Source organism: Streptomyces sp. NPDC026377 (genome assembly GCF_055567715.1).
Genome location: NZ_JBVHPV010000013.1, coordinates 57,239 through 170,923, shown reverse-complemented (window position 1 = coordinate 170,923; position 113,685 = coordinate 57,239). Strand labels below are relative to the sequence as shown.

94 protein-coding genes and 1 riboswitch (2 of these 95 only partly in view) are annotated in these 113,685 nt (G+C 72.4%); of the genes, 28 read left to right on the top strand and 66 right to left on the bottom strand.

The window, feature by feature from the left end; translation table 11 throughout:
- Positions 1–1,004 carry the 3' portion of an MFS transporter gene (locus ACZ4MU_RS25400; protein WP_467880786.1) on the top strand. The gene continues 235 nt to the left of window position 1, outside the view, so 1,004 of the gene's 1,239 nt are visible here — the last part of the coding sequence; its start codon lies beyond the left edge, outside the window; the stop codon is at positions 1,002–1,004.
- Positions 973–2,283, top strand: a complete 1,311-nt coding sequence (locus ACZ4MU_RS25395) for a D-arabinono-1,4-lactone oxidase (protein ID WP_467880783.1) — start codon at positions 973–975, stop codon at positions 2,281–2,283. Before ACZ4MU_RS25400 ends, ACZ4MU_RS25395 begins: the two co-directional genes overlap by 32 nt.
- A gap of 22 nt (positions 2,284–2,305) precedes the next feature.
- Here ACZ4MU_RS25395 and ACZ4MU_RS25390 read toward each other — a convergent pair whose 3' ends face one another.
- Positions 2,306–3,160, bottom strand: coding sequence for a hypothetical protein (locus ACZ4MU_RS25390; protein ID WP_467880781.1), 855 nt, complete (start codon positions 3,158–3,160; stop codon positions 2,306–2,308).
- A 499-nt stretch (positions 3,161–3,659) separates the two neighbouring features.
- On the opposite strand from ACZ4MU_RS25390, the gene sepH reads away from it, so the two are divergent.
- Positions 3,660–4,715, top strand: a complete 1,056-nt coding sequence (gene sepH / locus ACZ4MU_RS25385) for a septation protein SepH (RefSeq protein WP_467880778.1) — start codon at positions 3,660–3,662, stop codon at positions 4,713–4,715.
- 72 nt (positions 4,716–4,787) lie between these two features.
- On the opposite strand, the gene ACZ4MU_RS25380 is transcribed toward sepH, so the two are convergent.
- Positions 4,788–5,636 (bottom strand): sulfurtransferase, encoded by an 849-nt coding sequence (locus ACZ4MU_RS25380; protein ID WP_467880776.1) that lies wholly within the window; start codon positions 5,634–5,636, stop codon positions 4,788–4,790.
- A gap of 224 nt (positions 5,637–5,860) precedes the next feature.
- On the opposite strand from ACZ4MU_RS25380, the gene ACZ4MU_RS25375 reads away from it, so the two are divergent.
- The gene (locus ACZ4MU_RS25375; protein WP_467880773.1) at positions 5,861–6,634 is read left to right on the top strand and encodes a VOC family protein; all 774 of its coding nucleotides are present in this window, start codon (positions 5,861–5,863) and stop codon (positions 6,632–6,634) included.
- Positions 6,635–6,692: 58 nt separating this feature from the next.
- Here ACZ4MU_RS25375 and ACZ4MU_RS25370 read toward each other — a convergent pair whose 3' ends face one another.
- The 4 genes from ACZ4MU_RS25370 to ACZ4MU_RS25355 all read right to left on the bottom strand — a co-directional run bounded on the left by ACZ4MU_RS25370 (position 6,693) and on the right by ACZ4MU_RS25355 (position 12,457).
- Positions 6,693–7,340, bottom strand: coding sequence for a thymidine kinase (locus ACZ4MU_RS25370; protein ID WP_467880771.1), 648 nt, complete (start codon positions 7,338–7,340; stop codon positions 6,693–6,695).
- A 90-nt stretch (positions 7,341–7,430) separates the two neighbouring features.
- Positions 7,431–8,624 (bottom strand): alkaline phosphatase family protein, encoded by a 1,194-nt coding sequence (locus tag ACZ4MU_RS25365; protein ID WP_467880768.1) that lies wholly within the window; start codon positions 8,622–8,624, stop codon positions 7,431–7,433.
- Positions 8,624–9,211 (bottom strand): DUF5998 family protein, encoded by a 588-nt coding sequence (locus ACZ4MU_RS25360; RefSeq protein ID WP_406555411.1) that lies wholly within the window; start codon positions 9,209–9,211, stop codon positions 8,624–8,626. The genes ACZ4MU_RS25365 and ACZ4MU_RS25360 overlap by 1 nt, the downstream gene beginning before the upstream one ends.
- 36 nt (positions 9,212–9,247) lie before the next feature.
- Positions 9,248–12,457 carry a bifunctional acetate--CoA ligase family protein/GNAT family N-acetyltransferase gene (locus tag ACZ4MU_RS25355; protein ID WP_467880764.1) on the bottom strand — a complete coding sequence of 1,070 codons (3,210 nt, stop codon included), beginning with the start codon at positions 12,455–12,457 and terminating at the stop codon, positions 9,248–9,250.
- Positions 12,458–12,630: 173 nt separating this feature from the next.
- Here ACZ4MU_RS25355 and ACZ4MU_RS25350 point away from each other — a divergent pair, with 173 nt between their 5' ends.
- Entirely contained in the window at positions 12,631–12,912 is a 282-nt protein-coding gene (locus tag ACZ4MU_RS25350) for an HPr family phosphocarrier protein (protein WP_467880761.1), read from the top strand.
- A gap of 292 nt (positions 12,913–13,204) precedes the next feature.
- Here the strand turns inward: ACZ4MU_RS25350 and ACZ4MU_RS25345 are convergent, their stop codons facing one another.
- From ACZ4MU_RS25345 to ACZ4MU_RS25330, 4 genes are all read right to left on the bottom strand, one after another.
- On the bottom strand, positions 13,205–13,882 hold the full coding sequence (locus ACZ4MU_RS25345; RefSeq protein ID WP_467880758.1) for a GntR family transcriptional regulator: 678 nt from the start codon (positions 13,880–13,882) through the stop codon (positions 13,205–13,207).
- A gap of 207 nt (positions 13,883–14,089) precedes the next feature.
- On the bottom strand, positions 14,090–14,860 hold the full coding sequence (locus tag ACZ4MU_RS25340; protein ID WP_467880755.1) for a M23 family metallopeptidase: 771 nt from the start codon (positions 14,858–14,860) through the stop codon (positions 14,090–14,092).
- A 12-nt stretch (positions 14,861–14,872) separates the two neighbouring features.
- A riboswitch (cyclic di-AMP (ydaO/yuaA leader) is annotated at positions 14,873–15,032 on the bottom strand.
- A 214-nt stretch (positions 15,033–15,246) separates the two neighbouring features.
- The gene (locus ACZ4MU_RS25335) at positions 15,247–16,614 is read right to left on the bottom strand and encodes a M16 family metallopeptidase (RefSeq protein ID WP_467880964.1); all 1,368 of its coding nucleotides are present in this window, start codon (positions 16,612–16,614) and stop codon (positions 15,247–15,249) included.
- A gap of 17 nt (positions 16,615–16,631) precedes the next feature.
- Positions 16,632–17,984: a M16 family metallopeptidase gene (locus ACZ4MU_RS25330; RefSeq protein ID WP_467880753.1), complete on the bottom strand. Its 1,353-nt coding sequence runs from the start codon at positions 17,982–17,984 to the stop codon at positions 16,632–16,634.
- A gap of 181 nt (positions 17,985–18,165) precedes the next feature.
- Between ACZ4MU_RS25330 and ACZ4MU_RS25325 the strand changes: the two genes are divergently transcribed.
- The gene (locus ACZ4MU_RS25325) at positions 18,166–20,616 is read left to right on the top strand and encodes a DNA gyrase/topoisomerase IV subunit A (protein ID WP_467880751.1); all 2,451 of its coding nucleotides are present in this window, start codon (positions 18,166–18,168) and stop codon (positions 20,614–20,616) included.
- 53 nt (positions 20,617–20,669) lie between these two features.
- Here ACZ4MU_RS25325 and ACZ4MU_RS25320 read toward each other — a convergent pair whose 3' ends face one another.
- Positions 20,670–21,866, bottom strand: a complete 1,197-nt coding sequence (locus tag ACZ4MU_RS25320; RefSeq protein ID WP_467880748.1) for a CobW family GTP-binding protein — start codon at positions 21,864–21,866, stop codon at positions 20,670–20,672.
- 586 nt (positions 21,867–22,452) lie between these two features.
- Between ACZ4MU_RS25320 and ACZ4MU_RS25315 the strand changes: the two genes are divergently transcribed.
- Positions 22,453–24,198 carry an ATP-binding protein gene (locus tag ACZ4MU_RS25315; protein ID WP_467880745.1) on the top strand — a complete coding sequence of 582 codons (1,746 nt, stop codon included), beginning with the start codon at positions 22,453–22,455 and terminating at the stop codon, positions 24,196–24,198.
- Positions 24,195–24,872, top strand: coding sequence for a response regulator (locus ACZ4MU_RS25310; RefSeq protein ID WP_467880742.1), 678 nt, complete (start codon positions 24,195–24,197; stop codon positions 24,870–24,872). Before ACZ4MU_RS25315 ends, ACZ4MU_RS25310 begins: the two co-directional genes overlap by 4 nt.
- A gap of 125 nt (positions 24,873–24,997) precedes the next feature.
- On the opposite strand, the gene ACZ4MU_RS25305 is transcribed toward ACZ4MU_RS25310, so the two are convergent.
- The 4 genes from ACZ4MU_RS25305 to ACZ4MU_RS25290 all read right to left on the bottom strand — a co-directional run bounded on the left by ACZ4MU_RS25305 (position 24,998) and on the right by ACZ4MU_RS25290 (position 29,752).
- Positions 24,998–26,632 carry a solute symporter family protein gene (locus tag ACZ4MU_RS25305; RefSeq protein ID WP_467880739.1) on the bottom strand — a complete coding sequence of 545 codons (1,635 nt, stop codon included), beginning with the start codon at positions 26,630–26,632 and terminating at the stop codon, positions 24,998–25,000.
- Positions 26,593–27,069, bottom strand: coding sequence for a DUF485 domain-containing protein (locus tag ACZ4MU_RS25300; RefSeq protein ID WP_467880736.1), 477 nt, complete (start codon positions 27,067–27,069; stop codon positions 26,593–26,595). The genes ACZ4MU_RS25305 and ACZ4MU_RS25300 overlap by 40 nt, the downstream gene beginning before the upstream one ends.
- 76 nt (positions 27,070–27,145) lie before the next feature.
- Entirely contained in the window at positions 27,146–27,355 is a 210-nt protein-coding gene (locus tag ACZ4MU_RS25295) for a LuxR C-terminal-related transcriptional regulator (RefSeq protein ID WP_467880733.1), read from the bottom strand.
- 276 nt (positions 27,356–27,631) lie between these two features.
- Complete coding sequence (locus tag ACZ4MU_RS25290; protein WP_467880730.1) at positions 27,632–29,752, bottom strand: DNA gyrase/topoisomerase IV subunit B; 2,121 nt, start codon at positions 29,750–29,752, stop codon at positions 27,632–27,634.
- A 434-nt stretch (positions 29,753–30,186) separates the two neighbouring features.
- Here ACZ4MU_RS25290 and ACZ4MU_RS25285 point away from each other — a divergent pair, with 434 nt between their 5' ends.
- Positions 30,187–30,417 (top strand): DUF7455 domain-containing protein, encoded by a 231-nt coding sequence (locus ACZ4MU_RS25285; protein ID WP_067165114.1) that lies wholly within the window; start codon positions 30,187–30,189, stop codon positions 30,415–30,417.
- Positions 30,418–30,513: 96 nt separating this feature from the next.
- Here ACZ4MU_RS25285 and ACZ4MU_RS25280 read toward each other — a convergent pair whose 3' ends face one another.
- From ACZ4MU_RS25280 to ACZ4MU_RS25255, 6 genes are all read right to left on the bottom strand, one after another.
- Positions 30,514–31,344: a serine protease gene (locus ACZ4MU_RS25280; protein WP_467880726.1), complete on the bottom strand. Its 831-nt coding sequence runs from the start codon at positions 31,342–31,344 to the stop codon at positions 30,514–30,516.
- A gap of 163 nt (positions 31,345–31,507) precedes the next feature.
- The gene (locus ACZ4MU_RS25275) at positions 31,508–33,052 is read right to left on the bottom strand and encodes an RNA polymerase sigma factor (protein ID WP_467880723.1); all 1,545 of its coding nucleotides are present in this window, start codon (positions 33,050–33,052) and stop codon (positions 31,508–31,510) included.
- A gap of 347 nt (positions 33,053–33,399) precedes the next feature.
- On the bottom strand, positions 33,400–34,341 hold the full coding sequence (locus ACZ4MU_RS25270) for a FadR/GntR family transcriptional regulator (protein ID WP_467880720.1): 942 nt from the start codon (positions 34,339–34,341) through the stop codon (positions 33,400–33,402).
- Between the two features lie 105 nt (positions 34,342–34,446).
- Positions 34,447–36,234, bottom strand: a complete 1,788-nt coding sequence (locus tag ACZ4MU_RS25265; protein WP_467880717.1) for an ATP-binding cassette domain-containing protein — start codon at positions 36,232–36,234, stop codon at positions 34,447–34,449.
- Between the two features lie 499 nt (positions 36,235–36,733).
- Positions 36,734–37,504 carry an NUDIX hydrolase gene (locus ACZ4MU_RS25260; RefSeq protein ID WP_467880714.1) on the bottom strand — a complete coding sequence of 257 codons (771 nt, stop codon included), beginning with the start codon at positions 37,502–37,504 and terminating at the stop codon, positions 36,734–36,736.
- 208 nt (positions 37,505–37,712) lie between these two features.
- A complete protein-coding gene (locus ACZ4MU_RS25255; protein ID WP_467880711.1) occupies positions 37,713–39,716 on the bottom strand; it encodes a glycogen debranching N-terminal domain-containing protein in 2,004 nt (667 codons plus the stop codon).
- A gap of 2 nt (positions 39,717–39,718) precedes the next feature.
- Here ACZ4MU_RS25255 and ACZ4MU_RS25250 point away from each other — a divergent pair, with 2 nt between their 5' ends.
- On the top strand, positions 39,719–40,177 hold the full coding sequence (locus tag ACZ4MU_RS25250) for a hypothetical protein (RefSeq protein ID WP_467880708.1): 459 nt from the start codon (positions 39,719–39,721) through the stop codon (positions 40,175–40,177).
- A 135-nt stretch (positions 40,178–40,312) separates the two neighbouring features.
- Here ACZ4MU_RS25250 and ACZ4MU_RS25245 read toward each other — a convergent pair whose 3' ends face one another.
- The 3 genes from ACZ4MU_RS25245 to ACZ4MU_RS25235 all read right to left on the bottom strand — a co-directional run bounded on the left by ACZ4MU_RS25245 (position 40,313) and on the right by ACZ4MU_RS25235 (position 44,207).
- A complete protein-coding gene (locus ACZ4MU_RS25245; protein ID WP_467880705.1) occupies positions 40,313–41,920 on the bottom strand; it encodes a DUF4192 domain-containing protein in 1,608 nt (535 codons plus the stop codon).
- 247 nt (positions 41,921–42,167) lie between these two features.
- A complete protein-coding gene (locus tag ACZ4MU_RS25240; RefSeq protein ID WP_467880703.1) occupies positions 42,168–42,623 on the bottom strand; it encodes a carboxymuconolactone decarboxylase family protein in 456 nt (151 codons plus the stop codon).
- A gap of 354 nt (positions 42,624–42,977) precedes the next feature.
- The gene (locus tag ACZ4MU_RS25235) at positions 42,978–44,207 is read right to left on the bottom strand and encodes a ScyD/ScyE family protein (RefSeq protein ID WP_467880701.1); all 1,230 of its coding nucleotides are present in this window, start codon (positions 44,205–44,207) and stop codon (positions 42,978–42,980) included.
- Positions 44,208–44,568: 361 nt separating this feature from the next.
- On the opposite strand from ACZ4MU_RS25235, the gene ACZ4MU_RS25230 reads away from it, so the two are divergent.
- Complete coding sequence (locus ACZ4MU_RS25230; protein WP_467880698.1) at positions 44,569–45,651, top strand: methyltransferase; 1,083 nt, start codon at positions 44,569–44,571, stop codon at positions 45,649–45,651.
- A gap of 118 nt (positions 45,652–45,769) precedes the next feature.
- On the opposite strand, the gene ACZ4MU_RS25225 is transcribed toward ACZ4MU_RS25230, so the two are convergent.
- The 10 genes from ACZ4MU_RS25225 to ACZ4MU_RS25180 all read right to left on the bottom strand — a co-directional run bounded on the left by ACZ4MU_RS25225 (position 45,770) and on the right by ACZ4MU_RS25180 (position 56,583).
- Positions 45,770–47,158, bottom strand: a complete 1,389-nt coding sequence (locus ACZ4MU_RS25225; RefSeq protein ID WP_467880695.1) for a nucleotide pyrophosphatase/phosphodiesterase family protein — start codon at positions 47,156–47,158, stop codon at positions 45,770–45,772.
- Positions 47,155–48,324, bottom strand: coding sequence for a metabolite traffic protein EboE (gene eboE / locus ACZ4MU_RS25220; protein WP_467880693.1), 1,170 nt, complete (start codon positions 48,322–48,324; stop codon positions 47,155–47,157). Before eboE ends, ACZ4MU_RS25225 begins: the two co-directional genes overlap by 4 nt.
- A gap of 3 nt (positions 48,325–48,327) precedes the next feature.
- On the bottom strand, positions 48,328–49,176 hold the full coding sequence (locus ACZ4MU_RS25215; protein WP_467880690.1) for a TatD family hydrolase: 849 nt from the start codon (positions 49,174–49,176) through the stop codon (positions 48,328–48,330).
- A 2-nt stretch (positions 49,177–49,178) separates the two neighbouring features.
- Positions 49,179–49,799: an EboA domain-containing protein gene (locus tag ACZ4MU_RS25210; protein WP_467880961.1), complete on the bottom strand. Its 621-nt coding sequence runs from the start codon at positions 49,797–49,799 to the stop codon at positions 49,179–49,181.
- Entirely contained in the window at positions 49,790–50,668 is an 879-nt protein-coding gene (locus tag ACZ4MU_RS25205; RefSeq protein WP_467880687.1) for a sugar phosphate isomerase/epimerase family protein, read from the bottom strand. The genes ACZ4MU_RS25210 and ACZ4MU_RS25205 overlap by 10 nt, the downstream gene beginning before the upstream one ends.
- A complete protein-coding gene (locus ACZ4MU_RS25200; protein ID WP_467880684.1) occupies positions 50,665–51,657 on the bottom strand; it encodes an SCO3242 family prenyltransferase in 993 nt (330 codons plus the stop codon). Before ACZ4MU_RS25200 ends, ACZ4MU_RS25205 begins: the two co-directional genes overlap by 4 nt.
- Positions 51,654–52,796, bottom strand: coding sequence for an inositol-3-phosphate synthase (locus ACZ4MU_RS25195; RefSeq protein WP_467880958.1), 1,143 nt, complete (start codon positions 52,794–52,796; stop codon positions 51,654–51,656). Before ACZ4MU_RS25195 ends, ACZ4MU_RS25200 begins: the two co-directional genes overlap by 4 nt.
- A 251-nt stretch (positions 52,797–53,047) precedes the next feature.
- Positions 53,048–54,103: a hypothetical protein gene (locus tag ACZ4MU_RS25190; RefSeq protein ID WP_467880681.1), complete on the bottom strand. Its 1,056-nt coding sequence runs from the start codon at positions 54,101–54,103 to the stop codon at positions 53,048–53,050.
- 553 nt (positions 54,104–54,656) lie between these two features.
- Positions 54,657–55,025, bottom strand: coding sequence for an antibiotic biosynthesis monooxygenase family protein (locus tag ACZ4MU_RS25185; RefSeq protein ID WP_467880679.1), 369 nt, complete (start codon positions 55,023–55,025; stop codon positions 54,657–54,659).
- Positions 55,026–55,077: 52 nt separating this feature from the next.
- The gene (locus ACZ4MU_RS25180; RefSeq protein WP_467880676.1) at positions 55,078–56,583 is read right to left on the bottom strand and encodes an FAD-dependent monooxygenase; all 1,506 of its coding nucleotides are present in this window, start codon (positions 56,581–56,583) and stop codon (positions 55,078–55,080) included.
- 495 nt (positions 56,584–57,078) lie between these two features.
- On the opposite strand from ACZ4MU_RS25180, the gene ACZ4MU_RS25175 reads away from it, so the two are divergent.
- The 3 genes from ACZ4MU_RS25175 (at position 57,079) to ACZ4MU_RS25165 (ending at position 59,470) form a co-directional block, all read left to right on the top strand.
- Positions 57,079–57,534, top strand: a complete 456-nt coding sequence (locus ACZ4MU_RS25175) for a VOC family protein (RefSeq protein ID WP_467880673.1) — start codon at positions 57,079–57,081, stop codon at positions 57,532–57,534.
- 337 nt (positions 57,535–57,871) lie between these two features.
- The gene (locus ACZ4MU_RS25170) at positions 57,872–58,699 is read left to right on the top strand and encodes an SDR family oxidoreductase (RefSeq protein WP_467880670.1); all 828 of its coding nucleotides are present in this window, start codon (positions 57,872–57,874) and stop codon (positions 58,697–58,699) included.
- 18 nt (positions 58,700–58,717) lie between these two features.
- Complete coding sequence (locus tag ACZ4MU_RS25165) at positions 58,718–59,470, top strand: gamma-glutamyl-gamma-aminobutyrate hydrolase family protein (RefSeq protein ID WP_467880667.1); 753 nt, start codon at positions 58,718–58,720, stop codon at positions 59,468–59,470.
- A gap of 214 nt (positions 59,471–59,684) precedes the next feature.
- Here ACZ4MU_RS25165 and ACZ4MU_RS25160 read toward each other — a convergent pair whose 3' ends face one another.
- The 3 genes from ACZ4MU_RS25160 to ACZ4MU_RS25150 all read right to left on the bottom strand — a co-directional run bounded on the left by ACZ4MU_RS25160 (position 59,685) and on the right by ACZ4MU_RS25150 (position 63,855).
- Positions 59,685–60,557: a sigma-70 family RNA polymerase sigma factor gene (locus ACZ4MU_RS25160; RefSeq protein WP_467880665.1), complete on the bottom strand. Its 873-nt coding sequence runs from the start codon at positions 60,555–60,557 to the stop codon at positions 59,685–59,687.
- Between the two features lie 169 nt (positions 60,558–60,726).
- On the bottom strand, positions 60,727–61,491 hold the full coding sequence (locus ACZ4MU_RS25155) for an SDR family oxidoreductase (RefSeq protein ID WP_467880662.1): 765 nt from the start codon (positions 61,489–61,491) through the stop codon (positions 60,727–60,729).
- A 174-nt stretch (positions 61,492–61,665) separates the two neighbouring features.
- A complete protein-coding gene (locus ACZ4MU_RS25150; protein WP_467880659.1) occupies positions 61,666–63,855 on the bottom strand; it encodes an MMPL family transporter in 2,190 nt (729 codons plus the stop codon).
- 238 nt (positions 63,856–64,093) lie between these two features.
- On the opposite strand from ACZ4MU_RS25150, the gene ACZ4MU_RS25145 reads away from it, so the two are divergent.
- The 7 genes from ACZ4MU_RS25145 to ACZ4MU_RS25115 all read left to right on the top strand — a co-directional run bounded on the left by ACZ4MU_RS25145 (position 64,094) and on the right by ACZ4MU_RS25115 (position 72,775).
- A complete protein-coding gene (locus ACZ4MU_RS25145; RefSeq protein ID WP_467880656.1) occupies positions 64,094–65,029 on the top strand; it encodes a sigma-70 family RNA polymerase sigma factor in 936 nt (311 codons plus the stop codon).
- Positions 65,030–65,865: 836 nt separating this feature from the next.
- Positions 65,866–66,216, top strand: a complete 351-nt coding sequence (locus tag ACZ4MU_RS25140) for a 4Fe-4S dicluster-binding protein (RefSeq protein WP_467880654.1) — start codon at positions 65,866–65,868, stop codon at positions 66,214–66,216.
- Positions 66,213–68,132 carry a hypothetical protein gene (locus tag ACZ4MU_RS25135; protein WP_467880651.1) on the top strand — a complete coding sequence of 640 codons (1,920 nt, stop codon included), beginning with the start codon at positions 66,213–66,215 and terminating at the stop codon, positions 68,130–68,132. The genes ACZ4MU_RS25140 and ACZ4MU_RS25135 overlap by 4 nt, the downstream gene beginning before the upstream one ends.
- A 33-nt stretch (positions 68,133–68,165) precedes the next feature.
- Positions 68,166–69,545: an amidase gene (locus tag ACZ4MU_RS25130; RefSeq protein WP_467880649.1), complete on the top strand. Its 1,380-nt coding sequence runs from the start codon at positions 68,166–68,168 to the stop codon at positions 69,543–69,545.
- A 3-nt stretch (positions 69,546–69,548) separates the two neighbouring features.
- Positions 69,549–71,051, top strand: coding sequence for a glutamine synthetase family protein (locus ACZ4MU_RS25125; protein WP_467880646.1), 1,503 nt, complete (start codon positions 69,549–69,551; stop codon positions 71,049–71,051).
- Positions 71,052–71,103: 52 nt separating this feature from the next.
- On the top strand, positions 71,104–72,390 hold the full coding sequence (purB, locus tag ACZ4MU_RS25120) for an adenylosuccinate lyase (protein ID WP_467880643.1): 1,287 nt from the start codon (positions 71,104–71,106) through the stop codon (positions 72,388–72,390).
- A complete protein-coding gene (locus ACZ4MU_RS25115; RefSeq protein WP_467880641.1) occupies positions 72,374–72,775 on the top strand; it encodes a GNAT family N-acetyltransferase in 402 nt (133 codons plus the stop codon). Before purB ends, ACZ4MU_RS25115 begins: the two co-directional genes overlap by 17 nt.
- Positions 72,776–73,104: 329 nt before the next feature.
- Here the strand turns inward: ACZ4MU_RS25115 and ACZ4MU_RS25110 are convergent, their stop codons facing one another.
- From ACZ4MU_RS25110 to ACZ4MU_RS25035, 16 genes are all read right to left on the bottom strand, one after another.
- Positions 73,105–73,905: a response regulator transcription factor gene (locus ACZ4MU_RS25110; RefSeq protein WP_371655131.1), complete on the bottom strand. Its 801-nt coding sequence runs from the start codon at positions 73,903–73,905 to the stop codon at positions 73,105–73,107.
- Between the two features lie 717 nt (positions 73,906–74,622).
- Complete coding sequence (locus tag ACZ4MU_RS25105; protein ID WP_467880638.1) at positions 74,623–74,937, bottom strand: acyl-CoA carboxylase epsilon subunit; 315 nt, start codon at positions 74,935–74,937, stop codon at positions 74,623–74,625.
- Between the two features lie 28 nt (positions 74,938–74,965).
- Complete coding sequence (locus ACZ4MU_RS25100; RefSeq protein WP_467880636.1) at positions 74,966–76,549, bottom strand: acyl-CoA carboxylase subunit beta; 1,584 nt, start codon at positions 76,547–76,549, stop codon at positions 74,966–74,968.
- Between the two features lie 56 nt (positions 76,550–76,605).
- Positions 76,606–77,277 (bottom strand): 4'-phosphopantetheinyl transferase family protein, encoded by a 672-nt coding sequence (locus tag ACZ4MU_RS25095; protein ID WP_467880633.1) that lies wholly within the window; start codon positions 77,275–77,277, stop codon positions 76,606–76,608.
- Positions 77,274–78,560, bottom strand: a complete 1,287-nt coding sequence (locus ACZ4MU_RS25090) for an MFS transporter (RefSeq protein WP_467880630.1) — start codon at positions 78,558–78,560, stop codon at positions 77,274–77,276. Before ACZ4MU_RS25090 ends, ACZ4MU_RS25095 begins: the two co-directional genes overlap by 4 nt.
- Before the next feature lie 12 nt (positions 78,561–78,572).
- The gene (locus ACZ4MU_RS25085) at positions 78,573–79,451 is read right to left on the bottom strand and encodes an alpha/beta hydrolase (protein WP_467880628.1); all 879 of its coding nucleotides are present in this window, start codon (positions 79,449–79,451) and stop codon (positions 78,573–78,575) included.
- Positions 79,452–79,581: 130 nt separating this feature from the next.
- Positions 79,582–81,069, bottom strand: a complete 1,488-nt coding sequence (locus ACZ4MU_RS25080) for an FAD-dependent monooxygenase (protein WP_467880625.1) — start codon at positions 81,067–81,069, stop codon at positions 79,582–79,584.
- Positions 81,070–81,171: 102 nt separating this feature from the next.
- Entirely contained in the window at positions 81,172–82,647 is a 1,476-nt protein-coding gene (locus ACZ4MU_RS25075; RefSeq protein WP_467880622.1) for an FAD-dependent monooxygenase, read from the bottom strand.
- A 7-nt stretch (positions 82,648–82,654) separates the two neighbouring features.
- Positions 82,655–83,590 carry an aromatase/cyclase gene (locus ACZ4MU_RS25070; RefSeq protein ID WP_358832639.1) on the bottom strand — a complete coding sequence of 312 codons (936 nt, stop codon included), beginning with the start codon at positions 83,588–83,590 and terminating at the stop codon, positions 82,655–82,657.
- Between the two features lie 29 nt (positions 83,591–83,619).
- Positions 83,620–84,405 carry a 3-oxoacyl-ACP reductase FabG gene (gene fabG, locus ACZ4MU_RS25065; protein ID WP_467880619.1) on the bottom strand — a complete coding sequence of 262 codons (786 nt, stop codon included), beginning with the start codon at positions 84,403–84,405 and terminating at the stop codon, positions 83,620–83,622.
- 39 nt (positions 84,406–84,444) lie between these two features.
- Positions 84,445–84,711, bottom strand: coding sequence for an acyl carrier protein (locus tag ACZ4MU_RS25060; protein WP_358832637.1), 267 nt, complete (start codon positions 84,709–84,711; stop codon positions 84,445–84,447).
- Positions 84,712–84,771: 60 nt separating this feature from the next.
- Complete coding sequence (locus tag ACZ4MU_RS25055; RefSeq protein WP_467880616.1) at positions 84,772–85,980, bottom strand: ketosynthase chain-length factor; 1,209 nt, start codon at positions 85,978–85,980, stop codon at positions 84,772–84,774.
- On the bottom strand, positions 85,977–87,251 hold the full coding sequence (locus ACZ4MU_RS25050; RefSeq protein WP_467880613.1) for a beta-ketoacyl-[acyl-carrier-protein] synthase family protein: 1,275 nt from the start codon (positions 87,249–87,251) through the stop codon (positions 85,977–85,979). The genes ACZ4MU_RS25055 and ACZ4MU_RS25050 overlap by 4 nt, the downstream gene beginning before the upstream one ends.
- Positions 87,248–87,577: a TcmI family type II polyketide cyclase gene (locus ACZ4MU_RS25045; protein ID WP_361383184.1), complete on the bottom strand. Its 330-nt coding sequence runs from the start codon at positions 87,575–87,577 to the stop codon at positions 87,248–87,250. The genes ACZ4MU_RS25050 and ACZ4MU_RS25045 overlap by 4 nt, the downstream gene beginning before the upstream one ends.
- A 423-nt stretch (positions 87,578–88,000) precedes the next feature.
- Positions 88,001–88,690 (bottom strand): antibiotic biosynthesis monooxygenase family protein, encoded by a 690-nt coding sequence (locus ACZ4MU_RS25040; RefSeq protein WP_467880610.1) that lies wholly within the window; start codon positions 88,688–88,690, stop codon positions 88,001–88,003.
- A 54-nt stretch (positions 88,691–88,744) separates the two neighbouring features.
- Positions 88,745–90,214, bottom strand: a complete 1,470-nt coding sequence (locus ACZ4MU_RS25035; protein ID WP_467880607.1) for an FAD-dependent monooxygenase — start codon at positions 90,212–90,214, stop codon at positions 88,745–88,747.
- Between the two features lie 143 nt (positions 90,215–90,357).
- Here ACZ4MU_RS25035 and ACZ4MU_RS25030 point away from each other — a divergent pair, with 143 nt between their 5' ends.
- Positions 90,358–90,804 (top strand): nuclear transport factor 2 family protein, encoded by a 447-nt coding sequence (locus ACZ4MU_RS25030; RefSeq protein ID WP_467880604.1) that lies wholly within the window; start codon positions 90,358–90,360, stop codon positions 90,802–90,804.
- A 91-nt stretch (positions 90,805–90,895) separates the two neighbouring features.
- On the opposite strand, the gene ACZ4MU_RS25025 is transcribed toward ACZ4MU_RS25030, so the two are convergent.
- Complete coding sequence (locus ACZ4MU_RS25025) at positions 90,896–91,312, bottom strand: pyridoxamine 5'-phosphate oxidase family protein (protein ID WP_467880601.1); 417 nt, start codon at positions 91,310–91,312, stop codon at positions 90,896–90,898.
- Between the two features lie 171 nt (positions 91,313–91,483).
- Here ACZ4MU_RS25025 and ACZ4MU_RS25020 point away from each other — a divergent pair, with 171 nt between their 5' ends.
- From ACZ4MU_RS25020 to ACZ4MU_RS25010, 3 genes are all read left to right on the top strand, one after another.
- Positions 91,484–92,074 (top strand): TetR/AcrR family transcriptional regulator, encoded by a 591-nt coding sequence (locus ACZ4MU_RS25020; protein WP_467880599.1) that lies wholly within the window; start codon positions 91,484–91,486, stop codon positions 92,072–92,074.
- Between the two features lie 131 nt (positions 92,075–92,205).
- Entirely contained in the window at positions 92,206–94,377 is a 2,172-nt protein-coding gene (locus ACZ4MU_RS25015) for a RecQ family ATP-dependent DNA helicase (protein WP_467880597.1), read from the top strand.
- A gap of 223 nt (positions 94,378–94,600) precedes the next feature.
- Positions 94,601–95,227, top strand: a complete 627-nt coding sequence (locus ACZ4MU_RS25010; RefSeq protein WP_467880595.1) for a hypothetical protein — start codon at positions 94,601–94,603, stop codon at positions 95,225–95,227.
- Positions 95,228–95,427: 200 nt separating this feature from the next.
- On the opposite strand, the gene ACZ4MU_RS25005 is transcribed toward ACZ4MU_RS25010, so the two are convergent.
- Entirely contained in the window at positions 95,428–96,072 is a 645-nt protein-coding gene (locus tag ACZ4MU_RS25005; protein WP_467880592.1) for a hypothetical protein, read from the bottom strand.
- A 105-nt stretch (positions 96,073–96,177) separates the two neighbouring features.
- The gene (locus ACZ4MU_RS25000; RefSeq protein WP_467880590.1) at positions 96,178–96,888 is read right to left on the bottom strand and encodes a ribonuclease HII; all 711 of its coding nucleotides are present in this window, start codon (positions 96,886–96,888) and stop codon (positions 96,178–96,180) included.
- Between the two features lie 126 nt (positions 96,889–97,014).
- On the opposite strand from ACZ4MU_RS25000, the gene ACZ4MU_RS24995 reads away from it, so the two are divergent.
- Positions 97,015–97,155, top strand: a complete 141-nt coding sequence (locus tag ACZ4MU_RS24995) for a hypothetical protein (RefSeq protein WP_467880587.1) — start codon at positions 97,015–97,017, stop codon at positions 97,153–97,155.
- A 35-nt stretch (positions 97,156–97,190) separates the two neighbouring features.
- Here the strand turns inward: ACZ4MU_RS24995 and ACZ4MU_RS24990 are convergent, their stop codons facing one another.
- From ACZ4MU_RS24990 to ACZ4MU_RS24980, 3 genes are all read right to left on the bottom strand, one after another.
- Positions 97,191–98,102, bottom strand: coding sequence for an ADP-ribosylglycohydrolase family protein (locus ACZ4MU_RS24990; protein WP_467880585.1), 912 nt, complete (start codon positions 98,100–98,102; stop codon positions 97,191–97,193).
- 12 nt (positions 98,103–98,114) lie between these two features.
- The gene (locus ACZ4MU_RS24985; protein WP_358837747.1) at positions 98,115–98,774 is read right to left on the bottom strand and encodes a histidine phosphatase family protein; all 660 of its coding nucleotides are present in this window, start codon (positions 98,772–98,774) and stop codon (positions 98,115–98,117) included.
- A gap of 64 nt (positions 98,775–98,838) precedes the next feature.
- Positions 98,839–99,444 (bottom strand): YdbC family protein, encoded by a 606-nt coding sequence (locus tag ACZ4MU_RS24980; protein ID WP_467880582.1) that lies wholly within the window; start codon positions 99,442–99,444, stop codon positions 98,839–98,841.
- A gap of 124 nt (positions 99,445–99,568) precedes the next feature.
- On the opposite strand from ACZ4MU_RS24980, the gene ACZ4MU_RS24975 reads away from it, so the two are divergent.
- A complete protein-coding gene (locus tag ACZ4MU_RS24975; protein WP_467880580.1) occupies positions 99,569–100,099 on the top strand; it encodes a TerD family protein in 531 nt (176 codons plus the stop codon).
- Positions 100,100–100,232: 133 nt separating this feature from the next.
- On the opposite strand, the gene ACZ4MU_RS24970 is transcribed toward ACZ4MU_RS24975, so the two are convergent.
- Together ACZ4MU_RS24970 and nrdR are read right to left on the bottom strand one after the other, a co-directional pair.
- Positions 100,233–103,136 carry a vitamin B12-dependent ribonucleotide reductase gene (locus ACZ4MU_RS24970; RefSeq protein WP_467880578.1) on the bottom strand — a complete coding sequence of 968 codons (2,904 nt, stop codon included), beginning with the start codon at positions 103,134–103,136 and terminating at the stop codon, positions 100,233–100,235.
- 141 nt (positions 103,137–103,277) lie between these two features.
- Positions 103,278–103,799: a transcriptional regulator NrdR gene (nrdR, locus tag ACZ4MU_RS24965; RefSeq protein ID WP_467880575.1), complete on the bottom strand. Its 522-nt coding sequence runs from the start codon at positions 103,797–103,799 to the stop codon at positions 103,278–103,280.
- Between the two features lie 683 nt (positions 103,800–104,482).
- On the opposite strand from nrdR, the gene lexA reads away from it, so the two are divergent.
- Entirely contained in the window at positions 104,483–105,277 is a 795-nt protein-coding gene (lexA, locus tag ACZ4MU_RS24960) for a transcriptional repressor LexA (protein WP_358833856.1), read from the top strand.
- A 133-nt stretch (positions 105,278–105,410) separates the two neighbouring features.
- Here the strand turns inward: lexA and ACZ4MU_RS24955 are convergent, their stop codons facing one another.
- The 5 genes from ACZ4MU_RS24955 to ACZ4MU_RS24935 form a co-directional block, all read right to left on the bottom strand.
- Positions 105,411–107,405, bottom strand: a complete 1,995-nt coding sequence (locus tag ACZ4MU_RS24955) for an ATP-dependent DNA helicase (RefSeq protein WP_467880572.1) — start codon at positions 107,403–107,405, stop codon at positions 105,411–105,413.
- A gap of 37 nt (positions 107,406–107,442) precedes the next feature.
- Complete coding sequence (locus tag ACZ4MU_RS24950) at positions 107,443–109,314, bottom strand: IucA/IucC family protein (RefSeq protein ID WP_467880569.1); 1,872 nt, start codon at positions 109,312–109,314, stop codon at positions 107,443–107,445.
- An 81-nt stretch (positions 109,315–109,395) separates the two neighbouring features.
- Positions 109,396–110,046 (bottom strand): GNAT family N-acetyltransferase, encoded by a 651-nt coding sequence (locus ACZ4MU_RS24945; protein WP_467880956.1) that lies wholly within the window; start codon positions 110,044–110,046, stop codon positions 109,396–109,398.
- Positions 110,047–110,523: 477 nt separating this feature from the next.
- Positions 110,524–112,464 (bottom strand): IucA/IucC family protein, encoded by a 1,941-nt coding sequence (locus tag ACZ4MU_RS24940; RefSeq protein WP_467880567.1) that lies wholly within the window; start codon positions 112,462–112,464, stop codon positions 110,524–110,526.
- Between the two features lie 28 nt (positions 112,465–112,492).
- A protein-coding gene (locus ACZ4MU_RS24935; protein WP_467880565.1) for a diaminobutyrate--2-oxoglutarate transaminase family protein crosses the window boundary here: on the bottom strand, positions 112,493–113,685 show its 3' portion. 217 nt of this gene lie beyond the right edge of the window; only the last 1,193 of its 1,410 coding nucleotides appear in the window; the start codon falls outside the window, past its right edge; the stop codon is at positions 112,493–112,495.

Here is a 113,685-nt window from a genome sequence, read left to right as displayed (position 1 = left end):
TGGTGCGCCCCGCGACGCTCGCCGCGGTGGCCGCCGTGGCCGGGCTCCTCGTCTGCGCCCAGCAGGGCGCGCCCGACTGGACGCTGTTCGTCTTCGCGGCCGGAGCGGGCTGTGTGCCGAGCGTCGGCTCGATGGTCCGCGCCCGCTGGGCCGAGCTCTACCGGGGCGACGGACAGAGCCTGCACGCCGCGTACTCGTGGGAGTCGATCGTCGACGAGCTCTGCTTCATCGTCGGGCCGATCCTGTCCATCGGGCTCTCCACCGCCTGGTTCCCCGAGGCGGGCCCGCTGATGGCCGCCTGCTTCCTGGTCGCCGGCGTCTTCTGGCTGACCGCGCAGCGCGCCACCGAGCCCGTGCCCCATCCGCGCGAGCAGCACACCGGCGGCGCCGCCCTGCGCTCCCCCGGCCTCCAGGTCCTCGTCGCCACCTTCGTCGCCACCGGCGCGATCTTCGGCGCCGTCGACGTGGTCACCGTGGCCTTCGCGGACGAGCGCGGCCACAAGGCGGCGGCCAGTCTGGTGCTCGCCGTCTACGCGCTGGGCTCCTGCCTGGCTGGAGCCGTCTTCGGCCTGCTGCGCCTCAAGGGGGCCCCTGCCACGAGGTGGCTGGTGGGAGTGTGTGCCATGGCGGTGAGTATGATCCCGCTCCAACTGGCCGGGAGCCTGCCGTTCCTGGCCGTGGCGCTCTTTGTCGCGGGCCTGTCCATCGCGCCGACGATGGTGACGACCATGGCCCTCGTCGAGCAGCATGTACCGCGCAGCAAGCTCACCGAGGGCATGACCTGGACGAGTACCGGGCTGGCGGTCGGTGTGGCGCTCGGGTCGTCGGCCGCCGGCTGGGTGGTGGACGCGGCGGGCGCGCGCTCGGGGTATCTGGTGCCCGTCGTGTCGGGAGCGCTCGCGGCCGCGGTGGCGTTCTCGGGGTACCGCCGGCTGCGCAGGCCGGCGCCGCAACGGGAGGGGCTCGGAGCAGATGAGCGGAGCGACCAGCAGCACGTGGCGTAACTGGGCGGGGAACGTCACGGCCCGGCCGGTGCGGGAGGCCTCCCCCGCCTCGGCGGACGAACTGGCCGAGGTGGTGCGCCGGGCCGCCGAGGACGGCCTGAAGGTGAAGGCGGTCGGCACCGGCCACTCCTTCACCACGGCCGCCGCCACCGACGGCGTACTCATACGCCCGGACCTGCTCACCGGCATACGGAAGATCGACCGCACGGCGATGACGGTGACCGTCGAGGCGGGCACGCCCCTGAAGCGGCTGAACGCCGTCCTCGCGCGCGAGGGCCTCTCGCTCACCAACATGGGCGACATCATGGAGCAGACGGTGGCCGGGGCGACCTCGACCGGCACCCACGGCACCGGCCGCGACTCGGCCTCGATCGCCGCGCAGATCACCGGGCTCGAACTGATCACGGCCGACGGCTCGGCGCTGACCTGCTCGGCCAAGGAGAACCCCGAGGTCTTCGCGGCGGCCCGGATCGGCCTGGGTGCGCTCGGCGTGGTCTCGGCGGTCACCCTCGCCGTGGAGCCCGAGTTCCTGCTCCACGCGCGCGAGGAGCCGATGACCTTCGACCGCGTCACGTCGGAGTTCGACGCGCTGCACGCCGAGAACGAGCACTTCGAGTTCTACTGGTTCCCGCACACCGGCAACTGCAACACCAAGCGCAACAACCGCAGTGCGGGCCCCGCCGCCCCGCCCGGCAGGGTGAGCGGCTGGATCGAGGACGAGTTCATGTCGAACGGGCTCTTCCAGGTCGTCTGTTCGCTGGGCCGGGCCGTCCCCGCGACGATCCCCGCGATCGCCAAGGTTTCCAGCCGGGCTCTCTCCGCCCGTACGTACACCGACATTCCGTACAAGGTCTTCACAAGCCCCCGCCGGGTGCGGTTCGTCGAGATGGAGTACGCGGTGCCGCGCGAGGCCGTCGTGGAGGCGCTGCGCGAAGTGCGGGCGATGGTCGACCGGTCGCACCTGCGGGTGAGCTTCCCCGTCGAGGTGCGCACCGCCCCGGCCGACGACATCGCGCTCTCCACGGCTTCGGGGCGCGACACCGCGTACATCGCCGTACACATGTACAAGGGCACGCCGTACCAGGCGTACTTCACCGCGGTGGAGCGGATCATGACCGCCCACGCCGGCCGTCCGCACTGGGGCAAGGTGCACAGCCGCGACGCCGAGTACTTCGCCGAGGTGTACCCCCGCTTCGGCGAGTTCACCGCCCTGCGCGACCGGCTCGACCCCGGCCGGCTCTTCGGCAACGCCTATCTGCGCCGGGTGCTCGGGGACTGACGGACCCGCGGGGACCGGCGCCCTACGGCGACGGGGCCGCGTCCGGACCCGCTCCCGGCCCGGTGCCGGGAGCGGCGGGGTCCGGTGCCGGGGACCCGCCGTCCGTGGGGGCGGAGGAAGACGAGGGTGCCGGGCTCGGGGTGCTGCCCGGGGAGGTGCCGCCCGAGGAACCCGTCCCTCCGGTGGAGGCGCCGCCGGTTGCGGTGGAGGGGGTCGGCGAGGGGCTGGGGGTTGTCGGGTCCGAGGTCCCGGGGGTGGGCGCGCCGGTGCCCCGGCCGGGGCCCGGCGAGGCGGAGGTGCCGCCCTCGCCGCCGGTGCCGGGCGTGGGGGAGGCGGGCCGCCCGGGCCCGGAGTCATCCCCCGGGCGCGAGGCCCTGTCCCCGCCCCCGGTGACGACCGAGCCGACGGTGGTGCCGCCCCCGCCGCCCAGCTCCGCGCCGGACGCCAGTTCGTACGCGGTGATGCCGCCCATCGCGACCGCGAAGACGACCGCCGCGCCGAGCGACGAGCGCTTCCAGCCACGCAGCCGGGTGCCGTGCACGGTGGCCGCGCCGAACTCGCCCCCGCGGCCGTCCTCGTACGCGGGGCGGGCCTCGGGCCCGGGGCGGGCTCGGCCGCGGCGGGCTCTGGGCAGGGACGGGACGGTGACGTCGCGCAGTTGTTCCCCGGTGCGCCGGAACAGGTGCTGGAAGACCGTGCCGCCGCAGGTGGCGACGACGCTCACCACGCCGGCTCCGACGATCGTCCCGTAGACACCGAGCCGGGAGGCGAGCACGGCCGCCGCGACGGCCGCGAGCGCGCTGCCCGCGACCTGGGGCACACTCAGATCGAGGCGCCTCTCGTCCAGTTTCGTGCCGGTATCCGCCTTTTCACCCATGTACAGCCTCTGTTCGCCCTTCTCCGTCCGCTTGTACGTAGGAGGGACCTTTGGGCGAAGCGATTAGTTCCGTTTCTGGCGATTCTGTGAAGCACGCCACGTATGAAGTGCGTATTCGTGCGGCGCGCGGTGTCCAACTCCCGCCCCCAGGGAGAACTTCGGCGGCGCGGCGGTCCACCCACATGGCCCGAATGGAGTACTGTGGCGAGCCCTGGGCCTGGTCTCCCTCTCGGGTTTCCGGGCACTGCGGGAGGGGGCCGAAAGCGGCACTCGAACCGGCGGCGCCGCGGCACCGCACGGACGCCTGCTGTCCGGAGCGACCACGTCGGTCACTCTGTGTGGCAAACAGGTAACCGTGCCATAACGGCGTTCCAGGGCCCATGCCCGACACGCCGGGCAACTCGGCAAGGTTGTGGCAGGCTGCACCCGGGCAGGCCACACTCGACTAGCGGAAGCAGCGACGCAGGTGACGTCGGCAGGCACCACCCGGGAGGTCCCCATGCCCGAACTGCGTGTCGTGGCCGTCTCCAACGACGGCACACGACTGGTGCTGAAGGCTGCGGACAGCACGGAATACACGCTTCCGATCGATGAGCGGCTGCGCGCCGCCGTGCGCAACGACCGCGCCCGGCTCGGGCAGATCGAGATCGAGGTCGAGAGCCACCTCCGCCCGCGCGACATCCAGGCGCGTATACGGGCGGGTGCCTCGGCCGAGGAGGTCGCCCAGCTCGCCGGGATCCCGGTGGACCGGGTCCGGCGCTTCGAGGGCCCCGTGCTCGCGGAGCGCGCCTTCATGGCCGAGCGGGCGCGCAAGACCCCCGTGCGGCGCCCGGGCGAGAACACCGGCCCCCAGCTCGGCGAGGCGGTCCAGGAGCGGCTGCTGCTGCGCGGCGCCGACAAGGACAGCGTCCAGTGGGACTCCTGGCGCCGCGACGACGGCACCTGGGAGGTCCTGCTCGTCTACCGGGTGGCCACCGAGCCGCACGCAGCCAGCTGGACCTACGACCCGCCGCGCCGGCTCGTCCAGGCCGTCGACGACGAGGCCCGCTCGCTGATCGGCGAGACCGACGACACCCCCGAGCCGAGCTTCCCGTTCGTGCCCAGGATCGCCAGACTGCCCCGGGACCGGCCGCTGGACCGCGCTCTGGACCGGCAGTTGGAGCGGCCCCTGGAGCGCCCGACCGCGCCTGTGGTGCCCGAGCCCGTGGCCGCCTCGGACGAGAGCGACTCGCTCACCAGCCTCCTGGAGGCCGTGCCGAGCTTCCGCGGCGACATGGTGGTGCCCGAGCGGCCCGCCCCGCCCGCCGAACCCGTGGCGGGCGAGGCCGAGGCGGAACCGGAGATCGAGGAGCCGCCCGCACCGGCGGCCTCGGCGGGCGCCGGCGCGGCGTACGCGGACGTGCTGATGCCCCGTGCGGTCAGCGGCCACCGCGACCGCCTCACCGGCACCACGGACCGCCAGGCCGAGGCGGACGGCGTCCGGCCCGGACGGCGGGCGGCGGTGCCGAGCTGGGACGAGATCGTTTTCGGGACCCGGCGCAAGAAGCAGGAGTAGGACGGCCCGTCCGGCGCGTACGTACGGCGAGAACCGAGGGGCCCGCGTCCGGCGCGGGCCCCTCGGTCCGCGCTACTGCGGGTCGGGGCCGGTGGCGACCGGGCGCGACTCGTCCGAGGACCACTGCGACCAGGACCCGGCGTAGAGCGCGGCGGGAATGCCCGCGACCGCCAGGGCCAGCACCTCATGGGCGCCGGAGACCCCCGAACCGCAGTACACGCCCACCTCGTTGCCCGACGCCCCCAGGGACGTGAAGCGGTCGGCGAGGACCTCGGGCGGCAGGAAGCGCCCGTCCGGGCCCACGTTCTCGGTGGTGGGGGCGGAGACCGCGCCGGGAATGTGGCCGCCCACCCGGTCGATGGGCTCGACCTCGCCCCGGTACCGCTCACCCGCGCGGGCGTCCAGCAGCAGCCCCGACCGGGCGAGCGCCGCCGCCCCGTCCGCGTCGAGCAGGCCGACCGCGCCGGGCGCGGGCACGAAGTCGCCCTCGGCGGGCGCCGGGACCTCGTCCGTCAGGTCACCGGTCCAGGCGGCGAGGCCGCCGTCGAGGACCCGTACGTCCTCGTGCCCCGTCCAGCGCAGCAGCCACCAGGCGCGGGCCGCGGCCCAGCCCTGGCCGCCGTCGTAGACGACGACGGGCGTCCCGGCCGACACGCCCGCCCGGCGCATCACGGCGCCGAACGCCTCGACGTCGGGCAGCGGGTGGCGCCCGCCCGCGCCGGGCGGTCCCGCCAGCTCCGCGTCGAGGTCGACGAAGACCGCGCCGGGCAGATGCCCGGCCTCGTACGCGGCCCGGCCGTCGAAGGGGGCGGCGCCGGCCGCCTTCGCCAGACTGAGCTGCCAGCGGACGTCCAGAAGGACCGGGGGGCGCTCCCCGGCCAGCTCGTCCGCCAGTTCGGATGCGCTGATGATGGCGTTCATGGGGCCATCCTTCCGCAGCGCGCGGCGCCGCGTAACGGCCCCGAAACGGATGAGAAATGCCAAAGCGGGCATCCTCCTTCGGGAACGCGCCAAAAGCGGCGCGGCCGGGGCGCGCTTGGCCGTCGGTGGTGCAAGCATCTGCGGGAAGGCGGGCGTCGGCGTGGCCCGGCCGCCCGTCTCTTCAGGGCGCGATCCCTTAGCGATGGTCCGAGGAGAGAGTCACGATGTCCCAGGCAGAGACCCGGCGCACGCCCGGCACACCCTGCTGGGTGAGCCTCATGGTGCATGCCCTGGCTCCCACCCAGGAGTTCTACGCGGCGCTGTTCGGCTGGGAGTTCCGGCCGGGGCCGGCCTCGCTCGGCCCCTATGTGCGGGCCCTGCTCGACGGCGCGGAGGTGGCGGGCATCGGGCAGCTCCCGCCCGACCGGCATCTGCCGATCGCCTGGACCACGTATCTGGCCACCGACGACGCCGACGCCACGGCCGAGACGATCCGGCACTGCGGCGGCACGGTCGGCGTCGGTCCGCTGGAGGCGGGCGACGCCGGGCGGCTGGTGATCGCCTCGGACCCGGAGGGGGCCGTCTTCGGCGCCTGGCAGGCGCAGGCGCACGTCGGCACGATGGTGGCGGGCGCCCCGGGCACCCCCGTCTGGAACGAATTGGTGACCCGCGAGACCGCCGCGGTCGGCAAGTTCTACGAGTCGGTGTTCGGCTACGAGCGGCGGACGGTGGAATCGGCCGACGCCGACCAGGTGACGCTGCACATCGGGGGCCGCCCGGTCTGTTCCCTGCGCGGGGTGGGCCACGGGCTGCCGCGCGACAAGGGCGCGCACTGGATGACGTACTTCGAGGTCGCCGACACCGACGAGGCGGCCCAGCGGGTGACGGAGCTGGGGGGCCATGTCCTCCAGCCGCCCCGCGACGGTGCGAGCGGCCGGGCGGCGACGGTGACGGACCCCGAGGGGGCGGTGTTCACGCTGGTGAGATCGGCGCCCTGAGCCCTCCCCGGGCATGCCCGCACCGGCGGCGCGGACGGAGCGGGGAGGCCGCGGCGCGCTACGCGTCGACGGGGAGGACGTCCGGCGACAGGGCGGCCGCCCGCGCCGCCGCGGCCGTCATCCGGCGCCGGTGGTGGCGCCGGCACAGCACCTCGTACCCGATCTCGTCCTCGGAGTGGTTCACGTCACCGACGACGACCTGCGCGCCCTCGACCACCATCTCCCCGCCCCGCGTACGCGCGTTGTGCGTGGCCCGCGCCCCGCACCAGCAGAGCGCCTCGACCTGGAGCACCTCGACGCGGTCCGCCAGCTCGACCAGCCGCTGCGAGCCGGGGAAGAGCTTGGAGCGGAAGTCGGTGGTGATGCCGAAGGCGAAGACGTCCAGGTCGAGGTCGTCGACGACCCGGGCGAGCTGGTCGATCTGGCCGGGTGCGAGGAACTGCGCCTCGTCGGCGATCACATAGTCGCAGCGCCCGCCCTGGGAGAGGTGAGCGACCAGGTACGCGTAGAAGTCGAAGCCCTCGGCCGCCTCCACCGCGTCCGTCACCAGCCCGAGCCGGGAGGAGAGCTTGCCCTCGCCCGCGCGGTCGTCCCGGGTGAAGATCATGCCCTGGAGGCCGCGCGCGGAGCGGTTGTGCTCGATCTGAAGAGCGAGGGTGCTCTTTCCGCAGTCCATCGTTCCGGAGAAGAACACCAGCTCGGGCATGGGAGGGTGAGGACCTTTCGGATCTGCGCACGCGTCCGCGTACAGGAGACGGACGAGACAGCGAGGTGCGGGGAGGGGCGGGGAGGGAGACTACGAGCGTACTTCGAGGAGCGGCACGAGCTGCTCGACGGGGGTCATCGAGCCGTGCATGCCGACCATCGCCGACTCGTGCGGCTCGTTGCGCGAGGCGATGATCACCACATCGGCGTGGGCGGCCGCGACGACGTCGCCGATCCGCCCGTACACCCGCTCGTCGCAGACGCCCGGCTGCCCGAACCAGCCCGCCGCCAGGGCCTCGTCGCGGCTCGCCACCCAGAACTGCTCGCCCAGCACCTCGCGCCAGACGGTGAGCACGTCGGACTCGGCGCCGGGGACGGCGTAGACATGGCGGGCCCGGCCCTCACCGCCGAGCAGGGCCACTCCCGCGCGCAGCTCCCAGTCCTCGTCGAAGTCGATACGGGACTCCTCGTCGAAGGGGATGTCGATCATGCCGTGGTCGGCGGTGACATAGAGCGCGGAGCGCGGCGGCAGCTGCTCGGCGAGCCGCTGGACCAGCCGGTCGACGTACATCAGCTGGCCCCGCCAGGCGTCCGAGTCCACGCCGAAGCGGTGGCCCTTGCCGTCGACCTCGCTGTAGTACGTGTAGACGAGCGAGCGGTCCCCGGCGGCCAGTTGGGCGGCGGCCAGGTCCATGCGGTCCTCGCCGGTCAGCCTGCCGTGAAACGTTCCGCCACTGAGCGCGACCTTGGTGAGCGGGGTGTGCTCGAAGGTCGGCGAGGAGACCTGTGCGGTGTGCACGCCCGCCGCGTCGGCCAGCTGGAAGACCGTCGGGTGGGGCTGCCAGACGTGCGGGTCGGTCCAGGGCTTCCAGCGGAGCTGGTTCATCAGCTCGCCGGTCCGCGGGTCGCGCACGGTGTAGCCGGGCAGGCCGTGTGCGGCGGGCGGCAGACCGGTGCCGACGGAGGCGAGCGAGGTGGCGGTGGTGGCCGGGAACCCGGCCGTGATCGGCCGTCCGGTGCCGCCGCGCGAACCGGCGAGCAGCCCGTGCAGATACGGTGCCTCGTCGGGGTGCGCCTTGATCTGCTCCCAGCCGAGCCCGTCGATCAGGAACACGCAGTTCCGGTCGGCCGGGGTCAGCTCCGCGATGGCGGCGGTCGTCCCGGGCACGCCCATGCCCGCCGCGAGGGTGGGCAGCAGATCGGCGAGCGAGCCGCTGCCGTACTCGGGCAGGGGGGCGGTGTCGAGGGCGAGGGGCTCGGGGTCCTGCCAGGCGGGCTGGACCATCAGCGGGCGGTCGCCGCGGTCGCCTCGGAGAGGGCCTGGGCGAAGCCGAGGGTCTGGCGCACGGTGTCCGGGCCGTCCCCGGCCTCGCTGACGCGCAGGCTCAGGTCGTCGGCGGTGGAGCTGCCGGTGTAGCCGTGGTCGGCGTCGCAGTTCGGGTCGCCGCAGGCGGCGGGCTCCAGGTCGATCCGGGAGACCGCGCCCCAGCCGATGGTCAGGACGACCTCGCGGGGCAGGGTGCCCGGGGTGTACGACTCGGGGTTGGCCACCACGCGGCTGACGACCACCGACGAGATCCGGTCGAGCTTCACGGACTCGGTGGAGGTCGTGGCGTACGGCGTCGGGGAGCTGGTGTCCGCGTTCTGCTCGTCGGTGTGGCTGACGATGAAACGGTTGTCCGTCAGGACCAGGACCGTCACATGGCGGCGGACCTCGTTGGCGTCGAAGGTGGTCTCCTGGTGGACCAGGTACGACGCGATCGGCTCACCACCGACGGCGGCCTCCACCGCCTCGGCCACAAGGGCCGGGTAGTAGCCGCTGCGCTCGATCGCCGCGCGCAGCCCCTGGGTCATCGTGCCGGTCTTCGCCATGGACTCCATCCTACGGGGCCCCGGGGCCCGATCGTTTCAGTAGCTGGGCAGGCGGCGCGGGCCCAGGTCGGAGCGGGGCGGCGGTGGCGCCAGACGCAGGCTCGCGCCGAGTACGGACAGGCCCTGCTGGGCGACGACGACCGGCTCCAGGGAGACGGCGACGACTTCCGGGTGGTCGTCGACCAGCCGCGAGACCCGCAGCAGCAGCTCTTCGAGGGCCGCGGTGTCCACCGGCGCGGAGCCGCGCCAGCCGAAGAGGAGGGGGGCGGTCCTGATCGACCGGACCAGTTCGGCGGCGTCCCGGTCGGTGGCGGGGACCAGACGGTGAGCGGTGTCGCCGAGCAGCTCGGAGGCGGCTCCGGCGAGACCGAAGGAGAGCACGGCGCCGACGGCCGGGTCGATGGCGGCGCGCACCACGGTGTCCACACCGCGCGGGGCCATCGCCTGGACCACCGGCTGGAGCTCCTCTGGCTTGCCCAGGGCGTGCGTCAACTCCGCGTAGGCGCGGCGCAGTTGCTCCTCGTCGGCGAGTTCCAGGCGGACGCCGCCGAGGTCGGGGCGGTGGCGCAGGTGCGGGGCGGTGGTCTTGAGGGCGACGGGGTAGCCGAGGCGGGCGGCGGCCGCGACGGCGGCGTCGGGGTGGGGGGCGGGCAGGGCTCGGCGTACGGGGATGCCGTACCGGGCGAGGAGGGTGGCGGCGGCCTCGGCGGGCAGGGTGGTGCCCCTGGGGTCCGCGTCCCCGAGCAGCCGCTCGATGTCGGCCGCGGCGCCCGTCTCGTCGATGTCGTCGTACTGCGGCACCCTGCCCTGCTCGGCGGCCTGGCGTCGCCACTGCCCGTAACGGACGGCCTCGGCGAGGGCGCGGACCGCTCGTTCCGCGGCGGGGTAGGCGGGGATGCGGGTGGGGGTAGGTGTGGAGGCGGCTGCGGGTGCGTGGTGGGCGGCAGGTTCTCCCCCGCCCCGCCCCTTCCCGAAACCCTCCGGGGGTGGGGGCGGGCCGAGAAGGGAGAACCTCCCCGGGGGCTCCGCCCCCGGCCCCCCGGCGGGGCTGCGCCCCTGCACCCCTTCGGGGCTGTGCCCCGGGAGCCCGGTGGGGGCGCTCACCCGGCTCTCCCCGGGGGTGTGGCCCTGGCTCCCGGAGGGGGTGTGGCTCCGGGCGTCCTCGGGGCCGCGCCCCGTGAGGCCGGTGGGGGTATGGCTCGGGGTGCGCCCCCGGGTCCCGGTGGAGGCGTGTCCGTGGGGCTCCTCGGGGCTGTGGCCCGGGCCCCCGGCGGGGGTGTGGCTCCGGGCGTCCTCGGGGCTCCGGCCCGGGATTTCCGTCAGGGGGTGGCTCCGCACGTCCGCCGGGGCCGTCGGCTGGGGGCGAGGGGGTGTTGTGCGGGGGGCCGTGCTTGCCGCGCTTGCCAGGGCTTCTGCCAGGCCGCCCAGTTCCACGTGCACCACCGCCACCGGCTTGCCCGGGGCCGTCGTCGTGGCCTGGTGGAGGGCCGTGGCCAGGGCCTCGTCGGGGTGGCCGGGCTCGCCCATCCAGGGGATCGCCGTGACCACCACCGCGTCGCAGAATTCGTCCGCCAGGGCCCGGACCAGCGCGTCGCGGAAGTCCTCGGGGGTGGCCGCCGTCGTCAGGTCGACCGGCGGGTGCGGGCGCAGCCCCTCCGTGAGGCAGGCGTCGTACGTGAGCAGGCCGAGGGACTCCGAGTTGCCGAGGATGGCGACGCGCGGCCCGGCCGGGAGCGGCTGGCCCGCGAGGAGGACGCCCGCGTCGACCAGCTCGGTCACGGTGTCCACCCGGATCACGCCCGCCTGGCGCAGCAGCGCCGAGACCGCCTTGTCCGGGACCCGGGTCACCGGGACCGCGTGGCCCGGCGGGGTCGAGCCGCTGTGCCGGGCTCCCTTCACCGCGACCACCGGCTTCACCGCGGCCGTCCGCCGCGCGAGCCGGGTGAACTTCCGCGGGTTGCCGATGGATTCGAGGTACAGCAGGACCACGTCCGTGTCCGCGTCCTCGTACCAGTACTGGAGGATGTCGTTGCCCGAGACGTCCGCCCGGTTGCCCGAGGAGATGAACGCCGACAGGCCCGCGCCCCGCCGGTGCAGCCCCGACAGGAGCGCGATGCCGATCGCGCCCGACTGGGTGAACAGGCCGATCCGCCCGCGCCGCGGCGGCTCGGGCGCGAGCGAGGCGTTCAGCCGCGTCCCGGGCGCGGTGTTGATGACGCCGAACGCGTTGGGCCCGATCAGCCGCATCCCGTACGACCGCACCTGGCGCAGCAGTTCGCGCTGGCGTTCGCGCCCGGCCGCGCCGCTCTCGGCGTACCCGGCGGACAGCACGACCAGTCCCTGCACCCCGTGCTCGCCGCACTCCGCGACCGCCTCCGGCACCCGTTCGGCCGGGACGGCGACGACGGCGAGGTCGACCGGCTCCCCGAGCTCGCCGAGCGAGCGGACCGCCCGGACGCCGTCGATCTCGGAACCTCCTTCCGGGAGGGCCCGGTTGACCGCGTACACAGGCCCGGTGAACCCCGCCCCCAAGAGGTTGCGCAGCACCGTGCGGCCCACGCCGCCCGGCGCGCGGCCGGTGCCGATCACGGCCACCGAGCCGGGGGCGAGCAGACGCTGCACCGAGCGGGCCTCGGCGCGCTGCTCACGCGCGCGCTGCACCGCCAGCGACTCGGCGGTCGGTTCCAGATCCAGCGTGAGATGGACCGAGCCGTCCTCGAAGGACCGCTTCTGCTGGTAGCCCGCGTCCGTGAACACCTTGATCATCTTGTTGTTGGCGGGCAGCACCTCCGCCGCGAACCGTCTGATCCCCCGCTCGCGCGCGACCTCCGCGATGTGTTCGAGCAGCGCGGAGGCGACCCCGCGCCCCTGGTGGGCGTCCTGGACCAGGAACGCCACCTCCGCCTCGTCGGCCGGCGCCGAGGCGGGCCGCCCCTGGGCGTTGATCCGGTCGTAGCGGACGGTCGCGATGAACTCCCCGCCCACCGTCGCCGCGAGCCCCACCCGGTCCACGTAGTCGTGATGGGTGAAGCGGTGCACGTCCTTGGCGGAGAGCCGGGGGTAGGGCGCGAAGAAGCGGTAGTACTTGGACTCGTCCGACACCTGCTCGTAGAACGAGACGAGCCGCTCCGCGTCGTCGGTCGTGATGGGCCTGATCCGCGCGGTCCCCCCGTCGCGCAGCACGACGTCGGCCTCCCAGTGGGCCGGGTACGCGGGGTCCTGCGTCTTCTCCTGCGGAGCCTGCATACGGGCAGCCTACGGGTCGCGGGGCCGGTTGGGTCGGGTCAAGGTAGGGGGCAAGGTGGAGAGGGCGCCCGGGCCGAGGGGCCGCCGGATCCGGGACCGACGTCGGCACGAGCACCGCGCAGGACATGAGAGACTGGTCTAGACAACCGTGAGAGATCTCGAAGGGCATCACCATGGCTGAGCGCCGCGTCAATGTCGGCTGGGCCGAGGGCCTGCACGCCCGCCCCGCTTCCCTTTTCGTCCGCGCCGCCACGGCCTCCGGCGTCCCCGTGACGATCGCCAAGGCCGACGGCAACCCGGTCAACGCCGCCTCCATGCTCGCGGTGCTCGGCCTGGGCGCGCAGGGCGGCGAGGAGATCGTGCTGGCTTCCGAGGCGGAGGGCGCCGACGCGGCCCTGGACCGTCTGGCGAAGCTGGTCGAGGAAGGTCTCGAGGAGCTCCCCGAGACCGTCTGAGCCGGCCGACCGGTCCGGCTGCCCCGGCCCGGCGGGCGCGATCCCGCCGACTGCGGCCGGCCGGGAACCGGCGCCGCGCCGCCGTCCCGGCGCACCGCGTGTCACCGCACTTCGCGATCGGAGCCGCGGACCCGAATTCCGGGTCTGCGGCTCCTTTCCTTTTCCCATAGGTACTGCTCCGGCTTATGCGCCCGGTAACGCGGACCGGCCGACCCCGCCCGTGCATTCCGCGCCACTTTCGGGCAGCACGAATCCGCCCCGCCGAATCACCCCTTTGTATACGGCGAACCTGTTAAGCACGGGCGCTCGCGGTGTTTACGGCATGTTGCGGGATCCTCACGTCCGCCGGGCGCCGCAGCCGATAGGCGGAAAACGCGCGCTCGGCGTGGCGGGCGGCCAGCATCCTGGCCCGCTCGGCGTCGCCGCGGGCCAGCGCGTCCACCAGCGCCCCGTGCTCCGCCCAGTACTCGGCGGGCAGCGCGGGCTGCTCCGCCACGTACATCCACGCGATCTTGTGCCGCAGCTGGGTGAGCAGCGCGATGAGGCCGGGGCTGCCGGAGGCCTGGGCGAGCGTCTCGTGAAACCAGACGCCCAGGGAGCGCAGATCCTCGCCCTGGGCCCGCCGCACGCGGTCCTGGCCGAGCCTGACCAGGCCGCGCAGCACCTTGAGATGGGCCTCGGTGCGCCGGGCGGCGGCCCGCGACGCGGCCAGCGGCTCCAGCAGGGCGCACAGTTCGAGCAGGTCGGCGGCCTCCTGCTCGGTCGGCTCGGCGACACACGCCCCGGCGTGCCGGCGCGTGGTGACGAACCCCTCGGACTCCAGGGTGCGCAGCGCCTCGCGGACGGGCACGCGGGAGACGCCGTACCGCCGGGCTAGCACTTCCTCGGTGAGCCGGCTGCCGCGTGCGAAGAGCCCCGAGACGATGTCGTCGCGGATTGCCGTGCATACCGATTGCGCGGGAATGCGCATGACCGAACCTCCGCCTTAATCCCCGCGAAACGCGGTCGATCGACGCCTGTTCGGCGACTCTATTCCAGCGTCTGTTAATTCCCGGTGACGTGCCGTATGCCAGGCATATCTTTTGGCCATGGACGGGCGCGCGCGCCGGACGGCACGCCGAAGCCCCCGGCGCGATGCGCTCCGGGGGCTTGCGGTCGGGATGCGGGGACGGCCGGGTCAGACGTTGACGCCGTGCGAGCGCAGATACGCGATCGGGTCGATGTCCGAGCCGTACGCCGGGCCCGTGCGGGCCTCGAAGTGGAGGTGCGGGCCGGTGGTGTTGCCGGTGTTGCCGGAGAGGGCGATCTGCTGGCCCGGCTCGACGCGCTGGCCGACGTACACCCCGATGGACGAGAGGTGGCCGTACTGCGTGTACGTGCCGTCGTTCATCCGGATCACGATGTTGTTGCCGTAGGCGCCGCCCCAGCCCGCCTCGACGACGGTGCCCAGACCGACCGCGTGCACCGGGGTGCCCTCGCCCGCGTGGAAGTCGATGCCGGTGTGGCTGCCGGAGGACCAGATCGAGCCGCCGCTCTTGTAGCCGGTGGAGACGTAACCGCCGTCGATCGGGGCGACGAAGGAGTTGAGGCGCTTGCGCTCGGCCTCGCGGGCGGCGCGCTCCCTGGCCTCGCGCTCCTCCTTGGCCTTCGCCTCGGCCTTGCGCTTCGCCTCGGCGGCGGCGCGGGCCTTGTCGGCGGCGTGCTTCTGGGCGGCGGCCTGGGCGTCGATCCGGTCGGCGAGCGAGTCACCGATCACGATGGCCTGGGTGATGCCGGTGTCCTCGACCGAGGCGGCGGCGGACGCCGAGCTGTCGGCGGCCATGGCCGGGGAGGCGAGGGTGCCCACGACGCCGGCGGTGGCGAGGGTGGCGATGCCCGCTATGTTCGCGCTCTTGCGCGACACGGCGCTGGGCCGGCGGTGCTTCCCGGTGGCACGGGTGAACGCCATGGAGAGGCGGTTCCTTTCCTTCCATCTCGCCTACCGGGTTAGCTGACGGGTTCGGAGCTGGAAGGTCTCCTACGGGCCCCTCCGCGGGCGGAGGCTTCCGATTCACCCCAGGGACTGAGTGGGTCCCCGGCTCCCCTGGCTCGCGCCATTGGGGACTCGGCGATCGCTGTCCGGTGCCGCGGCTGCGACGGGTGGTGACGGACAGCCGGACTGACGCTAGACGGCTGATCTTTCAATCACCAAACAGACACGTCTTTTTGTTGCGCACGCCACATGACAGACAGGCAACCTCCCTAACAAAACGGGCATAAAGGCGGACCCCGGCGGCCACTCGGCCACCGGGGTCCCCATCCGGCCCGTCCGCCCGCCTTCGGCGGACGGCCCAATCAGCCCGCCACGACGGTGACTTCACCGATGCCGAGCGCCTTGACGGGCTCCGCGATCTGTGCCGCGTCCCCGACGAGGACCGTCACCAGACGGTCCACCGGGAAGGCGCTGACGACCGCCGCCGTGGCCTCCACGGTGCCGGTGTCGGCCAGGCGCGCGTACAACCGCGCCTGGAAGTCGTCCGGGAGGTGCTGCTCGACCTGGTCGGCCAGTGTCCCGGCGACGGCGGCGGCCGTCTCGTACTTCAGCGGGGCCACGCCCACCAGGTTCTGCACGGCCGTCTCGCGCTCGGCGTCCGTCAGCCCCTCGGCGGCGAGCTTGCGCAGCACCGTCCACAGGTCGTCCAGGGCCGGGCCGGTGTTGGGCGTGTCCACCGAGCCGCTGATGGCGAGCATGGCGGCGCCGGTGCCCTCGGGGCCGGAGCGCAGCACCTGGCCGTAGGAGCGCACTCCGTAGGTGTAGCCCTTCTCCTCGCGCAGGACGCGGTCCAGACGGGAGGTGAGGGTGCCGCCCAGGCAGTACGTCCCCAGCACCTGGGCGGGCCAGACGCGGTCGTGGCGGTCCGGGCCGATCCGGCCGATCAGGAGCTGGGTCTGGACGGCGCCGGGCCGGTCCACGATGACCACGCGGCCGGTGTCGTCGGCGGTGACCGGGGGCATCGGGCGTTCCTGGGCCGGGGTGCCCGTCCAGGCGCCCAGGGTGTCCGCCAGGACCGCGTCCAGGTCGGTGGCGCCCAGGTCGCCCACGACCACGGCGGTGGCCGCGGCGGGGCGGACGTACGCCTCGTAGAAGGCCCGTACCGCCGCCGCGTCGATCCGCGCCACGCTCTCCTCGGTCCCCTGGCGCGGGCGCGACATGCGCGCGCCGGCCGGGAAGAGCTCCTTGGAGAGCTGCTGGGCGGCGCGGCGCGCGGGGTTGGCCAGCTCGTGCGGGATCTCGTCGAGGCGGTTGCGCACCAGGCGGTCGACCTCGGCGTCGGCGAACGCGGGGGCCCGCAGCGCCTCGGCGAGCAGCCCGAGCGCCTTGGGGAGCCGGGAGACCGGCACCTCCAGGGAGACCCGGACGCCCGGGTGGTCCGCGTGCGCGTCCAGGGTGGCGCCGCAGCGCTCCAGGTCGGCGGCGAACTCCTCGGCGGAGCGCTTGTCGGTGCCCTCGGAGAACGCGCGCGCCATGATGGTGGCGACGCCGTCCAGACCGGCCGGCTCGGCGTCCAGCGGGGCGGCCAGGAAGATCTCGACGGCCACGACCTGCTGGCCGGGGCGGTCGCAGCGCAGCACGGTCAGCCCGTTGGGCAGGGTGGAGCGGTCGGGGGCGGGGAAGGCCCAGGGACGCGCGGTGCCGGCGGTCGGCTGGGGGTGGAACTGCATGGTCACGCCGGTCTCGCTCACTGCTCTGCTCCCTCTGCGTCGGCGTCGGCCGCCTCGTCTGCCTCTGCGGTGGTCGGCTCGTAGACCAGCACCGCCCTGTTGTCCGGGCGCAGGGTGGCCCGGGCCACGTCCCGCACCTCCTCGGCGGTGATGTCGAGGACCCGGTCGACGGCGGTCAGCGCGAGCTGGGGATCGCCGAACAGCACCGCGTACCGGCAGAGTTCGTCGGCGCGGCCCGCGACCGTGCCGAGCCGGTCCAGCCACTCGCGCTCCAGCTGGGCCTGGGCGCGCTCCATCTCCTCGGCCGTGGGGCCCTCTTCGGCGAACCGGGCGAGCTCCTCGTCGACGGCCGACTCGATGTCGGGGACGTCGACGCCGCCGGACGTCTTCACGTCCAGCCAGCCGAGCGAGGGGGCGCCGGCCAGGCGCAGCAGGCCGAATCCGGCCGCCACCGCGCTCTGGTCGCGGCGCACCAGGCGGTTGTGGAGGCGGGAGGACTCGCCGCCGCCGAGGACCGTGAGCGCCAGGTCCGCCGCGTCGCACTCACGGGTGCCGTCGTGCGGCAGCCGGTATGCGGCCATCAGGGCGCGCGCGGGCACGTCCTCGTGGACGACCTCGCGCAGCTGCTCGCCGATCACGCCGGGCAGCGTGCCGTCGCGCGGCGGCTGCTTGCCGTCGTGGGAGGGGATGGAGCCGAAGTACTTCTCGATCCAGGCGAGCGTCTGGGCGGGGTCGATGTCGCCGACCACCGAGAGGACCGCGTTGTTGGGCGCGTAGTACGTACGGAAGAAGGCGCGCGCGTCCTCCAGGGTCGCCGCGTCCAGGTCGGCCATGGAGCCGATCGGCGTGTGGTGGTACGGGTGGCCCTCCGGGTAGGCCAGCGCGGTGAGCTTCTCGAACGCCGTGCCGTAGGGCACGTTGTCGTACCGCTGGCGGCGCTCGTTCTTGACGACGTCGCGCTGGTTCTCCATGGACTCCTCGTCCAGGGCGGAGAGCAGCGAGCCCATGCGGTCGGCCTCCAGCCAGAGCGCGAGCTCCAGCTGGTGGGTGGGCATGGTCTCGAAGTAGTTGGTGCGCTCGAAGCTGGTGGTGCCGTTGAGCGAGCCGCCGGCACCCTGGACCAGTTCGAAATGGCCGTTGCCGTGGACCTGGTGCGAGCCCTGGAACATCAGGTGCTCGAAGAGGTGAGCCAGGCCGGTGCGGCCCTTGACCTCGTGGCGGGAGCCCACGTCGTACCAGAGGCAGACCGCGGCGACCGGGGTCAGGTGGTCCTCGGAGAGCACCACGCGCAGGCCGTTGGCCAGCCGGTGCTCGGTCGCTGTCAGGCCGCCGGAGCCGGCCTGGGCGGTGGCCGTGTGACCCATGGGCATGTACGTCCCTTCGATCGCGGTGAAGAAGTCCTGCCACTGTATGCAAGCGCACCGACACCTGGCGAAGTTCCCGGGTCGCGGTCGGCGTTGTCAGTGGGACGGTCCACAATGGTCGGCGTCAGCAGCAGACCTTGTTGGTGGTCGCTAAGAAGAACACGTTGGTGAAGGAGCCGCAGCCGCGATGGCCCGCCGCAGCACGAAGACCCCGCCGCCGGACGATTTCGAGGAGAAGATCCTCGACATCGACGTCGTGGACGAAATGCAGGGCTCCTTTCTCGAGTACGCCTACTCGGTGATCTACTCGCGGGCCCTGCCGGACGCCCGCGACGGCATGAAGCCGGTCCACCGCCGCATCGTCTACCAGATGAACGAGATGGGCCTGCGCCCCGAGCGCGGCTATGTGAAGTGCGCGCGCGTGGTCGGCGAGGTCATGGGCAAGCTCCACCCCCACGGCGACGCGTCGATCTACGACGCGCTGGTGCGGATGGCGCAGCCCTTCTCCATGCGCCTGCCGCTCGTCGACGGCCACGGCAACTTCGGCTCGCTCGGCAACGACGACCCGCCGGCCGCGATGCGGTACACCGAGTGCAAGATGGCCGACGCCACCCAGCTGATGACCGAGTCGATCGACGAGGACACCGTCGACTTCTCGCCGAACTACGACGGCCAGGAGCAGGAGCCGGTCGCCCTGCCCGCCGCCTTCCCGAACCTGCTGGTCAACGGCGCGACCGGGATCGCGGTCGGCATGGCGACCAATATGCCCCCGCACAACCTGGGCGAGGTCATCGCCGCCGCCCGCCATCTGATCCGCCACCCCAACGCGGACCTGGAAGCGCTGATGCGCTTCGTCCCCGGCCCCGATCTGCCGACCGGCGGGCGGATCGTGGGCCTGTCCGGCATCAAGGACGCGTACGAGTCGGGCCGCGGCACCTTCAAGATCCGCGCCAAGGTGGCCGTGGAGAACGTGACGGCGCGCCGCAAGGGCCTGGTCGTCACGGAACTGCCGTTCACGGTCGGCCCCGAGAAGGTGATCTCCAAGATCAAGGACCTGGTCGGCTCCAAGAAGCTCCAGGGCATCGCCGACGTCAAGGACCTCACCGACCGCTCGCACGGTCTGCGCCTGGTCATCGAGATCAAGAACGGCTTCGTCCCGGAGGCCGTCCTGGAGCAGCTCTACAAGCTGACGCCGATGGAGGAGTCCTTCGGCATCAACAACGTGGCGCTGGTGGACGGCCAGCCGCTCACCATGGGCCTCAAGGAGCTCCTGGAGGTCTACCTCGACCACCGCTTCGAGGTGGTGCGCCGGCGCAGCGAGTTCCGCCGCACCAAGCGCCGTGACCGGCTGCACCTCGTGGAGGGCCTGCTCGTCGCGCTCCTCGACATCGACGAGGTCATCCGTCTCATCCGGTCGAGTGACAACTCGGCGCAGGCCAAGCAGCGCCTGATCGAGCACTTCTCGCTCAGCGAGATCCAGACGCAGTACATCCTCGACACCCCGCTGCGCCGCCTCACCAAGTTCGACCGCATCGAGCTGGAGAGCGAGCGCGACCGGCTCACCGGCGAGATCGACGAGCTGACCGGCATCCTGGAGTCCGACAGCGAGCTGCGCAAGCTGGTCTCGTCCGAACTGGCCGCGGTGGCCAAGAAGTTCGGCACCGAGCGGCGTACGGTGCTGCTGGAGTCGGCGGGTGCGCCGGTCGCGGCCGTGCCCCTCGAGGTCGCGGACGACCCGTGCCGGGTGCTGCTCTCCTCGACGGGCCTGCTGGCGCGCACGGCGAACGCGGAACCGCTCACGGAGGCCGAGCGCCGCACCAAGCACGACGTGATCGTCTCCGCGGTCCCGGCGACCCAGCGCGGTGACATCGGCGCGGTCACCTCGGCCGGGCGGCTGCTGCGGCTCGCCGTGATCGACCTGCCGCAGCTGCCGGACACGGCCGCCGCGCCCAACCTCTCGGGCGGCGCCCCGGTCTCGGAGTTCCTCTCGCTGGAGGCGGACGAGACGCTGGTGTGCCTGACGACGCTGGACGAGTCCTCGCCGGGCCTGGCGATCGGCACCGAGCAGGGCGTGGTCAAGCGGGTGGTGCCCGACTATCCGGCCAACAAGGACGAGCTGGAGGTCATCTCCCTCAAGGACGGCGACCGGATCGTCGGCGCGGTCGAGCTGCGCACCGGCGAGGAAGACCTGGTCTTCATCACCGACGACGCGCAACTGCTGCGCTACCAGGCCTCCCAGGTGCGCCCGCAGGGCCGCCCGGCGGGCGGTATGGCGGGCATCAAGGTCGCCGACGGGGCCAAGGTGATCTCGTTCACCGCGGTCGACCCGGCGAAGGACGCGGTGGTGTTCACGGTGGCGGGCTCGCGCGGCACGCTGCTCGGGGACTCGGCGGCGACGGTCAAGCTGACGCCGTTCGACCAGTATCCGCGCAAGGGCCGGGCCACCGGCGGAGTGCGCTGCCAGCGGTTCCTGAAGGGCGAGGACATGCTGGTCCTGGCCTGGGCGGGCGCGGCCCCGGCGAAGGCGGCGCAGGCCAACGGCACCCCGGTGGAGCTTCCTGAGCCCGACCCGCGCCGCGACGGCTCGGGCACACCGCTGGGCCACACGGTGTCGGTGCTGGCGGGTCCCCCGCTGTAGCGGGCGCGGACGGGCGGGGCGCGGCGAAGGGGCCGGCGGACCGAGGGCGGGGCCTACTCCTCGCCCGGGACCCCGCCGGCCCCTTCGGCGATGTCCGCCTCGTGGGCGCCCTCCGCGTCGAAGGCCGCGTCCTCCTCCTCGGGGGCCGCCGCGTCCGCCACCTCGGCCTCCTGCGCCCCGTCCCCCTGGACGTAGCGCAGGACGCCCCACATGGCGGCCTCGTCCGGGACGTCCCGAGGCCGCTCCGCCACGGCCGCGTCCAGGCAGGTGCGCAGGGCCCCGGTGTCGATGCGTGAGCCGATGAGGACGAGCTGGGTCAGCCGCTCCTCGCCGGGCGGCCAGGGCTCGGGGTAGAAGCGCAGGAACCGGCCCACGGCGTGAACGCCGTACCGGTTGACTGGGTCGGCCTGGCCGAAGTCGACGAACCCCTTGATGCGGTAGAGGCCCTCGGGGCGGCTGTCGAGGAAGGCCATCAGTCGGCGCGGGTCCATGGGGACGGCCGAGGTGAAGGCGACGGACTCGTACGCCGTGTGCAGATGGGCCGCGTGGGCGCACCCGGGGCCGCACGCCTGCCCGTGCTCTTCCCCGGGCGCCTCCTCCTCGTCCAGCAGATCCTCGAAGGCGAGCTGGCCGACCCGTTCGGTGCTGGGCCTGCGGTCGAAGAACAGCTCGGGGTCGACCCGCCCGTACACGGACTCGACCACCGGCGCGCCCCCGTCGAGGGACGCCCGCAGCCGGTCCAGCTCCGCCCTCGGTGCCCGGTCGGTCTTGTTGAGCACCACCAGGTCCGCGACCGCGAGATGGCGGTCGATCTCGGGATGGCGGGCCCGGGTCGCGACGTACTCGGCCGCGTCGACGACCTCGACCAGGCCGCCGTAGACGACCCGTGGGTTCTCGCTGGCCAGCACCATCCGCACCAGTTCCTGCGGCTCCGCCAGCCCGCTCGCCTCGATGACGAGCACGTCGAGCCGGGCGGCGGGCCGGGTCAGCTTCTCCAGGTACACGTCCAGCTCGCTCGCGTCGACGGCGCAGCACAGACAGCCGTTGCCGAGCGAGAGCGTCGAGTCGCCCAGTTGTCCGGCCACCGTCATCGCGTCGATCTCGATGGATCCGAAGTCGTTGACGATCGCCCCGATCCGGGTGCCCCTGCCCGCCCGCAGCAGATGGTTGAGCAGGGTGGTCTTGCCCGAGCCGAGGAAGCCCGCGAGGACCACGACGGGGATCTGCTGGGTCGGACCGGTCGGACTCACGAGGGGGCCTTTCTGGGCGGCGCGTACGGGTGGGGGGGCGGGGTGTTCCCCGGGACGAGGGGAGAAGCCCCCGGGGCCCGCTCCAGGATATGGGCGCCCCGGGCCCGGGCGGCCGGGCGCCCCGCGCACACCCGAGCGGCTCCCGCGCCCGGCCCGAACGCGCGTGACCGCCGCCCCGGCCGCGCGTCGCCGGAGGGGGAGGCGGGCAGATCGAGTGCCGCCGCGACCGGCGGCGCACCCACCCCCGGGAGGTCCCGTGACAGCCACGACAGCCCCGTACACCTGGCTCCGCCCCCCCGCCAAGACCGCCCTCTGGACGGCCGCCACGCTCGCCGGAACCGGCCCGGTGAGCGCCGCGGCCGTCCTGGTGAGCGGCTGGCTCGTGGACACCGTCCAGCGGCGCGAGGGCGGCCTCGACCGCGCCCAGCCGTCCATGGCTCCCACCGCGCGAACCAGCCGCTCCCCGCCCCTTCCCCGCGTACCGGAGCGCTCGGGTCTTGCAGCGAAACGACGGCCGTCACCCACGGATGCCCACGGACCGAACAGATTTCGGAATGCGTCGATCCGCCGTCTACCGTGCATAGGCATGAGTGCCGTCCCCACGATGCCCCCACCCGGACGGCGGCGGTTCGGCCGGCCCCAGCGCGTCTTCTCCCAGGTGCTCCTGATGCAGCTGGCCATCGCCGCCGGTGTCACCGTGCTCGCGACCGGCCTGTTCCTCGCCCCGCTCAGCCACCAGCTCGACGACCAGGCGATGCGCCGGGCCCTCGCCATCGCCCAGACCACGGCCGCCCAGCCGCGGCTCGCGGCCGACCTCGTCGCGTCCGGGCCCGTGGCCGACGGTCCCGTGCAGCGCGAGGCCGAACGGATCCGCCGGGCCACCGGCGCCGAGTACGTGGTGGTCATGGACCGGCGCGGGGTGCGATGGTCGCACCCGGACGGCCGCCAGCTCGGCAAGGTCGTCTCCACCGACCCCAGCGACGCGCTGGCGGGTGAGGACGTCATGGAGATCGACAGCGGCACGCTGGGCCGCGCCGCGCGCGGCAAGGTGCCGCTGCGGGACGCGGGCGGCGCCGTCGTGGGGGCGGTGTCGGTGGGGATCGAGTACGACAGCGTGCGCGCCCGGCTCCTCGCCGCGATACCCGAGCTGCTCGCCTACGCGGGCGGCGCCCTCGCGGCCGGGGCGCTCGCCGCGTACCTGATCTCCCGCCGGATCCAGAAGCAGACCCGTGACCTGGCCTTCTCCGACATCTCGGCGTTGCTGGCGGAGCGTGAGGCCATGCTCCACTCGATCCGCGAGGGTGTCGTGGCCCTCGACCGGAGCGGCCGCGTCCGGCTGCTCAACGACGAGGCCCAGCGGCTGCTCGGCGTCGGCCCCGAGGCCGCGGGCCGCCCGCTGGACGAGGTGCTGGGCGCCGGGCGGACCAGCGATGTGCTCACCGGGCGCGTCTCGGGCACCGACCTGCTGACCGTACGCGGCCACCGCGTCCTGGTCGCCAACCGGATGCCGACCGACGACGGCGGCGCCGTCGCCACCCTGCGCGACCGCACCGAGCTGGAACGTCTGGGGCGCGAGCTGGACTCCACCCACGGCCTCATCGACGCGCTGCGCGCCCAGGACCATGAGCACGCCAACCGCCTGCACACCCTGCTGGGTCTGCTGGAGCTGGAGATGTACCCGGAGGCGGTCGAGTTCGTCACCGAGGTCGTCGGCGTGCACCGGACCACCGCCGAGCAGGTGACCGAGAAGGTCCGTGACCCGCTGCTCGCGGCGATGCTGGTCGGCAAGGCCACCGTGGCGGCCGAGCGCGCGGTCGCCCTGCGCATCACGCCGGACAGCCTCCTCCCGGACCGCCTCGTCGATCCGCACGGGCTCGTCACCGTCGTCGGGAACCTCGTGGACAACGCCCTGGACGCGGCCGCCGGCACTCCGGACGCCTCGGTCGGTGTCACCCTGCGCGCCGAGGGACGTACGGCCGTACTGCGGGTCGTCGACAGCGGCCCCGGCGTTCCCGACGGGCAACGCGAGCAGATCTTCACCGAGGGCTGGTCCACCAAGGAGCTGCCCGCCCACGGCAAGCGGGGCCTCGGGCTCGCCCTGGTCCGCCGGTTCGCCGAGCGGCAGGGCGGCCACGCGCGCGTGGCGCCGGCGCCCGGCGGCGGGGCGGAGTTCACGGTCGTCCTGCCGGAGGCGCTGAGCGAGGCGCTGAAGGAGACGGTGGGCGGGGCGGTGGGTGAGGCGGTGGGCGGTGCCGTATCGGGTGAGGACCTGGCCAGAACCGCACCGGCCGAAGATCCGCACGGGACCTTCCCGCATGAGGAGGCGCGATGATCGACGTTCTCGTGGTGGACGACGACCGGCGGGTCGCCGACATCAATGCCGCGTACACCGCGAAAGTTCCCGGTTTCCGGGTGGTGGCGAAGGCGCATGCGGCCGCGGAGGCGCTCGCGCTCATCGCCGCGCGCCCCGTCGATCTGGTCCTGCTCGACCACTATCTGCCGGACGGGAACGGTCTCGCCGTCGTACGCGAGCTGCGCCGCCTCGGCCACCACACCGACGTGATCATGGTGACGGCCGCCCGTGACGTGGCCACCGTCCAGGCGGCGATGCGCCAGGGGGCGCTCCAGTACCTCGTCAAACCGTTCACCTTCGCGGGGCTGCGCACCAAACTGGAGGCATACGCCGCGCTGCGCCGCACCCTGGACGGCGGCGGGGAGGCGGAACAGGCCCAGGTGGACCGGATCTTCGGCGCCCTCTCGGTCCCCTCCGAGCCCGACCTGCCCAAGGGACACTCCCCCACCACGGCCGAGTTGCTGCGCCAGGTGCTGCTGGCCGCCGAGGGCCCGCTCTCGGCGCAGCAGATCGCCGAGCGGACGGGGGTGAGCCGGCAGACCGCCCAGCGCTATCTGAAGCTCCTGGAGCGGACGGGCCGGGTACGGCTCGGTCTGCGCTACGGCGAGACCGGCCGCCCCGAGCACCGCTATACCTGGGCGACCGGCCGCTGACCCGCGTGCCCCGGCCCTTCACCACCCGGTTCACGGACGCGGTGGTACCGGTCCGCCTGGGCGCTGTCGCTTGCCGAGGGGGCGGCCCGGCACCCGCCCTCGGGCGGATCGATCCTGCCCAGTCGCTACACCGCGCCCGCCCCCGTGAGCGACCGCACCTCCGTCTCCGCGTGGCGCGCGGCGTCCGGTGGTTCGGCCGAGGTGACGGTGCCCATCCAGCCGGCGAGGAAGCCCAGGGGGATGGAGACCAGGCCCGGGTTCTCCAGCGGGAAGAACTGGAAGTCCACCCCGGGGAACAGCGCCTGCGGGCCGCCGGAGACGACCGGCGAGAGCACCACGAGGACCAGTGCGGGGATCAGCCCGCCGTAGACCGCCCAGATGGCGCCCCGGGTGGTGAAGTTCCGCCAGAACAGCGAGTAGAGCAGCACCGGCAGATTGGCCGAGGCGGCGACCGCGAAGGCGAGCCCGACCAGGAACGCCACATTCATGTCCCGGGCCAGCAGCCCCAGGCCGATGGCGACCGCCCCGATCCCGGCCGCGGCGATCCGGGCCACCGTCACCTCGCTGTGCTGCCGGGCGTGGCGCCGCCGCAGCGAGGCGTACAGATCGTGGGCGACGGAGGCGGAGGAGGCCAGTGTGATCCCGGCGACGACCGCCAGGATGGTGGCGAAGGCGACCGCGGCCACGACCGCGAAGAGAACCGTTCCGCCTGTGGAGCCCGCGCCACCGCCCAGATTGAGCGCGAGCAGCGGTACGGCCGTGTTCCCCGCCGCGTTCGCGGACTTCACCTCGGCGGAGCCCACCACGGCGGCCGCCCCGAAGCCCAGCACGATGGTCATCAGATAGAAGCCGCCGATGAGGCCGATCGCCCAGACGACCGAGCGGCGCGCGGCCCGCGCGGTCGGCACCGTGTAGAAGCGGGAGAGGATGTGCGGCAGCCCCGCCGTACCGAGCACCAGGGCCAGGCCCAGGCTGATGAAGTCGAGCCGCGCGGTCCAGCCGCCGCCGTATCTGAGCCCGGGGGCGAGGAACTCCTTTCCGTGCCCGCTCCGCTCGGCCGCCGTGTTGAGCAGCAGGTTGATGTTCCCGTGGAAGCGCATCAGCACCAGGACCGTCAGTGTGACCGCACCCGCCATCAAAAGGACGGCCTTCACGATCTGGATCCAGGTGGTCGCCCGCATCCCGCCGAGCGACACATAGATCACCATCAACGCGCCCACGCCGATGACGGTCCACGCCCGGGCCGCGCCGCTGGAGCCGCCGAGCAGCAGCGCCACCAGACTGCCCGCGCCGACCATCTGCGCCACCAGATAGAGAACGGACACGGTGACCGAGGAGGTTCCCGCCGCGATCCGGACCGGGCGCTCGCTCATCCGGGCGGCGATCACGTCGGCCAGGGTGAACCGCCCGCAGTTGCGCACCAGCTCCGCCACCAGCAGCAGCACCACCAGCCAGGCCACCAGGAAGCCGACGGAGTAGAGCATCCCGTCGTACCCGAAGAGCGCGATGAGCCCGGAGATGCCCAGGAACGATGCGGCCGACATGTAGTCGCCCGCGATGGCGAAACCGTTCTCCATGGGGGAGAAGAGGCGCCCGCCCGCGTAGAACTCCTCGGCCGAGCCGTGCCGGTCGCGGCTCACCCAGGTGGTGATCGCCAGCGTGGCCGCCACGAACGCGCTGAACAGCAGCAGCGCCAGCGCCTGATAGTCCCTGCCGACGCTCACCTGGCCACCCCCCGTGTCATCTCCTGGGTGTCCCATCGCAGTTCGAGCGCGGCCCGGTCCCGGCGCAGCCGCGCATGCCGGGCGTACGCCCAGGTCAGCAGGAAGGTGGAGAGGAACTGGCCGAGCCCCGCGACCATGGCGACATTGACCGCCCCCGCGACCTGACGCGCCATCAGCTCGGGCGCCGTGGTGGCGGCGACGACGTACGCGATGTACCAGACGAGGAACGCCAGCGCGGCCGGGACCACGAACCTGCGGTAGCGGGCGCGCACCTCCTGGAAGGCGGCGCTGCGCTGCACCTCCAGATAGATGTCCGCCGCGGTGTACCCGGGCACCGGCTCGGGCGCCCGCTGCGGCGGCGGGGCCAACGCGGGCACCGTGCCGTCCAGTTCGCCCCAGCCCGAGGCGAGCGCGTCGTACCAGGGGTCGTCGATCCGTGCCGCCGCCGGGTCGTGCCGTTCCCGTTTCTCCACCGAACAACACTCCTTAGTCCACGGCCCTGTTCGGCCGCGTGCCCAAGGATGGGCAGAGGGGACGCCCCCGCACTCTTCAACGCCCCCTCTTCACCCCATTAGGTGATGGCCGGGCCCGGTGGACGGGTGGGGCCGTGCCGATAGGCATACCGCACGGCCTGGGGCCGGTCCTGGCGCCCGTCTTGGCGAAGAGGTCGTCGATGTGGGTCTTCACCGTCGCCGTGGAGATGTGCGGCGCGCGGGAGATTTCCGGGTCGGACAGGCCCTCCGCGACCGGGCCGAACACCTCCCCTGGATCGGCCGTCCCCACCCACGGGTGGACCCACCCCCGGACAGCTCACGGCCGCAGGGCTCAGTGCCGCCCCGGCCAACCCGCCACCGCGAGGCTCAGGCCCCCCGGACAGCCCCCGCCGCGAAGCGCGGGGCCGCCCCCGGACATCCCGCCGCCCCAGGCGGGGAGAAACGGCACACCACCGGGCATCCCGGCGCGGCCGGAACCACGGGCATGGCCGGGCCCCCGCCGCGGTCGCGGCACGGAACCCGGCCGTGGCCGTGCGTGTCCCTACGCGTCGATGCGCGACCGGTCCAGCGTCGCCGCCGAGCTGGTGATGAACTCCTTGCGGGGCGCCACCTCGTTGCCCATCAGCAGGTCGAAGACCTGCTCGGAGGCCTCCAGGTCGCCGATGTTGATCCGGCGCAGGGTGCGGAAGCGCGGGTCCATCGTGGTCTCCGCCAGCTGGTCCGCGTCCATCTCGCCGAGGCCCTTGTAGCGCTGGATGGAGTCCTTGTAGCGGACGCCCTTGCGCTGGAACTCCAGCAGGGTCTGGCGCAGCTCGTTGTCCGAGTACGTGTACACGTACTTGTCCTGGCCCTTCTTGGGCTGGACCAGCTCGATCCGGTGCAGCGGCGGGACGGCGGCGAAGACCCGGCCCGCCTCGACCATCGGGCGCATATAGCGCTGGAAGAGGGTCAGCAGCAGGATGCGGATGTGGGCGCCGTCGACATCGGCGTCGACGAGCAGCACGATCTTGCCGTACCGCGCCGCGTCGATGTCGAAGGTGCGGCCCGAGCCCGCTCCTATGACCTGGATGATCGCGCCGCACTCGGCGTTCTTGAGCATGTCCGAGACGGACGCCTTCTGCACGTTGAGGATCTTGCCCCGGATCGGCAGCAGCGCCTGGAACTCCGAGTTCCGGGCGAGCTTGGCGGTGCCGAGCGCGGAGTCCCCCTCGACGATGAAGAGTTCGCTGCGCTCCACGTCGTCGCTGCGGCAGTCGGCCAGCTTGGCCGGCAGCGAGGAGGACTCCAGAGCCGTCTTCCGCCGCTGCGCCTCCTTGTGCTGGCGGGCCGCGATCCTGGTCCGGGCCGCCGCGACGATCTTGTCGAGCACCGCCCGGGCCTGCGCCTTGGCGTCGCGCTTGGTGGAGGTCAGGAACGCCTTGAGCTCCTTGGCGACCACGTTGGCGACGATCCGGTTGGCCGCCGAGGTGCCGAGCACCTCCTTGGTCTGGCCCTCGAACTGGGGTTCGGCGAGCCGGACGGTGACCACCGCCGTGAGGCCCTCCAGGGCGTCGTCCTTGACGACGTCGTCCTCGGCGACGCGCAGCAGCTTCGCGGAGCGCAGCACCTCGTTGACGGTCTTGGTGACCGAGCGCTCGAAGCCGGCCACGTGGGTGCCGCCCTTGGGGGTGGCGATGATGTTCACGAACGACTTCAGGTTCGTCTCGTATCCCGTGCCCCAGCGCAGCGCGATGTCCACGCCGAGCTCACGGGTGACCTCGGTGGGGGTCATGTGGCCGCGCTCGTCCAGGACCGGAACGGTCTCCTTGAAGCTGCCCTGGCCGGTGAGGCGCAACACGTCGCAGACGCCCTTGTCCTGCGCCAGGTACTCGCAGAACTCGCTGATCCCGCCGTCGAAGCGGAACGTCTCTTCCTTCTTGCCCTCGCCGTCGATCCCGCGCTCGTCGCGCACGACAATGGTCAGGCCGGGGACCAGGAAGGCCGTCTGGCGCGCCCGCTGGTGGAGCGTGTCCAGGGAGAGCTTGGCGTCCTTGAGGAAGATCTGGCGGTCCGCCCAGTAGCGGATGCGGGTGCCGGTGCGGGTCTTGGGCACGCGCTTGCCCTTGAGCAGCCCGCTCGACGGGTCGAAGGGGGCGTCGGGGCCCTGCTCGGTGAACATGCCGGGCGTGCCGCGCCGGAAGCTGATCGAGTGCGTCGCGCTGTTGCGGTCGACCTCGACGTCGAGGCGGGCCGAAAGCGCGTTCACCACGGAGGCGCCCACGCCGTGCAGACCGCCGGAGGCGGCGTAGGAGCCGCCGCCGAACTTGCCGCCGGCGTGCAGCTTGGTCATGACGACCTCGACGCCCGACAGACCGGTCTTGGGCTCGATGTCGACCGGGATGCCCCGGCCGTTGTCCCGCACCTCGACCGAGCCGTCGTCGTGCAGGATCACCTCGATGAAGTCGCAGAACCCGCCCAGGGCCTCGTCGACGGAGTTGTCGATGATCTCCCAGAGGCAGTGCATCAGGCCGCGGCTGTCGGTCGAGCCGATGTACATACCCGGGCGCTTGCGGACCGCTTCGAGGCCTTCAAGGACGAGCAGGTGCCGCGCGGTGTAGTTGGAGCCGTCCCGGTCGGCGCCGGAGAGCAGCGCGGTGGACGGAACGGACGTCTCGGCGGTCACGCAGTTCGCTCCTCGCTGAATTTCAATTCGCCCCCTGGTGGGTAGGGGGCCGGCGTCGGTCGCCGGTCAGAGGGTACCGAGGCCTGGTAGAGCCGTTGTCACGCCACCCTCGGCAGATTCTCATGCTAGTCCAGTGTCGTATGCATGTTCGATCCCCCGTGGGGGTGATACAGATGTCACGTTCCCATCCGCGCATGAACCATTTAGGCTCCGGGCACGTCCTCATGAACAACCGGCAACCCCGCCGGGAGGACCGACCGAGACAAGCAACGCGAAACCGTAGAGCACCGCAATACGGCTCATTCGCCGCCAACCGGCAGCAGACAGCCACCTCGACCAAGAAATTTCGAGGAAAAGGCACGAGCGGGAACGTTTTCGGCCTGGTTGGATGTTGACCCTGGTACGACAGCTCGTCGAGCTAGAGAAGAGGCGACGTGACTACTGTTCTGACCCCCGCGAGCCCCCTGACGGCCGCTGACCGTTGCGACCGCTGCGGCGCACAGGCATACCTGCGTGTCCTTCTGACCAGCGGCGGCGAACTGCTCTTCTGTGCTCACCACGGACGCAAGTTCGAGCCGGAACTGAAGAAGATCGCCGCTGAGATACAGGACGAGACGGACCGCCTCACGGCGGTGCCCGAATCCGCAGGCGAAGAGGATCGCTGAACCTCGCACTGACGACGAGCCAGGGGCCGGTCCAGGACCGGCGACGGGCGGCCGCCCCCGTGTGGGGCGGCCGCCCGTTCTCTTGCTCGCGCGCCGCTACAGGGGCGCCGCGTTCCGTGACGGTCCGACGAAGGCGGAGATCCGGGTGTACACCCCGGGGCTCTCGGCCTCCCCGCAGCCGCTCCCCCAGGACACCAGGCCCACCAGCCGCCCCATGGCCACCAGTGGGCCCCCGCTGTCGCCCTGGCAGGCGTCGTGGCCGCCCTTGGGGTCCCCCGCGCAGAGCATGGTGGCCTTCAGATACGCGTCCCCGGAGTTCCCCGGGTAGGCGCGCTCACAGGACTGGTCCGACAGCACCCACACGCGCGTGGAGCGCAGGGACGCGGCGTAGGTGCCCCGCCCGGTGGTGTCCCCCCAGCCGTAGACCGCCGCCGGGGTGTCCGGGGCGTACGCGGGATCGCCCGGCCCCGCGAGCCCGATGACGTAGGACTCGGGCAGCGCGCTCGCCAGGGTGAGCATCGCGATGTCACCCGCGTTGCTGACCGAGTTGTACCCCGGGTTGACCCAGGTGTCCCGTACGCCGACCTCCTGGCCGCTGGTGCCGCGCAGCTCGGAGCGGCCCGCGATCACCTTCAGATCGCGCATCCCGTTGGTGCCGAGCACCTCCTTGCTCAGGCAGTGCGCGGCCGTGATCACCTTGGTGGGCGCGACCACCGCTCCCCCGCAGAACTGACCCGCGCGCTTTGAGCCGAACCGGGCACGGCTGGAGAGCGCGACGACGTACGGGCTGTCCTGCACGGAGGCGGGCGTGCCCCCGATGACCACGCTGTCGGCGGCGGCCGGCAGGGGCGTGGCCAGCGGTACGGCGGTGGCGGCGGCCGTGAGGGCCAGCGCCCCGCGCAGCGCTCGGACGGTGGGGCGTCGCATACGGTCTCCTGACTCCGGGTGACACGGGCACACCCAGAGTCAACGAGGCATTGACGCCTCGCACCCGCTCAGACACGCGTGGACACACACGAGGGCCCGGCTCCCTCACGGAAACCGGGCCCTCGGTCACCTCCGGTCCGTACGACAGGCGTACGAACGCGACCTAGTCGAGGTAGTCGCGCAGGACCTGCGAACGCGACGGGTGGCGCAGCTTCGACATGGTCTTCGACTCGATCTGGCGGATGCGCTCACGCGTCACTCCGTAGACCTTGCCGATCTCGTCCAGGGTCTTCGGCTGGCCGTCGGTGAGGCCGAAGCGCATGGAGACCACGCCCGCCTCGCGCTCCGACAGGGTGTCCAGGACCGAGTGCAGCTGCTCCTGCAGAAGCGTGAAGCTGACCGCGTCGGCCGGGACGACGGCCTCGGAGTCCTCGATGAGGTCACCGAACTCGCTGTCGCCGTCCTCACCCAGGGGGGTGTGCAGCGAGATCGGCTCGCGGCCGTACTTCTGGACCTCGATGACCTTCTCCGGGGTCATGTCGAGTTCCTTGGCCAGCTCCTCCGGGGTGGGCTCGCGGCCCAGGTCCTGGAGCATCTGGCGCTGCACGCGCGCGAGCTTGTTGATGACCTCGACCATGTGCACCGGGATACGGATGGTGCGGGCCTGGTCGGCCATCGCGCGGGTGATCGCCTGACGGATCCACCAGGTGGCGTACGTGGAGAACTTGTAGCCCTTGGTGTAGTCGAACTTCTCGACCGCGCGGATCAGACCGAGGTTGCCCTCCTGGATGAGGTCCAGGAAGAGCATGCCGCGGCCCGTGTAGCGCTTGGCCAGCGAGACCACGAGGCGGAGGTTGGCCTCCAGCAGGTGATTCTTGGCGCGGCGGCCGTCCTCGGCGATGATCTCCAGCTCGCGCTTGAGCTTGGGGGCGAGCTTGTCGGCGGCCGACAGCTTGTCCTCGGCGAACAGGCCGGCCTCGATGCGCTTGGCGAGCTCGACCTCCTGCTCGGCGTTGAGCAGCGGGACCTTGCCGATCTGCTTCAGGTAGTCCTTGACCGGGTCGGCGGTGGCGCCGGCGACGGCGACCTGCTGGGCGGGAGCGTCGTCCTCGTCGTCGTCGGAGAGGACGAAGCCCTTGTTCTCGCCCTCGGCCTCCTCCTCGTCACCCTTGCCGGGCGCGACGTCCTCGAGCAGCTCCTCGCCCTCGACGACCTCTTCGTCGCCCTTCTTGCCGGCCGTCTTCTTCGCGGCCGTCTTCTTGGCCACGGCCTTCTTGGCGACGGTCTTCTTCGCGGCCGTCTTCTTGGCGGCGGCCTTCTTGGGCGCCTCGGCGTCGTCCGCCGACGCGTCCACGGCCGGGGCCGCCGGGGCCGCGGTGGCCGCGACCGTCTTGGTCACCGTCGTCTTGGCCGCGACGGTCTTGGTGGCGGTGCGCTTCGCCGGGCTCTTCGCTGCGACGCTCTTCCGGGTGCGCTTGGGAGATTCCGCGGCACTGACCATCAGCGTCACACCCTCTTCCTCGAGGATCTGGTTGAGGCTGCGCAGAACATTCTTCCACTGGGTTGGCGGAATCTGGTCGGCTTCGAAGGCCCGACGCACGTCATCGCCGGCGATCTGCCCATCAGCCTTTCCCCGCTCGATGAGCGCCATCACAGACTCTGACTCGGCGATCTCCGGCGGGAGCGTACGGGATGTGCTGGCCGACACGAACAACCTCTCGGAACGATGGAAAACGGCTTCCGGCCCCGCCCATGATCGGGCCGGAGCCGACGACCGTCGACTGGGGATTGTGCCGACGGCGCGGGCTGAACCTCGGAGCTGCACAGCGCCGCGAGCGGCAGCTGTATTCCTTCCTCGGCTGTTACCTCTTAGGTCATCGCACGGTTCCGAGGAGTGTTACGCCCAATCTACGTGGCCCGAGTCACACCCCATATTCGACATAAACGGCCACTCGGGGCAATGTGCCCACAATCGCGTCGCCGGACCCCCTGAGGTCCGGCGACGCGTGCTTCCTCCGGGCGGGGCACCGAGCCTCACCCGGCCGTGCTCCGCCCTCAGTGCTCGCGCGGCGCGGGGACGACGCGCTCGACCTCGGGGTGGACGGTGAGCAGCTGCCGCATGGCGGTCTCGGCGGCCGTCCCGTCGGCGCCCGCCAGCGCGTCCACGATCCGGGCGTGGTGGGTGAGGGCCGCCTCCGAGTGGCGGTCACAGCCGGTGACCGGTCCGCCGGAGACCTGGAGGGCGGCGCCGACGATGCCGGAGAGATGCTCCAGCATGCGGTTGCCCGCGGCCTGGATCAGCAGGGAGTGGAACTCCGCGTCGGCCCGCGAGAAGGTGATCACGTCACCCTGGGTGAGGGAGTGGCCCATGATCTCGACCATGTCGCCGAGGCGCTGCTGGAGGTCCTCGCGGCCGTGCCCCGCCGCGAGCCGGGCAGCCAGCGGCTCGATCGTCCAGCGCAGCTCGCTGAGCTCGCGCCGCTGGTCGTCGCGCTGCGGCCCGAACGCCCGCCACTCGATGATGTCGGGGTCCAGCAGGTTCCAGTCGCTGACCGGGCGGACCCGGGTGCCGACGTTGGGGCGCGCGCTGACCAGGCCCTTGGCCTCCAGTACGCGCAGCGACTCGCGGACGACGGTCCGGGAGACCTCGAAACGCTGGCCGATCTCCTCGGGGACCAGCGGGCGGTCGGCGCCGAGATCGCCGGAGACGATCATCTGGCCGAGCTGCTGGACGAGTTGGCCGTGCAGCCCTCTCCCGCGGCTGCCCGCCGCGCGGCGGCTCACCCGGCCGAGGTCCGCGTCGGCCCCGTCCCAGGCGGGGAGGGAGACGCGGTCGGCGCCGCGCGCCTCCGCGTAGGGGTAGCGGTCGAGTTCGCCCGGTCCTGCGAGGCCGTTTTCGGCGGTGCGGGCGGTGGTCATCATGGTGTGCGCAAGGGTACTCACGCATCCTTTGTCGGCCGGACTTCCATGGCCCTTGAGGTCTTTGGTGAAAAGCACACGAAAGGGTGATCTCCGCACCCCTCGCAATTGACGCTTTATCGGAAAGAAGCGGTCATTCTCGGGGAGTTGTGACTCTCCGCACATGCCGGGGCCCGGCCAAGGTCACCAACGGGCCCTCCCGCGAAGGCCGGTGACCACGTAGGCGCAGAGCAGCACGGAGAGCGACAGTGCGAGGGCCGCGCCCTGCGGACGGGCGAGCAGGTGCAGCGCGGCGGCCAGTCCGTCGTCCAGCAGATGCGGCCAGCGCAGCCAGGCCACCTCCCGCAGCCGGGCCGGGAGTCCGGCCACCGAACGTGCCTGCGGGGCCGCCAGCGCCTTCTGTACGAGGGGTACGACGGCGACCGGCACCGCCAGGACGGCGGCGAGCCCGGCCGCGGTGGCGCGGAAGATGCCGGCCGCGAGCAGTCCGGCCCAGGCGCAGCCGACGGTCAGGCCCGCCCAACTCGCCGCCAGCGAGGGCCAGTCGGGCGGAATCCGCACCACGTCACGGCCGTAGACCAGACGCAGCGCCTGGGCATCGAGGGCGACGGTGAGGACGGCCAGCAGGAGGGCGGCCGTGGCCGAGACGGCGAGTTTGGCGAGGAGCAGCCCGAGTCGGCGCGGGACGGTGCCGCGGTCGGCGGCGAGCGCGGGATAGCGGTACTCCTCGCCGAAGGCGAGCGCCCCGAGGATCCCGGCGGCGAGCGCCGAGGGCGGCAGCGGCAACAACACCGGCCAGGCGGCCACCAGGTGCGGCAGCGGGGTGTGCCCGGTGCGCCCGAGTACGACGGCGAGCGCCACGGAGGCGAGGAGGGCGGCTCCGACGAGCACATACGTGGTGCGGACCCCGAGGAGGCGCCTCAGTTCGTAGCGCAGGGGGCGGAGCGGGGTACGGGGCAGGGCGGGAGTGATCGGGGGGCGCGGGCGGGGGGCCAGTGCGCCGGCCGGGGCCGCAGGGGGTCCGTCCGGGGCGGTGACGGCTGCGGGGGTCAGGGCCGGGGCCGTGGCCGTGGCCGGGCGGGGGGTGGCGGCCGTCGGGCCGGTGTCGGCGACTTCGTCCGTGAGGCGGTGGACGAGGACGCCGTGACGGAACGCCGTTTCGCCGACCTCGGCGCAGCTGGCGCCGTAGACGGAGAGGTGGCTGCCGTCCTCCTCGACCACCTCGACCGAGCGGCGTGCGGTGCGGGCCTCACGGCTGACCAGGGAGCCCAGGCGGGCCGCGTGCGGGGTGGCGACGGCCACCCGGGGGCGCAGCCGGGTGCGCGAGAACTCCGTCACGTCCTGGTCCGCCAAGAGGCGGCCCCCGTCGACGGTGACCACCCGGTCGGCCACCCGGGCCGCCTCCTTGGGGTCGGCGAAGGTGCACAGGACCGTGCCGCCCTGCTGTGCGTGGCCGCGCAGCAGCCCGTACAGCCAGCTGTTCTCGCGCGGCGAGAGGCCCTCGGCGGGCTCGTCGAGGACCAGGGTGTGCGGGTCGCCGAGGAGGGCGGCGGCCAGGCCGAGCCTGCGGTCCATGCCGAGGGAGAGGGTGGCGAGCCGCTGGTCGCCCAGGCCGTCGAGGCCGACGACGTGGAGCATCTCCTCGGCTCGGCCCGCCGGGACCCCGGCGACCGCGCACATGAGGCGGAGCTGGCCCCGGACCGTACGCGCGGGATGGCCCGGCACGTCGCCGAGCAGGGTGCCGACCTCGCGGGCGGGGTGGGCCACCCTGTGGAGCGGGCGGCCCCGGAAGTAGGTGACGCCCCGGCCCGGTTCGAGCTCCAGCATCAGGCGCAGGGCCATGGTCTTGCCGGAGCCGGGGGCGCCGAGCAGGGCGGTGATCAGGCCCGGCCGGGCCTCGAAGGACAGGTCGTCCACCTCGGGCGGACGGTCGCGACGGGGGGTGCTGGTGAGTCCGATGGCCTGGAGCATCGCTTCTCTCCCGGGGGTGAGACCGCTCGACGGCACGGCGGGAGGGACGGGTACCGGAGTAACATAACGCGACATTTCGGACTTTTTGTGCAGGCTGGGCGTGCGCGCGCCTGCGGCTGGTGGGGGGCGGGGTTCAGTGCGGGGTTCAGTGCGGGTCCGGTACGCCCGGCGGGGCGCGGCGGGGGCTGTGCGGCCTGGCCTGGCCTCACGCTCAATGGCCTGGTCCGGCCTCACGCCCTATGGCCTCGTTTGGCTTCGCAGGGCCTGGGCGCGGCTGGGCCGGTCCCGTCTGGGCGCGGCTGAGGTGAGGGGGCGGCCTTGCCTTGCCTGGGCGCGGCCGAGCTGAGCCGGGTCGGCCTTGCCCGGGCGCGACTGGGCTGCGGCTGGACTGCCGCTGGGCCAGCGGAAGCGCTGGTTCTCGCCTGGGATACCGCTGGGCTGGGGGTGGCGCTGGGCGAAGCTCGCGGACCTCTGCCGCCGGGGCCCGATCGGGTCCCGGTCAGACCTCCGGACGGAGCATCGGGGGGTTCAGCAGGGTCGCGCCGCCCGCGCGGAAGAGCTGGGCGGGCCGGCCGCCCTGGCGGGTCGTGGTGCCACCGGCGGGGACCAGGAACCCCGGGGTCCCCGTCACCTTGCGGTGGAAGTTACGGGGGTCGAGCGCGACCCCCCACACCGCCTCGTACACCCGCCGCAGCTCCCCCACGGTGAACTCGGCCGGGCAGAACGCCGTGGCCAGCGACGAGTACTCGATCTTGGAGCGGGCCCGCTCCACGCCGTCCGCGAGGATCTGGGCGTGGTCGAAGGCGAGCGGGGCGGGCTGCTCGTCCTCGCGGCCGAAGCCGCCGTCCTGGCTCAGCAGGTCCTCCACGGGCGCCCAGCGCGCACTGTGGGCGTCGCCGCCCGCACGGGGGGCCGGCAGATCGGGAGCGAGCGCCAGGTGCGCCACGCTGACGACCCGCATCCGGGGGTCGCGCCGGGGGTCGCCGTACGTGGCGAGCTGCTCCAGGTGGGCGCCGTTGCCCTGGGCCGGGGCGGTGGCCGCCGGGTCCTGGGCGCAGAGACCGGTCTCCTCGGCCAGTTCGCGGGCCGCCGCAGCCGACAGGTCCTCGTCGCCCCGGACGAACCCGCCCGGCAGCGCCCAGCGCCCCTGGAACGGCGGCTCCCCGCGACGGACGACCAGCGCGCACAGGGCGTGGCGGCGCACGGTGAGCACGACCAGGTCGACGGTCACGGCGAAGGGCGGGAAGGCCGACGGGTCGTAGGGAGACATGGGGCGATCATAGTCGTCTCCCTGACGATAAACACGCCCCCCGGCACGGTCGGTCGTACCTTCTTCCCCAGCCGCCCCATGGGCTTCCATCGGGGCGGTCGGGTCACGGCTCTTCACGCATCGGGCCCCGCTCCCTCGGCACCCTCCGCCCGCGCCACGGCACCGGGCGCGGCTCCCCGCCCGGTCCCGGATTCACCCAGCAATCCGTTCAGCCCCCCAACTGGAGCCGGTCGGCGGCCTGCTCGACCATGCCGACGCCGAGCCTGCTGACCCGTACGGCGAACGGCTCCCCCGCCACGCTCAGCCCCGACAGCCGCACCGCGCCGAGCGGCGCCGAGCGGACGGGACAGACGGCGACCGTGCCCGCCGGGGCATCCGGGCGGATGCCCGCGAGCGTGGTGAGCAGCTGGACCGCCGAGGCGGCGGCGACGGCGGCCGGGCGGCACGCGGCCGGGTGCGGCACCGGAGCGCTGTCGGCGGTGCGCTGCTCACCCGCGAACATCTCGGGCAGCCGGTAGCCGAACGCCTCGGCCGCGTCCAGGAGTCCGCGCAGCAGGGCGCTCGCCTCCTTCTCGTACCCGGCGGCCGCGAGGCCCGCCACGGCGACGGCCGTGTCGTACACCCGTACCGCGCCCGCGCGGTGACCGAACGGGTTGTGGCCCGGCTCCTTGGTGCCCAGGCCGCGCAGGCCCCAGCCGGAGTCCATGGCCGGGCCGCCCAGGAGCCGGGCGAGCTGTTCCGTCTGCACCTTGTCGAGCAGCCCGGGGGCGAGGCGTCCCGCGCCGAGCAGGCCGGTGTCCAGGAGGTGCGCGGCGCCCGCGCCGAGAGGCGGCAGCCGACGGCCGTCGGCGGTGCGGGCGGCGGCGGGGCGCCCGCCCGCCAGGTCCTCGATCCAGAACTCCTCCCGGAAGCGCTCGCGCAGCCCCGCCGCCCAGGCGGCACACTCCTCGGCTCCGGGTCTGCCGCACTCGCGCAGCAGTTCGGCGCCCAGGACGGCGGCGCGGTGGGCGTGGGCCTGGGTCTCGGTCCGCGCCAGGCCCGCCGCCGGGCCCGGCTCACCCAGATACCCGTCGTCACCGGTGCACGCGAGCAGCCAGCGCAGACACCGCTCGGCCGTCGGCAGCAGCTCGGCCACCTCGGCCTCGGCCAGCCCCCAGCGCCGGGCCTCCGCCAGCACCACGGGGAACGCGAGGGTGGCCTCCACGCCCGTGCAGCTGGGCGGCAGATGCGGCCCCGCGTCCCGCAGCGGCCCCGGGAGGCGGCCGGACTCCCGCGCGCCTCCCTCCAGTTGGGTACGGGAAACGGCCCGCAGGGTCGCCGCCGCCAGCCGGGTGGAGAGCGGCAGGGCCATCCGGGCGGCCCACAGCGCCTCGGCCGGGGCCGGGCCGGTGCGCCAGGGGACGCCCGCCGCCACGTGCACGTCCAACGGGTGCGCCGGGTCCCGTACGAGCAGGGCCCGCAGGTCGTCCAGGCCGCTGCGGAGCAGTGGGCCGACCCGGGGATCGTCGCCCTCCGCCTCGGCCTGCGGCAGCGAGAGCGTCGCGGCCTGGCCGGGCGGCCGGGCGGGGCGGTCTGTGCGGTCGGTGCGGATGTGCAGTTCGATCGTGAACGAACCGCCCGGGGGCAGCTCCACGTCCCAGCGCAGCACGCCCGCCGAAGCGAGCGCGTCGGCCGGTGAGGGGTGGGCGCTCACTACCGCGTGCGCCCCGGGAGCCGTCCAGCGCATGCCCGAGTCGTGGACGCTGCCCGGCAGTTCGGGTCCGCCCCGGCCCGCCGCGACCGCGCCCAGTTCGGCCAGGTCGGTCCCGAGCGCGATCTCCACGGGGAGCCGCAGGGGGCGGGGTGAGGAGCTGCGCAGGGTGATCCGCTCGCTGCCCTCGGCCCGGCGCACCCGCTCGATGGTGATCTCGGGGTCGGGGCCGCTGTCGGCCGGGGTGCGCACCACCGCGAAGAAGCGGGCGCGGTCGGCCGATATCGGCCTGCCCTGGAGGGCGATCGGCTCCCGCCCGGCCACCTTCAGCTGACAGCGCGCGAGCAGGCGGCGTCCGTGGCGGTAGAAGCCCTCCAGCCCGTGCCCGGTGAGCTGGCCCTGCTCGGCCGAGACGACGAGGCCGGGAAGAGCGACGGAGATCAGGGCGGTGTGGAGCGGGGGGAGCCCGGCGAACCCGGGGCCGGGGGGCGGTCCGGGGGGCCGGGGGGCGGGGGCGGACACGGGTGCCGGTGCCCGGCGCCGCCTCGGGCCCGGCCCCGGTGCTGCCCCTGGCACTGGGCCTGGGTTTGGGCCTGGGCCCGGACCCGGGCCTAGCACTGGAGCTGGACCACCTGGAGCTGGAGCTGGACCTGGGCCTAGCCCTCGCCCCGGGCCTAGCACTGGACCTGGACCTGAACCTGATCCGGGCACTGGCCCTGGGCCTGGACCTGACCCTGGACCTGATCCGGGTACCGACACTGGACCCGGACCTGACCCTGGACCTGGACCTGATCCGGGTACCGACACTGGCCCCGGCCCCGGACCCGGACCCGGACCCGGACCCGGACCTGACTCTGGCACTGGACCTGGCCCAGGCGCGGGCCCGGGAAAAGTCTCCTCCCCCGGCAGTTCGTCGACCTGGGAGACGATCTGGGAGAGGGGATTCACCCGGGACGGGACATTGGCCCGGGGAGGGACATTGAACGCCATACCTTGCCTTCCGAGCACTCCGGCCGCATGCGCGGGTCGGGCGGGCCGCCCTCGCGCGGCGCCCCCCTCGTGAACGCGGCGGGCCGTGCACGGGTCACGGAGCGACACGGCGTGGCGTCGGCTCGGCGTCATTGGTCCGTCCCGTCCCGCCGCCCCGTCCGGCTGATCCGCCGGGCGCCTCGCCGGGCGGCCCCGGCTGTCGTGGGCCCGTTGCCATCGGGAAGGGTGGAGGCGGGCGTTCCGTCTGTCCGGTTGACCGGAGACTTGCCCGGGCCCTTGCGGCGCGGCTTGAACCGACGCGGGGGCACGGCGGCGTCCGGATCGAGAGTGGAAACCGATGCCGGGGCACCGGGCCCGGAGCGCGGTACCGCCTCGGCCCCCGGGGCCGCCTCGATCCCCGCCCGTAGCGCGGAAACCGCCCCCGGGGCATCGGGCCCGCCCACCGGACCGGCTCCCACCCCCGCCCCGAGCTCAGCGGCCCGCCCCGACGCGCCGACCCCGTAGGCCGGGGTCACTCCCCCGGCGGCTCCCGTGGCCCGGCCCGGGGCGCCCAGGGTCCAGAGCGTCTCCTCCGTCCGGGCCGGCGCCTCCCGTTCCCGCCTCTCCTCCCGCAGGCATCTGCGCAGTGCCTCCGGGTCCAGGCCCTGGTTGCAGGCCTGGTGGAGGAGTTGGGCGAACTGGTAGTCCGGGTCCGCGCGCAGGGCCAGGCCCAGGGCGACCCGGGCGGCCGGTTCGTCGCCCGTCGACCAGGCCACCCAGCCCGCCAGCGTGAGCGGGGCCGCCGCGTGCTCCCCGTAGCGGCCCACGCAGCGGCGGGCCAGGGCGCGCCACAGGCGCAGGGCCGGGGCCGCGTCCGGGCCCTCCATCCACTCGGCCGCGCGGTCCCGGGTGGTGCGGTCCTGGAGGCCGAGGAGCAGGGCCGCCGCCTCCTCGTGGGTGATCAGGGCGTCGTCCAGCGCGTCCGCGTCCGTACGGCCCGTGGCCGGGGGAGCGCCGGAGAGGCGGCGCATCACGCGGCCCGCCAGGTCGAGGGTGTCCCGGCCGACCCGCAGCCGCTCCTCCTCGTCCAGAACGCGGGGCACGAGCGCCGCCTCCGCCGCCGCGAGCGCCCGCTCCTGGTCGGCCGCCGCCGGGCGCCGCCACGGGGCGAGGCGTGCCTCCATCTCCCGCAGCGAGCCCCGGACCTGCAGCCCCGCGAAGGTCGCGGCCGCCGCCAGCACAGACGTACCGGGCAGAGCCAGTACGTTCCCCTCCGGCGGGCAGCAGCGCGCGTCCGGGCAGCAGTACGACCAGTACCTCCCGTCCGAGATGCACAGCGCCTCCAGGACCGGGACGTCCAGGGCGCCGCACGCCGTCCGCAGCAGCTGCGCCAGCGGGCGGAGCCTCTCCATGACGTGGGCGGCGGTCATGTCCCCGGTCAGGTCCGGGTCCTGGCAGAGGAACACGATGATCCCGTCCGGGCGCGGTCCCCGCCGCTCGCTCCCCGCCACCAGGCACTCGGCCAACTGGGCAGCGACGTGCGGCCATTCACCCGGCGCGCGCGGAATGCCGAGCCGGAGCCGCCCGCCGAAGCGGCCCCGGCGTCCGTGGAGGGCGACCATCACGATGGAGTCCGTCGGATGGAAGCCCATCAGATACGGCAGGGCGTCGGCCAGTTCGGCCGGGTTGCGCAAGGTCAGCTGCGGGTCGTCTTCGGGCAGGCCGTGGGAGCCGTGCGATTCGCGGTGCTTGTTCATGCCCCGACGGTCCCGCGCCGGGCCATCCCTCACCAGGCCTGTGGACAACCTTGTCCACAGGTGAGATCAAGCCACCGAGAAATCCGAGGAAAACCTTCAGACTGAAGGGGCCGTAAGGCGGTGGGGCCGTCGCGCCTCGTCCCGCGACCACCCCACCGCCCCCCTCCGCCCGGCTCCGCGACGGAGCAGGAGCCGGGGGCCGGGCCTGGGTCCGGCGAGCCCGTGCCGCACACCCGCTAGACCGCGCCTACCACTTCTGGCCGGCCTGCTGCTTCGTCGTGGCGTTGAGCCGGTTGAACAGGTTGCTGACCGCGATGTGCAGCACGAGCGACGCCAGCTCCTGCTCGTTGAAGTGCTTGGCGGCCTCGTTCCACACCGCGTCCGGGACCGGGTCCTCGCGGTCGCTCAGGCGCGTGACGTGCTCGGTGAGCGCCAGCGCGGCGCGCTCGGAGTCGGTGTAGAACGGCGTCTCGCGCCACGCGCCGACGGAGAAGATCTTCTCGTCGCTCTCGCCCGCCTTGCGCGCCTGGCCGGACGCCGACTCCACACAGGGGCTGCAGCCGTTGATCTGGCTGGCGCGCAGGTGGCTGAGCGCGAGCAGACCCGCCGGGACGCCCCCCGCGTAAGTGGCCTTGTACAGGCTCTGGATGGCCTGCATCGCGTCGGGGAGGACCATCGCCGGGTTCTGCATCCGTGCTTCCATGACTGCTCTCCTTCAGAGATCTCCAGCGATCGTTGGTGCGGCGATCGCTCAGCGGTGACGCCGGCTCGATCCCGTCGGTCGGAATCCCGTGTCACAGATCTGACGGGTCCCGCCTCGGGAGTGTGACCGCGGAACGGGAAGAATTTTTCGCGCGGCCCTCGCGCGGCCCTCGCACGGCCCGGCGCCGCGGACACGACGAAGCGGCCCCGCAAGGCGTCAGGTGCCTTGCGGGGCCGCGCGTCGCACACCGGCCCGAAACGGCCGGCCGGCACCGGTCCCGGCGTCAGGACCAGAACCGGGGCCAGGACCAGGACCGGAAGCAAGCCCGGGACCGGCCTCCGGACCGGATCAGGACTACTGGGTGACCTTGATCAGCTGACCCTCGGTGCCGACCGAGTTGTTGGTGACGTAGATCTCGTTGTTCGGACCCACGGCCAGACCGGTGGACATCGCCAGCTTGCCGTCGGTCGGGATCTCGGTGACCGCCTTGGTCTTGAGGTCGATCCGGTTCAGCTTGCCCGGCAGCGGCGGGCCCTGCTGCTGGAAGCCGCCGGTCAGCGTCAGCGCGATCAGGTTGCCGTTCTTGTCGGCCGCGAGGTCGGTGACCGCGGTCAGACCGCTGGCGAAGACCTCGGCGCGGTGACCGGGCACCAGCCGCCAGATGCGCGAGGCGCCGGGGCGCAGACCGCCCATGTCGGCGATGTAGAACGCGCCGTCCGCGCCCTTGACGATGCCGCTGGGGACCGCCTGGACCTTGACCGTGCCGTCGGCGGCGACCGTCTTGGTCTGCGGGGCGAGCGACTCCAGGACCTTCTTCTCCTTGGCCGACGGAGCCGCGCCGGCGCCGCCCGGGGCGGGGAGCTCGTTGTCCGGGAAGATCGCCTCGGTCGTGGTGCGGCCGCCGAAGCCGACGCCGACCAGGTCGTTGGCGCCGGCGTCCGTGACGAGGAAGCCGCGGCCGTTGCGGGCGAAGCGCCAGGCGTTGCTGTGGACCGACGCCTCCTCCGGGTTGGCCGGGTGACCCAGGACCCAGTCGGGGTCGAGCAGGGTCTCGTGCTTGACCGGGTCGCCGACGACCCAGCCGCCGCCCGTCTGCAGAGTGCCGAGCTTGGCCGCGTCCGCGCCCAGCTTGGCGCGGTCGTCCGTGCTGCCGCCGAAGCCGCTCAGGACGAGGTAACCCGACCCGTTGGCCTCCACGTCGTTGGGGCCGGCGGCCGAGATCGGCTCGTACGGGTTGGTCGGGGCCACCGCGGCGGAGGCCAGGCCGGTCACGACGCGGCCCTGCTGGGTGCCCTTGACACGGTAGACGGAACCGGTCAGTCCGACGCACTTGGTGCCCGGCGCGCAGCCCGGCTTGCCCACGCCCGACTCGGCGATCAGGATCGTCCCGTCCGCCTGGACGGAGAGGCCGCGGGGGTTGTTGAGCTTGCTTGCGATGACCTCAATACTGGCGGCAGCGGCCTTGGCCTCCTTCGGCGAGGAGGGCGAGGCCTGTGCCGGGCCGGGGATCAGCGTGACGGCCAGGGTGCCCACGGCCGCCGCCGCCACGAAGGCCCCACTCCAAGACCTGCGTATTCTCGACATGTCTCTCCCTCATCATGGCGTGCCCCCGTCATTGGGAGCCGTCTCAACGGGCGCCACGATAGACGCTTCTACCTCAACCGTCCTGTATTCACAGGTAAGTTGTAAGACCGTCCGACTGCGATCCGTCCGCAGTTGCACACTTGATTCGCACTCGGAATTCACTGGCGCCGAACTCGCGTGGGCCATTTCGGCCAACCGGGCGCCGATTTGCGCGCGTTGAGTGGTTGTTCGCCGCCGTGCGCGGCTCTAGAGTCTGCCGGGCGACGCCCATAGTCCGACGCCATAGTCGACGCCGTAGTTTCCGGTATCCCGGTAATTGAGACTCTTGATACCGCTGCGCAACCGCCCACGGAGGATACGCATGCCCCCAATTCCGCCCGCCCGAGTCGTCCGCATCGTCGAAGGGGTGCGCGCGCGGGTGCAGCGCCTCGCCCAGCTGATGGTGCCCGCGCCGATCGCCGTCCTCGAACTGGCCCAGGGTGCCTGGGTGTCCCAGGCGATCTACGTGGCGGCCGAGCTGAGGATCGCCGACCAGCTCGCCGACGGCCCGCTGTCCTCGGAGGAGATCGCCCGGCGGATCGAGGCCGACCCGGACGCGGTCCACCGCCTGCTGCGCGCCCTCGCCGGCTACCGCATATTCAGCGAGCAGAGCGACGGCCGGTTCAAGCTGACGCCGATGGCCGACGCGCTGCGCACCGGCACGCCGATATCGATGCGCGACATGGCCCTGTTGACAGGTCACCCCGCGAGCTGGGAGGACTGGGGTGCGCTCATCCACACCGTGCGCACAGGCCAGCCGAGCCTGGAGAAGAACCGCGGCATGCACGCGTACGAGTACCTCGGCCAGAACCCGGAATTCGCGGAGATCTTCCTCAACGGCATGGGCACGCTCTCGAATTTGGAGACCGAGCCCATTCTCGCCGCGTACGACTTCTCCAAGTACAAGACCCTGGTGGACGTCTTCGGCGGCCGTGGCGGTCTGCTCTCGGCGATCCTGAAGAAGACGCCACAGTCGAAGGGCGTCCTCTTCGATTCCCGGGCGGACGAGCTGGGCGCCCACGCGTTTCTCTCGGAAGAGGGCGTCGTCGACCGGGTCGAGATCGACAAGGGAGATCTCTTCGGTCCGCTGCCGGCCGGTGCGGACGCCTATCTGCTGAAGCACATTCTGCATGAATGGCCGGAGCCGAAGGCGCTGGAGATCCTCAAGAACACGCGTGAGGCGATCAGCCCCGACGGCCGGCTGCTCGTCATGGAATTCGTTCCTCCGGAGGGCAACGCGCCGCACCCCGCCAAGCTCGTCGACCTGTGGCTGATGATCCTGGTCGGCGGCAAGGAGCGGACCGCCCGCCAGTACGCGGAGATCCTGCGGGCCACCGGCTTCGAGCTCGACCGGGTGGTGCAGACCGCCGCGGGCGTCTCGATCGTCGAGGCGCGCCCGGTCTGACGGGCCGGGCCCCGCCGGTCTGACGGGTCCGGCTCCGTGACGGCGGTCGTCCCACGCGAAGAAGCTCCTGGCGGATCGTTTCCGCCGGGAGCTTCTTCACGTTACGGGAGCACGGGAGCTACCCCAGCCCTGCCAGCCTCAGCAGCAGGCCCTTCACCTCGGTGGCCGCCACCTCCTCGCTCACCGCGCCCGGAGCCGAGCACAGCAGCAGCGGCCCGTCCCGCGGATCGTCGGGCAGCCGCCCGTGGCTGCCGCGCACCGGTGAGGGATCCAGCGGTACGACCGCCATCCGGTAGCGCATCCCGAGCTTCTTGCGGGCCAGCGCCTTCGCGGCCTTGACCTTCACATACGGGTCGAGCGGGTCCATGAACAGCTCGACCGGGTCGTATCCGGGCTTGCGGTGGATCTCGACGAGCTGGGCGAAGTCCGGGGCGCGGTCGTCGTCGAGCCAGTAGTAGTACGTGAACCAGGCGTCCGGCTCGGCGACCGCGACCAGTTCGCCCGAGCGCGGGTGGTCGAGGCCGGCGCTCTTCTTGCCCTCGTCGTCGAGGAGCCGGTCGATGCCCGCCACGTCCGCGAGGGCCTCGCGGACGGCGTCGAGGTCCTCGGGCCGGCGGACGTAGACGTGCGCGAGCTGGTGGTCGGCGACCGCGAACGCGCGGGAGGCCATGGGGTCCAGGTATTCCATGCCGTCCTGGGTGTGCACCTCCAGGAGACCGGCGCGGCGCAGGGCGCGGTTGATGTCGACGGGCCGGCTGACGCGGGTGATGCCGTACTCCGACAGCGCCACCACCGTGCGTCCGGCCGCCTCGGCGTCGTCGAGCAGCGGCGCCATGGCCGCGTCGAGCTCGGCGGCGGCGCGGTAGGAGCGCGGGTCGTCGGGGCCGTACCGCTGGAGGTCGTAGTCCAGGTGCGGCAGGTAGCACAGCGCGAGGTCCGGGGCGCGGGTCGCCAGGATGTGGCGCGTGGCGTCGATGATCCACTGCGAGGAGACGAGGTCGGCACCGGGGCCCCAGAAGTGGAAGAGGGGGAACGTGCCGAACTTGTCGTGGAGTTCGTCGTGCAGTGCCGGGGGCCGGGTGTAGCAGTCGGGCTCCTTGCGGCCGTCGGCGTAGTAGACGGGGCGCGGGGTGACCGTGATGTCGGTGTCCGCGCCCATCGCGTACCACCAGCAGATGTTGGCGACCGTGTAGCCGGGGTGGGCGCGCCGCGCCGCGTCCCACACCTTGTCGCCCTCGACCAGGCCGTTGTGCTGGCGCCAGAGCAGGACCTCGCCGAGGTCGCGGAAGTACCAGCCGTTGCCGACGATGCCGTGCTCGGCGGGGAGCGTGCCGGTGAGGAACGTCGACTGGGCCGCGCAGGTCACGGCGGGGAGCACCGTGCCGAGCCGGGCGCGGGAGCCGGAGCGGCCGAGCGCCTTGAGCCGGGGCATGTGCTCCAGCAGCTTGGGGGTGAGGCCGACGACGTCCAGGACGAGCAGTGGGGTGGGCACGGAGGCGTCGGTCATGGCAGTTCCTTGAGGCCGAGGTCGGTCAACAGGTCGCGGGCGAGGCCGAGTTCGGCGGCGATCCCGTCGGCGAGCTGGTCCCGGTCGCGCGGGCGCAGCTCGGCGGGCAGGGCCTGCCAGGTGTACGTCTCGACCTCCAGGTGCCGGGTGCGTGCGACCGGGCCGCCGACCAGGACGGCCAGGGCCTCGCGCAGCACGGGCAGCGTGGAGGTGAGCGGCGCCGCGGGCCGCGCGTGCAGCGGTACGTGGAAGTGGGAGCGCCAGGGGGCAGCGTCGGGCAAAGCTCCGCCGGACAGCGCCTCGTGGAGGTCGTCGGTGCCGAGGAGTCCGCCGCCGCTCCTGGTGCGGGTCTGGTGCAGGAAGCGCGGCTCGGCGAACTCGGCGAGGGCGGCCCGCACTTCGGGCCTGTGCGGCTCCTCGGCGTGCAGCGCGGCCGACAGCTGGGCCTTGGGGACGGTGATCCCTGCGGCGTGCAGCGCGTCGAGGGCCCGGGCCGGGTCCTCGAAGGAGGTCGCCAGATGGCAGGTGTCGACGCAGACGCCGATCCTGGGTGAGCCGATCGCGGTGAGCGGGGCGACGGCGTCGGCGGTGGTCTCGACCGTGCAGCCGGGCTCGGGCTCCAGCGCGATCCGGACGGACTTCCCGGTCTCCTCCTCCAGCGCGTCCAGGCGCGCGGCCAGTGTGCGCAGCGCGGTGTGCGCGGTCTCGGCGGCGGCGCCGTCGAAGCCGGTGCGCCAGGCGAGCGGGAGGGTGGAGACAGTGCCCTCGGTGACGTCGTCGGGGAGCAGCGCGGCGAGCAGCCGGGCCAGGTCGGCGGTGTACGCGAGCCTTTCCGGATCGGTCCAGTCCGGCTTGTACACGCGGTACTTGACCTCCTCGGCGCCGAACCCCTCGTACGGGAAGCCGTTGAGGGTGACGACCTCCAGGCCGCGGGCGTCGAGTTCTGCGCGCAGCCCGCGCAGCGCGGCCGGGTCGGCGCTCAGCTCCCGGGCCGCGTCCCGGGCCAGCCACAGCCCGATGCCGAGCCGGTCGGTGCCCAGGCGCCGGCGCACCGGCTCGCAGTGGTCGCGCAGCTGGGCGAGGACGCCGTCGAGGGTCTCGGCGGGGTGGACGTTGGTGCAGTACGCGAGGTGGACCGTGGAGCCGTCGGGGTGGCGCAGTCGCATGGGCTACTCGCCGCCGCGCAGGATGGAGTTGCCCTCGTGCAGGGCCTCCGGCGCCGCCACCGACAGGTCGAGACGCCCGCTGAGCCCGTAGAAGGTGACCGGGTTGCGCCACAGGACCAGGTCCACCGCGTCCTCGTCGAACCCGGCCTTCAGCATGGCGTCCGCGACCTTGCGGGTCTTCAGGGGATCGCTCCTGCCCCAGTCCGCGGCCGAGTTGACCAGCACCCTCTCCGGGCCGTACTCGTCGAGGATCGCGACCATCCGGTCCTCGTCCATCTTGGTGTCCGGGTAGACGGAGAAGCCGAGCCAGGCGCCGCTGTCCTTGGCCTCGCGCACGGTCGTCTCGTTGAGGTGGTCGAGGAGCACCCGGTCGGGGGCGAGCGCCGACTCGCGGACGACGTCGATGGTGCGGCGCAGACCGGTGAGTTTGTCGCGGTGCGGGGTGTGCACCATCGCGGGCAGGCCGTGCTCGGCGGCGAGCTGGAGCTGTACGGCCAGGGCGTGGTCCTCGGCGGGCGTCATCGAGTCGTAGCCGATCTCGCCGACGGCGACCACGCCGTCCTTGACCAGGTAGCGCGGCAGTTCGTCGAGGACGGGCGTGCAGCGCGGGTCGTTCGCCTCCTTGGGGTTGAGGGCGATCGTGCAGTGGTGGGCGATGCCGTACTGCGCGGCCCGGAACGGCTCCCAGCCGAGCAGCGCGTCGAAGTAGTCGAAGAAGCTCGCGGGCGAGGTACGGGGCTGGCCCAGCCAGAAGGCGGGTTCGACGACCGCGCGCACGCCCGCCGCGTGCATGGCCTCGTAGTCGTCGGTGGTGCGGGACGTCATATGGATGTGCGGGTCGAAGATACGCATGGTCAGGACTCCTCGGCCCCGGTGAGGGCCAGTACGCGGTGCAGGTCGTCGGGGACGGGGCGGCCGGCGGCGGCCCGCTCCTCGGCGTAGTCGCCGAGCATCCGGGCGAGTTCCGTGTCGCCGTGGGCGCGCTCGGGAAGGGAGGCGACGGCGGCCACGGGCACGCCGGTGAAGAGGCATTTCAGTACGGCGTGCCGCCAGGTGTGCGGGTCCAGGTGGGCCGCCGCGTAGGGGCCGACGGCGGCCGCCACCAGCCGGGTGTCGTTGGCGCGCAGCGCGTCCTCGACGAGGGGCACCCCGGCCGCCGGGTCGACACCGAGGCCGGGGAGGGCCAGCAGGACCGCGCGGCGCTCGGCGGCGCTGCCCTGCTGATAGAGCCGGGTCGCGGTGGCCGCGTCCACCCGGGCGGTGCGCAGCAGCAGGACGCGGGCGTCGTCGACGACGCCGGCGTCGGGGCCGAGGTGGCGTCCGGCCGAGGCGAACCGCAGCTCCCAGGGGGCGGTGCCGTATTCGGCGGAGGGGCGCTCGGCGGTGTGGGCCGCCTCGGCGAGCGCCTCGTCGAGCCAGGCACGGGCGGCGCCGCCCAAGCGCGCGTCGAGTTCCGCACGAGGTGTCACGACCAGACTCCCTTCAGGGCCGAAGCCGCGTCCGCGTCCGCGACGAGCGGACGCAGGAACTCGATGGAGCGGCGGGCCTGTTCGGGGCCCGCGTGGGAGTGGCGGGGCAGCTCGACGACGGTCAGGCCGCGGTATCCGGTGGCCTCCAGCGCCGCCAGGACGGGCGGGAAGTCGATCTCTCCGTCCCCGAACGGCAGGTGCTCGTGGACCCCGCGCCGCATGTCCTCGATCTGGACGTGCCGCAGCCAGGGCGCCGCGGCCCGCACGCACTCGGCGGGCGGCAGGGGCTCAAGGCACTGGCAGTGCCCGAGGTCGAGGGTGAGCCCGAGCGGTTCCGGGTCACCCAGGTGCTCGCGAAGCCGGTGGAAGTCGGCCAGCGTGGCGAGGAGATGACCGGGCTCGGGCTCGATCGCCAGCGGAACACCCGCCTCCGCGGCGGCGTCGATGACCGGGCCGAGTGCCTCTCCCAAACGCTTCCAGGCGGTGTCCTCGTCGGTGCCCCCGGGCGTGATCCCGCTGAAGCAGTGCACGGCGTGCGCGCCGAGCTCGGCGGCGACGCGGACGGCCGTCACCAGCAGCGCGGTGCGCCGGGCCCGGGCGTCCGGGTCCGGGTCGAGCAGGGAGGGGCCGTGCTTGCGCCTGGGGTCCAGGACGTACCGGGCGCCCGTCTCCACGGTCACGCCGAGGCCGAGCTCGGCGAGACGGCGGGCCACCGCCCGGGTGCGCGCGGGCAGTTCGGGCGCGAGCGGGTCGAGGTGCATGTGGTCGAGGGTCAGCCCCACGCCCTCGTACCCGAGGTCCGCGAGGAGGGCGAGGGCGTCGTCCAGGCGCAGGTCGGTGAGGCCGTTGGTGCCGTAGCCGAGGCGGAGGCTCATGTGGGGCTGACCTTTCGTGCGAGCGTGCGGGCCACGGGGATGAGCCCGGCCAGGGCGGCGGCGGTACGCACCGAGCCCGCCCGCGCCGCGAGGGCCGCCTGGAGCGGGATCATCGCCTTGATCCCGCCGCCGACCGCCCGCTGGGTGAGCGGGGGCGAGGGGTTGAGGACGGCGTGGAAGGAGGGCTTGGCCGCGGTGGCCACGTAGGCGGCGGCGAGCGCGACCCGGGCCGCGTCCCGGGGGGAGGTCACCGGGACTCCGCCCCGCGACAGGCCGCGGCCGGGGACCGCGGCCCCGTCGTCCGTACCCGTTCCGCCGTGCGGAGCTCCTGGCCTCGACCGGTGGCGGCCACCGCCCGGGGCGCCGGGCCACGGTGTGCGGCGGGCCGTCAGGGCGCCCAGGGCCACCGCTCCCGCCAGGGCCGCCAGCGGCGCGGCCACCGAACCGCCTTGCGTCTCGTGCCGGGAGACGGAGGTGACCGCGTAGGTGTGCGCGCCCAGCGCCGCCGCCGGAAGCAGGGAGGGCCGCGCCACCGTGCCGCCGGTGGCCGTCGCGCCGAGCAGCAGGTCCAGGGAGCGGGCCGCGGCCATCGCCGCCGGGCCCGCCGCGGTGTGCTTCAGGCGCAGGTCGTACGCCCACACCGTGCCCGCGAGCGCGGTGGCCACCAAAGCGGCCGGGCGGCCCGCGCGGTGGGCGAGCGCCAGGCCCGCGGCGGTGAGGCCGGCCGCCGCCGCCAGGGCCGCGGCGGGCTTGACCCGGCCGGACGGGATCGGGCGGTGCGGGCGGTCGACGGCGTCCTCCGCGCGGTCCGCCCAGTCGTTCAGGGCCATGCCCGCCTCGTACAGGCACAGCGAGGAGCCGACGGCGAGCGCGGTGCGCCGGTCGGGGCGCAGCCCGGCGGACGCCACCCCCGCGAGGGCGTCGCCGGGCACGGTGAACAGGGCGGAGACGCGCAGCAGTTCGGCCCAGTCGCGCAAGCCCTGCCTCACCGGACCTCCCGCAGCCGCTCGGCGAACGCCAGCAGGGCGCCGTACTGCTCGGCGAGGGCCGAGGAGCCGCCGTCCGGGTCCTTGAAGTAGAAGCCCAGCTCCGGGCGGGGCCCGGTGAGGCCGGCTTCGTGGGCGCGGGCGGTGAGGCGGGCCAGATCCAGGACGAGCGGCGCGGCGAGCGCCGAGTCGCAGCCCTGCCAGATCGTCTGGAGGACCATGCGCGAGCCGAGGAAGCCCTCGAAGACGATGTGGTCCCAGGCGGTCTTCCAGTCCCCGAGCGCGGGCACGTCGTCGATGTGCACCTCGCCCTCGGGCAGGGTGCCGAGGGTGTCCTCCAGGACGCGGTTCTTGCCCGCGTTCTTGGCGGCGGCCGCCGCCGGGTCGGCGAGCGAGGCCCCGTCCCCGCCGCCGAGCAGATTGCTGCCGGACCAGGCCCGTACGGCAAGGGCGCGCTGGCGGAACATCGGCGCGAGCACCGCGCGGAGCAGGGTCTGCCCGGTCTTGCCGTCGCGGCCCGCGTACGGGACGCGGGCCTGCTCGGCGGCGGTCTCCAGGGCCGGATGGCGCAGTCCGGTCGACGGGGTGAAGTTGACGTACGCGCACCCGGCGCGCAGCGCCGCCGCCGCGTACAGCGAGGAGGCGGGCAGCCGGGTGTCGTCCCCGGTGGGCGCGGGCTCGGTGGAGGAGACGTTGACCACGACGGTACGGGCGACGCCCGTGCGGCGCGCGAAGCCGGTGAGGTCGGCGGTGAACGCGTCGATGAGCTCCTCGTCGTCGCGGGTGTCGCCGGGCAGCGGGCCGCCCATGCGTATCTCCTCGTCGGCGGCGGCGAGTTCGGCGCGCACGGCGGCGGGCAGGGTGTGCGGGAGCACTCCTCCGGCGGCCAGTTCCTCGGCGCGCTTGGGCAGCGGGCTGCTGGCCACGTCGTGGCCGCCGAAGACGAACGACGACAGCTCGGGAAGGCCGGCGCCGGCGAAGTCGGGGCTCTCGGTGACCATGCCGGTGGCGCTCTGGAGTCCGGCGGCGACGGCGGCGCAGCCGGCGACCGCGGTGGTGGCGACGGAGCCGCGGGCTCCGATGAACCAGACCCCCGTCCGGGGGCCGTTGTCGCGGGTATCTGCGTAAGGGGACACGGACAGCCTCCTGGTTACGTCAGCGCGTTGAAGCCTTTCCAACCTGACGGATACGGCGGCTGGTTGGGCAGCTGTTCGAACGTATCGATGATCCGCCCGCCGACGGACCGATGCGGGTGTGCCGCAGTTGCACGGGCAGGCGGAAGGAGTGCCGACGCGGGCGTTCGGCCCGCGACCAGCACTCCTCCTCGTCGCCCTCTGGCGTGTGCGCGGTGTTCAGCGCGTGGCGGCGCTGCCACGGCCGGTGCCCGGCCGGCTCACTCGGCCCGCTGCTGGAGCTGCTCGGCAAGGGTCTGCCAGGCGGCGGCGCAGCTGCGTGCGAGGTCGGCGACCTCGGGTGCCCAGTGACCGGGCAGACCGCGGCCGAGGGTCTCCAGGCCCTCGGGCTCCACGGTGTAGTGGTGGAGCCAGCGCAGGGTGCGCCGGCCGGCCTCGTTGAGCCGCAGCGAGGGGTCCTCGCTCAGCTTGGCGAGCAGCTTCTGCCGGTCGACGGTGACCTCCCGCCGCTCGCTGCGGGCGCTCACCGCCCGCTGCGTCTGCCGGGGCACCACGGGCGTGCCCGGCGCGGGGCTCTGGCCCGCAGCCGTGCGGTAGCGGCCCGGCACGGGGTCCTCGCCTCGGTCGATGCGCTGGCGCACGTCCCGCACGGTGGCCGGGGAGAGGCCGGTGGCGCGGGCCACCTCGCGCAGCCCCGCGTCGGGCCGCTCGTGGATCATCGCGGCGGCCTGCTGGCGGCGGTACCCGCTGTCCAGCGGGCGCAGCCGGCCGTCGCGGCCCAGGCGCGCGTTCGACTGCGGAGCGTCCGCCGAGGAGCGGGCCCGGATCCGGGAGATCGTCTTGTCGGAGAGGCCCACGGCGGCGGCGACGGCCCGGTCCGACCACTGCGGGTGGGTCATGATGATGCGCGCGGCGGCGACCGAGCGGTCGGAGCGCGACAGCGGCAGACCGTGGGTGACGTTGGCCTTGACCGCCAGGACGTACGCGGCGCCCTCGTCGCAGTCGACCATCCGCGCCTGGATGGTGGTCCGGCCGTTGAGGAGCGCGGCGCGCACCCGGTGGGTGCCGTCGATGACGCGCATCGACGAGCGGTGGACGGTGATCGGCGGCAGCGAGTCGCCGGCCTCGGCGAGCACGCGCACGTGGTCCTCGTCCGCACCGCCGAGACGGGGCGAGTCCTCGAAGACCAGGGAGTCGATGCGTACTTCACCGGCGGGATGCGACTCGATCCAGACCATGGAGGTCACGACCTCGTCGAGGTCCGCCGCGTGGATCTTCAGTAACTGATCGTCAATTGATTGCTCGGCCAGACTCACTTTGCGCCCCCTCGCAATGAATCGGAACCGGAATCCACTTCCGGTGTGCGAAATGAAAGGCGACGGGAGAGGCCTTGTCAACCACCCCGGAGCGGGTTCGCCGGGCCCGGATTCCCTTGCGGGACAAGGCTGTTCACGCGCGCGTGAGGCACCGGCCGGGCAGCCCGAAGGGCCCCCGGAGAAGCACGGAAGGCCTCGCTTCTCCGGGGGCAAACGGTGGACGAACAGAGCGGAAGTTCAGGTTCCGTCAAGTGCGGACAACCTTCTGTACCGTCGGAGGTGAACAGCCGGGGGAATCGGTCCACCGAGGAGGGCCGGACGTCAGGGAGCGTCAGAAGAGGGGCCGGAATCGCACATTCCGGGGGAGTGATCGGCTTCGCACTCGTGATGCGCCCGGGACGCTCCCCCGTCGTGGGGGTCCCGGCCCCCCGCACGCGCGGCCCGGGACGGCGGGGCGCCCGAAGCCCGTTGGCGTGAACTTGGCCGGTTTCTTGGCCGAGAACAGACCCGGAACCCGTCACATCGGCGTGACGGGCCCCGGGCCCGCGAAGCGTCAGTCGCCGCAGATGCCGTCGACCGCGACCTTCTCGTACAGATGGGGCGAGACCGTGCACCCTCGCGGGTACGCCGAACCGCCGGGGCGGACCTGGAGGTTGCCGTGCGCCGCCGCCAGATGGGCGGCGGACTGCCAGACCGCGATGTTCACCAGGATGCGGCTGCCGGCGATGCCCCGGTGCATCTGCGTGGAGACGAAGCCGGGCTGCCGCGTGAAGTATGCGGCGTCCTCGCGCCAGAGCGCCAGGAACTCCTCGGTCCTGCCCTGGGGAACCGTGAACGTGTTGACCAGCACCACCTGGCCGGTCCGCTCCTGCAGTTGCCGGGCATAAGGAGTGGTCTCGTCTGCCTCCACGAATTCGATCACCGGACCATCACCGGACCTCCTGCGGGTGGGCGGGCCGCGCCGGAGCGCCGCCTCAGCGGGGCGAGCCGAACCAGCGGGCGAGCGCGTCGAGCAGCTCGCCGCCGTCCGGGGCGACCCAGGCTACGTGCCCGTCGGGACGGATGAGGACGGCGTCCGGCGTCGTCCCCTCGGCCGTGTCCGCCGGGACCCAGCCGTCCGGGACGATGTCCACCCGGTCCGACCAGCTCGCGCCGGTGACGATGTCGATCCGGTCGGACCAGCCCTCGGCGAGCCGGGCCGGCTCCGTGCTGCCGTCCGCGACGACCAGCACACCGCGCGCCCGGTGCAGCAGCTCCGATACGCGGGTGGTGGAGCCGTCCCCGAGCTTGACCTCGCGGTCGGGCATGCGCAGCCCGAGCAGCGGATGGCCCGCCGCCCCGCCCATGTCGTACCGGATGCCGAGGCCGCTGACGTGCCCGGCCAGGCGCCGCGCGGCGTCGGGGGACTGCACCAGCTCGCGCATCACCTCGCGCATCGGCTCCATCTCGTCACCGGTGAGATAGAGGGAGGCCTGGGCGAGGGTGTTGCGCAGCAGCTTCTCGCCCACCGGGTGCCGTTCGGCCTGGTAGGTGTCGAGCAGTCCCTGGGGCGCCCAGCCGTTGACGGTGGCGGCGAGCTTCCAGCCGAGGTTCACCGCGTCCTGGACACCGACGCTCAGCCCCTGGGCACCGGCCGGGATGTGGATGTGGGTGGAGTCGCCGGAGAGCAGGACGCGGCCGCGCCGGTACTCGGCCGCCTGGCGTGTGGCGTTGGTGAACGCGCTCACCCACTTCGTCTCGGCCCCGTGCAGCGACTGCCCGGTGAGCTCCTGCCAGGAGTCCGCGATCTCGGTGAAGGTCACCTTGCCGCTGTCGCGGGGAGTGAGCTTGGCGGGGTGGATGATGATCCGGGTCACCCCCTCCTCCAGGCGGATCGCCATCACCATGCCGCCGTCGACCCGCTCGCCGATCACCCGCGGCTTGATGTCGGGGCGGTCCACGACGTCCGCCACGTACATACCGCGGGTGGCCTCGCGCCCGGGGAAGTCGATGCCGGCCAGCTTGCGGATCCGCGAGCGCCCGCCGTCGCAGCCCACCAGGTACAGCGCGGTGTGCTCGGCGCGGCCGTCCGGACCGTCCACCACCACGGTGATGTCGTCCGGCCCCTCCCGGTAGTCGACCACCTCGTATCCGCGGCGCACGTCGACGCCGAGGTCGGTGGCCCACGCTTCCAGGATCTCCTCGATGCGGTACTGGGGCACCCCGCGGATCCCGAAGTGGTTGTCCTCCAGGGCGGTGAAGTCGACGCGCACACCGCCGAAATGGCCCTCGTTGCCGATCTCGATGTTCCCGAAGCGGGCCAGCAGTCCGCGCTGGTGGAAGACCTCCGCGGCCCGCCGGGTGAACCCGACTCCGCGCGACTCTCCGCTCGGGGTGGCTCTCTGTTCGTAGACAACGACGTCGACGCCGTTCAGCCGCAGTTCGCCGGCCAGCATCAGCCCGACGGGTCCGGCACCGGCAATGATCACGCCAGTTCCCATTTTTCGTCCTCCTGGATGAGATATGCGAGATCGAATTCAGCGGTTCGGGAATCCACTCGCAACGCTCCACGACGCCGCTCAATCGGCCTGTCGAGATCGGAAACGGAGCGTTGAATGATCATGCCCAGCGGCTCACACGAAAGACCTTTCGGGCCGCCGAAGAAGTCTGCAACTCGGCGATCAGGGGCGTCAAGGGGAATGGGTCCTGCTGTTTTTCATGATCTCTTCGGACGCCCCCTGGGCCACTTGAGTAAACCTTCTTGAAATACGCCCCGGACTTCTCGGTGATCTTTTTCCGCCCTTCGGGAGAGGCCGGTAAAACGGAATAGGAATGACGTATTCAACAGACCGAAGTGGCTTGTTCCGGATAGCCGGTGCGAGTTCAAGATCCAATGGGCCGCTCGACATCGACTTTCCGCGGTTGCCCTCTTGACTCGGAGAAATGGATGTTGGAAGGGTGATCCACGCAGAACACCAGGCTTAATAAGGAGAGCGATGTCCTCCGCAGTCACGCAGAAGCTCACGGTTTTTCTGGCGTTCCCGCAGGATGCCGAGGAGGCGGTGACGTTCTACACGTCCCTCTTCGACGGCTCAGAGGTGATCAACACCATTCGCGCCCGGGCCGGTGAGCCGGGCTGGGTGGAGGGGACCCTGCAGCACGCCGTCTTCACCCTGGCGGGCCAGCAGTTCATGTGCATCAACATTCCGCCGGAGGGTGCCCGGGGCTCCGACCACGCCCCCTGGGACAGTTACTCCTTCTCTCCCGCCATGGCGGTGTACGTGCAGTGCGACTCGGACGAGGAGTTCGACCGGGTCTTCGAGGGCCTCTCCGAGAAGGGTGAGGTGATCATGCCGGTCGGCACCTACGGGTTCAGCGCCAAGTTCGCCTGGGTCAACGACCGCTTCGGGGTCTCCTGGCGGATCAACCTCTCCGAGAGCAGGACCAAGTAGGCGCACTCCCCCGCTCCACCCGTCGGCCATGAGGCAGTGCCGCCTCATGGCCGGCGCTTCCCTGCGGAAACGCCTTTTCACGGACCGCCTGCTTACCGGCCGGTCACTTGTTCACGGAACTCTCCGTCCGGTGATCCGCGGCGCCGCCCCCACCGCTCCCCTTCCCCCTCCCCCTCCCCCGCGCGGCCGTTCGCCGCCCTTTTCCCCCCGCGCGCTTTCCGCTGCCCGGAACGCGTGGGGCCCGGATCACCTGTGGCCGGAATACCTGTGCCCGTATGCGTTGCCTTCGCAAGATGCAAGACATCCGTCGGACGTCCCCTTGACCACGGGAGAAGACATGATCTTGGTAACCGGCGCGACCGGGAACGTCGGCAGAAACATCGTCGACGAGCTGCTCAAATCGGGGGAGCGGGTACGGGCCATCGCCCGCGACCCCGCCAAGTGCGCCCTGCCGGGCGAAGTGGAGGTACTGGCGGCCGATCTGAGCCGGCCCGAGACCCTGACCGAGGCGCTGCGGGGAGTTGAACGCCTCTATCTGTGGCCGGTCTTCGGCGAGCTCCAGGGAGCGGTCGACGCCATCGCCCGGGCCGGGGTGCAACATGTGGTCATGCTGTCTTCCGAGGCGGTCACCTATGCTGCCGAAGAGCCGCACATCGCGTGCGAGAAGGCAGTCGTCGAGTCGGGAATGTCATGGACGTTCCTGCGGCCGAGCGCGTTCATGTCCAACGATCTCCTCTGGATACCCCAGATCGCCAAAGACGGAGTGGTGCACGGTGTGTACGGAAGTTCCGCGATGGCGCCGATCCATGAGCGCGACATCGCGGCGGTCGCGGTGAAGTCCCTGCTCGCGGCGGAATCCGGCACGATCCACTCGATCACCGGACCGCAGTCGCTCAGCCAGGAGGAACGGGTGCGCATGCTCGGTGACGCGCTCGGCATCCCCACCCGCTTCCAGGAGGTGCCTCGGACACGCGTCCGCGCGGCGATGGTCAACTACCTCTCCGGACACGTGGCCGACCAACTCCTCGACCGCCGCGAGAAGTTGCAGGGCGTGGAGGCGGAGGTCCTGCCCACCGTCGGCCTCGTCACCGGCCGCCCCGCCCACACGTACGCCGAGTGGATCACCCACCACGAGGCGGAGTTCCGCCCCGTACTCAAGATCTGACCCTTTGTGAGGTGCACTGTGCATTCCGCCGTCAACGAGACCCTGAACTCGCTGGACCGCACACGCCGGCCCGTCATCGGCATCACGGCCGTCGTGACCCAGATCAAGTTCGCGATCTTCGAGATGGACGCGACGTTCGTTCCGCAGACGTTCGTCCAGAAGGTCGCCGACGCCGGCTGCATACCGGTCCTGCTGGCACCGCAGCCCGGCATCGAGCAGACCATCGGCGGGCTCGACGGTCTGCTGCTGCTCGCGGGTCCCGACGCGGACCCGGCGCTGTACGGGCAGGAGAAGCACGAGAAGACCGGCTGGAACGACACCACCCGCGACCGGGCCGAACTCGCTCTCATCGAGGCCGCGTTGGCGGACGACCTGCCCACCCTCGGTATCTGCCGGGGTGAGCAGCTCATCAACATCCTGCGCGGCGGCACGCTCCAGCAGCACCTGCCGGACATCGTCGGCCACGACAACCACTCCCCCGGCGGGAAGGAGTACGGACAGCAGAAGGTGCGGCTCGAACCGGGCAGCCTCATCGCCGACTTCCTCAAGAAGGACGTCGTGCCCTGCCACCACCACCAGGTCATCGACCAGGTCGGCGAGGGTCTGACGGTGACTGCCTGGTCCGAGGACGGGACGGTGGAGGCGATCGAGGTCGACGGCCACCCGTTCGCGGTCGGTGTGCAGTGGCACGCCGAGGAGTCCGACGACGACAGCCCGTTCACGGCGCTCGCCGAGGCGGCGCGGCAGCGGATGGCGGTCCGGCGCGGCTGAGTCCGGCCCGGCTCGCGGTCCGCTCAAGGAACGACAGAGGCGCAGCACGGCCGGATGGCCGGGCTGCGCCTCTTGGTGTTGCATGGAGCGTGCCGGGTGGAGCGGGCTTTCGGGGGGGGGGCTCACCATGAGAACCAGCGGTTTCCCGAGGGGAAACAGGGGGGGCTTCCCGGTTTCCTGGCCCCTTCCGCGCCCGCTCCGGGACGGCCGCCGGCTACTCCGCGAGGATCTTCACGTCCATTTCGTCCAGGTGTCCGGGGTCCGCGAGCATGTCGATCGCGGCGATCCGGCCGTCCACGACGATGAAGTCGAACACCACCTTCACGCTTCCGTTCGGCGCCCAGACCATGCCCGGGGCCCCGTCCACCAGCGCGAGCTGGGCGACCTGGGCCCGTCCGGAGAACGTCTTGGCGACGGCCTGGGCACCCAGGGCGCCGCTCGCGCCCATCGCCAGGGCGGCGCCGTCGACCCGGACGACGACCTCCGGGTCGAGCAGGGCGAGCAGTTCGTCGAACCGGCCGCCGCGCGAGGCGGCGAGGAAGGCGTCGACGATCTGCCGCTGGCGGCCCCGGTCCGCGGTGGGCGCGGCCTCGGCGTTCTGCACCCGGCGGCGCGCCCGGCTGGCGAGCTGCCGGGTGGCGATGGTGGAGCGCCCCACCACGGGGGCGATGTCGTCGAAGGGGACGGCGAACATGTCGTGCAGGACGAAGGCGAGCCGCTCGGCCGGGGAGAGCGTGTCGAGCACCACGAGCAGCGCCGGGCCGACCGAGTCGACCAGGACCGCCTCCTGTTCGGGGTCCGCGCTCTCGTGCGCGCCGTGGTGGACGGGCGGTGGCCGCTCGCCCAGCAGGTCCTCGCGCCGCGACTCGCGCGAGCGCAGCATGTCCAGGCAGACGCGGGCGACGACCGTGGTCAGCCAGCCGCCCAGGTTCTCCACCGCGTTCACGTCCGAGCGGCTGAGCCGGAACCAGGACTCCTGCACGGCGTCCTCTGCCTCGCTCAGCGAGCCCAGCATCCGGTAGGCGACCGCCCGCAGATGGGGGCGGTACGCCTCGAAGCGCTCCGCCAGCCGTTCGGTCTCGTCCATGGTCATATTCCTCCACCGGGCCCCGCCGTCACGCACTGCGAAACCCAGCCTATGGGACAAGTCACATCACGTTCATAACTGGGATGTTCGGTATCCAGTTCGGTCATTTCCTATGAAATCGTCTGCCCCGACGGGAAGTCTTCCGCTTCCTCGTCCCTCCGGGCCGCTCTCACCCCAGCCTGGCGGCCAGGAACTCCTCCCAGGTCACCCGGGCCGTGTCGTACCCGTCGCGCGGGCCCTTGGGCAGCAGGCCGCCCGCCCGGATCCTCCCCAGGCCCGGCATCCACACCGGGACCACCGGAGAGCCGCGGTGGACGGCCTTGAGGTACGCGCGGATCATCGCGACCGCGTCGGTGGCCTGCGGCCCCACCAGGTCGGGCACCCGCCCGGCCGGCTTGTCCAGGGCCAGCTCGGCGAGCCGGGACGCCACCTCCTCGGGGTCGATCGGCTGCACCCTGAAGCCCGCGGGCACCGGGACCAGCGGCAGCTTCTTCGCCTTCTGCGCCCCGTTGAGGATGAAGTCGTAGAACTGGGTGACGCGCAGCAGCGTCCACGGCACCTGGGAGGCGGTCACCACCCGCTCCGACTCCAGCTTCGACTTGAAGTAGCCGAACGAGACGTCCTCGACGCCGACGATGGAGATGTAGACGAGGTGCGCGACCCCCGCCGCCTCGGCCGCGCGGACCAGGTTGCGGGTGGCGTCGGCGTCACCCTTCTTGTCACTGGCGCAGTGCACGAGCGTGCCCACGCCCTCGACCGCGGGGCCGATGCCCTGGTCCTTGGCTAGGTCGCCGGTCACGTAGGTGACACCGTTCTCGGCCGGGCGGCTCTTCCTGCTGAGCACCCGGACGTCGGCGCCGGCGTCCCGCAGCCGCGAGACGACCAGGCGTCCCAGCGTGCCCGTGCCGCCGGTCACCAGGATGGGCGACGTCATGGCTCCTCCTTCGTTGAAGTGTCGCCACACTGACGATCCGGCCCGCGAAAGTGTGACGTCCGGGCTGCGGACCGGCCCCGGACACGCCACGGGCGCACCGCTTCCCCCAGGGAAGCGGTGCGCCCGCGATCGAGGGCCGCACAGGACGAGCGGCACACGCTCGTCCGTACGGGGTCAGCCCAGTCGCGCCGATTCGGCGCGCGGCCCGACCGGGAGGTCCGCCTCGTCGCGCTCGGGGTGGCCCGGGCGCCAGAACTTCGGCCCCAGCTCCAGCGCGAGCGCGGGAATCAGCAGGCTGCGGACGATGAACGTGTCCAGCAGGATGCCGACCGCCACGAGCAGGCCCTGCTGGAGCGAGGCCACCGTCGGGATGGCCGCCAGGACGCTGAAGGTGGCGGCGAGGACGAGACCCGCCGAGGTGATCACACCGCCGGTGACGGTGAGGCTGGTGAGGACGCCGTCGCGGTGGCCGCGCTTGCCGACCTCCTCACGGGCCCGGGTCATCAGGAAGATGGTGTAGTCGACACCGAGGGCGACCAGGAACAGGAAGCCGAACAGCAGCAGCCCCCGGTCGATCCGCGGATACCCCACCGCGTGGAACAGCAGGGCCGCCGAGCCCACCGCCGCGGTGTACGAGAGCACCACCGACAGCAGCAGCATCAGCGGTGCCACCAGGGCCCGCAGCAGGATGATCAGCATGATCAGGACCACCGCGAGGATCAGCGGGATCAGCACCTTCTCCTCCTTGCCCTGGGCGTCGGAGGTGTCGAGCGCGATCGCCGTCTGCCCGCCGACCACCGCGTCCTGGGCCTCGCCGGGGGCGCGGTCGAGCGCGGTGCGCATCCGGTCGACGGTCTTGCGGGCGGCCTCGGTGTCGGGCGCGTTCTTCAGGACGGACTCGATGTGGGTCCAGCCGTTCCTGGACGCCACGGTGGTCGCCTTGGTGACTCCGGGCACGCCCTGGACCGTGGAGAGCGCGGTGGCCGCGCCCGCGTCCTTGACGTACACGTCGGCGGGCGCCGAGGAGCCGGCCGGGAAGTGCTCGCTCAGCAGCTCCTGGCCCGCCACCGAGTCGACCTTCTTGGTGAACTGCTCGGCCTGGGTCTGGCCGGTGGACAGCGACATCGCCCCGAACGCCAGGGCGCCGAGCACCAGGACCGTACCGATCCAGATCGGGCGCGGCCTGCGGCCCACGAAGCCGGAGATCCGTCCCCAGAACCCGTGCTCCTTCTCGACGCTCGCGTCCACGTACTGCGCCGAGTAGCGCGGGGTGAACGGCCAGAACACCCAGCGGCCCAGGATGACCAGGAACGCGGGCAGCAGCGTGGTCATCGCGAAGTAGACGATGACCACACCGAGGGCGACCACCGGGCCGAGGCCGCGGGTGGAGTTCATGGAGCCGAACACCAGGCAGAGGGTGGCGATGCCCACGGTCGCCGCGGAGGCGGTGATCGCGGGCAGGCAGCGGCGCAGCGCGTACACCATCGCCTCGTGGCGGTCCTCGTGGCGGTGCAGCTCCTCGCGGTAGCGCGCGATCAGCAGCAGCGCGTAGTCGGTGCCGACGCCCAGGACCAGGACGATCAGCACATAGGCGCTCTGGCCGTTGACCGTGAGCCCCGCGTGTTTGGCGAGGAGGTAGACGACGGCGCTGGCGACCTGGCTGGCCAGGCCCACCGAGAGCAGCGGGATCAGCCACAGGATGGGGCTGCGGTAGGTGAACAGCAGGAAGATCGCGACGAGTCCGAGCGTGGCGGCCATCAGGGCGCCGTCCATACCGGAGTAGACATCGATGAAGTCGGCGATGCTGCCGGCCGGGCCCGTGATCCTGACGTCGAGGCCGTCCGGCGCGTCCTTCTGCGCCGCCTTGCGCAGGTCCTTCACCCCGTCGCCGAGGACGCTGTTGTCACTCTTGTCCGACTTGATGGGGACGCTGAGGAAGGCGGCCTTGTTGTCCGAGGCGACCGTGACCGGCGGGATCTCCGCCGCGGCGACCTTGTCCGTCACGAACCGGGCGCGGTCGGCGTTGACCTTGGCCAGGTCGGCGCCGCTCAGGCCTTCGTCGCGCGCGTAGACGACGACCGCGCCGAGGCGGCCCTTGTCCTGGAAGTAGTCCTCGGCGATCTTCACCGCCTTCGTCGCCTGCGCGTTCTTCGGCAACCAGGTCTGGGCCTCGTTGTTCTGGACGTCACCGAGCTTGGCCGCGAGGGACCCGCCCACGCCGATGAGCAGCACCCACAGCACGAGGACCGCCCACTTGGAGCGGCGGCCGGCCACGGCCCCCGCGTACTTGTGGGCGAACGACGTCGTCGATGGGGGCGGCGGCTCCTCGGTGGACTGCCTCGGTGTTGGAGGATGCGTCGTCATGACTGCTCGCTAAGGGTCGGGAGTCCTGCGCGGCCGTGGGGCGCTCAGGGCTCGTTCGAACTCGGTCTGTTCGAGGGGCCTCCCCTGTACGACCCGATCGCCTCGACTCGATCGGGGTACCTCTTCCTGTCACATGAGCTGGGTTTTGTTCGTCACTGCTATGACGGAACGTGGCCAGAGGGTGTGACCGTGACGCGTTCGTCACTCACTGACGGAGCGCGACGAAGGAATGTGACCGATGGACGACGGCGAATGGCTGGCGCGGCGTTTCGAGGAGAGCCGACCGCATCTGCGGGCCGTGGCGTACCGGATGCTGGGCTCGCTGAACGAGGCCGACGAAGCCGTCGAGGAAGCGTGGTTACAGATCATCGACAGCGGCGACGACGCCACGGACGAGGGGGTCCGGGGCCTGCCCGCATGGTTGATGACGGTGGTCGCCAACGTCTCCCTCGACCGGCTGCGCTCGCGCAGGACGGTCCTGCCCGATGTGCTGCTGCCGCGGGTGCCCGCCGCGCGCCGGGCGCCGGACGACCTGGCGGGCCCGGTGCCGGACGCGCTGGCGGCCGACCTGGCCCGAATGGGCCCGGCCCACCAGGAGTTGCTGGCGGAGTCGGTGGGTCTCGCGCTGCTGGTGGTCCTGGAGACGCTGGACCCGGCGGAGCGGATGGCGTTCGTCCTGCACGACCTGTTCGGACTCCCCTACGAGGAGATCGCGCCCATCGTCGGCGCCGCCGGGGCCGACGCCGCCCGCGAACTGGCGGGCCGGGCACGGGTGCGGGTGCAGAGCCTCGACCCGCTGCCCGAGGCGGGCCCGGACCGGCTGCGGCGGATCGTGGACTCCTTCCTCACCGCCTCGCGCGGCGGTGACTTCGACACCCTGGTCGCCATGCTCGACCCGGACGTGGTGCTGCGCGCCGACGCGGAGGCGGTGGCGGCGGGCGCGCCGGGCGCCGAGGTGCGGGGCGCTGCCTCGGTGGCCAGGACCTTCTCGGGGCGGGCCCGTTACGCCCGACTGGCGCTGGTGGACGGGGCCGTGGGCGCGGTGTGGGCGCCGCGCGGCCGGCCCCGGGTGGTCTTCGGCTTCACGGTCGTCGACGAGCGGATCACCGGAATCGACATGCGGGCCGCCCCCGACCGGCTCAGCCGGACGGATCTGACGATCCTGGGCGAGTGAGGGGGCGCCGGCCCGGCGCACTGTGAGCAGCCGTCGAAACGGCGTCCGCCACCATCGCGGCGCGTCACCGGGAGGGAGACCCGGTGGCGCGCCGTCGGCGTGCGTCCGGCGCGCGGACCGCGTACCGCCGGCCCCGGCGCCGCCCACCCGTCGCCGCCGCCCGCACAGCTGCCTCGTTGAACAATTGACTTTCCAGGGAAATCCTCCCCCGCTTTCCGCCCGGAGACCCGGGCGCCTCTTACCGGGTGGCGTCGATCACTTTATTGCGCCGAGGAGATCAAGGGATTCCCTTTTCCCTGCCCCCGGTCCGGCGAGGTGAAATGCGCACATGAATGGGGAGCGGACACCGCGCCCGTAATCCGGTGCGATGACGCCGGTGAGCAGTAGCGCTCCGAGTTGCCCCGCGAGAGCGTGCGCGCAAGGTGTTCGACTGCGAAAGTTCCGCGGTTGCACGGGCGCGCCTCACGTATACCTTCGTACGAGGCGTCCGCCGCGGCTGCGGCCCCCGGACCGCCACTCCGTCCCCGCTCCCCCGGTCATCGCAGGTCAGCGACGTCTCCTCGGGGGCCTGCGGGCCGTATGGGCCGCGCCTGCGGGGTGCTGACTTGAGCATATTGCATCCCCTTGCCCCACCGGGGATTATCAGGAGTCCGCGCGATTCAAGATTCCCTCCAGCAGGAATCCACCACATGTTTTGTTCCGCGCCTGCACACCGCTCGCCCGCCGTTCCCATGAAGCGGGCCTCCGTGTAATTCTGGCCGACGTCGCCATGGTGCGGCGCGCTATTGATGCTCTCTTACGTGGTCACGAGCGAAACAGGACAAGAGGGGGGCCACATGCCCACGAATACGTCTGACGACTCACTCGACGAGGTGGAAGGCTCGGTATCCGGGCGCGACAAGGTGATCGCCGAGCGCAAGCGCAGCGAGACCTGGAAGAAGCCGCCGCGCCGCATCGAGCGGGCCGAGTGCATCACCTGCGACACCTGCCTGCGTGCCTGCCCGCCGGAGTTCAACGCCATCTTCGACAACGGGCTCGACGTCGTCATCATCCCCGAGCTCTGCTCGGGCTGCCCCAAGTGCGTCCTGGAGTGCCCCGTCGACTGCATCTACGTGGACGAGGACTGGACCCCGACGTCCGACGAGATGTGGAATCACATCGGGCTTACCGCTGAGGGTGTGTCATGACAAGTTCCGCCGAACGCAACGGCACGTCGCGCCGGGCCGTCAACGCCAAGAAGCGGCAGAGCCGCCGGCCCAGCCGCCTGGGCGCGGTCGCCGGTGCCACGCCGAAGCCGGACCGCGTCAAGGACGAGGAGGCCGGCTTCCCCACCCTCCTGAAGAACGCCTGGGAGAAGGCCGTCGAGGCCCGGGACCTGCGGACCTCGGTGAACACCCTGCTCACCCTGGACGGCCATGTCCCCGCCGACGTCCAGCTGCGCGCGCTGCGCACCGCGGACGAGGCGGCGCTCAAGGTGCTCTGCGGCATCTCGTGGCGCGAGGAGAACCTGCCCGCCCCGGTGCGCGACTCGCAGGAGCGCCCCGCGTTCCTGGGCGAGCTGGGCCTGACCACCACCGGCCGCATCGTCGTCCGCGTCCCCTCCCAGGGCTCGCTGGCCGACGAGGAGAATTTGGTCGACGGCGTGATGAGCGTGCCGTGGTCGGCGCAGGACCTGCTCGACTACGAGAGCGAGGTCAACCGCGCCGCCGCCCGCTACGCCGACCAGGTCGTCGACTGCCGCCAGTGGCTGGCCGCGCTCGGCACCCCGGCCCGCGACGAACTCCTGGAGACCGTACGGGAGTCGGCGCTGCGCACCGCCCCCTTCGTCCTCCACCAGGAGGGGAAGCTCTACACCAACTTCCGCGAGGGCAACAACCTCATCGGCAAGACCCTGTGGGCGGGCCACCCCAGCGAGACGTTCAGCAATCTGCTCGGCGTCGAGATGGAGCGCTGGTCCGACCACGACGCGATGCTGGTCGTCTGCCTCACCCTGCTCGTACGGTCGGCGGGCGCCGGCCGCATCGAGGAGGCCAACGGCACCCAGCTCAGCCTGGACCACCTCGCGTATCTGCTGGAGCGCACCCGGCGCAACTACAACGCGGTGCCCGGCGGCGAGCCGGTCCCGGCCGCGCCCACCCACCGGGTCGAGGCGCTCAACACGCTGGCGAAGGCGCTGCGCGAGCGGCGCGTCGGGCACGTCCTGCCCAACGCCCAGCTCTACCGCGAGATCCACGGCGCGCTGATGCACAAGATCGAGCGCCTGGCCGGGCCGTACGGCGAGGAGTCGATGCGGCGCGAGGCGGAACTCACCGAGCGGCTGCGCGAGCGGCTCCCGGTCACCGGTTCCGCCTTCGGGGAGCTGAGCGCGAGCCTGACCGCCTCCCCGGAGTGGCTGGCCCGCCCGTACGGCGACTTCGGCACCGGGCTGGAAGCCCTGGTGTACGAGACGGTGGCCGCCGCGACCGACGTCTTCGAGGCCGACTTCGCGATGAGCCGCGGCATGCGCTCGCTGCCCGAGCTGATGCGGGCCCTGCGCGAGCAGAGCTACGCCGAGATCACCAAGTGGGACATCACCGACTTCTTCTGCTGTGTGGTGCCCGCCCCCGCGGCCAAGCGCTACTTCGAGGACTCGGTGCCCCAACTCGCCGATACCGCCTGGGCGATGTCGTCGCGGATGCAGTACAACTCCTGGCACTTCATCGCCGGCAACCTGCCCAAGGTGCCCGCCGTGGTGGAGCGCGACCACTTCATCCCGCCGACCATCCCGGACGTCGCCTTCTACTCCGACCAGCACCACCACGGCCATGTCGCGGCCAAGGTGCGCTTCAGCATCCGCAGCCCGCAGGCCGTCGAGGTACTGGGCCGGAAGTTCAACGGGTTCATGGACCTGCGCCTGCTGCGCTGCGAGGGCCGGCCGTTCGACGAGAGCGACCTGCTCGCCGCCCACCGGACCTCCGCCTTCATCGCCAGCGCCATGAGCGCCGCCGCCGCCCTGGTGGCCGCGGGCGAGGACATCGAGGTCACCGCCTTCGACTCCGAGTGGCACCTCAGGTCGGTCCAGGCCGCGGCGGCGGGCGCCAGGCAGCCGCACCCGGTGTCGTGACCGGCGTCCCACCTGTCCTTCCAAGGAGATCCGTTGACCTCCATCGGTGACATACGCGAGCTGCTCGCCCGGGGCGAGCTCACCGCGGCCGAGCACGTCCAGTCGGTCCTCACCGCCATCCAGAAGACCGACATCGAGCTCGGGGCGTTCGTCTCGGTCGCGGGCGACGAGGCCGTACGGGAGGCCGAGCTGGCCGACGCGCGGATCCGGGAGCTCGGCCGGGCGGCGTTCGAGCGGCAGCCGCTGCTCGGCATCACCGTCTCGGTGAAGGACCTGATCCAGACCGGGGGCCTGCCCACCGCCCGCGGCTCCCTCCTGGAGAACCGGCGGCCCCGGGCCGACGCGCCCTCGGTGGCACGGCTGCGGGCCGCCGGGGCGATCGTGGTGGGCAAGACCACGACGTCGGAGTACGGCTGGAGCGCCTCCACGGTGAGCCGGGTGGCGCCGCCCACCCGCAACCCGTGGGACCCCCAGCTCACCGCCGGCGGCTCCAGCGGCGGCGCCGCGGCCGCGGTGGCGGCGGGCCTGGGCTCGGGGGCGCTGGGCACCGACGGCGCGGGCTCCATCCGCATCCCCGCCGCGTTCTGCGGGGTCGTCGGCTACAAGCCCTCGTTCGCCAAGGTGCCCTATGTGCCCGCCTGCGCCGACCGGCTCTCCCACCAGGGCCCGATCGCGCGGACCGTGCCGGACGTCGTCGAGCTCGCCTCCGTGATGACCGGCGGGCACCCGGGCGACCCGGACTCGCTGATCGGCACGGTCGACCTGCCCGGCCAGCGCCGCTCGCTGCGGATCGGCTGGATCGAGTTCCCGGGGACCTCCGCGGAGGTGCGCCGGGTCAGCGAGCAGGCGCTGCCCGCGCTGGAGGCCCAGGGCCACCGCGTCGAGCGGATCGAGGTGCCCTTCCGCGACCCGTATCCGGCGCTCGTCGACATCCTCGCCGCCAGCGACGCCGCCTCCACCTCGCCCGCCGACGAGGAGTGGTGCGACCCGGGCCGCCTCGCGATCGTCCGCCACGGGCGCACGCTCAGCGGCGCGGCCGTGATGCGGGCCGAGGAGGTGCGCCTGGCGCTGCGCACCACCCTGCACGAGATCTTCGGCAGGTACGACCTGCTGGCCATGGCCACCGTGCCCATCGAGCCGTTCGACCCGCACGCGATCGGCCCCCAGTGGGCGAGCCGTCCACAGGACCTGCTCTGGCTGGCGTGGACACCCGCCACGTATCCCTTCAATATGACTGGCCAGCCGGCCGTTTCCCTCCCGGCCGGGCTCACCCGCGCCGGACTCCCGGTGGGACTCCAACTCGTGGGTCCGTTCGGGGCGGACGATCTGGTCCTGTCAGCGGCACGCCGTCTCGAGGCGGACCTCGGTCCCCTGCCGGCCGCACCGGACCGAGTAACCGAAAGGATCCTGTAACCCATGTTCTCCCGGTCGTGGTCCCGCCCCTTCTCCGAGTCGGGCGGCGTCGGACGCCCCGCGTTCGTCACCGAGTTCGGCCTCTGGAGCGATGAACAGGCCGCCGCCGCCGAGCAGATCGAGGCCTCGCTGAACGAGGTCGACCTCGTCCGCCTGGCCTTCGGCGACCCGCACGGTCTGGCCCGCTCCAAGACGCTCACCGTCGAGGCGTTCCGCTCGGTCCTGCGCAACGGCATGGACTTCAGCTCGGGGCCCTTCATCTTCGACACCGGTCACGCGGCGGCGCTCGACTACCTCGCCGACCCGGGCGTCGGCGTCGACGAGATCGCGGGCGCGGGCAGCTTCGTACTGGTGCCGGACCCGCTGACCTTCCAGATCCTGCCGCACGAGGGGCCGCGCACCGCCTGGGTGCTGGGCGACGAGTACCTGCGCGACGGCTCCCCGCACCCGCTCTCCGCCCGCAACGTGCTGCGCCAGGTCCTCGCCCGCTACGCTGCCCGCGACCTCACCCCGGTGCTGGGCCTGGAGGTCGAGTGGTACCTCACCAAGCGGCTGCCCGGCCCTCCCGGGAACGCGGGCAACGGCTTCGGCCTCCAGGGCGCGGCCCCGCAGGTCGAGGCGGTGAACTCGGGCTACCAGTTCAACCTGGACTCCCACTACGACTCCGTCGCCCACTTCACCAGCCCGCTCGCCATGAAGCTCCTCGGACTCGGCCTGCCGCTGCGGTCGATCGAGCACGAGTCGGGCCCGGGTCAGATCGAGACCACCTTCAACCCGATGCACGCGATGGACACCGCAGACGCGATGCTGCTGTTCCGCACCGTGGTCAAGCAGACCGCGGCGCGCCAGGGCTACCACGCCACCTTCATGTCCCTGCCGCGCGTCGACAGCTTCGACCCGAGCGGCTGGCACCTGCACCAGTCGGTGATGGACGCCGACGGCCGCAACGTCTTCGCGGCCGAGGGCGGCGGCATCTCGGACCGGGGCCGGGCGTACATCGACGGCCTGCTGGCCCGCGCCCGCGACCTGTGTCTGCTCTCGGTGCCCACGGTCAACGGCTACCGCCGCCTCAGCTCGGAGTTCTCGCTCTCGCCGACCCGGATCGGCTGGAGCCACGAGGACCGCAGCGTGATGCTCCGCGTCGTCGGCGGCGGCTCGGCGACCCACGTCGAGAACCGGACCGGCGAGCCCACCGCCAACCCCTACCTCGCCATCGCGGCCCAGCTCTCCGCGGGCTTCGACGGGCTCACCGCCCCCGCGGGCACGGCCCGGCGCCCGGCCGGCGCCGAGGGCGCGCACGAGACGCTGCCGCAGTCCCTCGACGAGGCCCTGGAGGCCTTCCGGGCCGGTGAGGGCGCCGAGCTGCTCGGCAAGCCGCTCGCCGCCACACTGGCCAAGCTGAAGGCGAGCGAGGTCTCCCGCTTCGAGGCCTGGCGCGCCCAGGAGCGGCCCGCCGAGGGTCAGGTCACCGAGTGGGAGCAGCGCGAATACTTCGAGGCCTACTGATGCCCCGTCCGAACCACCTGTCCACGAGCTCACCCTGGGGGTGCTGGCCCATATGATTCCCCGCTATACCCTGCCCGCGATGGCGGACATCTTCTCGGACCAGGCGCGGTACGCGACCTGGGTCCGGGTGGAGATCCTCGCCTCCGAGGCCCAGGTGCGCCTGGGCCGGGTGCCCGAGGACGCCGTCGAGGACATGCGGCGGGCCCCGGTCCCGACGCCCGAGCGGGTGCAGGAGATCGAGCGGGAGCGGGACCACGAAGTGCTCTCGTTCCTCGCCGCCTACTGCGAGGGCATCCCCGACGAGTCGGCCCGCTGGGTCCACCTCGGCATGACGAGCTACGACCTCGTCGACACCTCCCTCGGGTACAACCTGGCCCGCGCCACCGACCTGGTCCTCGCGGCCGGGGTGGAGCTGCGCAGGGTCCTGGTCGAGCGGGCCCTGGAGCACTGGGAGACGGTCATCGTCGGCCGCACCCACGGCGTGCACGCCGAGCCGACCTCCTTCGGCCACAAGCTGGCGCAGTTCGCGTTCTCCGTGGACCGCTCGCTCACCCGCCTCAAGGCGGCCCGCAAGGCGGTGGCCGTCGGCACCATCTCCGGCTCGGTCGGCACCTACGCGCTGATCGACCCCTCGGTGGAGGCGTACGTCTGCGAGGAGCTCGGGCTGGGCGTGGAGCCGGCGCCGAGCCAGGTCGTGGCCCGCGACCGGCACGCCCAGCTGCTCCAGGCCGTCGCCCTGCTGGGCGCGAGCATCGAGCAGATCGCCCTGGAGCTGCGGCTGCTCCAGCGCACCGAGGTCCGCGAGGTGGAGGAGCAGCGCACCTCCGCCTACCAGGGCTCCAGCGCCATGCCGCACAAGCGCAACCCCACCACCAGCGAGCGGCTGAACGGTCTGGCGCGGCTGCTGCGCGGGTACGCGGCCACCGCGCTGGAGAACGTGGCGCTGTGGCACGAGCGCGATCTGGCCCACCAGTCGGTGGAGCGGGTGATCCTGCCCGACGCGCTGGCGGTCGGGCACTTCCAGGCCACCATGGCGACGCAGCTCGTACGCGACCTCAAGGTCTTCCCGGACCGGATGCGGGCGGGCATCGACCGCACCGACGGGCTGGTGTTCAGCTCCGCAGTCCTCGCCGACCTGCTGGCCGACGGGGTGGAGCGGGAGAAGGCCTACCGCGCCGTCCAGGCCGCCGCGAACCGTACGATCGCCACCGGCGAGCACTTCGGGGACACGCTGCGCCAGGAGGGCATGGACATCGGCCAGCTGCGCCCAGAGCGTTTCCTCGTCAACCACGGCGTGATTCTCGATCGATTGGAGCAACTTCGTGACCTGGAAGATTGAGCGTGTGGAGGGTGCCGACCTGGACCTGGAGGAGGTCCTGGAGGTCTACCGCTCCTCCGGTCTCGGTGAGCGCCGTCCGATCGAGGACGTGGAGCGGTTCGCCGCCATGGTGCGCAACGCCAATCTCGTGGTCGTGGCCCGCGAGGAGGGCAGGCTCATCGGGATCGCGCGCAGCATCTCCGACTTCAGCTACGCGACGTACCTCTCGGACATCGCGGTGAGCGGGGACCACCAGCGCTCGGGCATCGGGCGGGCCCTGATCGACGCCACCCGGCAGGAGGCGCCGCGGGCGAAGGTGATCCTGCTGTCGGCGCCGGCGGCCGTGGAGTACTACCCGCACATCGGGTTCACGCAGCACAACTCCGCCTGGGTTCTCAACCCGTAGGAAAGCGGCGGCAGTTCACTGCCGAGGCCCCCGCGCCGGCCGAGCCGGTCCGCGGGGGCCTTGTCCGTGTCCGGGGGCCTTGTCTGTGTCCGGGAGCCTTTCCCGTGTCCGGGGGTGTGCGAGGCCGATGTTGCACGCCATGGATATCGCGGTGGATTCCTGGTAGAGGAACGGGGCCTCCGGGGCAATCACTTCACCCCGAAGACCCCGGCCCAGAACCGTCTCACCCCGGGCGGCCATTCACGGCGGCCCTCCGAAAGAATTCCTTGGACATATGACGGTTGTTCAACTTGTTTTTCTCTTGTTACGGCCGGGGCGAAAGGCGGAAATTACCCGTTGCCCAGCTTGAAACCGACCCCGCGCACGGTAATGATCCAACCGCTGTCGCCGAGCTTCCCGCGGAGACTGCTGACATGAGTGTCGACAGTGCGTCGCGACCATGAGTCACCCCATACCTGCTGGAGCAGGCGCTTGCGCGGAATGACCGTGTCCGGATGCGAGGCGAGCAGGCAGAGCAGATCGAATTCCTTGCGGGTCAGCCCCACCTCACGGCCGTCCAGGCTCACCTCGCGGGAGCTCACGTCAATGCGCAACCGCCCGTGCAAGATCTCTCTGGCAACGGGCGGCTGGAACCTCGCTCGGCGCATGACGGCTTCGATCCGTGCCATTAATTCGCGGAAGCCGTAGGGCTTGACCACATAGTCGTCCGCGCCGGCCTGGAGCCCGAGGACACAGTCGAGCTCGGAGCCGCGGGCCGTCACGATGATGACCGGGATGCCGCTGACCGAGCGGATGGCCCGGCAGACCTCCAGGCCGTCGAGGTCCGGCAGTTCCAGGTCCAGCAGCACGAGGTCGACGTCCTCGTACGCCTGCAGGGCGGTGCTTCCGCTCTTCACGCCGATGGCTTCGTGGCCGTGTCTGCGCAGTCGGCACACCAGGGACTCCGCGCCGTCGACGTCGCTGTCGACCACGAGGATCCGCCGGCCCCGGGAGAGGCCCGCCACCCTGCGTACCGCCTCCGACACGCCCTCTTCGATCAGGTGTGGTCCCCCTGGACCACGCTGGACAGGTATATGAGGCTCCAGCACTGCCTCTGACGAACTCTGAGTCATGCCTCCCCCGCGAGTCATGTCCCTCCCCCATCTGAGTGAGTCCACTATGAGATCCGATCCGGATCTCACCGACGAACAACGACGAACCTACAGACCGCTGCTACGGAATTCAAAGAGGTTCGAGCAAATAACAAATAAACTGTGTCGGTTATTGAGCGAGATCGGACAGGGCGCCCTCTTCGTTTCCCTACGTGATCACGGCCGTGAGCCCTCGTCAACCAGTCCTCGCCATGCGGAAGCGGAACACTGGCAGGTCCGTTGATTCAACCAAGGGTAACTCGCCGCGACTCGCATAATCCGGCCATCTTGGCGCGCCTCTGACGTTGACGACGCCATGACATGATGTTGCCCACAGCGGCCTGGAGGTTTACGGAATGAGGGCGGGTCTATTGACGGCGAGTTGAATAACAGGTGTCCAAGTGGCGTCTTGGTGGGCGATGGCCTGAATAGGCTGGTACTGCGCCTCAGTCGGGCGCGTCCCGCGCCTCCCAGCGCTCCCTGTGATCGGGCTGTAGCTTGCAGTACGCCAACACCTGCATGACGAAGACCCCCATTCACCGCACAGAATGGTCGTCGGGGAGAGTGTGTGTCAAGTAAAGTCCGGCGGCCTGAACAGCGGTGCGCCCCGGGCGGGACCGCCCCGCCAGGGACGGCCCCGCCCGGGGCGCCGCACTCCGCTCGTCACGCGGAATACGCTTCTGCGGACCCTAATTGACGGCCCGTCAGTAATTTTTGTCAGGCGAGCACCGGGCCGCCGGCCCGCCAGGTGCGCGGGCCGTCGAAGCCCGTCGCCCGGTCGGTGCGGCGCCAGCTCGCCGAGCGCCGCTGCCGGGGGATCATCACCCGGGCCGCCTCGGCCCGCGCCTCCATGGCGGAGAAGTGCGCGAAGAACAGCGCGGCAAGCGCCGCCAGTTCCGCTGGATCCGGATTGCCGCGCTCCACTCTCAGCAGCTCACGGCAGTGCTCCAGGGTCATCCCGGCGCTCTCGGCGGCGGTCTCGGCGGGCTCGGTGATCTCGGTGGGTCCGGTGATCCGGGTCATCTCGCTCATGTCGGTCCCCTCATCTCGGAAGTCGGGCCTACTGGGGCGGGTTGCCGTGCTTGCGGCGCGGCAGTTCGGCGTCCTTGGCGATGAGCATCGCGACCGAACGGCACAGCACCGAGCGGGTCTCGCGCGGGTCGATGACGTCGTCGACCAGACCGCGCTCCGCCGCGAAGTAGGGGTGCACCAGCTCGTTCTTGTACTCCTCGATCTTCTGGGCGCGCATCTCGTCGGGGTCGTCGGCCGCGGCGATCTCCCGGCGGAAGACCACGTTCGCCGCGCCCTCGGCGCCCATCACCGCGATCTCGTTGGTGGGCCAGGCGAACGCCAGGTCCGCGCCGATGGAGCGCGAGTCCATCACGATGTAGGCACCGCCGTACGCCTTGCGCAGCACCACCGAGATACGGGGCACGGTCGCGTTGCAGTACGCGTAGAGCAGCTTCGCGCCGCGCCGGATGATGCCGTCGTGCTCCTGGTCCACGCCCGGCAGGAAGCCGGGAACATCGACGAGGGTGATCAGCGGGATGCTGAAGGAGTCGCAGAACTGGACGAACCGCGCGCCCTTCTCGCTCGCCTTGATGTCCAGGACGCCCGCCATCGCCGAGGGCTGGTTGGCGACGATGCCGACGACATGGCCGTCTAGGCGGGCCAGCGCGACGACCAGGTTCGGCGCCCAGTTGGCGTGGATCTCCATGTACTCGCCCTCGTCGACGAGCTCCTCGATCACCGAGCGCACGTCGTAGGAGCGGTTGCCGTCGGCCGGCACCAGGTCGAGCAGGGCCGTGCCCTCGCGGTCCACCGGGTCCGAGGTCTGGGCCAGCGGCGGCATCTCCCGGTTGTTGGACGGCAGCAGCGACAGCAGATAGCGGACCTCGGCGAGGCAGGTCTCCTCGTCGTCGTACGCGAAGTGGGCCACGCCCGAGACCCCGGCGTGCACGTCCGCGCCGCCGAGCCCGTTCTGGCTGATCTCCTCGCCGGTCACCGCCTGCACCACGTCCGGGCCGGTGATGAACATCTGCGAGGTCTCGCGGACCATGAAGACGAAGTCGGTCAGGGCGGGCGAGTACGCGGCGCCGCCCGCGCACGGCCCCAGCATCACCGAGATCTGCGGGATCACCCCGCTGGCCCGGGTGTTGCGCTGGAAGATGCCGCCGTACCCGGCCAGCGCCGAGACGCCCTCCTGAATGCGGGCGCCGGCGCCGTCGTTCAGGGACACCAGCGGCGCCCCGGCCGCGATGGCCATGTCCATCAACTTGTGGATCTTGGAGGCGTGGGCCTCGCCGAGCGCGCCGCCGAAGATCCGGAAGTCGTGCGCGTAGACGAAGACCGTACGGCCCTCGACCGTGCCCCAGCCGGTGATGACACCGTCGGTGTACGGCTTCTTCGCCTCCAGGCCGAAGCCGGTCGCCCGGTGCCTGCGCAACTGCTCGACCTCGGTGAAGCTGCCCTTGTCCAGGAGCAGTTCGATGCGCTCGCGCGCGGTCAGCTTGCCCTTGGCGTGCTGCGCCTCGGTCGCCTTGTCGCTGGGGCCGCGGACGGCCTGCTCCTTGCGCTCGCTCAGTTCGTCCAGCCGGTCGGTGACCTCGCCAGAGGACGGTGTGGTCGGCGTGGTCGGCGTCATGTGGTGTTCCCCCTGTAGGTTGCGGATCCTTGGTGCGGAAGCGACTGCCTGCACGGTCACGTCGGGTGGTGGCGCAGTGCGGCCGCCGCGGCGTAGCCCGGCTGTACGGGTACGTTGCGCACCGTCCAGCCGTGCGGGCGGTCCGGGGCGTCGCGGTCGCCCAGGTAGTCCGCCGCGGGTGAGCGGGTGAGTCCGGTGCCCAGGCCCTTGAGGTAGGCCTCCTTGCGGGTCCACAGCCGGGCGAACGCCACCGTCCGCTCGGCCGCGGGCAGCGCGCGCAGCTCCTCGCGCTCCCGCGGGTGCAGCCGTGGCAGCACCATCTCGACGGCCTCGGGCGACGGGACGCGCTGGACGTCCACGCCCACCGGGGCCGCCGCGACCCCGATGGCGATCAGGCCGTGGCTGTGCGAGAGGTTGAAGTGGAGCGGCACGGGCGGATCGATCAGCCGCGGCTTGCCGTACGGGTCCTCGCCGCGGCCCAGGACGAGCCGGCCGGGCTCCAGACCGGTGTACGCGGCGAGCAGTCCGCGCAGGGTGGCGTGCGCGGTCACGTACTGGATCCGGTCGCGCGCGGACACGTACGAGGCGGCGCGCGCCTCCTCCATCGCGTCCAGCGCCTTCATCAGCGGGCACACCGGCGCCACCTCCTCGGCGGGCGGCCGGAAGACCAGCAGGTGCAGCCGCCCCGCCGCGGGGGCCGCCCGCAGCGGCGTACGGGTCGCGTTCACCGGCCCACCGCCTCGTGGACGGTGCCGTCCCGTCCGTCGCTCTGAGACGTCTCCAGGGGCTTGCCGGGCCCGGTGCGGCCGGGGCGGCGGTCGTACGCCAGCGCGGTGAGCGCCGCCGCCAGCGAGACCAGGCCGCCCACGTAGAACCCCGAGCGGGCGCCCAGGTGCTCGGCGAGCCAGCCGATGAGCAGCGAGCCGAGCGGAGTCGAGCCCTGGAGGATCAGGGTGTACAGCGCCATCACCCGGCCCCGGTACTGCGGGTCGCTGCCGAGCTGGACGCGGTGGTTGACGGCCTGGACGAAGAAGATGGTGGCGCCGCCGGTGAGCGAGAGCAGCACGAGCGCGGCGGCGAAGTCCGGCGCCAGGCCCGCCGCCGTCTCCAGGACCGCGAAGACCAGCGCCGCGCCCACCACCAGACGGCTGGAGGGGCGGCCGCGGCGCGCGGTGGTGGCGAACGCGGCGATCAGTGAACCCGCCGCGAAGGCGGTGGTGAGCAGTCCGAAGGAGGCCGCGTCGGCGTGGAAGACGGTCCTGGCGTACAGCGGCAGGGTGAGCTGGAAGTTGAGCCCGAAGAGGGAGATCACCCCGACGAGGAGCAGCGGCAGCTTCAGGTCCGGGCGCCCGGCGACGTACCGGAGCCCGTCGACCACCCGGGGCCGGGTGTCCTGCCGGGCGCCGATCAGGAGCTCGCCGGGCCGCATCATCCGCAGCCCGGCCACGGTCGCCAGATAGCTGACGGAGTTGAACAGCATCACCCAGCCCGTGCCGAAGCCGGTGATGAGCAGCCCCGCGAGGGCGGGTCCGACCACCCGCGCGGTGTTGAAGTACGCGGCGCTCAACGCCGAGGCGTTGGGCAGCAGTTCGGGGCCCACCAGCTCGCTCACGAACGACATCCGGGTCGGGACCTCGACGGCGTTGACGACCCCGAGGCCCAGCGCGCACAGCCAGATGTGCCACAGCTGGACGACGTCCGCGAACGCCAGCACCGCCAGGACCAGCGCGAGCACGCCGGACGCCAGGTTGGCGCAGGTCAGCAGCAGCCGCTTGTCGTAGCGGTCGGCGAGGCGGCCGCCGTAGAGGGTGAGCAGCAGCAGGGGCGTGAACTGGAGCGCGGTGACGACGCCGAGGGCGGTGCCGGAGTTGTCGGCCAGGCCGAGGACGATCCAGTCCTGGGCCACGACCATCATCCAGGTGCCCGCGACGGAGACGACCTGCCCGGCTGCGAAGAGCCGGAAGTTCCGTACGGCCAGGGAGCGGAAAGGGTGGGCGAAAGTGCTGGTCATAGGCTCGGATGCTCAGGCATCGCGTCCCGCCCTGGTGATGCAGTCCTCCAGGAACGCGAGCGTGCGCAGGTGGTAGGAGCGGGCCGCCCAGCCGAGGCTGATGTTGTGGCCGGCGTCCGGCTGGCGGTCGACGACGATGCGGGGTGCGGAGGTGAGCTGGGCGGCGAGGTCGGCCAGGTCCTGCTCGCCGTGGAGCCACCAGCCCTCGTGCTCGGCGAAGGTGAGCCGGACGGGGATGCGCACCCGCGGCGCCAGGGCCGCGAACAGCTCGGGCCAGCGCGGCAGTTCGTCCGCCTCGCGCTCCGGCATCGGCGCCACCAGGGTGCCGCTGCTGCGGAAGGTGTTCGGCGGGTAGAGCCGCAGCGGCCCCCAGTGCCGGGCGATGTGCTTGAGGCCCTTGCGGATCACGCCCGGGGTGACGGCGTAGCGGTGGCCGCAGCCGGAGATGTCCAGGCCGAGAAGGCCGTCGCCGGTGCAGTGGGCGGCGGCGGAGAGCGCCAGCTTGCCGCCGAAGGAGTGGGCGACGAGCAGGACGCCCGCGCCGGTGGGGTGCTTGGCGGTGAAGTCGTCGATCCCGGCGCGCAGCACATCGGTCTGCTCGGCGACGGTGAGGCCCTCGGGCAGCTGGGCGGCGGAGCGCCCGTACCCGGGCCGGTCGACGGCCAGGACGGTGTAGCCGAGCCGGGCGCCCAGGGTGAGCAGCGACAGCTCGGGGTGGGCCTGGCCGTCGAAGTACCCGGCGTTCATGCCGCCGCCGTGGACGGCGACGACGGTGGCGCGGGGAGCGCCTTCCGGCTCGCACAGCAGCGCGGACAGGGTGACACCGCCCGCGTCCAGGGTGATCCTGCGGACGCCCTGGGAGACGGCGCCCGGTGCGAGCGTGCTTTCCATCAATGCCCCCGTTTGCGTTGAGGTTCGTTTCGCCGCGGCCCCGTGCCCCTGAAGGGGCACGGGGAACTGCGCGACCAGCCACCGACGGCCCGCAGACGCGAAACCGCCTTCACCACCGGGCTCTCCCGCGTCACGACCCCGCCGGACCGAACCACTGCCCGAGGGCGGCCTCCAGGGCCGAAGCGTCGTCCCCGGCCCAGGCGACATATCCATCCGGCCGTACGAGCACGGCACCCGCACCCGCGAGCGGGTCGCTGCCGCCGTCCACCGGCTTGGCCGAGGCCGTGACGACGTCGACCCGTCCCTGCCACGCGGCGGCGGCGTCCCGTACGGACGAGGAGTCGCCCAGATCGAGCAGCACCCCGCGAGCCGCGTGCAGCACCTGCGTGGTGCTGGTCTCCCCCGCCGCCCCCACCAGCGTGCGCGGCGGGATCCGCCGTCCCACCAGCGGGTGCCCGCCGCCCAGCTCGTACCGGATGTCCAGGCCGCTGACGATGCCCGCGAGGTGCCGCTTGACGTCGTCGTACTGGATGAGCTCGCCGAAGAGCTGGCGCAGCGGGTCCGCCTCGGGGCCGCCGAGGAAGACCATTCCCTGCGCCCGGGTGTTCATCAGCAGCCGCGCGCCCACCGGGTGGCGCTCGCCGTGGTAGGTGTCGAGCAGCCCCTCCGGCGCCGTCCCGGCGATCTCCGCGGCCAGCTTCCAGCCGAGGTTGGCCGCGTCCTGGACACCGGTGCTCAGGCCCTGGCCACCGGCCGGGAGGTGGATGTGGGCGGCGTCGCCGACCAGCAGGACCCGGCCGCGCCGGTACTGAGAGGCCTGGCGGGTGGCGTCGCTGAAGAAGCTGACCCACTCGGCGCCGCCGTGCGAGATGTCCTCACCGGTGATCGACTTCCAGGCGGCGGCGACCTCCTCGAAGGAGACCGACTCGCCGCTGGCGCGCGCGGGCGCGTTGTCGGGGCAGACGATGATCCGGTCGACGCCCGGGGCGAGCGGGGCCGCCATCACCATGCCGTTGTTCAGCCGCTCCCCCAGGAAGCGCGGGCGCAGCTCGCAGCCGGTGACGTCGGCGAGGAACATCGCCCGCGTGGCCGAGGTGCCCGGGAAGTCGAACCCGGCGGCCTCGCGCACCACGCTGCGCCCGCCGTCGGCGCCCACCAGGTAGGAGGCGCGCAGCTTGCGTACCGCGTGGGGCGTCTGGACGGTGATCTCGACGTCGTCGCCGTCCACGAAGCCGTCGGTCAGCCCCAGGAACTCCCAGCCGCGCCGGATGTCGACGCCCAGCTCCCGCGCCCACTCCTCCAGGACCGCCTCGGTCTTGTACTGCGGGATGCCGCGCGCCCCGAAGTGCCCGCCCTCCAGGACGGTGTAGTCGAACTGCACACCGCCGAAGTGGCCCATCGGGCTGATCTCCAGCGTCTCGCCCTGGCCGAACCGGGGCAGCAGCCCGCGCTGGTCGAAGATCTCCATGGCGCGGGCGGTGAAGCCCAGGCCCCGGGACTGCCCGGTGGGCTTCGCCAGCCGTTCGACGACGACGACCCGGGCCCCGCCCAGGCGCAGCTCGCCGGCGAGCATGAGACCGGTCGGACCCGCGCCGACGATGATGACATCGGTGTCCACGGCTGTCCCCTCCATAGTGTTCCCTTTCCTGGACGTGCCCGGTGGTTCCCTGTCCTGCTGTGGAGTCGTACGGTCGTGCGCGGGGGCGGGGTGGTACGGGAGTCAGCGCGCGGGGCCGAACCAGCGCTCCAGGGCCTCGCTCAGCCCGGCGCCGTCGGTGTCCGGCGCGCCCGCCCAGGCCACGTGGCCGTCGGGGCGGACCAGGACGGCGCCCACGCCGTGGAGGGCGCCGTCCTTCTCCGGCGCGGCCGGGACCGCGGTGACCCGGTCGGCCCAGCCGGAGGTGTCCGGCAGCGCCGCACCGCCGCCGGACAGATCGAGGAGCACACCGCGTGCGGTGCGCAGCAACCGGGCCGTGCGCACCGGGCCTTCACCGGTGGCCAGACCCGCGTCCGGCAGCCGGGCGCCGAGCAGCGGGTGCCCGGGGCCGCCGACGTCGTAGCGGATGTCGAGACCGCTGATCATCCCGGCGAGGTGCGCCCGGACGTCGTCGTGGGTGAGGAGCTCGGTGAGGACCGAGCGCAGGGGCTCGACCTCGGGGCCGCCGAGCAGCAGGGTCGCCTGCGCCCTGATGTTGGACAGGACGCGCCGGCCGACCTCGTGGCGCTCGGTGTGGTAGGTGTCGAGCAGGGTCTCGGGGGCCGTGCCGCGCAGGTGCAGGGCCAGCTTCCAGCCCAGATTGAAGGCGTCCTGGAGACCCAGGTTGAGGGCCTGGCCGCCGATGGGCATCTGGCGGTGGGCCGCGTCCCCGGCGAAGAGGATCCTGCCGTGGCGGTAGCGGGTGAGCTGGCGGTTGGCATCGCCGAAGGAGTTCGCCCACAGCGGTGTCCCGCCGCTGATGTCCTCACCGGTGACGCGCTTCCAGACGGCGGCGATCTCGCCGAACTCCGGGTCGGCGGTGCGGGGTTCGGCGTGGGAGCCGAACTCGTGCACCATCACCCGGGTCACCCCGTCCCGGGTCGCCGCGATGGCGAGTCCGGCCGGCAGCCGCTCGAAGCGGCGGTTGGGAATGGTGACGCCGGCGACGTCCGCACGCAGCAGCTCGCGGCCGGCGTCGTCGCCGGGGAACTCGGCCCCGATGAGGCGGCGCACGGTGGAGTCCTCGCCGTCGCACCCGACGAGGAAGCCACCGCGCACCACGACCGTGCCGTTGGGCCCGGCCGCCGTCGCCTCGACGTACCCGCCCCGGTCGGCGACCTCCCGCAGCTCGTGGCCGCGCCGCAGGTCCACGCCGAGCGAGAGCACCCACTCCTGGAGCAGGGCCTCGGTCCGGGTCTGAGGCATCTTCCACTGCCCGGGGTAGGGGCTGGGCAGGGTGAGGTCCATCGGGATGCCGCCGAAGTGGCCGCGCGGCTCGTTCGGCGGCGTCCCGAAGACGTCGAGCAGGCCGCGGCTGTCCAGGAGCTCCATGGTGCGGGCGTGCAGCGTGGAGGCCCTGGACTCCGTGGTGGGAGCGGCCCGCTGTTCCAGGACGACCACCTCGGCGCCGCCGAGGCGCAGCTCACCGGCGAGCAGGAGCCCGACGGGGCCTGCGCCGACGACGACGACCTGGGTGTCGAGGCGGTCCGTGGTGGTCATCTCCGGTTCAGCCCTTCGACTCGGCGTACGTCTTGGCGTGGTTGAGCGTGGCCGTGCTGTTGGTGGACAGCGCGGTGTGCACGTACTCCCGGGCGTCCGCGACGGTGGCCTCGGGGCCGAGGATCTTCGCGATGTTGTCCGTGTTGAGGGTGACGGTGTGCTGCGAGGAGGCGGCCGTGCCCTCCGGGGTCTCCTCGAACGTCCAGATCCCGGTGTGCAGGGTCATCAGCGCGGGCAGCGTGACCTGCTTGTACGCGATCTTGTAGTTCGGGAAGGTCACCCGGTACGACTTGGTGGTGTGCACCGAGCCGTCCTTGGCGCGGGTGTCCATCTCCAGGGTCTGGAGCCCGGGGGTGTCCTCGGTCAGCCGGACCACGGCCACGTGCGGCAGCCGCTCGGACCAGCGGTCCGCCTCGTTGATGAAGTCGAACAGGTCCTTGGGCGAGCCCTGGACGATGACGGTGTCGGTGAACGAGAACGTCACCTCCTCGGTCGCGTGGGCCAGTTCGACGTTCTGCTTGAGCGCGGCCAGCTCCGAGCGGCTATTCTTGTCGACCGCCTCGTCGATCCAGGCCAGGCCCTCGGGGTCGTCGTCGATGGCCCGGTAGTCGTGGAGCAGCCGGACCCGCGAGGAGTTCTCCCCCAGGGTCTCGATGATCCAGGTGCCGCCCATCGCCGCGACCGGAGGCGTGGTGACCTCCTGGCGGAAGGTGATCCGCAGGGCCTCGGGATCCAGCTCGCGGTGCGAGGTCCAGTTCTTGGCCTCGCCGTTGGCGGTGGCCCAGATCCGGATGCGCTCGTGGTTGCCGTTCTCCCCGACCTGGTCCACGTAGATCGTGGGCGGGAAGATCCGCGGCCAGTTGGTGACCTCGGCCAGCAGCCGGTACACCGCGGCGGCGGGGGCGTCGATGGTGATCTCGTGCTCGACCTCACGGGTCGTCATATCCGCTGCTCCTTCGGGTACGTGGCGGATCAGAAGTTGCCGAGGCCGCCGCAGACGTTGAGCGCCTGCGCGGTGATGGAGGCGGCGGTGTCGGAGGCGAGGTAGCCGACCAGACCGGCGACCTCGTCCGGGGTGGAGTAGCGGCCGAGCGGGATCTTGGCCTGGAACTTCTCCAGGATCGCGTCCTCGGAGGTGGAGTAGGCGGCCGCGTAGCCCTGGCGCACGCGCTGGGCCATCGGCGTCTCGACGTAGCCCGGGCAGACGGCGTTGACCGTGATGCCGGTGGGCGCGAGCTCGTTGCCGAGCGCCTTGGTGAAGCCGACCACGCCGTGCTTGGACGCCGAGTACGGGGCGCCGAGCACCACGCCCTGCTTGCCCGCGGTGGAGGCGATGTTGATGATCCGGCCGCGGTCCTTGTGGCGCATGCCGCCGGTGTTCAGGACCTCGCGGGTCATCCGGAAGACGCTGTTCAGGTTGGTGTCGATGACGGCGTCCCACAGCTCGTCCTCGATGTCGGCGGTCACCCCGCCGCCCGACCGGCCGGCGTTGTTGACCAGCACGTCGACGGTGCCGAAGCGGTCGACGGCCGACTGCACGAAGGCCTTGACGCTCGCGGCGTCGGTGACGTCCAGCGCCGAGCCGTCGGCCTCGAAGCCCTCGCCCTGGAGCTGCTTGACGGTCTCGGCGACGTTGTCGGCGTTGCGCGCGCCGATGTAGACGCGGTGCCCCTGGGAGGCGAGCAGCCGGGCCACGGAGAGCCCGATGCCGCTCGTGGCACCCGACACCAGTGCGACCCGTGCGGTGTTCTCGGTCATGTCGTTCTTCCTTGTCGGTGGCTCAGGCTTGTCAGCGGCTCAGGCGGCGGACGCGGAGGAGAGCTGGGCGTTGACGACCTCGATGAGGGCGCGCGGGGTGGTGGCGTCGGTCAGCGCGTCGTCGTCCAGCGAGATGCCGTACTCACGCTCGATCCGGCCGCCCGTCTCCAGCAGGGCGAGCGACTCGTACCCCAGGACCTCGAACTCGGTGTCCAGGATGTCGCCGTCCAGGTCGACGCCCTCGTCGGCGCCCGCTGCCTCCAGGAGGATGCGCTTGAGGTCGTCGAGGGTGAACGTGGTGGCCATGGGTGTTCCCTTTCTTAGGTGTACGGCGTTGCCGGATGTCTGGGGCGGTACCGCGGAGCGTTAGGCGCGGACGACGACGGCCGAGTTGAAGCCCCCGTAGCCACGGGCCAGGACCAGCGCGGTGCGCACCTCGGCGGTGCGCGGCTGGCCCAGGACCAGGTCCAGGTCGTACTCGGCGGCCGGGTCGGTGTGCACGGTCGGCGGGATGACCCCGTCCTTGATCGCGAGGAACGCGGCGGCCAGGTCCAGCGGGGCCGCGCCCGAGTAGAGCCGTCCGGTCATCGTCTTGGGCGCGGTGACCGCGACCCCCCGGGTGCCGAAGACCGCGTTGATCGCCTCGGCCTCCTGGCGGTCGAGCTCGGGGTCGGCGGCGGCGTCGGCGAAGACCACGTCCACGTCGCCCGGGGCGACCCCCGCGTCGGCCAGGGCGAGTTCGATGGCCTTGCGCAGCCCCGGCGGACGGCCGGAGCCGGCCCTGGGGTCGATGGTCGAGCCGTAGCCCGCGACCTCGCCGTAGATCCGGGCACCGCGGGCGCGGGCCGCCTCGGCGTCCTCCATGATCAGGATCGCGCCGCCCTCGCCGGGCACGTATCCCGCGGCCTCGCGGTCGAACGGCAGATAGGCGCGGTTCGGCTCCTCGCTGGTGGAGAGCCGGTCGCTGGCCAGCTGCGCCACCCAGCCCCAGGGGCAGACCGAGGCGTCGATCGCGCCGGAGACGATCAGCGCGGTGCCCTTGCGGATCTGGCGGCGGGCCTGCGCCACGGCGTCGAGTCCGCCGGCCTGGTCGCTGACGACCACGCCGCTGGGGCCCTTCATCCCGTTGCGGATGGAGATCTGGCCGCTGTTGACCGCGTAGAACCAGGCGAAGGACTGGTACGCCGAGACGTACTGGCTGCCCTTGGACCACAGGGCCTGGAGCTCGCCCTGGCCGAACTCGAAGCCGCCGGCCGCGCTCGCGGTCACCACGCCCATGTCGAACTCGGGCAGTTCGGAGGGGGTGATGCCCGCGTCGGCGAGCGCCCAGTCGGTCGCGACCAGCGCGAGCCGGGTGACGCGGTCGGTCTGCGGCAGCAGCCGGCTCGGCAGCAGGTCCTCGGCGACGAAGCCGGGGACCTCGCCGGCCAGCTTGGCCGGGTAGGACGACGGGTCGAAGCGGGTGATGCGGCCGATGCCGCTCTTGCCACCGACGGTCGCCGCCCAGTAGTCCTGGATGCCGAGCCCGTTGGGCGACGCCACCCCCAGGCCGGTGACCACCACGGACGACGTCATGCGAGGTTCCTCTCGGGACGGGCGAGCACCACGGCGCTCTGGAATCCACCGAAGCCGCTGCCGACCGAGAGCACCGCGTCGGTCCGCTGGTCGCGGGCCGTGAGCGGGACGTAGTCCAGGTCGCACTCCGGGTCGGGCGTGTGCAGGTTCGCCGTGGGCGGCACGACGTTGTACTCCATGGCGAGCGCCGAGGCGGCGATCTCGATCGAGCCGATCGCGCCCAGCGAGTGGCCCACCATCGACTTGATGGAGCTCATCGGGATCCGGTACGCGTGGTCCCCGAGGCTGCGCTTGACGGCGGCCGTCTCGTGGCGGTCGTTCTGCTTGGTGCCGGAGCCGTGGGCGTTGACGTAGTCGATCTGGTCGCCGTTCATCCGCGCCTCGTCGAGCGCCACGCGGATCGCCTCGGCCATCTCCGCGCCGTCGGGGCGCAGTCCGGTCATGTGGTACGCGTTGGAGCGCGTGGCGTAGCCGGCGATCTCCGCGTAGATGTGGGCGCCGCGCCGCTTGGCGCTCTCCAGCTCCTCCAGGACGAAGAAGGCGGTGCCCTCACCGAGGACGAAACCGTTGCGCGAGTTGTCGAAGGGGCGCGAGGCCGTCTCCGGCTCGTCGTGGCGGTTGGTCGTCGCCTTGATCGCGTCGAAGCACGCCATGGTGATCGGCGAGATCGGCGCGTCCGAGGAACCGGCGATCATGACGTCGGCGGAGCCCTCGCGGATCAGCTCGACGGCGTAGCCGACGGAGTCGATGCCGGAGGTGCAGCCGGTGGAGACCACGGTGCTGGGGCCCTCCGCGCCGACCGCCCAGGCGACCTCGGCCGCGAAGGAGCTCGGCACGAGGTGGTTGTAGAGGTGCGGGACGGCGTACTCGTGGTCGACCAGTTCGAGCCGGCCGCCGTCGCTGACGACCCGGTACTCCTCGTCCAGGCCCATGGTCGCGCCGACCGCGCTGCCGACGGTGACGCCGATCCGGTACGGGTCGAGTCCGGCCAGCTCCAGGCCGCTGTCGGCGACCGCGCCGCGCGAGGCGACGACGGCGAACTGCCCGGCGCGGTCCATGCGCCGGACCTCCTGCGGGCTCAGACCGTGCTCGTACGGATCGAAGTCGATCTCGGCCGCCACCCGGGAGCGGAACGGCGTGGGGTCGAAGAAGGTGATCCCACGCGTCGCCGTGCGGCCCTCGCTGAGGAGGCTCCAGAAGTTCTTGGTGCCGATTCCACCCGGGGCGAGCACCTCCATCCCCGTGATGACGACCCTGCGAGGCGTTGTCACGCGCCCGCCTCCCAGTTGTAGAAGCGCGCGGCCATGGCGTCGGCGGGCGAGCGCCAGGTGGCCGGGTCGTACGCCTGGATGAACGGCTTGAGGTCCTCGCTGATCCCGACGAACCGCGGGTCGTTCTTCGCGGCCTCGATCAGCTGACCGCCGTTGTCCGCGTCGAAGTCCTGGAGGTGGAAGTAGAGGCCCCGGTAGGAGAACAGCTGGCGGCGCCGCGTTCCCATCCGGTGCGGCATGTCCGTCGCGTCGAACTCGGCGAACAGCTTGGCGACGTCGGTGCTCGAACCGGGTTCCATGCGGGCGACGATCAGCGTGCTGTGCATACGTTTTCGCTCCTCAGCGGTTGCGGTTGATCCGGCACTGGCCCAGCTCCCGGCGCGTACGACGTCGGACGCGCCCGGATATGAGGGCCATGAACGGGAGTTGAGCGAGAGGATCAGCGGTGGCGAACCACGCCCCGGATCATGTATTCAAGGGTCTTCTGATCCCGCTCGCCGTTCAAGGCGCCCCGGTTCAGGTCTACGTCCGGTTCGGTCAGGTTCCGCAAATACACCGCAGCCATGTCAGAGAACACGCAACGAAGAGCAGCGGGGCGGTGCGTAATTGTCACGTCGGCGTCAGGTGCCGTCAGGTGGCGGACCGGAGCGTCTTGTGTGCGCGACAGGCCCGGAAATGCCGGAACGCCCGGCTCCATAAAGGGAGCCGGGCGCTTCGTGAGGTGCGGTGGTGCGTTTTCGCGCCGGGTGTTACTGGCCGGCGGCGCGGGTGTGGACCACCCGGTAGGTGTTGGAGTCCACCGACGTCAGGAGCGAGCCGGTGCGCTTCTCCGCGTCCAGCCGGGCGGCGGGCTTGTCGTCCTGGGCGACGGCCTGGTAGGCGTCGAACGCCTCCTTGCTCTCCCACTGCGAGTAGGAGACCACGAAGGAGCCCTCGAGACCGCGGGCGGCGACGCCCTTGAGGACCGTGTGGGAGACGTAGCCGGGAACGTCGGCGAGGAACTTCATCGACGGGCCGAGCGCGTCCACCAGGGCGTCCTGGTTCTTCTCCTCGACACCGAAGACCGCGATCACGGTGTAGTCGGAGCGCTCCGGGGAGATCTCGACGTCCCCGCCCGACTTGGTCTGGGAGTACGCGATCTCGTTCTGGAGCAGCCGGATCGAGGTGGTCAGCTCGCCGAAGAGCGGGAGCGTGCGGTGCTTGAACTCCTCGCCGTCGTAGCGGTCCTCCAGGTCGGCGCGGCTGCGCCACTGGATGAAGTTGGCCGTGCCCGGCTTGTCCACACCGGCGTGCACGGTGGAGGACATCCAGCCCGGGTAGGCCGCCGCGTCGACGATCTCGCGCATCGCGCCGAGCAGACCCTCCTGCTTCTCCGGGGCGTCCGTGGAGAAGAGGTTGAGGACGGTGAGGTGCTTGTCATCGCTGGAGATCTTGGGCATGTTCTTCGCTTCCTTCGGGGTACGGGTATGAGAGAACCGGGCGTCGGGCCCCGCTCAGTTGGGCCGGCCGAACCATCGGTTGAGGGCTTCGACGAGCCCCTCCGTGCGCGAAGCGGAGGGGGCGACCCAGGCGACGTAACCGTCGGGGCGCACCAGGAAGGCGTCCAGACCGGCGTCGCAGTCGTGCTGCTCGGCGGTGACCGTGGTGACACGGTCGGCCCAGCCCGCGGCGAGCGACCGCAGGTGGGAGTCGTCGGTGAGGTCGAACAGGACGGCCTTGCCCGCCGCCAGCAGCGCGAAGTTGGTGGTCTTCTCGCCGTCGACCACCAGTTCCTCGTCCTTGAGCCGGCGGCCGAGGAGCGGATGGTCGCCCTCGCCCACGTCGTGGCGGATGTCGAGTCCGGTGACCATCCCGATCAGCTTCTTCTGGACGTCCTCGAACTCGGTGAGCTCGGTGAAGACGTCGAGCAGTGGGGTGATCTCGTCGCCGCCCAGGTAGAGGATGCGCTGGGCGAGGGTGTTGGTGAGCACCCGGGCGCCGACCGGGTGGCGCTCGGAGTGGTAGGTGTCGAGCAGTCCCTCGGGAGCCTGCCCCTTGATCTCCAGGGCGAGCTTCCAGCCGAGGTTCACCGCGTCCTGCACGCCGGCGCTCATTCCCTGCGCGCCGATGGGCAGATGGATGTGCGCGGCGTCGCCGGCCAGGAAGACCCGGCCCTTGCGGTACTCGGCGGCCTGGCGGCTCACATCGGTGGTGGTGGAGACCCAGTGCACCGTGGCGCCGCTGATGTCCTCGCCGGACAGGCGCTTGAACGCCTCGGCCACCTCGTCGAAGGTGATCGGGTCCGGGCTCTTGCGGAGCGGCTCGCTCCGGTCGAAGTAGACGATCCGGCAGCGCTCCGGGCCGAGCGGCAGCACCATCACCATGCCGCCGGGCACCCGCTCGCCGCTGAAGCGCGGGCGCAGCGGCACCCCGCTGATGTCGGCGAACCTCAGCTCGATGGCCGGGTCGGTGCCGGGGAAGTCGATGCCCGCGAGCTTGCGCACCGCGCTGCGGGCGCCGTCCGCGCCCACCAGGTAGCGGCCGCGCAGCGTGGCCGGGCCGTCGGGCGTGGTGACCTCCACGGTGACCCCGTCGGCGCCGTCCTCCAGGCCGGTGACCTCGACCCCGCGGCGGACCTCGGCGCCCAGCTGCCCGGCCCAGCCGGCCAGCACACCCTCGGTGCGCGACTGGGGGATGCCCCGGGCCCCGTAGGAGCCGCCCTCGACCAACCGGTAATCGATGGACACTCCGCCGAAATGGCCGACCGGAATGACGTCCACGCCGCCGAATCGCTCCAGCAGTCCGCGCTGGCCGAATTCCTCGATGGTGCGCGCGGAGAATCCCAGCGCACGCGACTGCTGAATCGGCTCGGCAAGGCGGTCGACGACAATCACGGACACGCCGTTCAGGCGCAGTTCGCCTGCGAGCATGAGTCCTGTGGGGCCGGCTCCCGCGATGATTACGTCCGCGTCAAAGTTATCCATCTACCCTCTTCCGACTGGCGTTTCTCCAGTATCCCGAGGGCCCAGGTGAGCGTAAATAGCTGCTAGTACAGGCCTTTGACAAGTACGTCAACTCCGCTACAAGGAGTCTTGGTCAGAGACCTGCTCCGGCGTCATCCTCAACCATGACCTCAAGCCGATCCACCGCCGATGTCGCGGGACTGCTCGACCGCTACCTGATCAATCTGGACGACGACAAGCTCGACGACGCCTGGGCCCGGGGCCTGTTCACCGAGGATGCCGTCGTCGAGTTCCCGATGAGCCGGCACGAGGGGATCGCGGGCCTCGCCGAGTACCACAGCACCGCCCTGGCGGCCTTCGCCCGCACCCAGCACATCAACTCGCCCGCCGTGGTCGAGATCGACGGCGACCGGGCCACACTGCGCGCCAACATCGTCTCCACCCATGTCCACCACCCCTCCGACCATCCGCAGGACGCCGACCGCGACCCGATATTCGCCAACGGCAGCCTGGTGAGCGCCGAGGCCCGGCACACCCCGGACGGCTGGCGCCTGAGCCTGCTGTCGCTGCGCATGATCTGGGTGACCGGCACCCCGCCCCGCAAGGGCTGAGGCACGGCGGACACCACGAGCGCGGCGGTACGGGGAGCGTCCTCCCCGTACCGCCGCGCTCGTGTGTCCCGCGCTCTTTCTGCGGTGCTCCCTATACGTTCAGGCTCATCACCCGGTCGACCCGGATCTCGACCACCACACGGCCGGGCGGGTTGGGCGGCCCGGAGCGGTAGCGCCGGGTGTAGCGGCGCGCGCCCTCGGTGACCCGGGCCGGCTCGTCCTGGACCGTGGCCGTGCCCTCGAGCGTCACCCAACTGAACCCGGCGACCTGGCAGATGGCGACCCGGGAGCCCGGCGCGGCGGTCAGGTTGCGGGCCTTGCGGGAGGTGGACACCGTCATCACCCGGGCGAGCCCCGCCTCCGCGTCCCAGGTGAACCGCACCGGTGCCACGTGCGGGGACCCGTCGGGCCGGATCGTGGTCAGTACGCCGATGTGCGGCTCCGTCAGGAATGCCTCCACCGACGCCGACACCTCCGGCGCACTCGTACGCCCCAGGGGCAACGACATCGTGTTCGTCCTTCCGTCTCACGGCAGCTACCAGGCCATTGTCAACACCCGGGGCCAACCTGGGGAACCTACTGGGCAACTGCGAACCGCATACCCCAACTGGCGTGAAGTCGGGGCTGGTTCAGTGGGTGGCGGCAGGGCATAGTAGAGTCAAACGGAGGGAGGTTCCGTATGCCAACGTCAACGCCGGTCAGTGAGAGCGGTGGCCGCCGGCTCCGGGCTGACGCGGAGCGCAACCGGGCCCGGGTCCTGAACGCGGCGCGCGAGCTCTTCGCGGAACGCGGCGCCAACGTGTCCATGGACGAGGTGGCCCGGCACGCCGAGGTCGGCGTGGGCACGCTCTACCGCCACTTCCCCACCAAGGAAGCCATGGTCGTGGCGGCCTCCCAGCAGCGCTTCGGCGAGATCCTCACGTACTACCGCACGGTGTGCCGCGAGTCGGCCGAGCCCCTTGAGGCGCTCCAGATGCTGCTCACCCGGGTCGGCGAGGTGGAGGCGCGCGACCGGGGCTTCGCCAGTGTCATCGGCGGCACGCTCGGCTCCGAGGGCCCGCCCAGCACCATGCGCGCCGACCTGGAGTCCGAGCTCGTGGACCTGGTCGGCAAGGGCCAGGCGGCCGGCTCCATCCGCACCGACATCGCCGGTGCCGACATCCTCGCCCTGACCTGCGGCCTCACCTCGATCGTGCACCGCCGCAGCGGCGACTGGCGGCGCTACATCGACATCGTGCTCGACGGCCTGCGCTCGGACCACACGCGCTAGGGCCTGTCCGACGGGTCGAGGCCGGCCCGACCCGTCGGACAGGCCCCAGCGGCCCGCCGCCGGGGGCGGCGCGCGTCCGGTGCGCGCCCTCGGGCGGGCCGGATGTCAGAGGTGTCCTGTTGTATGGGGGCATGAACGACACGAGCACCACGGATCTGCGCACCCGGGCCGACGCCGTCCTGGCCCGCCTCGTCGGCGACCCCACGGGGGCGGCCCGGCTGCGCGAGGACCAGTGGCGGGCCATCGAGTCGCTCGTCGCCGAGGGGCGCCGGGCGCTGGTCGTCCAGCGCACCGGCTGGGGCAAGTCCGCGGTGTACTTCGTGGCCACCTCGCTGCTGCGCGAGCGTGGCAGCGGCCCCACCGTGATCGTCTCGCCGCTGCTCGCGCTGATGCGCAACCAGGTGGAGGCCGCCGCCCGCGCGGGCATCCGCGCCCGCACGATCAACTCCTCGAACACCGAGGAGTGGGAGACCGTCCAGGCCGAGGTGGCCGCGGGCGAGGTCGACGTCCTGCTGGTGAGCCCCGAGCGCCTCAACAACCCGGACTTCCGCGACGAGGTACTGCCCAAGCTCTCCGCTGCCACCGGCCTGCTCGTGGTCGACGAGGCGCACTGCATCTCGGACTGGGGCCACGACTTCCGCCCGGACTACCGCCGGCTGCGCACCATGCTCGCCGAGCTCCCCCCGGGCGTCCCCGTCCTGGCGACGACCGCGACGGCCAACGCGCGCGTGACGGCCGACGTGGCGGAGCAGCTGGGGACGGGCGCGGACACCGACGCGCTGGTGCTGCGCGGCCCCCTCGACCGCGAGAGCCTCAGCCTCAACGTGCTGCCGCTCCCGGACGCGGCACACCGGCTGGCCTGGCTCGCCGACCACCTCGACGAGCTGCCGGGCTCCGGGATCATCTACACGCTGACGGTGGCCGCCGCCGAGGAGGTCACCGCTTATCTGCGCCAGTGCGGCCACACCGTCACCTCCTACACGGGCCGCACGGAGAACGCCGACCGCCAGCAGGCCGAGGACGACCTGCTGGCCAACCGGGTCAAGGCGCTGGTCGCCACCTCCGCGCTCGGCATGGGCTTCGACAAGCCGGACCTCGGCTTCGTGGTCCACCTGGGCTCGCCCTCCTCCCCCATCGCCTACTACCAGCAGGTCGGCCGCGCGGGCCGCGGGGTGGAGCACGCGGAGGTGCTGCTGCTGCCCGGCAAGGAGGACGAGGCGATCTGGAAGTACTTCGCCTCGGTCGCCTTCCCGCCCGAGGAGCAGGTCCGCCGCACCCTGGACGTGCTGGCTCGGGCGGACCGCCCGCTGTCGCTGCCCGCGCTGGAGCCGCTGGTCGAGCTGCGGCGCACCCGTCTGGAGACCATGCTCAAGGTCCTCGACGTGGACGGGGCGGTCCACCGCGTCAAGGGCGGCTGGACGTCCACCGGCGAGCCGTGGGTCTACGACGCGGAGAGGTACGCGTGGGTGGCTCGCCAGCGTGAGGCCGAGCAGCAGGCGATGCGGGAGTACGCGGCGGCGACGGGCTGCCGGATGGAGTTCCTGCGCCGCCAGCTGGACGACGAGGAGGCGGCCCCGTGCGGCCGCTGCGACAACTGCGCGGGCGCCCGCTTCACGGCCGGCGTCTCGGGGGCGGCGCTGGAGGCCGCCAGGGGCGAGCTCACCCGGCCGGGCGTCGAGATCGAGCCCCGCAAGATGTGGCCGACCGGCCTCGCGGCGGTCGGCGTGGACCTCAAGGGCCGTATCCCCGCGGGGGAGCAGGCCTTCCCCGGCCGGGCGCTGGGCCGTCTCTCGGACATCGGCTGGGGCAACCGTCTGCGGCCCATGCTCGCCCCCCAGAGCCCCGACGGACCGGTTCCGGACGAGGTGGTCGATGCCGTGGTGACGGTCCTGGCGGACTGGGCCAAGGGCCCCGGCGGCTGGGCCTCCGGCTCCCCCGACGCACCGCCCCGGCCGGCCGGCGTGGTCACCGTCGCCTCGCTCACCCGGCCCCGGCTGGTGGAGTCGCTGGGCGCCCGGATCGCGGAGATCGGCCGGATGCCGCTCCTGGGCCGCGTGGAGTACGGGGAGGAGGCCGCCGGGTCCCGGGTTCCCGCGTCCAACAGCGCCCAGCGGGTGCGCGCCCTGCACCACGCCTTCACGGTGCCGGACGAGGTGGCCCGGGCGGTGCGGGAGGCGGGCGGCCCGGTGCTGCTGGTGGACGACCGGTCGGACACCGGCTGGACGCTGGCGGTGGCGGCCCGGCTGCTGCGCCGGGCCGGCGCGCAGGGGGTGTTTCCGCTGGTCCTCGCCGTCCAGGCATGACCGGCGGGGGCCGGGGCGTGAGCGGGGGTGCGGCTGGGCAGGTATATGAGCGTCATACCCTCCGATTCCAGTCAGCTGGTCCATTTGCTCGTTGCCGCGTGCCCGTGAGCCAGCGAGAATTGGAGCCGCGCACCCACGGCGGACCCGGCGGCTCGGGCCGTGCCGTGCTGCGCCCTCACCCGACCCTGCCCGCAGCGTGGGCGCGTATCCGGAAGGGAGGACCGTGACCTTCGGATTCGCTCCGTCCACAGCCTCGGCGGGCGCGTCGTCCCTCACGTCGGCGGCTCCGGGGAACCGCCTCGCCAGGATGCTGGAGCCCGCCGAGTGGGCCGGGGCGGGAATACCGCTGCTGCGCAACCCCCGTGAGGTGGTGGGCGGGCTGCACACCCGGCACCACCCGGCCCCGTCGACGGCCGTGATCGCGGTCCTGGACCACGAGGAACGGCTGGCGGCCAGCGCCTCGTTCGTCCGGCGCCCGGGCCCCGCCGACGGCTGGGAGTTCCGCAACGCGCTCCTGGCGCATCTGCGCCGGGTGATCCCGCACGACCTGCGCCGCCGGACCCCGGTGCGCACGGCCGTACTGCTCTACTGCCGTGACGGCGACGAGCGTTGGACCGACGAGGACGGCGCCTGGATGTGGGGCCTGCGGGACGCCTGCACCCTGCACGGGCTGCGCTGCGGCGCGTACATCACACTGACGCGCGGCGGCTGGCAGGTCCTGGGCGAGGGCCGCGGCGGCCGTCACCCCAACTCCACAACCCACCCCGGCTCCTTGACGGACACCACCCCCGACCCCCCACCCCTACGCAGCGGAGCCCCGGAGCCCCTCCGAAGGGCAGCCGCCCGCTGATGCCCCGAAGGGGCACGGGAATCGGGGAACACCGAAGACGCCCGGCCGCACCTACAGGGGCACGGGGAACCGCGCGACCAGCCGACCACAACCGGCACCCGAAGGCCGGGCCACAAGGGGCGCGGGGAACGGCGCGAGCAACCCACCCGCACCCGCACCCGCACCCGCAGAAAAGCAGGCCACCCCCGGAGGGGCGCCCCTCAGACCCCCGCCCCCAGCACCGAGTTGACCCGCTGCGGATCACCACACACGATCAGCAGCGCCCCAGCCCGCTCCCGCGCGACCGACAGCGCGGCCACAGCCGCGTCGTCCCCGCCGTTGACGGCGACGATCACGACGGGACGGCCGGCCGCACGCTCGACGGACGCGGCCGACGCGTAGAACACGTCGTCGCGGGCGTCGTGCTGCGCCCAGTACGACTCCTCGCCGAAGGACAGCTCGTGCGCCGCCCACGGATGCTGCTCACCGGTGGTGAGGACCAGGATGTCGCCCGGCGCGCGGCCGGTGTCGAGCAGCAGGTCCACCGCCTCGCCCGCCGCGTCGAGCGCGCCGTCGGCCGGGGCGGGGATGAGCTGGATCTGCGGCCCGTCGGCGACCCCGCCGAGGGGCGCCTGGGGCTGGGCGGCAGCGGCAGCCGGAACAGCCGCGGCAGCACCGGAGTGCGTGCGCTGCGCGGGAGGCGCGGGCCGGGCGGGGCCGGGCCCCGGACGACCGGGACGCGGGGCGGCCGCGGTACGCGGACCAGGAACGGGACGGGGGGTCGGCGCGGTACGGCCGGCGGCCGGAGTGACGCGGGGACCCTGGGCGCTCTCGTGAATCTGAGGCTCCTCGGGGATGAGAGGCATGGGTAAAGGTCTATCAAACGCCGGTGAATGGGGCATCACCGGGTGGGCGCAAAAGTGCGATCGGGGCGGAGTCTCCCCGTAAAGGGCGGGGAAAGTCCAGGGATTTCAGAAGTCGAAGCCGAGCTGGCCCCCGCTTTCCAGGGCGGCGGCCGCCGCCGGGATCCTGACCTTCTTCAAGTGCCGCCAGCGCGGCAGGGCGTCGAGGTACGCCCAGGACATGCGGTGGTGCGGGGTCGGCCCCCGCTCCTCCAGCGCCGTCTTGTGCGTGGGCGAGGGGTAGCCGGCGTTGTCGGCGAAGCCGAACACCTCGTACTCCCCCGCCGCTCCCCCGAGTTCGGCCATCATCGCGTCCCGGCGCACCTTGGCGATCACCGAGGCCGCCGCGACCGCGACGCAGGACTGGTCCCCCTTGATCACGGTACGGACCCGCCACGGCGCACCGAGGTAGTCGTGCTTGCCGTCGAGGATCACCGCCTCGGGGCGTACCGGAAGCGCGTCCAGCGCGCGAACGGCGGCGAGACGGAGCGCGGCGGTCATCCCGAGCTCGTCGATCTCCTGCGGCGACGAGTGCCCGAGCGCGTACGACGTCACCCAGGTCTCCAGCTCCCCCGCCAGTTCGAGCCGGCGCCTGGGGCTGATGAGCTTGGAGTCGGTCAGACCCGCGGGCGGTCGGCGCAGCCCCGTGATCGCGGCGCACACCGTGACGGGACCGGCCCACGCCCCGCGGCCGACCTCGTCGACACCGGCGATGATCTTGCATCCGGTGGTGGCGCGAAGCGAGCGCTCGACGGTGTGGGTGGGTGGTTCGTACGGCATGGCGCCAGCAAGGTTACGCCGCCCGGGCCGCCGAGGACACCCCGGCCTCCCGGAGCCATATATTCCGGTTCACCGGACCGCACGTTCCGCTTCACCGGACCGCACGTTCCACGCGCTCGGACCCGCATGACCGGCCCCACCCCGGCCGAGCAGCCCCGGCCCACCGGAGCGCGGAACATCATCAGCCCGGGGACGATGTCGAAGATCACGTCCGGGCGGGCGTCCGGCCGCCCGTCGGGCGTGCCGACGGGCGTGCCGACGGGCTGACACCCCCGCCCACGGGCCCCGGGCGACGGCTCGGCTCAGGCCGAGGCCGTCGCCGGGAGCCACTGCGGCAGCTCCTCGGTCCGCGCCAGCCACTCGGCCGGTGGCGCCCCGCCCGCGGCCGCCGCGATCACTCCGCCGACGATCGCACAGGTGGTGTCGACATCGCCGCCCACCTGCGCGGTCGTCCAGAACGCCCGCTCGTACGCCCCGAGCCCCCGCGCCGCCGACCACAGCGCGAACGGCACCGTGTCGTGCGCGCTGGTCCGCCGCCCGCACCCGAGCACCGCGGCGACCGTGGCCGGGTCGCCGTAGTCCAGCATGTCCCGCGCCCGCCGCAGCCCCGCGCCGACCGCGCTGCGCGGCACCAGCGCGACGACGCCGTCCAGCAGCGCCGCCGGGGTCGGCGGCCCCGCCGGATCGGCGGCCAGCGCGGCGGCGGCCGCGACCGCCATCGAGCCCACCACGGCCTCGCGGTGCTGGTGGGTGGTGTACGAGGAGATCTCGGCCTGGTGCGTCGCCTGCTCGGGGTCGTCCGCGTACCAGGCGCCCAGCGGCGCGATCCGCATCGCGGAGCCGTTGCCCCACGAGCCCTGCCCGTTGAAGAGCGCGGCGGCCAGCTCCCGCCAGTCCCCGCCCTCCCGGATCAGCCGCAGCATCCGGTTGACGGCCGGGCCGTACCCCCGGTCGAAGTCGTGGTGCTCGGCGAAGGAGCGGGCGAGGCGGTCCTGGTCGATGCGGCCGTGGGCGGCCAGGACGGCCAGGACCGAGCAGGCCATCTCGGTGTCGTCGGTCCACGGCCACGGACCTGGGGGCAGCTCGCGCCGTTTGAGCAGCGGATAGTGCGCGGGGACGAAGAACTGGGAGCCCAGGGCGTCTCCCACCGCCAGCCCGCGCAGGCTGGCCAGCGCGCGTTCGAAACGTGAGTCGAGTGTGGAGTCAGCGGTCATCGCACACCCACTCTATCCGGTGATGCCGTACGGCTCGGGGACGCGCCACCGCTCGAACTGCCGGTCCAGGGTGTACCGCCCGTCCGGGCCCAGGAGCAGCGTTCGGGTCTCCGCGTTGCCGGGGTTGGAGAGCGACTCGAAGTCCGCCACCGTCCAGTGGAACCAGCGCATGCAGAACAGCCGCATCGTCAGACCGTGGGTGACGAGCAGCACGTTCGGCGGATGGTCCGGCGCCTCGAAGCTGCGGTGCAGGCTCTCCAGGAACGACCCCACCCGGTCGTACACGTCCGCCCCCGACTCGCCCTGGGCGAAGCGGTAGAAGAAGTGGCCGTAGGCATCCCGGTACGCCTTCTGCAGGCGTACGTCGTCGCGGTCCTGCCAGTTCCCCCAGTCCTGCTCGCGCAGCCTCGGCTCCTCCCTGATCCGTACCAGCTCCGGGTCGAGGCCGAACTCCCGGAACGTCTCGTGGGTGCGCCGGTAGGGCGAGACGTAGACGCTGACGCGCTCGCGTCCGAACGTCTCCCGCAGCCGCTCGCCGGTCGCGCGGGCCTGACGCCGCCCGGCCTCGGTGAGCCGCAGCGCGTGGTCGGGCTCGCGCTCGTACACGGTGTCATCGGCGTTCCCCTCCGACTCGCCGTGCCGGACGAGGACGATGCGACGCGGTCTTGCCATGCGTCAACCCTAGATCGCCGGTCCGGCGTCCGAGCATCCGTCCGGCCGCCATCCGGCGTATCGCTCACACCGTCCAGCTGGGGTTCAGGTCGACGACGGCTCCCGAAAGGCCCGCCACGTCGGCCGCCGTCCCCGCCCGCAGCGTGAGCCGCTCCACCCGGTCGGCCCGGTACTTGCCGTGCTCGGCCGCCGACCGCCACATGGACAGCACCAGGAACTCATGGCCCGGGGCCTCGCCGAACACCCCGCGCAGCATCCCCGGCGACCCGGCCATCGCCGGGTTCCAGATCCGCTCCTGGGCGGAGGCGAAGTGCTCCACGCGGTCCGCGTGCACCCGGCAGTGCGCCACCCGCACCACGTCCGCGTCGGTGAATCGCGGCTCGAAGCCGGTCTTCACGTCGAAGCGGTGGTCGAACAGCTTGGCGCGCCGGTTCTTGTACGTGCCGGACTGCGCGGCGGCGAGCCGGTCGTGGGCGCGCGCCATGAAGGAGTCGTAGAAGGCGCGGCTCTCCCAGAACGTGAAGACGTGCGCCACATCCGGCCGCCCTCTGCTCCACCCGCCGCCCTGGCCCCTGAATCCCGGCTCCCCCAGCAGTCCCGCCCACTTCCGCTGCCCCCGGTCGAAGCCGGGACGGTCGACCACCGCGCAGCGAATCCACTTGACCAGCACAGCGCCATCGTACGGCCGGGGCGCCCGCCCCCGGTCCCACTCCGGCGGACCGGTGGACCACGCGCGCGTGGCAGCATGGTCACAGAGCGGTCGCCAACAGGCCGCCCCGGGGAGGGGTTTGGGGATGAGCGGATTCAGCAAGGGACTCGGCAAGGTCGAGGTCGCACTGCGGTGGGACCCGAGCCCGGCCGGCGCCCCGGCCCACGACCTCGATCTGATCGCCGCGGTCTACCTCGCGTCCGATCCCTACGGCAGCCCCGCCTATCTGGTGCACTTCGACAGCCGCTCGCCCGACGGCACGGTCTACATGAGCCGCGACAGCACCACCGGAAAGGGCTTCGGGGACGACGAGGCGGTGACGGTGGAGTTCGCCCGTCAGCCGGAGGCGCACGGCCGGATCGTGGTCGGCGTGGTCATCCAGCAGCGCCCGGACCGGCTCGTCTTCGGTGATGTGGCCAACCCCGAGGTGCACATCCGCGAGGGCTACACGGAGCTGGCGCGGGACGACTTCTCCACCGTGGCGCACTGCACGGCCGCGACGGTCGCGGAGTTCGTCCGGGCCCCGGGCGGCGCTTGGCGGCTGAACCCGGGCGTGCGCGGCTTCGACCTGGAGCCGGACGACTTCACCGCCGCGATGGGCGCGCGGACCGTCTGAATCCCGCCTACGCGGCCGGGCCCTCGGGGGCTGTTCCGTCCCCGGACACCCCTGTGGGGACCGGCGGTTCGCCGGTCCCCACAGGGCAGGGCCTGCGCGGCCCCAGGAGCGCTCACACCAGGAGCGCCCGCGGTCAGCTGCAGCCGCTGGTCGAGCCGCAGCCCTCGCAGATGTAGCAGGAGCCGGCCCGCTGCATCTTGGTGCCGCAGGAGAAGCAGAGCGGCGCGTCGGCACTGACACCGAGCTGCATCTCGACGAGCTCCGCCGAGTTGTGCACGGCCTTCGGGGGCTCGACGACGGCCGGCTTCGGCGCGGCGACGGCCTTCAGCGTCTCCGTCTGGCGGGGGGCGGACTGGGCCAGGCCCTCGACGTCGACGTCCTCGTCCTCCAGGGTCGGCTCGTACGAACCGGTCTCCAGGTGGCGCTGACGCTCCTCGGCGGAGTGGATGCCGAGGGCCGAGCGGGTCTCGAAGGGCAGGAAGTCCAGCGCCAGACGGCGGAAGATGTAGTCGACGATCGACTGCGCCATCCGCACGTCCGGGTCGTCGGTCATCCCGGCCGGCTCGAACCGCATGTTGGTGAACTTCGAGACGTAGGTCTCCAGCGGAACGCCGTACTGCAGGCCCACCGAGACGGCGATCGAGAAGGCGTCCATCATGCCCGCGAGGGTCGAGCCCTGCTTGGACATCTTCAGGAAGACCTCGCCCAGACCGTCGTCCGGGTAGGAGTTGGCCGTCATGTAGCCCTCGGCGCCACCGACCGTGAAGGAGGTGGTGATGCCCGGGCGGCCCTTGGGCAGACGCTTGCGGACCGGGCGGTACTCGACGACCTTCTCGACCGCGGTGCGGATGGTGTCCTCGGCCCTGGCCGTCACCTCCGCCTTCTCCGTGTCCTTGGTCGACTTGGTCTTCGCGGAGAGGGGCTGGCCGACCTTGCAGTTGTCGCGGTAGATCGCGAGCGCCTTGACGCCCATCTTCCACGCCTCGAAGTAGACCTCCTCGACGTCCTCGACGGTCGCCGTCTCCGGCAGGTTGACCGTCTTGGAGAGCGCGCCCGAGATCCACGGCTGGATGGCCGCCATCATGCGGACGTGGCCCATCGCGGAGATGGAGCGCTCGCCCATGGCGCAGTCGAAGACCTCGTAGTGCTCGGTCTTCAGGCTCGGGGCGTCGATCACGTTGCCGTGCTCGGCGATGTGGGCGACGATCGCCTCGATCTGCTCCGGCTGGTAGCCGAGGCGGCGCAGCGCCTGCGGCACGGTGCCGTTGACGATCTGCATCGAGCCGCCGCCGACCAGCTTCTTGAACTTGACCAGCGCGAGGTCGGGCTCCAGGCCGGTGGTGTCGCAGGACATCGCGAGACCGATGGTGCCGGTCGGGGCGATGACCGACGCCTGGGCGTTGCGGAAGCCGTTCTTCTCGCCGAGGCGGACCACGTCCTGCCAGGCCTCCGTGGCGGCGGCCCAGATCGGGGAGTCCAGGTCGTCCATGCGGACGGCCTTGGTGTTGGCGTCGGCGTGCTGCTTCATGACGCGCTGGTGCGGCTCGGCGTTGCGGGCGTAGCCGTCGTACGCGCCGACGACCGCGGCGAGCTCCGCGGAGCGCTTGTACGAGGTGCCGGTCATCAGCGAGGTGATGGCTCCGGCGAGGGCGCGGCCGCCGTCCGAGTCGTATGCGTGGCCGGTGGCCATCAGCAGGGCGCCGAGGTTGGCGTAGCCGATGCCCAGCTGGCGGAAGGCGCGGGTGTTCTCGCCGATCTTCTGGGTGGGGAAGTCGGCGAAGCAGATCGAGATGTCCATCGCGGTGATGACCAGCTCGACGACCTTGGAGAACCGCTCGACCTCGAAGGACTGGTGGCCCTCGCCGTCGTCCTTGAGGAACTTCATGAGGTTCAGCGAGGCGAGGTTGCAGGACGTGTTGTCCAGGTGCATGTACTCGCTGCACGGGTTCGAGCCGTTGATGCGGCCGGACTCCGGGCAGGTGTGCCAGTGGTTGATCGTGTCGTCGTACTGGATGCCCGGGTCGGCGCAGGCCCAGGCGGCCTCGGCCATCTTGCGGAAGAGCGACTTGGCGTCGACCTCCTCGATGACGTCACCGGTCATCCGGGCGCGCAGCCCGAACTTGCCGCCGGTCTCCACGGCCTTCATGAACTCGTCGTTCACGCGGACCGAGTTGTTGGCGTTCTGGTACTGGACGGACGTGATGTCGTCGCCGCCCAGGTCCATGTCGAAGCCCGCGTCGCGCAGGGCGCGGATCTTCTCCTCCTCCTTCACCTTGGTCTCGATGAAGTTCTCGATGTCGGGGTGGTCGACGTCGAGGATGACCATCTTGGCCGCGCGGCGGGTGGCGCCGCCGGACTTGATGGTGCCGGCGGAGGCGTCGGCACCGCGCATGAAGGAGACCGGACCCGAGGCGTTGCCGCCGGAGGACAGCAGCTCCTTGGAGGAGCGGATGCGGGAGAGGTTCAGGCCGGCGCCGGAGCCGCCCTTGAAGATCATGCCCTCTTCCTTGTACCAGTCGAGGATCGACTCCATGGAGTCGTCGACGGACAGGATGAAGCAGGCGGAGACCTGCTGGGGCTGCGGGGTGCCCACGTTGAACCAGACGGGGCTGTTGAAGCTGAAGATCTGGTGCAGGAGGGCGTACGCCAGCTCGTGCTCGAAGATCTCGGCGTCCGCGGGCGAGGTGAAGTAGCCGTGGTCCTCGCCGGCCTTGCGGTACGTCTTCACGATCCGGTCGATGAGCTGCTTGAGACCGGTCTCGCGCTGCGGGGTGCCGACGGCCCCGCGGAAGTACTTGCTGGTGACGATGTTGACCGCGTTCACCGACCAGAAGTCGGGGAACTCGACGCCACGCTGCTCGAAGTTGATCGAGCCGTCGCGCCAATTGGTCATGACGACGTCACGACGCTCCCAGGTCACCTCGTCGTACGGGTGCACGCCGGGGGTGGTGTGGATGCGCTCGATACGCAGACCCTTGGCCGTCTTGGAACCCTTGGTGCGGGATCCTCGTGCCGGGCCGCTCGTCGTCTCTGTCATGCCGCCTCCCATACGCGGGCGAAAACGCCCAGAAGTGCCCGAATGTTCCCGTGGCACGGTGTGTGTCTTGTGTCCCGGGCGCCGCGCAGAGCGCCCGTGACAGGTCCTGGATTGCCGCCGTCGGCGACCGGGGTGCGCCGGTCAGTCGGCGGCGGTGGCGGGCACGGGGACCGCGGGGGCCGCTCCTGCCACGCGCGCGTCCGCGTCGTCCGCGGGAGGCCGTGGTTCGCGGAGCTCCGCGATGGCGGCCTCGAAGTCCTCAAGGGTGTCGAACGCCCGGTACACGGACGCGAAGCGCAGGTACGCGACGAGGTCGAGCTCCTGCAAGGGGCCGAGTATGGCCAGACCCACGTCGTGGGTGGTCAGCTCGGCGCTGCCGGTGGCGCGCACCGCCTCCTCGACCCGCTGGCCGAGCTTGGCGAGGGCGTCCTCGGTGACCGGCCGCCCCTGGCACGCCTTGCGGACGCCAGAGATGACCTTGGTGCGCGAGAAGGGCTCGGTGACGCCCGACCGCTTGACCACCATCAGCGAGGCCGTCTCCACCGTCGTGAAGCGACGGGAGCAGTCGGGGCACTGGCGGCGCCTGCGGATCGACGTGCCGTCGTCGGTCGTCCGACTGTCGACGACACGGCTGTCGGGGTGCCTGCAGAAGGGGCAGTGCATGGATCCCAACCCTCCTTCGCAGCACGACTGAATAGCCTCGTCGGGCCTGATCAGGCCCCGGCGAAGCAGCCACCAGCATAGGCGATGGGCGCGGACCGGAGGACCACGACCACAACTTCTGGGCGGCGGGGGCAATCCAACCACTAGATCTGGGGTTTTGCCGACAAGCGCCCACTACCGCGTGTCGCGGATCGGTCGCGCAGGGAACAACGCCCAGGAGGCCGGTTCCGGCCCGTGTCCGCGCGGGCCCGGAGGGCGACGGACGACGGGCACGCGCCACCCGCGACGGGTCGGCGAAACGCCCGCCGGATCCTCCGCGCCGGGCGCGCCCGGCCGCGTTTGCGGCCGACCGGATGGCAGACTGGGCGCCCGGCACCGGGTGCCCGGCACGGTCCTCGCGGCACTGTCGTACGTACGCGCGGTCCGGCGGCCTTCCGGAATCCGTCCGGCGGACTCCCGGCGGCGCGTCCTCGGACCGCGGCCCCGGCGGTGAAGGGTACCGTAATCGCCCGAAATGCCGGTGCCTCGGGCCGGATCGGACCCCGGCCGCGGCGCCCGCATACACCCGGCCTTATCGTCGCGTCACGCGTTCTGCGATTTTTCACTCGAACGTGTGTTTGGCGCAACCTTTCGAAAGCTACTACCGTTGTCCAGCTAGGGAGACCATTTCGAGAGGGGCCGACGTGACCACCACCGCAGACAGTGCCACCATCACTGCCCAGGACCGCTCCCAGACCCGACTTGAGCCGGTGCATGCCATGAATGACGCAGTCACGAACCAGGAGGGCGGCGATCCCGCGCGGTCAACGCGCTCGCTGCCCGGGCGGCCTCCGGGCATCAGGGCGGACAGCTCCGGTCTCACCGACCGGCAGCGGCGGGTCATCGAGGTCATCCGCGACTCCGTCCAGCGTCGGGGGTACCCGCCGTCGATGCGGGAGATCGGTCAGGCGGTGGGTCTCTCCAGCACGTCCTCCGTCGCCCACCAGCTCATGGCCCTGGAGCGCAAGGGCTTCCTCCGCCGCGACCCGCACCGCCCCCGGGCGTACGAGGTGCGCGGCTCGGACCAGCCCAGCAGCCAGCAGACCGACACCACCGGCAAGCCCGCGGCCTCCTATGTGCCGCTGGTCGGCCGGATCGCCGCCGGTGGCCCCATCCTCGCCGAGGAGTCGGTGGAGGACGTCTTCCCCCTCCCCCGCCAGCTGGTCGGTGACGGCGAGCTCTTCGTCCTCAAGGTCGTCGGTGACTCGATGATCGAGGCCGCGATCTGCGACGGCGACTGGGTCACCGTGCGCCGCCAGCCGGTCGCGGAGAACGGTGACATCGTCGCCGCGATGCTGGACGGCGAGGCCACGGTGAAGCGGTTCAAGCGCGAGGACAACCACATCTGGCTCCTCCCGCACAACTCCGCGTACCAGCCCATCCCCGGTGACGAGGCGACCATCCTCGGCAAGGTGGTGGCAGTGCTGCGGCGGGTCTGAGCGACCCGTCGGCAAGGACCGGCCCCGGGACCCACTGCGCCGGTCCCGGGGCCCTGCCGTGCCCGGCTGAGCCCCGGCTTCCAGGGGCGTGAGGACCGGCGCGATGAGCTACAGACGCCCCGCAGCCGACGACCTACTTCCCCTCCCCCTTCGCCACCGCGTCGATCGCGGCCAGCGAGCGCCGGACCTGGTTGCGGTCCGTGGTGTACCAGAAGTCGGGCAGCGAGGCCCGCAGATAGCTGCCGTACCGCGCGTTGGCCAGCCTGGGGTCGAGCACGGCGACCACGCCCCGGTCCCCCGTCGCCCGGACCAGCCGGCCCGCGCCCTGGGCCATCAGCAGCGCGGCATGGGTCGCGGCGACCGCCATGAAGCCATTGCCGCCGTTCTCCTCCACCGCCTTCTGGCGGGCGCTCATCAGTGGATCGTCGGGCCGGGGGAACGGGATCCGGTCCATGACCACCAGCTGGCAGCTCGCGCCCGGCACGTCCACGCCCTGCCACAGCGACAGCGTGCCGAACAGACAGGTCTCCGGGTCGCCCGCGAACGCCTTGATCAGCTCGCCCAGGGTGTCCTCGCCCTGGAGCAGGATCGGCTTGTCCAGCCGGCCCCGCAGCTCCTCGGCGGCGGCCTGGGCGCCGCGCATCGACGAGAAGAGGCCGAGGGTGCGGCCCCCGGCCGCCTCCACGAGCTCCGCCAGCTCGTCCATCATGTCGCCGCGCGAGCCCTCCCGGCCCGGTGTGGCCAGATGGCGGGCGACATAGAGGATGCCCTGCTTGGGATAGTCGAAGGGCGAGCCGACGTCGATGCCCTTCCACCGCGGCACGTCCTCGCCCTCGGTGCCCTCGGGCGCAAGGCCCAGCGAGGCGCCCACCCCGTTGAAGTCCCCGCCGAGCTTGAGCGTGGCCGAGGTGAGCACCACCGATCGGTCCGCGAAGAGCTTCTCCCGCAGCAGCCCCGAGACGGAGAGCGGGGCGACCCGCAGGGAGGCCCCACTGTGCCGGTACGCGGCTCCGCCGCGGGGTTCGTGCCGCTCGTACCAGACGACGTCGTACTCGGAGCCGTTGGCGATCCGCTCCGCCACCGCGTGGACGCTCTCGACCGCCGCGAGGGCCTGCTTGCGCACCGCGTCCTCGTCCTGGACGGACTTGTCGCGGGTGGAGCCGAGCGCCGAGATCACCGTACGAGCGGCGTCGCGCAGCGCCATCAGCGCGTATCCCAGATCCTCCGGGATCTCCTCCAGGCGGCCCGGCAGGGCGAGCTCCATCAGCCGCTCGAAGCCCTCGGCGGCGCTCTGGAGCTGGTCGGCCGCCTTCTCGTTGACGAGCTTGGCGGCCCGCCGCACCGCCCGGTTGACCTGTCCCGGGGTGAGCTCTCCGGTGGCGACGCCGGTGACGCGGGAGACCAGCTCGTGCGCCTCGTCGACGATCAGCACCTCGTGCTGCGGAAGCACCGGGGCGCCCTCGATCGCGTCGATCGCCAGCAGGGCGTGGTTGGTGACCACCACGTCCGACAGCTTGGCGCGCTCCCGGGCCATCTCCGCGAAGCACTCCGCCCCGTACGCGCACTTCGAGGCGCCCAGGCACTCCCGCGAGGAGACGGACACCTGGCCCCAGGCGCGGTCCGAAACGCCCGGCGTCAGGTCGTCGCGGTCGCCGGTCTCCGTCTCGTCCGCCCAGTCCCGCATCCGCAGCAGGTCCTGGCCGAGCTTGCTGGTGGGCGCCGCCGCCTCGAACTGGTTGAAGAGCCCGTCCTCCTCTTCCTGCGGCACGCCCTCGTGGAGGCGGTGGAGGCAGAGGTAGTTCGAACGGCCCTTGAGCATGGCGAACTCCGGGCGGCGGCGCAGCTGCGGGTGCAGGGCGTCGACCGTACGCGGAAGATCACGCTCCACGAGCTGCCGCTGGAGCGCCAGGGTCGCCGTGGCCACCACCACGCGCTCGCCGTGCGCCAGCGCCGGCACCAGATAGCCCAGGGACTTTCCGGTGCCGGTGCCGGCCTGGACGAGCAGGTGGGAGCCGTTGTCGATGGCGTCGGCGACGGCCGTGGCCATGGTGACCTGGCCGGGGCGCTCCACACCGCCGACGGCGGCGACGGCGGCGTGCAGGAGCTCGGGGAGAGATGGCTTCGTCATAGCCCGACCACCCTACGGGGCACCACTGACAATCCGATCACGTCGGCGGTGCGAGCGGGTTCGGGACGGTGCCCGCGACCGCCGCGTGCGGGCGCTCGGGGCGGTCCCGGTAGCCGTCCAGATGCAGCCGGTTGCGGTTGAGGCAGAGCCGCTCGATCCGGGGCGTGAGCAGGTCGAACATCTCGTAGCGCTCCTTGAGCTCGGGGAACCTGGCCTGGTGGCGCAGGACCTCCTCGCGCACCAGCGCCCAGAAGTCGCCCTCCGCCACCCCCAGTTGCTCCTGGCACAGCGGTGCGAGGTAGCGGAAGACTCCGACGAAGAGGCCGGAGTGGATGAACTGGGTGAGGAAGGAGGGCGGCTCGGTCAGCAGAACCGCGCGTACATCGTCGGGCATGGAGTCGTGCTCGGGCAGCGGCTCCGCGCTGACGTTGACGTCGTCCACGAAGTCCTTGATCGCCAGCCGTACGGGCACGTCGTGCTGGTCGAAGACGACGATCGCGTTCTCGCCGTGGGGGGAGAAGACCGTCCCGTAGCGGTAGAGGAAGCGCAGCAGCGGCGGCAGCAGCGCGCCGAACAGCCTGCGCAGCCAGACGTGGGGGGCGAGGCCCGAGCGGGCGACGAGCTCGGCGGTGAAGGCACGCCCGCGCGGGTCGGTGTGGAGCAGCGAGGCGAGCGTCCGCGCGCGTTCCCCTCCCGCCAGACGGGTCTGCAACGGCTCGCGCCAGATCGCCCCGAGGAGCTCCTTGTACTGGTACGGAACCTCGGCGAGGCGGTCGTACAGCGGGTGCTCGACCGCCACGGAGGCCACCTCTCCGAGCAGGATCACCCCGCATTCGTCCCGCAGGAACGGATCGGCGTCGCGCAGGGCCTGCACCCAGGCCGTGACGGCAGGCGCGGCGAGCGTGCGCTCGGTGGGCAGGCCCCGCCAGACGAGCGTGTTCAGGATGGACAGCGGCAGCTTCACGGTGTGCCGCTCGGGCCGCGAGGTGTTGAGGAAGGTCCGGATGGACTGCTGCGGCAGCCGGAGGTCGGCGTCGCCCGGCAGCGGGACGATCGCGCCGTCCGCGACGGCCGGGGCGAAGAGCGGCAGGACCACCTCGTCCCACTGCCAGGGGTGGACGGGCAGGTACAGGTAGTCCTCGGGGGCGAGTCCCCGCGCGCGCAGCGCGGCGGCGAAGCCCTCGCGGACCTCCGGGTCGAGTTCCCGGGCGTAGAGCCGGTCGGGGGTGGCGAGGGCGGTGACGCCGCGGTAGCGGGCGAGGTCGGTGCGGACCGCGATCCAGGGCAGGGGGGCGGCCCTGCGGGCCTCGGGGGCCCAGCGGGCGGCGTCGGCGGCCGAGAACCCGACCCGGCCCTTGTTCAGGACGAGCCAGGGGTGCCCGGTCTGATGGCCCTCCAGCTCCGCGTACCCGAGCTCCGCGAGGCGGGGGGCGGACAGGGCGGTGTGGTCCAGGCGGGTGTCGGCGGCGAGGGTGGCCGTGAGCTCGCCGACGAGGTGGCCGAAGGTGGCGCCGTCGAGTCCGAGCGTGCGGCGGGCCCGCGTGAGAAAGGCGAGCGGGTCGGTGAAGGGCTGTCCGTCGTGGTGGACGGAGTCGGCGTCGACGAGCCAGTCGTCGTACGCGCCGCGCCGGGCGCGGAAGGAGAGGGCGGAGCCGTCGTCCAGGGGCTGGGTGTAGGTGCCGGGTTCCCGCCGGGGGCCGCCCGCCCCCGGGGGCCCGCCGTCCGGTCCTGGGTCCTCGCCGCCGTCCCGCCGCGCGACCGGCTCGATGATCCCTTCGTACGCGAACGCCCCGAGCATCTTGGCGAGCAGGCGGCGGGCCGCGCGGTCCCAGGTCTCGCGGTTCAGCTCGGGCGGTACGAGCAGGTCCTCCCGTTCCTCGGAATCATCGGGGACAAGCGGGTTCGGCAAGGCGACTCCTCGGGGTGGAACCGGTGCGGTTCGGGCGGTGTATGGAGGACGGCGGACGGTTCGCGCCGGCGCGCGGCGGGTTCACAGCAGGTTCCTGAGCACGCGGTCGCGGACCATGAGGGCGGCCCGCTTGTCGGGCAGGTCGACTTCCGCGAAGAACCGGAAGCCGGCGCTCAGGAAGGCGGAGACGGACGGGGTGTTGCGCAGGTCGGGCTCGGCGACGACCCGGGGGCAGAGCGGCCGGTTGTCGAGGACGAGATCGGCGACGGCCCGCAGCAGAGCGGTTCCGACCCCGCGCCCGCGATCGGCGACACCTCCGACGAGGAGGTGGATGCCGGTGTCGTGCGGACGCGCCGGATAGTGGCGGGCGAGCGGGTCGAGATCGGCCCGGTAGATCTCCCAGTAGCTCATCGGAACGCCGTCGAGCAGGCCGAGGCACGGCACGCTCCGGCCGTCTCCGTCGAGTTGGGGCCGCAGATGGGCCGCCGTCACCGATTCGGGCCCCGCGAGCTCCCAGAAGGCGGCCACGGCCGGGTCGTTCATCCAGGCGCTCAGGAGGGGGAGGTCACGCTCGACGCGGACGGGGACGAGGTGGAAGACGCCCACGGGAGTGGTGACCGGCCCCCACTCCCCGGGACAGTCGAGCAGGCCGTCCCCGTGCGGGTGGGGGGCGAAGGGGGAGACGAGGGGCGAGGTGAAGGGGAGGGGGGCGGCGGGAGCGGGGGCGGGGATGGCGGCGGGGGCCGGGGTGTCCGAGGCCGGGGCGGTGGGGGCCGGGGCAATGGGATCCGGGACGGCCGAGACCGGGACGGTGGGGTCCGGGGTGGCCGAGACCGGGGCAATGGGGTCCGGGACTGCCGAGGCACCCAAAGCGTCACCCACCAGGACCTCGGCGATCACGACATCAGTGGGCTCCGCCTGATTGCCCCCCTCCGTGCACTCCGCCTCATCGCACTCCGCCTCCGCGGCCCCGGCCCCGGCCCCGACGTCCCTCCCCTCGGGGACGCCCCCCGTGACGACACCCTCCCCCCCGCCGCCTTCCGCCTCCCCCTTCCCGCTCGCGTCCGCCCTCGACTCCCCGAACAACGCGACGAGTTCATAGGGCAGCCGCATGTCCAGCGTGTCCTCGCCGTCGCCGGACTGGGGGGTGGGACCGGCTCCGGCGTCGGTGCTCGCATCGGTGGGAGGCACGGCGACGCTCCTCTCTCGTCAGTCGGCTGCTCGTGGGGACGACGTTTTGGTGGGGGTGGGGTGGAGGGGGTTGGCGATGGAGACGTACACGGACTGGGTGTCGACCGGGCCGACGAGTTCGTCGAGGCCGTGCAGCCGGGTCAGGAGGTTGGCCTTGCAGCGCAGGGTCGGGCTGTCCAGCAACTGCGCGGGCAGCGGCGAGCCGAGCGCGGTCGCCCTGGTGAGGAACTGCCGCAGGGCGGCGAGGAGCACCCGCTCGTCGGCGAGGCGCTGGGCGCCGAAGGCCCCGACGAGACCGAGGACGTTGTTGATGCCGAGGTAGTAGGCGAAGCGCTCGTCGGTGACGGCGTCGGAGACGAAGGTGTCGCTGGTGGCGCCGACCCCGGGAAGCCGGCGTTCGAGGGCGTCCCGGAAGGACTCGCGGAAGTAGTAGCCCTGGTTGTCGCGGTAGCGCCCGCCCACGGGCCAGCCCTCGGGGTCGAGCAGGACCAGGGTGTTCTGCTGGTGGGCCTCCAGCGCGATCCCGGCCGTGGCGTCCAGCCAGAGCACGGGGCGGACGACCTGGTCGAGGTAGCGCAGGAACCACTCGGCGGCCACGGCCGGGGTCGGCCGGCCGGTGCGGGCGGCGAGCCCGGCCACGATGTCCGCGAGCCGCGAGTGCATGGTGGTCCCGGGCCGGCCGGGCAGCGGGCGCGGCGCGGTCAGGGCCGCGATGCAGACGGCGTCGTCGCTCGGCCCGAAGGGGTTGTGCCGGATCACCACGTCGAGCCCGGGCATCGGACGGCCGTCCGGGGCGTCGACCGCGAGCCAGGCCGGGTCGCGCACGATGTCGAACCCGGGATGGGCGGCCTGCCACTGCTCGGCGAGACCGGAGCGCAGCAGCCGGTGGACCTCCACGCCCCGGTGGAGCTCCTTGCGCAGGTTCTCCCGGCGGGAGTTGGTGATGCGCAGCCCGAGGGAGAGCTTGAGCATGGCGTCGGCGCCGGGGCGGTGCACCGTACGGACGGAGGACGTGGGGTGCCAGGGTTCGCCGTACGGGCCGAGGTCGCGCAGGAGCCCGGCGTCGAGGAGGCCGGCAACGGCCGGCCGGTGGGTGAGCTCGCGGGCCTGCCAGGGGTGCAGGGGCAGCGCCACGGCGTTCGCCGGGACGGCGAGCCCTGGGGCGAACCGGGCGGTGAGCTCCTCGGCGGTGACGGGCCGGCCGCCGTCCGTCCACGCCGAGTCGGCGGCCAGGACCGTACGGTCGACGGCCATCCAGTGGAGCGGGAACGAGCCGTACAACTCCGGTGAATAGAGGCGCACTTCTGCCTCGGAGAGACCTTCGCGGCTCTTCGGGGTGGGGTGGAGGGGGTGGCCGAGGAGGAGGGACTGCTCGGCGGAGAGGAAGAGGTCGGCCTCGGCGGCGGGGCCCGGGTGCTGGCGCCGTTCGGCGATGAACTCCGCGGTGCGCCGCACCGAGTCGGCGACGCGGCCCACCAGGTCGGCGCCCTCGGCGCGGCCGGACTCGCGGTTGAGCAGGGCGGCGACGGTGACGGCGTCGGCGACCGGGGCCCCGTGCGGAGCGCCCTCCAGCTCCGGCATGCCGAAGCGGTGCCAGCCGGTGGCGGACCAGTACCGGACGGGCACCAGCAGGGCGGTGCCGCTGGCGCGCAGCGCGATGCGCAGCAGGGGCCCTTCGGGTGGGGCGAGGTCGTTCTCCCGTACCCAGCAGCGGAGCAGGTTCTCGACGGCCGCGGCCTCGGCGGCCACTGCCGGGTCCGGATGGTCCAGCGGCTCCCGGTCCGGGTACTCATGCCGCCGGGCCCCGTGGGGGTCCCGTCCGGCCGGGTCGTCGGCGGTCAGCCGTTCGCCGTGGATCCCCGCCTTCTGACGCGGCACCGTCTCTGCCACAAGGGGGCCGTGGGGGGCGGTGGGACGGCCGGGGCCGTCGGGCGCGTCGGGCGCGGGGGTGCGGTTCACGGTGGGCTTCCTTGTGTGGGGGGTCGGGTCAGCGGGAGGGCCCGGTGTCGGTGCGGTGGCGGGCCGAGCGCTCCGCGGCGGCGAGGGCGTCGGCCAGCCGGTCGAGGACGGCGACCGCCTGTTCGTCGGTGAGGGTGAGGGGCGGCAGCAGCCGTACGACGCTGGAGTGCCGGCCGCCGATCTCCACGATGAGACCGCGGCGCAGGCACTCCCGCCGGACGGCGACGGCCAGCTCGGGCGCGGGGGCCGCGACGCCGGTGCGGGGATCCTCGTGCTCGGGGTCGACGAGCTCCACGCCGATCATCAGACCCCGGCCCCGGACGTCGCCGATGGTGCGGTGGTCGGCGGCCAGGCCCTGGAGCCGGGCGAGCATCCGGGCGCCGAGCAGGGCCGCGCGTTCGGCGAGCCGGTTCTGGCGGACGTAGGCGAGGGTCGCGGTGCCGGCGGCCATGGCGAGCTGGTTGCCCCGGAAGGTGCCCGCGTGGGCGCCGGGCTCCCAGACGTCGAGGTCGTCGCGGTAGACGATCACGGCGAGCGGCAGGGAGCCGCCGATGGCCTTGGACAGGACCATCACATCGGGCACGATCCCGCTGTGCTCGACGGCCCAGAAGGCGCCGGTGCGCCCGACGCCGGTCTGCACCTCGTCGGCGATGAGCGGGATGGAGCGGGCGGCGGTGATCTCCCGCATCCGGCGCATCCAGGAGTCGGGCGCCGGGTTCACCCCGCCCTCGCCCTGCACCGGCTCGACGATCATCGCGGCCGGGGCGGGCACCCCGCCCTTGGGGTCGTCGAGCAGGCTCTCGGTCCAGCGGGCGGCGAGCTCGGCGCCGCGCTCGCCGCCCACGCCGTACGGACAGCGGTAGTCGAGCGGGTAGGGCAGCCGGGTGACGCGGGCGGTGGAGGCGCCGCCCGAGGCGTCGAGGGCGCCGGCCGTCATGCCGTGGTACGCGCCGGTGAAGGCGAGCAGTCCGCCGTGGCCGGTGGCGGTGCGGACCAGCTTCAGCGCGGCCTCGACCGCGTCGGTGCCCGCGGGGCTGCAGAACTGGATCCGCGCGCGGTCGGCCAGGGCCCGCGGCAGGGTGGCGAACAGCTCGGTGGTGAAGGCGTCCTTGACCGGGGTGGCCAGGTCCAGCGTGTGCAGCGGGGCGCCGGAGTCGAGGACCTTGCGGATGGCTTCGAGCACGACCGGGTGGTTGTGGCCGAGGGCCAGGGTGCCCGCGC

Coding starts and splice junctions, on each gene's coding strand:
- ACZ4MU_RS25395 (WP_467880783.1), top strand. CDS start 973: ATGAGCGGAGCGACCAGCAGCACGTGGCGTAACTGGGCGGGGAACGTC.
- ACZ4MU_RS25390 (WP_467880781.1), bottom strand. CDS start 3,160: ATGGGTGAAAAGGCGGATACCGGCACGAAACTGGACGAGAGGCGCCTC.
- sepH (WP_467880778.1), top strand. CDS start 3,660: ATGCCCGAACTGCGTGTCGTGGCCGTCTCCAACGACGGCACACGACTG.
- ACZ4MU_RS25380 (WP_467880776.1), bottom strand. CDS start 5,636: ATGAACGCCATCATCAGCGCATCCGAACTGGCGGACGAGCTGGCCGGG.
- ACZ4MU_RS25375 (WP_467880773.1), top strand. CDS start 5,861: ATGTCCCAGGCAGAGACCCGGCGCACGCCCGGCACACCCTGCTGGGTG.
- ACZ4MU_RS25370 (WP_467880771.1), bottom strand. CDS start 7,340: ATGCCCGAGCTGGTGTTCTTCTCCGGAACGATGGACTGCGGAAAGAGC.
- ACZ4MU_RS25365 (WP_467880768.1), bottom strand. CDS start 8,624: ATGGTCCAGCCCGCCTGGCAGGACCCCGAGCCCCTCGCCCTCGACACC.
- ACZ4MU_RS25360 (WP_406555411.1), bottom strand. CDS start 9,211: ATGGCGAAGACCGGCACGATGACCCAGGGGCTGCGCGCGGCGATCGAG.
- ACZ4MU_RS25355 (WP_467880764.1), bottom strand. CDS start 12,457: ATGCAGGCTCCGCAGGAGAAGACGCAGGACCCCGCGTACCCGGCCCAC.
- ACZ4MU_RS25350 (WP_467880761.1), top strand. CDS start 12,631: ATGGCTGAGCGCCGCGTCAATGTCGGCTGGGCCGAGGGCCTGCACGCC.
- ACZ4MU_RS25345 (WP_467880758.1), bottom strand. CDS start 13,882: ATGCGCATTCCCGCGCAATCGGTATGCACGGCAATCCGCGACGACATC.
- ACZ4MU_RS25340 (WP_467880755.1), bottom strand. CDS start 14,860: ATGGCGTTCACCCGTGCCACCGGGAAGCACCGCCGGCCCAGCGCCGTG.
- ACZ4MU_RS25335 (WP_467880964.1), bottom strand. CDS start 16,614: ATGCAGTTCCACCCCCAGCCGACCGCCGGCACCGCGCGTCCCTGGGCC.
- ACZ4MU_RS25330 (WP_467880753.1), bottom strand. CDS start 17,984: ATGCCCATGGGTCACACGGCCACCGCCCAGGCCGGCTCCGGCGGCCTG.
- ACZ4MU_RS25325 (WP_467880751.1), top strand. CDS start 18,166: ATGGCCCGCCGCAGCACGAAGACCCCGCCGCCGGACGATTTCGAGGAG.
- ACZ4MU_RS25315 (WP_467880745.1), top strand. CDS start 22,453: ATGAGTGCCGTCCCCACGATGCCCCCACCCGGACGGCGGCGGTTCGGC.
- ACZ4MU_RS25310 (WP_467880742.1), top strand. CDS start 24,195: ATGATCGACGTTCTCGTGGTGGACGACGACCGGCGGGTCGCCGACATC.
- ACZ4MU_RS25305 (WP_467880739.1), bottom strand. CDS start 26,632: ATGGGACACCCAGGAGATGACACGGGGGGTGGCCAGGTGAGCGTCGGC.
- ACZ4MU_RS25280 (WP_467880726.1), bottom strand. CDS start 31,344: ATGCGACGCCCCACCGTCCGAGCGCTGCGCGGGGCGCTGGCCCTCACG.
- ACZ4MU_RS25265 (WP_467880717.1), bottom strand. CDS start 36,234: ATGCTCCAGGCCATCGGACTCACCAGCACCCCCCGTCGCGACCGTCCG.
- ACZ4MU_RS25260 (WP_467880714.1), bottom strand. CDS start 37,504: ATGTCTCCCTACGACCCGTCGGCCTTCCCGCCCTTCGCCGTGACCGTC.
- ACZ4MU_RS25245 (WP_467880705.1), bottom strand. CDS start 41,920: ATGAACAAGCACCGCGAATCGCACGGCTCCCACGGCCTGCCCGAAGAC.
- ACZ4MU_RS25240 (WP_467880703.1), bottom strand. CDS start 42,623: ATGGAAGCACGGATGCAGAACCCGGCGATGGTCCTCCCCGACGCGATG.
- ACZ4MU_RS25235 (WP_467880701.1), bottom strand. CDS start 44,207: ATGTCGAGAATACGCAGGTCTTGGAGTGGGGCCTTCGTGGCGGCGGCG.
- ACZ4MU_RS25230 (WP_467880698.1), top strand. CDS start 44,569: ATGCCCCCAATTCCGCCCGCCCGAGTCGTCCGCATCGTCGAAGGGGTG.
- ACZ4MU_RS25225 (WP_467880695.1), bottom strand. CDS start 47,158: ATGACCGACGCCTCCGTGCCCACCCCACTGCTCGTCCTGGACGTCGTC.
- eboE (WP_467880693.1), bottom strand. CDS start 48,324: ATGCGACTGCGCCACCCCGACGGCTCCACGGTCCACCTCGCGTACTGC.
- ACZ4MU_RS25215 (WP_467880690.1), bottom strand. CDS start 49,176: ATGCGTATCTTCGACCCGCACATCCATATGACGTCCCGCACCACCGAC.
- ACZ4MU_RS25205 (WP_467880687.1), bottom strand. CDS start 50,668: ATGAGCCTCCGCCTCGGCTACGGCACCAACGGCCTCACCGACCTGCGC.
- ACZ4MU_RS25180 (WP_467880676.1), bottom strand. CDS start 56,583: ATGGGAACTGGCGTGATCATTGCCGGTGCCGGACCCGTCGGGCTGATG.
- ACZ4MU_RS25175 (WP_467880673.1), top strand. CDS start 57,079: ATGTCCTCCGCAGTCACGCAGAAGCTCACGGTTTTTCTGGCGTTCCCG.
- ACZ4MU_RS25170 (WP_467880670.1), top strand. CDS start 57,872: ATGATCTTGGTAACCGGCGCGACCGGGAACGTCGGCAGAAACATCGTC.
- ACZ4MU_RS25160 (WP_467880665.1), bottom strand. CDS start 60,557: ATGGACGAGACCGAACGGCTGGCGGAGCGCTTCGAGGCGTACCGCCCC.
- ACZ4MU_RS25155 (WP_467880662.1), bottom strand. CDS start 61,491: ATGACGTCGCCCATCCTGGTGACCGGCGGCACGGGCACGCTGGGACGC.
- ACZ4MU_RS25150 (WP_467880659.1), bottom strand. CDS start 63,855: ATGACGACGCATCCTCCAACACCGAGGCAGTCCACCGAGGAGCCGCCG.
- ACZ4MU_RS25145 (WP_467880656.1), top strand. CDS start 64,094: ATGGACGACGGCGAATGGCTGGCGCGGCGTTTCGAGGAGAGCCGACCG.
- ACZ4MU_RS25140 (WP_467880654.1), top strand. CDS start 65,866: ATGCCCACGAATACGTCTGACGACTCACTCGACGAGGTGGAAGGCTCG.
- ACZ4MU_RS25135 (WP_467880651.1), top strand. CDS start 66,213: ATGACAAGTTCCGCCGAACGCAACGGCACGTCGCGCCGGGCCGTCAAC.
- ACZ4MU_RS25125 (WP_467880646.1), top strand. CDS start 69,549: ATGTTCTCCCGGTCGTGGTCCCGCCCCTTCTCCGAGTCGGGCGGCGTC.
- purB (WP_467880643.1), top strand. CDS start 71,104: ATGATTCCCCGCTATACCCTGCCCGCGATGGCGGACATCTTCTCGGAC.
- ACZ4MU_RS25110 (WP_371655131.1), bottom strand. CDS start 73,905: ATGACTCGCGGGGGAGGCATGACTCAGAGTTCGTCAGAGGCAGTGCTG.
- ACZ4MU_RS25105 (WP_467880638.1), bottom strand. CDS start 74,937: ATGAGCGAGATGACCCGGATCACCGGACCCACCGAGATCACCGAGCCC.
- ACZ4MU_RS25100 (WP_467880636.1), bottom strand. CDS start 76,549: ATGACGCCGACCACGCCGACCACACCGTCCTCTGGCGAGGTCACCGAC.
- ACZ4MU_RS25090 (WP_467880630.1), bottom strand. CDS start 78,560: ATGACCAGCACTTTCGCCCACCCTTTCCGCTCCCTGGCCGTACGGAAC.
- ACZ4MU_RS25085 (WP_467880628.1), bottom strand. CDS start 79,451: ATGGAAAGCACGCTCGCACCGGGCGCCGTCTCCCAGGGCGTCCGCAGG.
- ACZ4MU_RS25075 (WP_467880622.1), bottom strand. CDS start 82,647: ATGACCACCACGGACCGCCTCGACACCCAGGTCGTCGTCGTCGGCGCA.
- ACZ4MU_RS25070 (WP_358832639.1), bottom strand. CDS start 83,590: ATGACGACCCGTGAGGTCGAGCACGAGATCACCATCGACGCCCCCGCC.
- fabG (WP_467880619.1), bottom strand. CDS start 84,405: ATGACCGAGAACACCGCACGGGTCGCACTGGTGTCGGGTGCCACGAGC.
- ACZ4MU_RS25060 (WP_358832637.1), bottom strand. CDS start 84,711: ATGGCCACCACGTTCACCCTCGACGACCTCAAGCGCATCCTCCTGGAG.
- ACZ4MU_RS25055 (WP_467880616.1), bottom strand. CDS start 85,980: ATGACGTCGTCCGTGGTGGTCACCGGCCTGGGGGTGGCGTCGCCCAAC.
- ACZ4MU_RS25045 (WP_361383184.1), bottom strand. CDS start 87,577: ATGCACAGCACGCTGATCGTCGCCCGCATGGAACCCGGTTCGAGCACC.
- ACZ4MU_RS25040 (WP_467880610.1), bottom strand. CDS start 88,690: ATGCCCAAGATCTCCAGCGATGACAAGCACCTCACCGTCCTCAACCTC.
- ACZ4MU_RS25035 (WP_467880607.1), bottom strand. CDS start 90,214: ATGGATAACTTTGACGCGGACGTAATCATCGCGGGAGCCGGCCCCACA.
- ACZ4MU_RS25030 (WP_467880604.1), top strand. CDS start 90,358: ATGACCTCAAGCCGATCCACCGCCGATGTCGCGGGACTGCTCGACCGC.
- ACZ4MU_RS25025 (WP_467880601.1), bottom strand. CDS start 91,312: ATGTCGTTGCCCCTGGGGCGTACGAGTGCGCCGGAGGTGTCGGCGTCG.
- ACZ4MU_RS25020 (WP_467880599.1), top strand. CDS start 91,484: ATGCCAACGTCAACGCCGGTCAGTGAGAGCGGTGGCCGCCGGCTCCGG.
- ACZ4MU_RS25015 (WP_467880597.1), top strand. CDS start 92,206: ATGAACGACACGAGCACCACGGATCTGCGCACCCGGGCCGACGCCGTC.
- ACZ4MU_RS25005 (WP_467880592.1), bottom strand. CDS start 96,072: ATGCCTCTCATCCCCGAGGAGCCTCAGATTCACGAGAGCGCCCAGGGT.
- ACZ4MU_RS25000 (WP_467880590.1), bottom strand. CDS start 96,888: ATGCCGTACGAACCACCCACCCACACCGTCGAGCGCTCGCTTCGCGCC.
- ACZ4MU_RS24995 (WP_467880587.1), top strand. CDS start 97,015: ATGACCGGCCCCACCCCGGCCGAGCAGCCCCGGCCCACCGGAGCGCGG.
- ACZ4MU_RS24990 (WP_467880585.1), bottom strand. CDS start 98,102: ATGACCGCTGACTCCACACTCGACTCACGTTTCGAACGCGCGCTGGCC.
- ACZ4MU_RS24985 (WP_358837747.1), bottom strand. CDS start 98,774: ATGGCAAGACCGCGTCGCATCGTCCTCGTCCGGCACGGCGAGTCGGAG.
- ACZ4MU_RS24975 (WP_467880580.1), top strand. CDS start 99,569: ATGAGCGGATTCAGCAAGGGACTCGGCAAGGTCGAGGTCGCACTGCGG.
- ACZ4MU_RS24970 (WP_467880578.1), bottom strand. CDS start 103,136: ATGACAGAGACGACGAGCGGCCCGGCACGAGGATCCCGCACCAAGGGT.
- nrdR (WP_467880575.1), bottom strand. CDS start 103,799: ATGCACTGCCCCTTCTGCAGGCACCCCGACAGCCGTGTCGTCGACAGT.
- ACZ4MU_RS24955 (WP_467880572.1), bottom strand. CDS start 107,405: ATGACGAAGCCATCTCTCCCCGAGCTCCTGCACGCCGCCGTCGCCGCC.